Genomic DNA, 94,709 nt, shown 5'->3' with positions numbered 1-94,709 from the left:
GCCTTGACAGTTTCGTTCATATCAGGAGGCTCCCCGGCACGCCCGCGGAAAGCGAGCGCCTGGAGCGGAAATCAACACTAACACAGCTAAAGTAATTTAAAATGGTCACAAAAGTGGCCGGGAATACATAAAAGAGAGGGATTTATATGCGTTTTGATGAAGCATATTCGGGCAATGTGTTTATTAAGAGCCACCCGAATTTTGAAGATAGCCAGGTTGTATTATACGGAATGCCAATGGACTGGACAGTGAGCTACCGCCCAGGTTCACGTTTCGGCCCAGCCCGTATTCGTGAGGTATCCATTGGTCTTGAGGAGTATAGTTTTTATCTTGACCGTGAGCTTGAAGAAGTAAAATATTTCGATGCAGGGGACATTCCGCTTCCATTTGGTAATGCCCAGCGCAGCCTTGATATGATTGAAGAATTCGTTGACCAGATTCTAGAGGCTGGTAAGTTCCCGCTTGGAATGGGCGGAGAGCATCTTGTTTCTTGGCCAGTCATGAAGGCGATGTATAAAAAATATCCGGGTTTGGCGATTATCCATTTTGATGCCCATACAGATCTTCGTGAGGAATACGAAGGCGAACCGTTGTCACACTCCACACCGATCCGTAAAATTGCCGAACATATCGGACCAAAAAATGTCTATTCCTTTGGAATCCGCTCAGGTATGAAGGAAGAGTTACAGTGGGCAAAAGAGAACGGCATGCATATTTCAAAATTTGAAGTGCTGGAACCACTAAAAGAAATCCTGCCAACACTTGCAGGGCGTCCGGTGTATGTCACCATCGACATCGATGTCCTTGATCCAGCACATGCACCTGGAACAGGAACAGTAGATGCAGGCGGTATCACTTCAAAAGAGCTATTAGCATCCATCCATGCCATTGCCCGTTCCGAAGTAAACGTGGTAGGCGGTGACCTAGTAGAAGTTGCACCAATCTATGACCCGTCAGAACAAACAGCAAACACAGCAAGCAAACTAATTCGTGAAATGATTCTCGGCTGGGTGAAATAGGGTGCCTGTCACCATTTGCAACATCATGAGATAATTATAGGTGCCTGTCACCATTTGTAACATCGAGAGATACTTAATGGTAGCTTTCCCCGTTGAGAGTGGTGCCTGTCCCGGTACGGGGCAGGCATCTTTTGATTTGTTGCCCGGCAATGTATATAATAGTTAAGTATGTGTAAATGCGATATTGTCTATTACTAGATATAGAATAATGATAAAGTGAATGTGAAAGTTCCTTAGAAAAAGGAAGTGTGATTCTAAGTTGTCTACTACTGAAACACCGATAAAGATTAATGTGAAAACAACGATTCACCAGCAAGAGAGTTCGGAGACGATTGAGTTGAATGTCTTCGGCCGCTATTTCGAAAAAGATGGGGCCTCTTTTCTTAAATATGAAGAGGTATTAGAAGAAGGTACAGTACGGACGATTGTGAAAGTGGCACCCGACGAGGCGCTAATCCTAAGAGGCGGTGCCGTAAAGATGCGTCTGCCGTTCAGGTTACATAAGAAGTTACGAGGAAGCTATGAAATGCCGTTTGGGGTATTTGAAACGATGACGATGACTAGAAGACTCGTGCATTCGGAAGGCCTCATAGACATTTTATATGATTTTAACATGCAGGGTTCACCTGCAGGCACCTACCATTTGGAGATAACCTTTCAGGAGGATGAACAATGAATATAGTAGAACAGGTACAAACAAAACTAAAAGAAGAAATCCGGGCAGCCGTACTTAAAGCTGGCTTGGCTGCGGAAGAACAAATTCCTGATGTCATTCTTGAAATTCCGAAAGAAAAGGCCCACGGGGATTATTCCACAAATATGGCCATGCAGCTTGCACGGATAGCAAAGAAGGCACCTAGAATGATTGCAGAGGCATTAGTGGCTAATTTTGACCGCACGAAGGCCTCGATTGAAAAAATTGAACTGGCTGGACCAGGATTTATTAATTTTTATATGAATAATTCTTATTTAACCGATCTAATTCCTACCGTTCTTCAAGCGGGCGGCAACTATGGAGAAACAACTGTCGGCAATGGCAAAAAAGTACAGGTAGAGTTTGTTTCAGCGAATCCAACCGGAGACCTTCACCTTGGCCATGCCCGCGGTGCGGCGGTAGGGGACTCGCTAAGTAATATTCTGGCAAAAGCGGGATATGACGTCTCTCGTGAATATTATATTAACGATGCCGGCAACCAGATTAATAATCTAGCTTTATCTGTAGAGGCCCGCTATTTCCAAGCACTGGGGATCGAGAAAGAAATGCCGGAAGATGGTTACCAGGGTGCTGACATTATCGGTATCGGTAAAGCGTTAGCTGAAGAATTCGGCGATAAATATGCAAACGTCCCAGACGAGGAACGGTTCGAATTTTTCCGTGATTACGGTTTAAAATATGAAATGGCCAAGCTCCAAAAGGACCTTGAAGATTTCCGTGTCCGCTTTGATGTATGGTACTCCGAGACTTCACTTTATAAAAATGGAAAAATTGATGATGCACTCGAAGCACTCCGTAAAAGCGGCTATATTTATGAGCAGGACGGGGCAACATGGCTGCGTTCCACCGACTTCGGTGATGATAAGGACCGCGTGCTCATTAAACAAGATGGCTCTTATACGTATTTAACACCTGACATTGCTTACCACAAGGATAAGTTTGAACGTGGTTTCGAACAGTTAATCAATATTTGGGGTGCCGACCACCACGGCTATATTCCACGGATGAAAGCAGCTATGCAGGCCCTTGGATATGAACGCGAAGCGCTCGTGGTGGAAATCATCCAGTTAGTTCACCTTTACAAAAATGGCGAAAAGATGAAGATGAGTAAACGGACCGGTAAGGCCGTAACGATGCGTGATTTGGTTGATGAAGTCGGCCTCGATGCGACACGTTATTTCTTTGCGATGCGCAGTTCAGATACGCATATGGATTTTGACTTGGATTTGGCGGTGTCTGAATCAAACGAAAACCCGGTATATTATGCGCAATATGCCCATGCACGGATTTCGAGCATCCTGCGTACGGGACAAGAACAGGGTATTAGTGTCGATAGTGAGGTTGATTTTTCACTGATTGGATCAGAAAAGGAAATTGACTTATTAAAGAAAATCGGCGAGTTCCCTGCGGCTGTTGGCGAGGCTGCACTGAAGCGTGTACCGCACCGCATCACAAACTATATCTTAGAATTAGCATCTGCGTTCCATAGTTTTTATAATGCAGACAAGGTTCTTGACAGCGAAAATCCTGACCGCACCAAGGCACGTCTGGCATTGATTAAATCAGTACAAATTACCCTTAAAAATGCGCTTGCCTTGATTGGTGTATCTGCACCAGAAAAAATGTAATCGTTCGTTTAGGCAGCGTATGAATATATCTCAAGTCTAGATGCAGGAAACAGTATGAACCCGGCTTAATAATCCTTAAATGGATCGTAAGCCGGGTTTATTTTTTTATGAATAACTTCCAAGAAAATGCAAATAATTATTGGTAGGGAAATTTCTATCCGAGGAGTGAACGAACGAATGAATGTTGGAAGAGCAAAAGAAATCCTAGAATCGGCCGATATGATTAATGTGACCTATGATGGGACCCCTGTGATAATTCAAAACATCGACGAAACCACAAGAATGGCCCGGATCTATTCAAGACAAGATCCAGAAAATGAACGAGATGTACCCGTCTTAAACTTAATTGAGGAATAAAAAAAGAGTCTCCACCAAATCGGAGACTCTTTCACTTTATTTCAATACTTGCCCCGCTTACCCTTTTAAACCCGCGTAATTTGCTTAAATTCTCCACCAATTTTAATGCAGCCTGATCCTTCGCCTTAGCCTCAATCATAAAATCAACATCCTGACCATTTTCACGCAGCAAATTTACAAAAGGCATAATAAATTCCGTGTCGACAAAATCAGCATGAGAGCGAAATTCTTTTTCATTTTTAGGAGAAGAAATATGGACTTTAGGAATAACTCCAACGGTTGACCATGTTTCAAAAATCCCTGGCAGCAGCTCTTCTAGCGGCATTTCACTTACATTTGCCATATGGTGATGATAATCAAACACTAACGGAATCCCTTCTTTCCTGCACACCATCAAGGTTTCTTCCGCCGTATAGGTCTTATCATCATTTTCTAAAGTCATCACCTTTTTAATATGGGCAGGCAAAGTGGTCAGATTCTCATAAAAACGCGACAGTGCGGCCGTCTTATCCCCATAAGCCCCGCCGATATGGATATTAATCAATCCCTGCCCTGCAAGTCCCATCGCTTCAAACATTTGATAATGATAGGTCATATCAATGACGGCATTTTCCGTAATCGTCTTCTTCGGTGAAGTAAACAGCGTAAATTGATTCGGATGAAAGCTGACCCTGAGACGATTGCTTTTGACTAAATTCCCTATCTCCTCCCATTCCTTCTTAAATGGAGTGGTGAAATCCCAGCGCACCTCGGGATGGGTGGCCAGCGGTACGATCGAGCTAGAGAACCGGTACAATTCAATTTCGTGTGCAAGATTGTAGTAAAGCATTCGTAAAGTGTGATTGAGATTGAGTTTGGTCACCTCTAACAGCTTCTCTTTACGCTCTGATGAACTAAGCTGCTTATAGCGTGTAAAGGTAAGTGCCTTCGCTGGGGAGGCATCCCATAAACTAATCGCAGTTGAAACATAGCCAAATCGAATCTTAATCATCCATGCTCCCCCTTATAAAAAATGGCAGACAGCTCTTGCTGCAGTTTCCTTGACAGTCCGCAATAGATTAGGTTTATTTAGCTGCGTTAACGTCATCCGTTTAGAATCCAATATATCTTCTTCGATTACCTTCATTACTTTTTCAATAAAGGAACGGTCATAAATATAACAATTAATTTCTTTATTTAGGAAAAAGCTGCGCCGATCGAAATTGGCTGTTCCAATATCACAAATCTTCTCATCAATCAGGAGTGTCTTTGCATGGTAAAATCCATTTTTATATTGGTAAATAAGGGCGCCAGCCTTAAGCAGCCTCCGCAAATAACGATACGATGCCTCTTGGACAAGGGCATGGTCGGCGGTGTAGGGGACAATAAGTGTAAGGTGGACGCCCCGCTGCAAAGCCTTCAATAATTCCGCAAAAATGGCAGCACTAGGAATAAAGTAGGGGGTGCCAATGATAATAGACTTTGTGGACTTTCTAATAAGCTGAATAAAATTTTCCTCTAGAGCACCCGCTTCGGTAGGGATAAATCGATGCCTGATCCTGCCCTTGGGAAGTTTAGGAAAATACTCTGGACGATAATCGACTTTTTCTAATGCACATTCGTTCCAATCAATAAAAAATTCACTTTGTAAAAAATTCACGCTTTCACCGGTTATTTGCAGCTGATAATCCCGCCACGGGCTAAGCTTTGGGTCCTTGTCGATGTATTCCTTGCCAATATTAAAACCCCCCATAAAGCCAATTTTTCCATCAATGATGGAGATTTTGCGGTGGTTTCGAACTTGGGCAGAATAAAAAAGAAAGGGCGGTCTGACACGGTTGCAAAACGCCACATGGACACCTGCGTCCTTCAGTTCGCTCACCTCTTTTTTCTTAATTGTTAAGCTGCCAAGACGGTCAATCAGCAAGCGGACTTCGACACCAACGCGGGCACGTTCTTTTAAAATAGTGAAAAACTCTTGTCCAAAGCTGTCGTTCTTTACGATGTAGTACAAGATATGGATATGCTTTTCGGCATGTTGTAATTCTGTAAAATAGCTGCGGAAAAATTCCTTGCCATGTGTATAAATTTCAAGCTCGCCATGCAGGATGGCTGTCTCCACTTTGTTTGCCTTTAAAAGATGCTTCCTTCGGCCTAATCTAAAATCTAAGACAAGCCATATAATGATAAGAATAAGCAGTCCACACAAAATGAGTACCCATTTCATCGAAAATCTTTCCCCCATTCGGTTCAGTTAGTTTCCCCAAGAGCGGAACTTTCTATAAGTTGAGTAAATCTTATAAAAAAGATTTGACTGAATGCTCATTCATTTTTATAATAGGATTAGATACAATTCAGAAAATTTACTATTTTCAACAAATGAAAGGGGAAAATCATAGAAAGGGGCGTTTTACTTGAATGGTCTTTTATGGGTCAACTTAATAGCGTTTCTTGTTGTAACCGCTTACGCGCTTAGTCTGTTTGTTTATGTAGTCAAAACGCGAATTGAATTTATTAAGCTCGGAAAGAAAGTCGAGTTTGATCACAGAGTTAAAGAGCGTCTGGAGAAAATTTGGGTAAACGTGTTTGGCCAGAAAAAACTTTTAAAGGATAAAAAGAGCGGGGCCATCCATGTGATGTTCTTCTACGGCTTTATTTTAGTACAATTCGGGGCAATTGATTTTATTTGGAAAGGGCTTGTCCCAGGCTCCCATCTGCCACTTGGACCGTTATATCCAGGGTTTACCTTTTTTCAGGAAATTGTCACATTAATGATCCTTGTTGCTGTGTTTTGGGCGTTTCACCGCCGCTATGTTGAAAAATTAGTCCGTTTAAAACGAAATTTTAAATCAGGGCTTGTTTTGTTATTCATCGGTGGTTTAATGTTATCTGTTTTATTGGGAAATGGAATGGGAATCCTCTGGCATGGTGAGGATCCTTCATGGACAGAACCTGTTGCTTCACTCCTTTCACTTGTTTTTTCGAGATTGAATGAAACCGCCTCCATCGTTATCTTCTACATAGCCTGGTGGGCGCACTTATTATTCCTGTTAACCTTCTTAGTTTATGTACCGCAATCGAAGCATGCTCACTTAATTGCCGGTCCGGCAAACGTCTACTTTAACCGCTTAGAAAAACCAGGGAAATTGAAAAAGATTGATTTTGAGGATGAATCTCAAGAATCGTTCGGTGTTGGAAAAATCGAAGACTTTACTCAGCATCAAATGATTGATTTCTATGCCTGTGTGGAATGCGGCCGCTGTACCAATATGTGTCCGGCAACCGGAACAGGTAAAATGCTGTCGCCTATGGATTTAATCGTAAAGATGCGTGACCACCTCACCCTTTATGGAGCATCGGTTACGTCGAAGCAGCCATGGGTGCCGACTTTTGCATTTTCAAATACGAAAGGAAACCAAATTGCGCTTGCTGCTAGCGGCGAGGGGGCACAAGAGTCGGCTGCAGCCATAGTTTACAATCCGAGTTTGATTGGCGATGTTATTACCGAGGAAGAAATCTGGGCTTGCACAACTTGCAGGAACTGTGAAGACCAATGTCCGGTAATGAATGAACATGTCGATAAAATTATTGATCTGCGCCGTTTCTTAGTTTTAACAGAAGGAAAAATGGATGCTGACGCCCAGCGTGCGATGACTAATATTGAACGCCAGGGAAATCCGTGGGGATTAAACCGTAAAGAGCGAGAAAACTGGCGCGAGGTGCGTGAAGATGTCCAGATTCCAACCGTGAAAGAAATGAATAAGGCTGGTGAAGAATTCGAGTACCTATTCTGGGTAGGTTCCATGGGGTCATATGATAACCGCAGTCAAAAGATTGCCTTATCGTTTGCCAAACTCCTGAATGAAGCTGGTGTGAAATTTGCCGTCCTCGGCAATAAGGAGAAGAACTCTGGTGATACACCTCGCCGTCTTGGAAATGAATTCTTATTCCAAGAGCTTGCTGCTAAAAATATCGAGGAGTTTGAAAAGGCTGGGGTAAAGAAAATCGTGACGATTGACCCGCATGCTTATAACACGTTTAAAAATGAATACCCTGATTTTGGATTAGAAGCAGAAGTCTACCACCATACGGAGGTTCTTTATCAGCTGGTTCGAGACGGCCGCCTTGTCCCAAAACATGCAGTCAATGAAACGATTACGTTCCATGATTCCTGCTATCTCGGCCGTTACAATGAGGTCTATGATCCGCCAAGGGAGATTTTAAAATCCATTCCTGGTGTGAAATTGGTCGAGATGGAACGGAACCGTGAAAAAGGGATGTGCTGCGGTGCGGGCGGAGGATTGATGTGGATGGAGGAGGAGACCGGCCACCGCATTAATGTCAGCCGGACAGAGCAGGCCTTAGCGCTAAAGCCTTCTGTAATCAGTTCAGGCTGTCCGTATTGCTTAACCATGCTGTCAGATGGAACGAAGGCAAAGGAAGTCGAAGATAGGGTATCGACCTATGATGTAGCTGAATTACTGGAAAAAGCAGTGTGTGGTCAAGCGGCTTCCTAAAGTAAAGCAGGAGTTGATTTTGTTTTACAAATCAAAATTTTAAAAATTTTGTGTAAAATAATTTAACTCCTGCTATTTTTTATGTAAAATAGACTTATATAATAAAACGCTTACAATTATGCGCAGGTCAAGGTTTAGGTCTCTTGCCTGCGTTATATTTTCCGGTTTTTTCGAGCGAGCGTTCAGTCGCAGTTTATTAAGGGGAACTAGCTCTGGATGTTGATTAAATGAATAAGGGAGAGATTTAGAATGGGGAAAACGGTTATTTTAAGCGGTGTAAGGACGCCTTTTGGAAAATTAGGGGGGGCATTAAGCAGTTTTAGTGCATCACAGCTTGGCGGTGTGGCCGTGAAGGAAGCATTGATTCGTGCAAGCGTGAAGCCGGAAGAAGTAGGGGAGGTCATCCTCGGAACGGTTCTGCAGGGAGGGCAAGGGCAAATTCCTTCCCGGCAGGCAGCACGTTATGCCGGACTTCCATGGGAAGTAAAGACGGAAACCATTAACAAGGTCTGTGCATCCGGAATGCGCAGTGTGACGTTAGCCGATCAAATCATCCGTGCCGGTGATGAAGAGGTGATTGTCGCAGGCGGGATGGAGTCGATGAGCAATGCACCATATATATTGCCTAAAGCACGCTGGGGGTTTAGAATGGGCGACTCCACTGTCAAGGACTTAATGATTCACGACGGATTGACCTGCAGCTTTACAGGTGTCCATATGGGCACATATGGAAATGGAACGGCATTGGTGATGGATATTTCTCGTGAGGCACAGGATGAATGGGCACTGCGGAGCCATGAAAGGGCGCTTGCTGCGATCGAGAATGGAAAATTGGCGGAAGAGATTGTATCGGTTGAGGTGCCACAGCGTAAAGGGGAGCCAGTATTGGCTTCAGTTGACGAGGGGCCGCGTAAGGATACTTCTTTAGAGCGTTTATCTAAATTAGCACCTGTCTTTAATTCAACCGGCACGATTACAGCTGGGAATGCCCCGGGTGTAAATGACGGTGCGGCTGCCCTTGTGCTGATGAGTGAGGAGCGGGCTCAACGCGAAGGCCGGGAGATAGGGGCAGTCATCGTTGGCCATGCGGCCATTGCGGTCGAAGCGAAGGATTTTCCTCAAACACCGGGCTTGGTGATTAATGAGCTGTTAAGAAAAACAGGCCGGAGCTTGGATGAGGTTGATTTGTTCGAGATTAATGAAGCTTTTTCGGCTGTAGCTTTAGCGAGCGGAAAGATTGCCGGCCTTGATCCGGAAAAGGTAAATGTGAATGGCGGTGCGGTCGCACTTGGTCACCCGATTGGTGCCAGCGGGGCGCGGATTATTATTACCTTGATGCATGAATTGAAGCGGCGCGGCGGCGGTATCGGAATTGCTGCGATTTGCTCAGGCGGCGGCCAGGGCGATGCTGTGATGATTGAGGTGCCAAAGGCGTAGAGTATTGGGGAGATGCTGTTATGGGGCTGGCGAAAGCCGGCCTTTATCTGGCGCATGAGCAAAGATAACTGGCGGAAACCCGGTTATTAGTGGCGGATAAGCTTGTATTACTGGCAAATGCCGCCTTTTTAGTGCTTCATTTTTAATAGAAATCATTCACTTTCAAATGGAGGGAAAAACATGAACGTTTCAAAGGTGCTGGTAATCGGCGCTGGGCAAATGGGCTCAGGGATCGCCCAGGTTTGCGCACAAGCAGGATACCAAGTGATATTGAATGACTTAAAACCGGAATTCGTTGAGCGGGGACTAGGGGTTATCCAGAAAAATCTCGCCCGAAGTGTCGACAAAGGCCGTATGAGCGAGACACAAAAGCAGGAAGTGCTCGCAAGGCTTACCCCATCAACAGCCCTTAACGATGCCAGCGGCGTGGACCTTGTCATCGAAGCAGCCGTTGAAAATATGGAAATCAAAACAAAAATCTTCACTCAGCTAGACAAAATCACCCCAGCACACACCATCTTAGCAAGCAACACCTCATCACTGCCCATCACAGAAATTGCCGCTGCCACCAATCGTCCGGAAAAAGTGATCGGCATGCATTTTATGAATCCAGTACCAGTAATGAAACTCGTTGAAATCATCCGCGGCCTGGCTACAGCCGATGAAGTCTATCAAGTGATTGAAGATATGACCAAGACTCTCGGCAAAGTGCCGGTTGAAGTAAATGACTTTCCTGGGTTTGTCTCTAACCGCATCCTCATGCCGATGATTAACGAAGCAATCTACACGCTTTACGAGGGTGTTGCTGAAAAGGAAGCCATCGATGAGGTTATGAAGCTCGGGATGAATCACCCAATGGGCCCGTTGACACTCGCAGATTTTATTGGCCTGGATACCTGCTTGTACATTATGGAAACGCTCCACGAAGGGTTCGGAGATGATAAATACCGCCCATGCCCGCTTCTAAGGAAATATGTCAAAGCCGGCTGGCTTGGTAAGAAATCAGGGCGCGGTTTCTATATCTACGAATAAGATAAGAAAACGAAAGTGCCTTAAAACAGGGTGCTCAAAGAGGCAATTAAATACCAGGAGGATCACGCCGATACTACATAATCCTGATCCAGTGATCTCCCCCTGGATCATTCATCTCAGGAAAGGGGACTTCGTTATGAATCTTAGATTTACAGAAGAACAAGAGATGATGCGGAAAATGGTTCGTGATTTTGCAGAAAAGGAAATCAAACCATTTATAAAAAACATGGAGAAAGGGATCTTTCCCCGTGAAATCCTCAGGAAAATGGGAGAGCTTGGCCTGATGGGGATCCCTGTTCCCGAGAAGTTCGGCGGTGCGGGCATGGATTTTACCTCCTATATCATTGCCATACATGAGCTGTCAAAAGTAAGCGCTACCGTTGGTGTCATTCTTTCTGTTCACACATCGGTATGTACAAATCCAATTTTATATTTCGGGACGGAGGAGCAAAAGCAAAAGTATGTACCGAAACTGGCTTCTGGTGAATACTTGGGGGCATTTTGCCTAACGGAACCAAGTTCTGGGTCAGATGCTGGCAGCCTAAAAACGAGAGCAGTAAAAAAGGCTGGGCATTACGTACTGAACGGATCAAAAATGTTTATCACCAACGGCGGTGAGGCTGATGTGTATATCGTCTTTGCCACCACCGACCCAAGCCAAGGGACGAAGGGGATTGCTGCATTTATTGTGGAAAAAAATACCCCCGGCTTTGTCGTAGGAAAAGATGAAAAGAAAATGGGACTGCACGGATCCCGCACAGTCCAGTTAACTTTTGAGGATATGCATGTTCCGGTGGAAAACATGCTCGGAAAAGAAGGCGAGGGCTTTACCATTGCCATGGCTAACCTTGATGTTGGCCGCATTGGGATAGCCACTCAGGCTCTCGGAATTGCGGAAGCAGCATTCGAGGCATCTGTTGCCTATGCGAAACAGCGCCAACAATTCGGGCATCCGATTGCGGCTCAGCAGGGAGTCGGCTTTAAGCTTGCGGATATGGCTACAAGTGTCGAAGCGGCAAAGCTTTTAGTCTATCGCGCGGCCGATTTGCGCAGCAACGGATTGAAGTGCACGTTAGAGGCATCGATAGCCAAGCTGTTTACGACGAGGACGGCAGTCGAAGTGGCAACAGAAGCTATTCAGGTATTCGGCGGCTATGGCTATACCGAGGACTATCCAGTTGAGCGCTATTTCCGCGATGCCAAAATAACGGAAATTTATGAAGGCACGAGTGAGATTCAGCGGATTGTCATTAGTAAGCATCTCTAAAGAAGGCGAAATGTTAATATATCCGGATTTTTCATTAATGAAGTTTTAAAGGGGGCATTAAAAAATGCAATTTAAATTATCGGAAGAACATGAAATGATCCGTAAAATGGTTCGGGATTTCGCGCGGAACGAGGTGGCGCCGACAGCAGCAGAGCGCGATGAAGAAGAGCGCTTTGACCGGGCCATTTTTGACCAAATGGCCGAACTTGGACTAACGGGCATTCCTTGGCCGGAAGAATACGGCGGCATCGGCAGCGATTATCTGGCCTATTGCATCGCAGTGGAAGAGCTTTCCCGCGTAGACGCATCCATAGGGGTCACCCTGTCTGCCCATACCTCACTTGCCGGCTGGCCGATTTACAAATTTGGCAGTGAAGAACAAAAACAAACCTACCTAAGGCCAATGGCAGAGGGGACAAAAATCGGTGCTTACGGTTTGACAGAACCAGGCAGCGGCTCAGATGCAGGCGGAATGAGAACGACCGCCCGCCTAGAAGGTGACCACTATATTTTAAATGGTTCAAAAATCTTTATAACTAATGGCGGTGTGGCCGATATTTATGTCGTTTTTGCCTTGACTGACCCATCGAGCAAGCAGAAGGGAACGACCGCCTTCATTATCGAAAGTGATTTCCCGGGCTTCTCCGTCGGCAAAAAAGAAAAGAAACTTGGTATCCGCTCCTCACCGACAACTGAAATTATTTTTGAAGATTGCAAGGTTTCGGTTAAAAACCGCCTGGGTGAAGAAGGCGAAGGTTTTAAAATCGCGATGATGACCCTTGATGGCGGCCGCAACGGCATCGCCGCCCAAGCTGTCGGGATTGCCCAAGGCGCCCTTGATGCAGCGGTTGATTATGCACGCGAACGTCATCAATTTGGCAAACCAATTGTTGCCAATCAAGGCATCTCCTTTAAGCTTGCCGATATGGCGACCAATATTGAGGCGGCAAGGCTATTAACCTATCAAGCAGCATGGCTCGAGTCCAATGGTCTCCCGTATGGCAAGGAGTCAGCAATGTCTAAACTATTTGCCGGTGACACGGCTATGAAGGTGACCACCGAAGCCGTTCAAGTGTTTGGCGGCTATGGTTATACAAAGGATTATCCGGTTGAGCGGTATATGCGCGATGCTAAAATCACACAAATTTATGAAGGGACACAAGAAATCCAGCGTCTTGTGATCTCGAGAATGATAACAAAATAAAGGCGGGAACAGGGGATGAAAAAAAGAGAAGTTCAAGCCTCTGTCAAAGATGAGCGCCTTGTCCAAAAAAGGCGCGACCAAATGATCAAAGGGGCAGTAGCACTTTTTAAACAGAAGGGGTTTCACCGGACGACTACCAGGGAAATTGCCAAAGCTGCCGGGTTCAGCATCGGTACACTCTATGAATATATCCGCACGAAGGAAGATGTCCTTTACCTTGTCTGCGACAGCATTTATGACCATGTCAGTGAGCGGCTGCAAGAGGACCTTGCCGTGGAAAAGGGGACACTGGAAAGCTTGAAGCATGGGATTGCTGACTTTTTTCAGGTCATGGATGAGATGCAGGCCGAGGTGCTTGTTATGTACCAGGAAGTGAAGTCGCTTTCCAAGGATGCCCTGCCATATGTGTTGAAAAAAGAAATGGAAATGGTGGCGATGTTTGAGGAATTGTTGACGCGCTGTGTTGAGAATGGGGAATTGGCTTTATCGAAAAAACAGATTGAACTAGTTGCCCATAATATTTTTGTTCAGGGGCAGATGTGGGGATTCCGCCGCTGGGCGTTAAGAAAGCTGTTCACGCTCGAGGAGTATATTGAGATGCAGACGGAGGTTTTATTATCGGGGATTCAAAACGGGGTTTCGTGCGCAGTAACAGTGTCGGAACGAGGATAAGGTGCGAACGGAAACCATAGTTCATTTTTCCAAAAGGGGGAGCGCAGGTGGGAAAGTATCAGCCAAAGAATCATATCCGTTTTGTGACGGCGTCGAGCCTGTTTGACGGTCATGATGCTTCGATTAATATTATGAGACGGATTCTGCAGGCGAGCGGGGCGGAGGTGATCCATCTTGGTCATAACCGCTCGGTGGAGGAGGTCGTGAACGCGGCGATTCAGGAGGATGTGCAGGGAATCGCGATTTCGTCGTATCAAGGCGGCCATGTCGAGTACTTTAAATATATGTATGATTTATTGAAGGAAAAAGGCGCGCCGCATATTCGAATTTACGGCGGCGGCGGCGGTGTGATTATCCCGCGGGAAATGGATGAGCTGCATGCCTACGGGATTGCCCGGCTGTTTTCGCCGGATGATGGACGGACGCTTGGGCTGCAGGGCATGATTGATTTAATGATTCGGGAATGTGATTTTTCAACCGTTAATTCTGATGTCAGCGAGCTGATTGAGAAGCTGCCGAAGGGTGATGTGAATGCGATTGCCGGGCTGATCACTCTGGCAGAGCTTCAGGTTGATAAACGGAATGAGGCAGCGGCGGCAGCTGAGCAAGTACTCGAACAAGTGAAGTCACTCGAAAAGGGGATTCCGGTTGTTGGTATCACGGGTACGGGCGGTGCGGGAAAAAGTTCGTTAACCGATGAGTTGATCCGCCGCTTTATTAATGAATTTCCTGGGAAACGGGTGGCCATTTTATCTGTTGATCCAACAAAGCAAAAGACAGGCGGTGCGCTTTTGGGCGACCGGATTCGGATGAATGCCATCTTCTCGCCGAATGTGTATATGCGCAGTCTTGCGACTCGTTCTTCGAAAAATGAATTATCGCTTGCTATGAAGGATGCGGTGACTGTGACAAAGGCTGCCGGATTTGACCTGGTCATCGTCGAGACAAGCGGCATTGGTCAGGGTGATGCGGAAATCACGGAAATCTGTGATGTGTCGATGTATGTGATGACTAGTGAGTTTGGGGCTCCGTCGCAGCTCGAAAAAATTGATATGCTCGATTTTGCCGATTTAATCGTCATCAATAAATTTGAGCGCAAGGGCTCGGAGGATGCGAAGCGCCAAGTCCAGAAGCAGTACCAGCGCAACCAGATGCTGTTTGAAAGAGAGCTCGATGAAATGCCTGTTTACGGGACGATTGCCAGCCAGTTTAATGATCCAGGGACGAATGCCTTGTTCGCGGCCTTGGTCGGAGTGGTTAATGGAAAATCAGGCACTGATTGGGTGACGTCATTCAGCAAGGATGTCGTGGTTGAAAAGCAAAATGTGATCATTCCAACGGACCGGCGTTATTATTTACGGGAAATAACGGAGACCGTACGCGGCTATCACCGCAGGGCTGAAGAGCAGGCAGATATAGCCCGAAAACTGTTCCAGCTCGAGGGGGCAATTTCAGCGGTTGAGGGCCAGCCGGAAGTGGCGGCTGCTTTAGAGGCGGTACGGCAGAAAACGTTGGAAAAGTTGTCAGGGGAATCACGTAAAATCCTCGATTCTTGGGAACAGACTAAGGCAGCATATGCAGGGGAGAAGTTTGTCACGAGGATCCGTGATAAAGAGATTATCACGGTGTTAAAAACGAAAAGTTTATCAGGGCTTGATATTCCGAAAGTGATTCTGCCTAAATATAAAGATTACGGGGAGATCTTGCGCTGGGTGTACCGCGAGAACATACCGGGGGCGTTTCCGTATACAGCAGGGGTATTTCCGTTTAAGCGTGAGGGTGAGGATCCGAAACGGCAGTTTGCCGGGGAGGGGACACCGGAACGAACGAATCGGCGCTTTCATTATTTATCGAAGGATGATATGGCGAAGCGCTTGAGTACGGCGTTTGACTCGGTGACCTTGTACGGGGAGGATCCGGATTACCGGCCGGATATTTTCGGTAAGGTCGGCGAGAGCGGGGTCAGTGTTTGTACGCTGGATGATATGAAGAAGCTGTATGCTGGGTTTGATTTGTGCCATCCGTCCACATCGGTCTCGATGACGATTAATGGCCCGGCACCGATTATTTTGGCGATGTTCATGAATACAGCGATTGATCAGCAGGTGAAGAAGAAAGAGGCGGAGCTTAGCCGCACGCTGACCTTGGAAGAGTTCGCTGAAGTTCGTGCCTATACATTGCGGACCGTACGGGGAACCGTACAGGCTGATATTTTAAAAGAGGACCAAGGGCAAAATACGTGTATTTTTTCAACGGAGTTTGCGCTGCGGATGATGGGGGATATCCAAGCCTATTTTATCGACCATCAAGTACGCAACTATTATTCAGTATCGATCAGCGGGTATCATATCGCTGAAGCTGGGGCCAATCCCATTTCACAGCTGGCATTTACGCTTTCCAATGGCTTTACGTATGTGGAGTATTATTTGAGCCGCGGCATGAAGATTGATGATTTTGCGCCGAACCTGTCCTTCTTTTTCTCGAATGGGCTGGATCAGGAGTATACAGTGATTGGCCGGGTAGCTCGGAGGATTTGGGCGACGGTGATGCGGGATAAGTACGGGGCCAATGAGCGAAGTCAGAAATTGAAGTATCATGTGCAGACATCTGGGCGGTCGCTGCATGCCCAGGAAATCGACTTTAATGATATCCGGACGACGTTGCAGGCGTTAATGGCACTGCAGGATAATTGTAATTCTCTCCATACGAATGCATATGATGAGGCGATTACGACGCCGACTGAGGAATCCGTGCGCCGGGCGATGGCGATTCAGATGATTATTACGAAGGAGCATGGGTTGACGAAAAATGAAAATCCATTGCAGGGTTCGTTTATAGTCGAAGAGTTGACGGATTTGGTGGAGGAAGCGGTATTGCAGGAATTTGACCGCTTGGATGACCGCGGCGGGGTGCTCGGTTCAATGGAGACGCAGTATCAGCGCGGGAAAATCCAGGATGAGTCCATGTATTATGAAATGAAGAAGCATACCGGTGAGCTGCCAATTATCGGCGTGAATACGTATTTGAATCCGAATCCACCGTCTGTGGAAGAGGTCAATAATATGGAACTGGCCCGGGCGACGAAAGAGGAGAAGGAACTGCAGATTCATAATTTACGGGCTTTCCAGGAGGAGCATGCATTAGAGACGGCTGAAGCGTTAAACCGGTTGAAAACGGCAGCCGTTAATAATGGCAATATCTTCGCTGAGTTAATGGAAACCGTCAAAGTCGCAAGCCTCGGGCAAATCACCAGGGCGTTATATGAAGTCGGCGGACAGTACCGGCGGAATATGTGATTTGAGAAGTTGTAAATGGTAGAAACGGTGACAGGCACCAGAAAATGGTGCCTTTTAACGTTTGTCTGTTTTTGTGGTAAAATATTTAAGGTTAATAAAATTTAAATGATTTTATAACATATAATAATAAAACTAGCATTCCTACTTTGATTTTTTGTCAGGCAGGTGTTTTCTGGATGAAGGTGAATCGAATAATGGTTATTTTAATAATTTTCGCCTGGCCGTTATACTATCTATATGAGCGTGAACTAGGTGCCATTTCGTTCCTGCTCTTGGCGATTTTCTTTTTATATATCTCCATCATTGAGATCAAAAAACTGAAGCAAGAGAATTCCCTGAATGGTGATCAATCACCGCGGCAAAAAATCGAGTGAAACTATCTACTAACACTAGCATAAACATCTAGAATTTGTTTATAATGAAGAATATGCAAAAATGCTGGAGTACGGTGAACTTTTTTGTCCGTGCTCAAACTAGGCAGTTATCGAAGTGCAATTTTACTATACATAGAATAGTAACTGTCCGCAATCACTTGGGAAAGATCAGAGTGTTAAATAGAGAAAGGAAGTGCCAATAGTGAGTTTAGCACAATACTCAAAAGAGGAATTGAAAGAATTATCCCTCATGGAAATGGCTTATGAATATTTGAAAAATAGCAAGCAGCCAATCTCTTTTCACGATTTAGTGAAAGAGATCAAAGCAGCTGCCAATCTTTCCGACGAAGAAATCCGTTCTCGCCTGGCACAATTTTATACAGATATTAATATTGATGGGCGTTTTCTTTCATTAGGAGAAAACCGCTGGGGACTTCGTTTCTGGTATCCAGTCGATACAGCTGAAGAAGAGGTTATCACAGCTGTTAAACCGAAGAAGAAAAAGGCGAAGAAGGTCGTTGACGAAGACGAACTTGAAGACTTTGATGAGATCGAAGATGAGGATTATGATGATCTTGATGACTACGTCGATGATGATGAGGATCTACTTGACGATGATGATGAAGATGATGACGATCTGGATGATCTTGATGAGGTCGACGAATTTGATGACGACGATGAAGTCATTGAGGAAGATGAAGAGGAATTCGATCTTGGTGAAGAGGAAGATCTCGATGATGATCTAGACGAGGAAGAGGAAGACGAAGACTTCGAAGAACTAGACGAAAAAGAGGATAAATAAGTCGGATATAGTCAAGCCGTTTACGACTTAGTTTCGTAAATGGCTTGACTTTTCATGCGGGCAATTGTATTATCTTTTTTGGGCTCCTTTTAAAAGGACGAATGAATATAACTAATATGCGCTCCCCTCGCAATCCGCGAGAAGGAGCGCTTTTTATTTTGTTTTGGGCTGTTTAAATAGGGATATTGTTGCTGAGTGTTCGGCAAAATTTCCTTGCAGAAAAGTTTTTCACAGTCTTATTAAAAAACTCCCATTTATACAAGGAGTTTTTTCGTTTTTGGAGCAAATAGGGAAATAATTTTTAAAAAAATATCCTTAAACAACCTGAATAATGCACAAACTGTAATCGAGGAGGACTACTTTATGACAAAGTATATTTTTGTAACTGGTGGTGTGGTGTCATCACTAGGAAAAGGGATTACCGCTGCTTCCTTAGGGCGTTTACTGAAAAACCGAGGTTTAAATGTAACGATTCAAAAGTTTGATCCATACATTAACGTCGACCCAGGAACGATGAGTCCTTATCAGCACGGGGAAGTATTCGTTACTGATGACGGTGCGGAAACAGATTTGGATCTAGGTCACTATGAGCGTTTCATTGACATCAATCTAAATAAGTATTCTAACGTAACAACAGGTAAAATTTATTCAACCGTTTTACGTAAAGAGCGCCGCGGTGATTACTTAGGTGCGACTGTACAGGTTATCCCGCACATTACGAATGAAATCAAAGAGCGCTGCTTCCGTGCGGGTAAAGAAACCAACGCGGATGTCGTGATCACTGAAATCGGCGGTACGGTCGGGGATATCGAATCGTTGCCGTTCCTAGAAGCAATCCGCCAAATCAAGAGTGATCTTGGCAGCAAAAATGTTATGTACATTCACTGTACACTGATTCCTTATATTAAGGCTGCTGGCGAAATGAAGACAAAGCCGACTCAGCACAGTGTAAAAGAACTTCGCAGCCTTGGTATTCAGCCAAATATTATTGTTGTTCGTACGGAATTGCCGGTTTCACAAGACATGAAGGATAAGCTTGCCTTGTTCTGTGATATTGATGCGAAAGCCGTAATCGAATGCCGTGATGCAGATACGCTTTATTCAATTCCACTTGCCCTGCAAGAGCAAAACATGGATCAAATCGTTTGCGATCATTTGGAATTAGGCACGAAAGAAGCGGAAATGACTGAATGGAAAGCACTTGTCGACCGTGTGCTAAACCTTTCTGGAAAAGTGAAAATCGGCCTTGTTGGTAAGTACGTGGAACTCCAGGATGCCTACATTTCCGTTGTAGAAGCGATGAAGCATGCCGGTTATGCATTTGATACGGATGTTGAAATCAAGTGGATCAATTCGGAAGATGTGACCCGTGAAAACGTGGCAGAATTGCTGGATGACGTTGATGGCGTGCTCGTACCGGGAGGATTTGGCGACCGCGGTGTGGAAGGGAAGATTGAAGCAACCCGTTATGCACGTGAGACAAAGAAACCGTTCCTTGGTATCTGCTTAGGAATGCAGCTGGCTACGATTGAATTTGCACGTAATGTGCTTGGCCATTCTGATGCACATTCAGCTGAATTTGTACCTGAAACGAAACATCCAATTATAGACCTTCTTCCAGAGCAGAAGGATGTAGAGGATATCGGCGGTACGTTACGTCTTGGTTTGTATCCATGCCGTTTAGCGGAAGGGACAAAGGCGTTTGAAGCATATGAGGATGAAGTGGTGTATGAGCGCCACCGTCACCGTTATGAGTTCAATAATTTCTATCGTCAAGAAATGGAAGCAAAAGGATTCGTGTTCTCAGGGACAAGTCCTGATGGCCGCTTAGTGGAAATCGTTGAGCTGAAGGATCACCCATGGTTTGTGGCGTCACAGTTCCATCCGGAGTTTGTGTCAAGGCCAACACGTCCACAGCCGTTGTTCCGTGACTTTATTAAAGCTTCTATTCAAAAATATTAATTTTTTTCAGCCAGTTCTCAGGTTATCGGGAACTGGTTTTTCTTTTTCGCTGATAAATTCGTGAAATCGCTGAAAAAAGCTCAGAATCGCCGATAAATTTATAAAATCGCTGATATCGCCTGAAAAACCGCTGAAATAAATTTTTTTAAAATAAAAAACGGCCTCAGGATAAGGCCGTTTATTCTTCATATTCCGCTAAAATCTCATCAATCGTAAACTTCAATCCATGATAGACAAACAACGCCGCAATAGCAGACGGATATCCATACCGATTGCCAACATCATCAGGAAGCAATCCTTTTTTTAACCGCAAATCAATATGCACATCTGCTAATTGTGATAAATCTCCTTCTGATGGTTCAATTACTGTGGATACCGCAACAAAAGGAATCATTTTTTCGTGCAGCTTTCTGGCAAGCTCAAGTGCTTCGAGATCAGTCGCAAGCCGAGTAAATAAAAGGACACGGTCAGCATCAGTTAGTCCATCGGTATCGGTCTCATTCAAGACCTTGGCACTATGTAACGGCTCAGCACCATTGATGGCTTCAAATGCTACGGCCTTCATTTCCTGTGCACCAAAAATATAAATCGAACCGTCACCAGCAGGTGCTTGGGCGAGCAAGCGGGCACCGTCCTCGAATGAAAATTCTTCTTTTTCCTCTATTCTTTTTAAAACACCTGTTAATTGGGTTGTAAACATTTTTAACATGGGAACCCTCCTTATATCCTATTTATTATAAACTTTTTGCAAACTTAACCCAAAACAATTGCAAAATAACAAAACTTTTGGCAGGATATTTATTTCCCTTAGTCGAACTATAACAGGTAAAAGATAAATACATAATAAACTAAGGAAGAGGTGGAGTTTATGAAAGAGAAAATTTTAATTGTCGACGATCAATTTGGCATCCGCATTTTGCTAAATGAAGTCTTCCAAAAAGAAGGGTATCAAACATTTCAGGCGGCAAATGGGGTCCAAGCACTAGAAATCGTCACAAAACATCATCCGGATTTAGTCCTTTTGGATATGAAAATTCCGGGTATGGACGGTATTGAAATTTTAAAAAGAATGAAAGTTATCGATCCAGAGATTCGCGTCATCATCATGACCGCCTATGGTGAATTGGATATGATTCAAGAAGCCAAAGACCTTGGTGCATTAACTCATTTTGCAAAGCCTTTCGATATCGATGATATCCGTGCGGCTGTTCGTAAACACATCCCGCAAAAAGCGAACTAAAACCCAGCTGTAAAGCCTAAAATGTCAGATATACCAATGGGTGCGCTTTCATTGTGACAGTTTCAAAAAACGTGCTCGAATAATGGCATTTCTTCTTTTCTTTTGTTATGATACATATGAACTTTATCAGGCTCGATATCATTTTAGATTTATACATAAACGACAAATCAGAGGGAAATCCTTTTATGGAAGACCCTGTTTAAAGATGATATCAACCGAAACTTAAGGAGGAAGAGAAATGCCTTTAGTATCAATGACAGATATGCTTAACAAAGCGAAAGCAGAAGGCTACGCTGTAGGTCAGTTCAACTTAAATAACTTAGAATTCACACAAGCAATCCTACAAGCTGCACAAGAAGAGAATTCACCAGTTATCCTTGGTGTATCTGAAGGTGCTGCTCGTTATATGTCAGGCTTCAAAACCGTTGTAAAAATGGTAGAAGGCTTAATGGAAGACTTAAAAGTAACTGTTCCTGTAGCGATTCACCTTGACCATGGTTCAAGCTTTGAAAAATGTAAAGAAGCAATCGATGCTGGTTTTACATCAGTAATGATCGACGCTTCTCACCACCCATTTGAAGAAAACGTTGAAACTACTAAAAAGGTAGTAGACTACGCTCATTCAAAAGGTGTTTCTGTTGAAGCTGAATTAGGAACTGTCGGCGGACAAGAAGACGATGTTTCTGGAAGCATCATCTATGCTAATGCGGAAGAGTGTGTTGAGTTAGTTAAACGCACAGGAATTGACTGCTTAGCTCCTGCATTAGGTTCTGTTCACGGCCCTTACAAAGGTGAACCAAACCTTGGTTTCAAAGAAATGGAAGAAATTGGCAGCCTTACTGGTATGCCATTAGTATTACACGGTGGTACTGGAATCCCAACTAAGGACATCCAGCGTTCTGTTTCACTTGGAACTGCAAAAATCAACGTGAACACTGAAAACCAAATTGCTTCTGCTAAAACAGTTCGTGAAGTGTTAGCGGCAAAACCAGAAGAATACGATCCACGTAAATACTTAGGCCCAGCTCGCGATGCCATCAAAGCTACTGTAATTGGCAAAATGCGTGAATTCGGTTCAGCAGGCAGAGCTTAAGTTTGGGTTCTGTTTCGTCCTGAATGAAACGGGAATGAATAATAAAACTGAAAACCGTCCTTTTAACTAAGGGCGGTTTATGTTTGGTGATAGTAGTCTGAATATTTTGTCTAATTAAAGAGAAATGGCGTTCAAATCCTTAAATTTCCACTTGATAAACTCCTCTATTTTTACAACATTTAAACAAACACTCACGGCCGCTGGACAAAGTACTATAAATTTTTTTATTATGAATACATGAAATTGGAATTTTCGTGTAAACTAATGATAGACAAGCTGTCGGAATTTGGATTTTTATGTTGGAAAAATATACCTATAGCCACACGTGGTAACAGTGGTCTTTTCATAAAGCGTAAGCATGTTTGAAAAAGTCTTTATCCGTTTGCTATACTTGCTGACGATAATAAGACCTGTGCTGACAACCATTCACGACCTTTCGTGGGCTTAGAAGGGAGTCATAAATGGAAAAACTTAAAATTGCGGGCGGTTATCCGTTAAAAGGGACGGTTCGCATCAGTGGAGCTAAAAATAGTGCAGTTGCTTTAATTCCAGCCACAATTTTAGCGGAATCACCGGTAACAATTGAGGGATTACCGCATATTTCAGATGTGGAAATCCTAAAGGACTTACTCGAAGAAATTGGCGGGAAAGTTTCAATGACTGAAGAGGAAATGACGGTTGACCCTTCAACCATGATCTCAATGCCGCTCCCAAACGGAAAGGTAAAAAAGTTGCGTGCATCCTACTATTTAATGGGGGCCATGCTCGGGCGGTTTAAGAAGGCGGTTATTGGCCTGCCTGGCGGCTGCCATCTCGGTCCAAGACCAATTGACCAGCATATTAAAGGCTTTGAGGCACTTGGTGCCCAAATTACCAATGAGCAAGGCGCGATCTATCTGCGTGCAGATGAACTCCGCGGCGCGCGTATATATTTGGATGTAGTCAGTGTCGGGGCAACGATTAATATTATGCTTGCGGCCGTACGCGCAAAAGGACGGACGATTATCGAGAATGCGGCTAAGGAGCCGGAAATTATTGATGTGGCCACTTTGTTGACAAACATGGGTGCAAAAATTAAAGGAGCCGGTACGGACGTAATCCGGATTGATGGGGTTGAAACCCTGCATGGCTGCAAGCATACCATTATCCCGGACCGCATTGAGGCAGGTACCTACATGATTCTGGGTGCAGCTGTCGGTGAGGGAGTTTTAGTGGATAACGTGATCCCGCAGCATTTAGAATCCTTGATTGCCAAGCTAAGAGAAATGGGCGTGCGTGTGGAGACTAGTGATGACCAAGTGTTTGTGGACGGTTCAGCTAATTTGAAAGCGGTTGACATCAAAACACTTGTATACCCAGGATTTCCAACCGACCTACAGCAGCCATTTACGACTCTTTTGACAAAGGCCGCAGGTTCAAGCGTAGTGACCGATACCATTTACGGTGCCCGTTTCAAGCATATTGATGAACTAAGAAGAATGAATGCGAATATCAAGGTGGAAGGTCGTTCGGCGATTATCAACGGCCCTATCCAGCTTCAGGGTGCAAAGGTAAAGGCAAGCGATTTACGTGCTGGAGCAGCCCTTGTGATTGCCGGTCTCCTCGCTGAAGGCGTGACCGAAGTAACTGGTCTCGAACATATCGACCGCGGCTACAGTAACTTAGTCGAAAAACTAAACGGCCTTGGTGCCACCGTTTGGCGGGAAGCACTCACAAAAGAAGAGCTAGAACACCTTAAAAACACATAAGCGGTGCCTGTCACCATTATCAATACGCAGATAGTAGAAATGGTGACAGGCACCATCAGAAGAGGCTAGATTTTTGCATCTAGTCTCTTCGTTTAATTATTTGGGTGTTAATTGTTTCCATAATTAAGGAATAAAAAAATTTTAGTTGATTAATTTTTTGTTCAGAGGGTAAAATAGTAATTGTTTTTATTATGCATATTATCTGCAATTCTATTCATTTCATTTCTACTTCTATTTTCATTTCCTCTAATATCTAATAATTATCTAACTGGACAATCTCCCGCTGCATTCAAGGCGGATTTGCTGGAAAAATTTTAAAGAGTGGTGTACAAATGGAATTAACAATTTCAAGTTTAGAGAATATGAAGCTGAAGGAGCTTTATGAGCTTGCTCGCGAGTATAAAGTGACCTATTACAGCAAATTAACGAAAAAAGAACTAATTTTTGCAATCTTAAAATCTCGTGCTGAACAGCAAGGCTTTTTCTTCATGGAAGGCGTACTCGAGATTATTCAATCAGAAGGTTTTGGATTTTTACGTCCAATCAATTATTCGCCAAGCTCAGAGGATATTTATATTTCCGCTTCGCAAATCCGCCGTTTTGATCTTCGTAATGGGGACAAGGTTTCCGGTAAGGTTCGGCCTCCAAAAGAAAACGAACGCTATTATGGCTTGCTCCACGTGGAAGCGGTCAATGGGGAAGACCCGGAATCAGCAAAAGAGCGTGTTTATTTCCCTGCTTTAACTCCACTTTATCCTGATAGACAAATGAAGCTGGAAACAACGCAAAAACATCTGTCGACGAGGATTATGGATGTAGTGGCGCCTGTTGGTTTTGGACAGCGTGGTTTGATCGTTGCACCGCCAAAGGCCGGAAAAACGATGCTGATAAAGGAAATTGCTAATAGCATTACAACCAATCATCCTGATGTCGAGTTAATCGTGTTGCTAATCGATGAACGTCCGGAAGAGGTAACCGATATTGAGCGTTCTGTTGCAGGGGATGTGGTCAGCTCGACGTTTGACGAGGTGCCTGAGAACCATATTAAAGTCGCTGAGCTTGTTCTAGACCGCGCGATGCGTTTGGTTGAACATAAGCGCGATGTTGTGATTTTGATGGATAGTATTACGCGATTGGCACGTGCCTATAACCTAGTCATTCCGCCAAGCGGACGTACGCTTTCCGGTGGTATTGACCCGGCAGCGTTCCACCGTCCAAAGCGTTTCTTTGGGGCGGCTCGTAATATTGAAGAGGGCGGCAGCTTGACGATCCTAGCAACAGCACTTGTTGATACGGGTTCTCGTATGGATGACGTGATTTATGAAGAATTCAAAGGAACTGGTAACATGGAGCTGCATCTTGACCGTCAGCTGGCTGAGCGCCGTATTTTCCCTGCGCTTGATATCCGCCGTTCTGGTACTCGTAAAGAGGAGCTTCTTATTCCAAAGGATCACTTGGATAAGTTATGGGCAATTCGCAAATCAATGTCTGACTCACCAGATTTTGCTGAGCGCTTCTTGAAAAAATTGCGCCAGACAAAATCCAACGAAGAATTTTTCGCTCAGCTTGGGGAAGAATTGAAGTCAAGAAGATCTTAGTAGATTGGTGCCTGAGGACAAGCTGGCGTCAGGAATTTTTTAAAATAAACCAACAAATCCCAACTTGCAAAAATAGATTACCCTTGTTATAATGGGTGCAGTGTGTTTGAAGTATTTCATGCTTGTCCTTTAAAAGACAGGCATTCATATAACTCTGTTTCGAATGATTCAGGGCGGAAGGAGATGAAAAGAATGAAAGCAGGAATTCATCCAAATTATAAAATGGTTAAGGTGACATGTGCATGCGGTAATACGTTTGAAACTGGTTCTGTTAAGAACGAGATTCGCGTTGAAACTTGTTCAGAATGTCATCCATTCTATACTGGTCGTCAAAAATTCGCTGAAGCTGGTGGACGTGTAGACCGTTTCAACAAAAAATACGGCCTTAAGTCACAACAACAATAATTACTCAAGGAACAGGCAAGAGTACCAATGGCTTGCCTGTTTTTTATTGAAAAAAATTAGAGTATTCACATAGATATGCAGGAAAAATACTTAATATATAGTTGATATTCACCTTTTAATATATATCAATAGATCGTAAAATGGTTCGTTATAGGAAGGAGACGCCGTTTATGTACTTAATGACGCAAAGCGGATGGGTTGAGGTTATCTGTGGCAGTATGTTTTCCGGAAAATCAGAGGAGTTGATTCGTCGGGTTCGGCGTGCTCAATTTGCTAAACAAAATATAGCTGTGTTTAAGCCGAAAATTGATAATCGCTATCATGAGCATTCTGTTGTTTCCCATAATGGCACTTCTTTTCATGCGACGCCAATTTCCCATTCCATTGAGATTCTGCATCATGTTGAGGCAGATGTTGATATTATTGCGATCGATGAGGTTCAGTTTTTTGATGAGGGGATCGTCCGGGTAGTCCAGCAACTGGGAGACCGTGGTCATCGTGTGATTTGTGCAGGCCTTGATATGGATTTCCGCGGCGAGCCGTTTGGTCAGATGCCAGCGTTAATGGCCATTGCCGAATCGGTGACGAAATTGCAAGCGGTTTGCACCGTGTGCGGTTCTCCGTCAAGCAGAACGCAGCGCCTCATCGACGGACGTCCGGCATCTTACCATGATCCGGTAATCTTAGTAGGAGCAGCGGAAGCTTACGAGCCCCGATGCCGTCACCACCACGAAGTCCCAAAAACAACACCAGCTGCCACACGCTAAAACTGTGCTGCTGTCACCAATAAATAATAGGTGCCTGTCACCATAAACACTGTCTGAGAGTTGGATTCTCGGGCAGTTTTTTTGTGGTGTGAAATCCCGTTGTAACTCCCACCAAACTGAGTCTTGGAAAGAATTCTCTTGCTCAAAACAACCAATCGCCGGGCATGATAGTAATGGGAGGTGCAGTGTATGCTGAAAAAATGGATTTCTGTTGTATGTTTCATGTTATTGGTCATTTTAAGCGGGTGCCAGGGTCAGGATAGTACTACTAATGGAAACACCAATGACCTCCGCAGCAATCAGGTAGATTCCGTTGCAGATCGGGGTAAGAATAAACAGCATCAGGTAGAAGATGATATCACCAATCAAAACCCAAATTTCCTTGATCTGAAGGGAACTGGGAGCGGTGGTGAAGCTGGCGGCGGCAAGAACACGGGTAACGATACAAACAAAGCCAAACAAGTAATAGCCGGTACAAATGAGTTTACTACTGATTCAGTTTGGATTAATGGTGATCGAATGTGGGTTCGCGTATATAAAAAGGGAATGCTTACTAATCAAGAAAAAAATGATGCAGAAGCACGCCTTCATAAAAAACTAGTACGGGCACTACCGCGCTATCATATCGAAGTGCAGGTTCAGGAAGACCGCAGCTAACATGCTCTAACTTTTAGGGCATGTTTTTTTAACCCCTAAAAAGCCTCCGATTTAGTCCTAATATTTTTTCTCCCTCAATTTGGTTTTGACGGGGGTTTTCACCTATACTATAATTAGAATGTTATGGACTAAAAACCGAGGTGAATGAACTGTGTTTGATCGTCTTCAATCCGTGGAAGATCGCTACGAAAAGTTGAACGAACTTTTAAGCGACCCAGAAATTATTAATGATACAAAAAAACTTCGCGAATACTCAAAAGAACAAGCTGATATACAAGAAACCGTACAAACCTACCGCCAATATAATGAGGCTCGTGAACAGCTTCAAGATGCAAAGGCCATGCTTGATGAGAAGCTTGATGCCGAAATGCGTGAAATGGTGAAGGAAGAAGTTAATGAGCTTGAAGCCCAAATTGAGGAACTTGAAGCAAAAATGAAAATCCTTCTTGTGCCAAAGGATCCGAATGATGACAAAAACGTTATCTTTGAAATCCGCGGTGCGGCCGGCGGGGATGAGGCGGCATTGTTTGCCGGTACCCTTTACCGGATGTACAGCCGTTATGCAGAAGCTCAAGGCTGGAAAACAGACCTTATTGATGCCAGCCCAACAGGCCTTGGCGGCTATAAGGAAATCAGTTTTATGATTAATGGTCAAGGTGCCTACTCCAAATTGAAGTTTGAGAGCGGGGCCCATCGCGTGCAGCGTGTACCGGAAACTGAATCTGGCGGCCGGATTCACACTTCAACAGCAACGGTTGTTTGTTTGCCGGAAGCAGAAGAATTTGAATATGAAATTCATGAAAAAGATATCCGATTCGATACGTTTGCATCAAGCGGCGCCGGCGGACAATCGGTTAACACCACCATGTCAGCCGTTCGTTTGACACACCTTCCAACAGGAATTATGGTATCCATTCAGGATGAAAAATCGCAGCATAAGAACCGGGATAAAGCGATGAAAGTTTTACGTGCCCGCGTATACGATAAATTCCAGCAGGAAGCACAGGCAGAATACGACCAGGTACGTAAATCTGCAGTTGGAACGGGCGACCGTTCTGAGCGTATCCGCACGTACAACTACCCTCAAAATCGTGTAACCGATCACCGTATTGGCTTAACACTTCAAAAATTGGATCAAATTGTTGAAGGTAAGCTGGATGAAATCATTGATGCGTTGATCATGGATGAACAAGCAAGAAGACTGGAAGAGGCATCTAATGAATAAGAAAGTATTCGAGGCCCTAAAATGGGCTTCTTCTTTTTTAGTTGAAGCGGGGCGTGATGAGAACGCGGGTGAGCTGTTGCTTCGGCATTTCACCGGAATGTCGAGATCGCAGTTGTTCGCTAACATGCGTGAGGAATTGGAGCCTGACGTCTGGGCAGCATTTGATAAAGCCCTCCGTGAGCATGTCGAAGAAGGTGTCCCAGTTCAATATATTATCGGTTCAGAGGAGTTTTACGGGAGGACATTCGTCGTCAATCAAGAGGTCCTAATCCCAAGACCAGAAACAGAAGAACTCGTTTATGGAACCTTAATGAGAATGAAGAAGATCTTCAACAACCATCAAGAAATCAGACTAGCCGACATCGGCACAGGCAGCGGGGCCATCGCTATCACCCTAGACAGGGAATTTTCGGTGACATCCCCGGTGACAGGCACCAATACTACTTCAGCGACGATGCAAAGGGTGTTAAAGGTGACAGGCACTGATATTGCGGAGGGGTCGCTGGCGGTGGCGCGTGAGAATGCGTCTCGGCTTGGGGCGGATGTGGGGTTTATTCAAGGAGATTTGCTCCGGCCGTTTATGGAGAACGGGGAGAAGCTGGATGTGGTCGTTTCGAATCCGCCATATATTCCGGTTGCCGACATGGAGGCTATGTCAGAGGTAGTAACCGAGCATGAACCGCATCGAGCTCTGTTTGCCGGGAAGGATGGCCTGGATTTCTACCGGCGCTTTATGGAGGAACTGCCGCAAGTACTTGCCGCTACTGCTTTGGTCTGCTTTGAAATCGGTATGGGACAAGGAGAGGCAGTTGCGGAGCTGATCCGCGGGGCTTTCTCAAATGTGCATGTTGAAATAATTAATGATATTAATGGCAGGGATCGCATGGTTTTTGCCGAAATTAAAGGATGTTAAACTCAATTTGGGTTTAGCATCCTTTTTTAATTCAGACGAAGTAAAAGAACTCTATTGATTGGAGCGGAAAGCGAATCCGCCTGGAGTGGAAATCAACAGACAATTTTGATACACAACTCACATTTAGATGACTTTTTCAGAGGCCTGTCCCAATTTAGTAGAGTTTTTAAAATTTACTAGTTTAAGATTCTTATTCTTTGTCCAAAATGAAACTATCGAAGGGCAAAGGGGTTGGCTAGAGATGAGAAGCAAACTAGTTGTTTGGGGATATTTAGTGATTTTATCATTGGGGACAATGTTGAATTTATATATGCCAAAGACGGAAGCAGCATCAAAAGAATCAATCGTCATTCCAGGTGAAGCCATTCGCCTAAGAATCTTGGCAAACAGCGATTTTGAACAGGACCAAGCGATTAAACGCAAAGTACGTGATGCCGTAAACGCACAAATCACATTATGGGTACAAAACTTAACTTCCATGAACGAAGCAAAAAAGGTCATCAACGGAAAGCTTCCTGAAATCCAGACGATTGCCGAAAAGGTAGTTCATGAACAAGGTTCAAACCAATCAGTAAAAGTGGAGTTTGGAAAAGTAGAGTTTCCAACCAAACTATATGGCCAGTATTTATATCCAGCTGGTGAATATCAAGCGGTTCTAATCACCTTAGGTAAAGGGGAAGGCGCAAACTGGTGGTGCGTGCTGTACCCGCCGTTATGCTTCCTTGATTTTTCAAATGGTGTGGCCGTGAGTGATGGTTTTGAGGAAAAGCATGTTGCCAAAGCAGAAACGATAAGTGAAAAAGAGGAGCAGATTGATGTTCAAACAGAAGCTCCGGCTCCTGAAGTTTTGGAGGAAAAAACAGTTGAGGCGAATTCAAGTGAACAACTAGAGAAACCTGTTGGAACAGAAACAAAAATAGAAGTGGAACAGCCTGTTCAAGAAATTACTCAAGAGCAGTCAGAAGAAGAAGTGCAAATTGAAAAGCAGCCAACTGAAAAAGTACAAATCAGTGAGAAGCCAGTAGAAAAAGAGGAAAAAATCACTGAAAAACCAATAAAGGCAAAAAAGTCAGTGAAAAAAGAAGCGCCTATCTACACATCTAAAGATGAAGAACCAGTAAAAGTAAAGTTTTTCGTGGTAGAGATGTGGGAGAAAATGTTTAATTAAAATAACAGCCAGTCCAGCCCCGGACTGGTTTTTTCGTGCCATGCACCGATAAAAAATACGAAACCTCTAGTTCTATTATTTCTAGTTTTTCATAGTAATAGAGTAGAATCTTTTAAACGGGGTGGATAGGATGCAGGCATTAATTCGCAAGGCAAATCAGGAGGATTTAGAAAATTTACGAGAGTTTTTAACAAGAGCCCGGCTTGGGACCGACGGACTAACGGCAGAAACCATTGACTACTTTCTACTATTAGAAAACGAGGACGGCACGATTTGCGGATCGCTTGGTATAGAGGCGTTTAGGGAAAATGGGATGCTGCGCTCACTGGTGGTTACACCCGGACAAGCAGATAAGGAAATCTTTGTTCTATTCGAACAAATGGTCAAACTTGCGAAAGAAAAAGGAATCAAAAGCTTGTTTTTGGCAACAAATAAAAGTGTAGCTTTGCCATTTTTCGAATTAATGGGCTTTCAAAAAGTGGATCGGGAAACGTTACCCACAGAATTTCAAAACTCTGCTCATATTCGACACGTTTTAAATGTGGATAACTCATTATTTTTAAAATTTTCTTTATAGTTGTGGATTAATCCACAAAGTTATCCACTTTTTTCGAAAACTTATACACAATTTGTGGATAAAACTTGTTTTTATACCCACCTTCTCTTATACTTTCAAACGTAATAGGTGAAGAGATAGGAGTTTTTCCGTGTAAATTCGCCAAAATTCGATATTAGTCATGTTTTCAATAAAGGTGGATAACTATGAACACAAATGTTTGGATAGTGGATAAATCTGTGGATAATCTTGAAAGTAATCCACAGATTGTGGATGCCGCTAATTTTTTAAGAAAAAATGAAGTCGTGGCCCTGCCGACAGAGACCGTTTATGGCCTTGGGGGAAATGCGGAAAGTGATGAAGCAGTGGCCAAAATCTTTGCGGCGAAAGGACGGCCGGGGGATAATCCGTTAATTATTCACATCGCCGACCGCACACAGCTTAGTAGATTTGTAACGGAAGTTCCGGAGTCTGCGGCAAAATTGATGGATGCCTTTTGGCCTGGGCCGCTGACGATTATTTTTAAAAAGAAAGAAGGCGTTCTTTCCGAGAAAGCAACGGCTGGGCTAAACTCGGTTGGTGTGAGGATGCCGGATCACCCAGTGGCATTAGCACTGTTGAAAACATGTAATCTTCCAATTGCCGCTCCCAGTGCAAACAGTTCGGGGAAGCCGAGTCCGACAAAGGCCGAGCATGTGCTGGATGATTTAAATGGAAAAATTGCCGGTGTACTGGACGCAGGTGCGACAGGTGTGGGGGTTGAATCAACAGTTGTCGATTGCACCGAAGGGATACCTGTAATCTTGAGGCCTGGTGGTGTAACAAAAGAGCAGCTTGAGTCAGTGGCCGGCGAGGTTCATGAAGATGCCGCTTTAAAGGACCAGGCAGCGCGTCCAAAGGCGCCTGGCATGAAATATACCCATTACGCGCCGAATGCTCCGTTATATATGGTAGCCGGACCTAAGGAGTTCCTTCAAAAGTTAGTTTCAGAAAAGCGGGCCGAAGGGCTTCGTGTAGGGGTATTGACGACGGAGGAAAATCACAGTTTCTATCAGGCCGATCAGGTTCAATCATGCGGAAGAAGAGCCGAGCTTGAAACAGTGGCAGCTAATCTTTATGATACATTGCGCAGTTTCAATCAAGGAAAGGTCGATCTTATTTTTAGCGAAATTTTTCCGAATGAAGGCGTCGGGCACGCGATCATGAACCGTCTGCAAAAAGCAGCGGGCAATAAACTAATTACCGAATAGCATCAGCATCTCCTTAGGGGGAGCTGGTGTTTTTTATTTGCTCAATCCTATCAAAAATACCCGCTTCTAAATCCGTTTGGACGTGCATAGGCTAGGATAGTTAGTCCAAGGGGGCGAGGGAGAAATGTCAGAAATGGCTGGCGAACTACTGACACTAATATTAATGGCATTTGCACTTGGTATGGATGCCTTCTCGGTTGGGCTTGGCATGGGAATGTACAAACTGCGGCTGAGGAAAATTTTTAACATCGGCCTGACGATTGGCTTATTCCATGTATGGATGCCGCTCTTAGGCCTGCTTGCCGGCAAATTTCTATCAGAGAAATTCGGCACATTCGCTACCCTCATTGGCGGGCTGCTCCTCATTGTTCTAGGGGTGCAGATGATTTGGTCGACCATGAGAAAAGAAGAAGCAAAGGTGATCACTCCAGTGGGCTTCGGCTTGCTGTTATTTGCATTAAGTGTGAGTCTTGATAGTTTCTCGGTTGGTTTGACCTTGGGTATCTACGGGGCCAAAACCTTTATGGTTATTCTCTGCTTTGGTTTAGTGGCAGCCGTGCAAACATGGGCTGGTCTTTTACTCGGCAGAAAAGTGCAAGGCTGGCTTGGGACCTATAGCGAGGCTTTAGGCGGAACCATCTTGCTTGCCTTTGGTTTGAAACTTCTGGCACCTTTTTGGTAAAGAACCCTGCCAATCTTTTAAAAAGCCATCCTAAATGTGCTAGAATGGAATTGGTAAATTTTTAAGAACAGCCGGTTCATTTTTAAAATTTAGGGGTAAAATTTTTAAGGTAAGGGGGCGAGCAGATTGCAGCATGTTTTGTTTGTTTGTACAGGAAATACATGCAGAAGTCCGATGGCTGAAGCGATATTAAAAAATAAAAAACCCGGTGAAGTTGAGGTAATGTCGGCAGGCATTTATGCCGCCAATGGCAGTGAGGCATCCACTCATGCTAAACAGGTGCTTGATGACAAGCAAATCTCACACAATCATCGCTCACAAATGTTGACGGCGGCTGCGGTGGAGTGGGCAGATCTCATTTTAACGATGACAAGTTCCCATAAGTTTGCCATTCAGCAGCAATTTCCTCATGCGGTCATGAAGGTATTTACCTTAAAGGAATATACCGGTGAACCCGGCAGTCAGGATGTTGTCGACCCGTATGGCGGGAGTCTTGAAATGTACCAAGAAACTTACCGTGAGTTAGAAGAACTAATCAACAAGGCGATCAAAAAACTAAACAAGTAAGGAAGTCTCCTGAATGACATCCTCTTTCTTTGAGAAATATATCCATAAAAAGTACGGCTCTCTTCCAAAAAAGAGGGCTTTTATTTTGCACCTCTAATGGATGAAAGAATGAACGTTTCTGCTTTATATTTTTATGCTAGTATGTCAAAATGAAAGCAGATTCCCCAATAGATGATGCACGCAGATACACGCATCGGTTGAATGGGGGGAGAGTGCAAAATGGATTGTTTGAATTTTTGGAAAAAGAACAGGAGGATTTATACATGAAAGTGGCATTAGCGTCAGACCATGGCGGTGTGAATATTCGTAAGGAAATTGCGAAATTACTAGAAGAGCTACAGATTGAGTACGTTGATTTTGGCTGTGATTGTGAAACATCAGTAGATTTTCCGGATTATGCACTGCCAGTGGCTGAAAAAGTAGCAAGCGGTGAGTTTGATCGAGGAATTTTAATTTGTGGAACGGGAATTGGGATGAGTATCGCCGCAAACAAGGTGAAAGGCATCCGCTGTGCCCTTGTACATGACACCTTTAGTGCACGGGCAACACGCGCCCACAATGATACCAATATGCTTGCAATGGGTGAGCGCGTCATTGGTCCAGGGCTGGCTCGGGATATCGCTGAGATTTGGCTGACAGGAGAATTCGAAGGCGGCCGCCATGCGAACCGAATTGGAAAAATTACTGAGTACGAAAATAAGCACCTCTGAAAGAAGGGTATGGCTTATGATTAAAGAATGGGAAAAAGAGCTGGAAGAAATAGTAACTGAATATTCACAAACAGCTGGATTAAAGCCGGGTCAGCTGCTTGTGATCGGCTGCAGTACCAGTGAGGTGATCGGCGAACGAATTGGTACCGCCGGGACCGTAGACGTGGCGGAAATGATTTTCCGGCAGCTGAGAAAGCTTCAGGAAGAGACTGGTGTTCAACTTGCGTTTCAATGCTGCGAGCACTTAAACAGGGCGCTGGTCCTGGAACGTTCGGCTGCGGAGCAGCGGGGTTATGAAGAAGTGTCTGTTGTTCCTGTCCGTAAGGCTGGCGGTGCGATGGCTACATATGCTTTTAATGCGCTAAATGATGCAGTGGTAGTGGAGTTCGTGAAGGCGGAGGCGGGGATAGACATTGGTCAAACGCTGATCGGCATGCATCTAAAACATGTCGCCGTACCTGTCCGCGTCAAACAAAAAAAGGTCGGACATGCCCTCGTTACCCTGGCAAAAGCACGGCCAAAACTCATCGGCGGCGCCCGCGCCGTGTACGAGAAAAACACTCCAAATGAAAGCTGCTCATAGTGGTAATGGGAACGTCACCATTACCACTATTGTTCGGTTATTAATGGTGACAGGCACCTTTTATTCTATTTTTATAGAGTTTATAGTGGCAAAATCCGAAAGATGTGTTAGAATGAAGAAGGAATTTTCGAATTTTGAATTTAATGGTTAGAACATAAAAGGGGGATTTAGGATGAAGCATTTGCCTCAAGCGGATGAACAAGTGTTTAAAGCGATTCAACAGGAATTAGGACGTCAGCGTTCTAAAATTGAATTAATTGCGTCAGAAAATTTTGTAAGTGAAGCTGTTATGGAAGCACAAGGTTCTGTATTAACTAACAAGTATGCAGAAGGATATCCATCACGCCGTTATTATGGCGGTTGTGAATATGTTGATATAGTTGAAGACTTAGCCCGTGATCGTGCAAAAGAAATTTTCGGTGCGGAATACGTAAACGTTCAGCCGCATTCAGGGGCACAAGCCAATATGGCTGTTTACTTCACCATCCTCGAGCAGGGCGATACCGTTCTTGGTATGAACCTATCTCATGGCGGACATTTAACACACGGAAGTCCGGTAAACTTCAGTGGTATTCAATATAATTTCGTTGAATACGGTGTAGATGAAACAACTCACCGCATTAACTACGATGATGTCCGTGAAAAAGCATTAACTCATAAGCCAAAACTAATCGTTGCAGGTGCGAGCGCATACCCGCGTGCAATTGACTTTGCTAAATTCCGTGAAATTGCTGATGAAGTGGGTGCGTACCTAATGGTCGACATGGCCCACATCGCTGGACTTGTTGCTGCAGGTTTACACCAAAACCCAGTTCCATACGCTGATTTTGTTACCACCACTACACACAAAACATTACGCGGACCTCGCGGCGGGATGATTCTTTGCAAAGAAGAGTTCGGTAAGAAAATCGATAAGTCGATCTTCCCTGGTATTCAAGGCGGACCTCTAATGCACGTAATCGCAGCGAAGGCCGTTGCTTTCGGTGAAGCACTGCAGGACAGCTTTAAAGAGTATGCTGCCAATATTATTTCCAATGCTGGCCGTTTAGCGGAAAGCTTGCAAAATGAAGGCTTAAAGATTGTTTCTGGCGGTACAGACAATCATTTATTATTGGTTGACGTAACAAGCCTTGGATTAACAGGTAAAGTGGCGGAGCACGTTTTGGACGAGGTCGGCATTACGGTTAATAAAAACACGATTCCATTTGACCAAAACAGCCCATTTGTTACTAGTGGAGTACGTATCGGTACAGCAGCTGTTACTAGCCGCGGCTTTGGTTTAGCGGATATGGACGAAATCGCATCGATTATCGCCTTTACATTGAAGAACCACGAAGACGAAGCTAAGCTGGCAGAAGCACGTGGACGTGTAGAAGCATTAACAAGTAAATTTACTTTATATCCAGAGTATTAATATTATTAGTCTCAAGCAATCGGTCCTCATCCTAGATGGAGGCCGATTTTTTTACCCCTTCAAAAGCATCCACGCTGTCACGAATATTTCATAAATAGTATACAAAGAATAAAGTTTCGAAGACCGGCCCTGTGGCAATAGTATTAGAGGAAAAATTCACGCTATTTTGTATCTACAATAAGGAAAGGACAAGAGTTGCTCTGCAGGTCATTTTTCTGTAAAATGAGGCGATGATTAATTTTATAAAAAAAAGGGGCGATTAATGTGGCAAAGGTATACGTCTTCGACCACCCGCTAATCCAGCATAAACTCACTTACATACGTGATAAAAATACAGGAACCAAAGAGTTCCGCGAGCTTGTTGACGAAGTGGCAACTTTAATGGCGTTCGAAATCACAAGGGATATGTCACTTGAGGACATCGATATCGAAACACCAGTTTGTCCAGCGAAATCAAAGGTACTTTCCGGAAAAAAAATCGGCATTGTACCCATACTTCGTGCCGGAATCGGAATGGTGGATGGAATTTTAAAATTGATCCCTGCTGCAAAGGTAGGCCACGTTGGCTTATACCGTGATCCTGAAACATTGATGCCGGTTGAATATTACATTAAACTGCCAAGTGATGTGGAAGAACGTGATTTCATCGTGGTGGACCCAATGCTTGCAACAGGAGGATCTGCTGTCGAAGCCATCAATTCCTTGAAAAAGCGCGGTGCTAAACATATCAAGTTTATGTGCTTAATTGCTGCTCCTGAGGGCGTTGAAGCTGTTAAAACAGCCCACCCTGATGTGGATATCTATATCGCCGCATTAGATGAAAAATTAAATGACCACGGCTACATCGTCCCAGGTCTTGGGGATGCCGGTGACCGTTTATTTGGTACAAAGTAAAGTCGGGCAGGATGCCCGGCTTTTTTTTCGATTGTCGAGCTCCAGCGCCTAGCCCCTCGAGGTCACAAGCCAAGCCGTCCAAAAGGTTAAAAGGCAACCTTCCGGCCGTCTTGTCTTGTGCTTGTCGGGGCTGACCAAGGCGCTTGCGCTTTTGTTCTGAATATTTTATCCCCGTAACGACCACGCTATGAGAAAAAAGGGGATTCCACATATGAAATGGCTCATATCCATCCTTCTTACCTTACAAACTACCTCAACAATACTCGTTCACCCACCGATACCTGAAACGACAAAGGTTGCGATTGTCATCCTGAAACAGCCCCAATCAGAGCAGGAGATAAAACGTCTGCTCGGCGACTATCGAGAAATAAAGCTGCGCCGGATTTTCCACGAAGCCCTTGATGGCTTTTCAATTGAAGGCAGCCCTGAGGCCATCGCAAAGCTGAGTAAGCAAGAACAGACCCTCACCGTCTCGCCTGTCGCAAGCTACCAGGCTGAAACGGAAGAAAGCGTCAAAATCATTGGCGGAGAAGAAGTACGCCGTTATTTTGACGACAACAATCAACGCCTCTCCGGCAAGGGAATTACGGTGGGTGTAATCGATACAGGAGTCGATTACACCCACCCTGACTTAAAAAACAATTACATTGGGGGTCACGACCTCGTCGACAATGACACGGATCCCATGGAAACTCTCGCTGTAGGGAAAGCGACCATTCACGGAACCCATGTGGCTGGCATTATTGCTGCCAATGGAAAAATAAAGGGCGTGGCACCTGATGCTAAAATTCTCGCCTATCGTGCCCTTGGACCAGGCGGCGGGGGGACCACCGAACAGGTTCTCGCCGCGATTGAGCAGGCGATTAAAGACAAAGTGGATATCGTTAACCTTTCCCTAGGAAATGAAATCAACGGACCTGACCTGCCTATCTCACTCGCCCTTAACCGTGCAGTCGACAAAGGCATTGTTGCAGTCGCGGCATCAGGTAATTCCGGGCCGAATGTTTGGACGGTGGGATCTCCAGGCACTGCGTCGAAGGCCATATCTGTCGGTGCTTCAACACCAAGGATGGAAATCCCTTCAATATTAATAGAAGGAAGCAGGAAACCAATCCGCATCCAGCCAATGGATGGTTCATCTGATTGGGGGCTTGACCGATCCCTGCAATTGGCAAATGGGGGAATCGGACGAAAAGAAGATCTCCAAAATGTCCAGGGCAAACTGGTTCTGATGAAACGCGGGACAATAACCTTTACCGAGAAGGCAAAAAATGCTTTTGAAGCGGGAGCGAAGGCGGTATTGATCTACAATAATTTGAGCGGGAACTTCCTGGGAAATCTCGAAACTCCTTTAAACATTCCCGTCGGAGCACTCGCCAAGACAGACGGAATGTTATTACAAAAAAAGATCTCACAACAATCGGTAAGTGCCAGGGTAGCAGTCCGAGAAGAGCGGGACCGGCTGGCAGACTTCAGCTCGCGGGGGCCGGTGACAGGAAGCTGGGAGATTAAGCCAGATATTGTCGCGCCAGGGGTGGCCATTAATTCAACCATTCCAGGCGGTTATTTATCATTGCAAGGCACAAGTATGGCCGCACCGCATGTGGCAGGGGCTTGTGCATTAATTAAGCAGGCCCATCCGGATTGGACACCAACACAGATTAAGGCAGCGCTAATGAATACGGCCAAGCCGATTGGACCAGTGCCCAATACCTTGTACCGTACATATGAGCAGGGGGCAGGCCGCATCCAGGTTGATGAGGCGATCCAAACCGCGTCGCTCGTTACCCCAAGCAGCCTCCGCTTTGGAAAGTATAATGATGAAAACAACAGCCATAAGGCGATAGTGAAAATTGAAAATCAAAGTGGAAAGGCAGAGCGGTATTCCTTTCAAATACCTCACCAAGTGGAAGGAGTCAGCTGGCGGTTTCCGTTGTCCTTTACCCTTAAGTCCGGGGAATCAAAGGAAGTGTCAGTCGAACTCCAGATCGACCCCCATGTTTTTAATAGAAAGATTCATGATGGTTTCCTGCAGCTTCAGGCCGGTTCCAAGCAAATACAGATTCCGTATTTATATGTTCTTGAAGAACCAGGCTATCCAAGGGTGATGGGCTTTGATTTTGCATATGGCGACAGGCCGGGTGAATACCGTTATGAAGTCTATCTGCCCGGAGGTGCGGAGGAATTTGGAATTGCCTTGTTTAACCCGGAGGATTACCGTTTTATTGGATATCTGGACACCATCACAAATGTGAAGAAAGGGCAGCTTCGTAAAATAATTACAAAGGAGCAGCTGCCGGCATCCGGAACGTATTTAGTGAAAGTGTTCGCGAAGAAGGCTGGCAAAGAGGACTTTATTGAGACGATGATTACGGTGGATCACCGGGATGAATAGGTTTTCAAGGCTAAGACGAAAAAAGAGTCTTAGCCTTCTTTTTGAAATAGTGGAAGTTAAACCCAGTGAAACTAATTAATTTTATCTGAAAGGCCGTTTCGTAAAACACAGAATTAACAAGGTAAACTAATTTTTTTATTAGGATTAGATTAAAATTTGATTAAAAGTTCACAAAATAGACACATTTTGGACTAAAAAGTTTCAAAATTTACAATAAAATAAAAGTATTGACTATGGTACCCAAAAGAGGGAAAATCCTAACATGATTGTGGTATATTTCACGTAAATTCATTGACATTGACAAGTGGCTATTGTATGCTTACAAAGGGTATGGATGAGAGGGTTTTCATATAAAAATATCTATATAAAGATAGTTTTAATGAAATGAATTTTTAATGCCCAACGATGGACATTCTCTTAAGAATGGAGGATGTGATTTTATGCGTCAAAATAACCGCAACCCATTGCAAGCAATGGCGTTAATGTCCGCGATTGTCTCCCAGTTAGTTGGCTCCATTCTCATAGGTATTTTTGCCGGAAGATGGCTTGATCGGCACTGGGGTACCGAACCAATTTTCTTAATAATCGGACTGCTTTTGGGACTGGCATCAGGAACGTATGCCATGCTTCTTTCCATCCGCCATTTCTATTCAGGAGATAAATAATAATGCCAGATTTTAGAGTCATGTACAACAGGCAAAAGAAATGGATATTCTACTTGTTAGCCATTTATGTTCTTTGCTGGGGATTTACTAGTTACCAAACAATCTTTCTTGGATTGATTTTAGGGACATGCTTTGGTTTTCTTAATCTTTTGTTACTGGTAAGGAAGACAGAAAAGTTTGACAAACAAGTAACAGAGGGGAAAAAACCCCGATCGCTGGGCTCCTTATCAAGGATGGCGACAGCGGGTATTGGAGCAGCAATTGCATTGAAGTACCCTGAATATTTTAATATCTTTAGTTATGTGATAGGACTAATGACATCCTATATTGTCATTATGATAGATTATTTTTACAATGCACTAAATGTACATAAATGAAGGGGAAGTGAGGTGAGTACATATGGAACATAAAGCTCCTGAGTTTGAATTCTTGGGTCTATGGTTTAATGGCGCTAATGTTTTGATGATCACTGTAGCAAGTGTCATTGTTTTTCTAATTGCCGTTCTTTCAACCCGTAAGCTGGCCATGAAACCAACAGGGATGCAGAACTTCTTTGAATGGGTAATGGACTTCGTGAAAGGCATTATCAACAGCACGATGGATTGGAAGGATGGAGGAAGATTTCATATCCTTGGAATCACACTCATCATGTATATCTTTGTATCCAATATGTTAGGTTTGCCGTTTGCGATTGTGATTGATGAAACACTTTGGTGGAAATCACCAACAGCTGACCCAATCATCACGTTAACGCTCGCGGTTATGATTTTGGGATTAACCCATTATTATGGTGTGAAGTTACATGGTGTCAAAGGATATGCAAAAGGTTTCTTCAGCCCGATGCCATTCTTGTTCCCATTAAAGATTATCGAGGAATTTGCCAACACATTAACGCTTGGTCTGCGTCTTTACGGTAACATCTTCGCTGGTGAGTTGCTGTTATCACTATTGGCAGCGGGACTAGCTCATCAAGGAATTGCGGGTACCATCGCCGCAGTGCCATTAACATTAGTATGGCAAGGTTTCTCTGTGTTTGTTGGATCTATCCAGGCTTACATCTTTACCATGTTAACAATGGTTTACATGGCTCATAAAGTGAGTCATGACCATTAAAATAACCGTTCATACTCATGAACAAAACAAAAAAATATTATGTTTTCATACATTTAAGGAGGAAAAAAAGAAATGACAGGTTCAATTGGTATTTTAGCAGCAGCGATCGCAATTGGTTTATCAGCAATTGGTGCAGGTATTGGTAACGGTCTTATCGTAGGACGTACAGTAGAAGGTGTTGCACGTCAGCCTGAATTACGTGGTACGCTTCAAACGACAATGTTCATCGGGGTTGCGTTAGTTGAAGCCCTACCGATCATCGGGGTAGTTATTGCGTTCATGGTATTAAATCGATAAAACTCAGGAAATTCCAGGTGGCGAAGATAAACGAATCCTTCGCCATTCATTTATGTTTGTTCAAATGCATGATTGTTTTCCTTATGTTTAGCAACTCTTGAAAGGAGTGAACCCAGGGTGTTAACAAGCAGTTTTGTATTGGCCACTGCCGCTGAAGCAGGCGGACATAGCGGCATTAATACTGGAGATATCTTCTTCCAGCTAATCGTATTTATTATTTTATTGGCATTGCTTAAAAAATTCGCGTGGGGTCCTTTAATGGGCATTATGAAACAACGTGAAGAACATATCGCTAATGAAATTACTGCGGCAGAAAACAGCCGTTTAGAATCACAAAAACTTATTGAAGAGCAGCGCAGCCTTTTAAAAGAAGCGCGTAATGATGCACAAAATTTGATCGAAAATGCGAAGAAGCAAGGCGATGTTCAGCGTGAAGAAATCATCACGACTGCCCGTGCTGAAGCAGAGCGTATTAAAGAAGCTGCCAAGCTTGAGATCGAGCAGCAAAAGGAAAAAGCGGTTGCTGCCATTCGCGAACAGGTTGCTTCCTTGTCTGTATTAATTGCTTCTAAAGTGATTGAAAAGGAATTAACAGCTCAAGATCAAGATGCACTTATCAACGAATACATTAAAGAGGCAGGAGAAGGACGATGAGCAACACATTGGTAGCAAAACGCTACGCGTCCGCTCTCTTTCAAATTGCAAAGGAACAGCAGATTCTAAGTCAAGTAGAAGAGGACCTTCGTGTAGTTAAGGAAGTCTTGGAATACAATGCTGATTTAAAAGCTGTTCTTAAATCTTCAAAACTTACAATTGATAAGAAAAAAGAGATTGTGAAAAATGCTTTTGCATCAGTAAATGTGTATGTCCTTAATACGGTATTAATCTTGATTGACCGTCATCGCGAGGAACAAATTGTAGAAGTAACTGACCAATTTCTTGAACTGGCAGATGAAGCAATGGGTATTGCAGAAGCACAAGTGTACAGCGTGAGCGCATTAACGGATGCGCAACGTGAGGCATTATCTGCGACATTTGCCGCGAAAATTGGCAAAAAATCACTAAGAATAGAAAATATCGTCGATTCCAACCTGCTTGGCGGCCTCCGCCTTCGAATTGGAAACCGAATTTATGACGGCAGCTTGCGTGGCAAGTTAGATCGTTTAGAGCGTAAATTGTTATCTTAAAGATTCGAAAGAATAGGGGTGAAACTCATGAGCATTAAAGCTGAAGAAATCAGTGCCCTGATTAAATCACAAATTGAAAATTATCAGGCAGAAATTCAAGTGAGTGATGTTGGTACAGTTATCTCAATCGGTGACGGTATCGCACGTGTTCATGGCCTCGACAATGTTATGGCCGGAGAACTTGTTGAATTTGCAAACGGCGTTATGGGTATGGCACAAAACCTAGAAGAAAATAACGTCGGTATTATCATCCTTGGACCTTTCACAGATATTCGTGAGGGAGACGAGGTTCGCCGCACAGGCCGCATCATGGAGGTTCCAGTAGGTGAGGCACTAATCGGACGTGTAGTAAACTCATTAGGACAGCCAGTTGATGGCATGGGGCCAATCAACACAACTAAAACTCGCCCAATTGAAGCAGTCGCTCCTGGCGTTATGGCTCGTAAATCCGTTCATGAGCCGCTTCAAACAGGTATTAAAGCGATTGACGCGCTTGTTCCTATCGGACGCGGTCAACGTGAATTAATCATTGGTGACCGTCAAACAGGTAAAACATCTGTAGCGATCGACACCATCTTAAACCAAAAAGGTCAAAACATGATCTGTATCTATGTTGCCATCGGTCAGAAGGAATCAACTGTTCGTAACGCGGTTGAAACTCTTCGTAAATATGGCGCATTAGAATACTCAATTGTTGTAACAGCTTCTGCATCACAGCCTGCGCCGCTATTATACTTAGCTCCATACGCTGGTGTTGCAATGGCAGAAGAGTTTATGTATGACGGCAAGCACGTTTTAATCGTATATGATGACCTTTCAAAACAAGCTGCTGCATACCGTGAGCTTTCCTTGTTACTACGTCGTCCTCCAGGCCGTGAAGCATATCCAGGGGATGTTTTCTACTTACACAGCCGTTTGTTAGAACGTGCATGTAAAATTAACGATACACTTGGTGCTGGTTCGATTACAGCTTTACCATTTATTGAAACACAAGCAGGTGACGTTTCTGCTTATATTCCAACAAACGTTATCTCCATCACGGATGGACAAATTTTCTTACAATCTGACCTTTTCTTCTCCGGTGTTCGCCCAGCGATCAACGCAGGTCTTTCCGTATCACGTGTAGGTGGATCCGCGCAAATCAAAGCGATGAAGAAGGTTGCAGGTACACTGCGTCTTGACCTTGCTTCCTACCGTGAATTAGAAGCATTTGCTCAGTTCGGTTCTGACCTTGATAAAGCAACACAAGCGAAGCTGAACCGTGGTGCTCGTACGGTTGAAGTTCTAAAGCAAGATCTTCACAAGCCGCTTACAGTTGAAAAGCAAGTTGTAATCCTTTATGCATTAACACGCGGTTTCCTTGATGATATTCCATTACAGGATGTTCGCCGCTTTGAATCTGAATTCCATAACTGGTTAGACCACAACCGCAAAGAATTGTTAGACCATATTACCAAAACGAAGGATCTTCCTTCTGACGAGGATATGGCTTCTGCAATCAACGACTTTAAAAAGACGTTTGCAGTTTCCGAATAATAGGGTCTGACATATTGAAGGATTTGGGCGTGCGGTCCGCCGCACGGTCTCAAATCCACATTCTTTGAATAAGGGTGGTGAGAACCTATGGCTTCATTACGTGATATAAAACAGCGTATTACTTCTACAAAAAAGACCAGTCAAATCACAAAGGCAATGGAGATGACTTCGGCTGCTAAATGGAACCGCGGCGTTATGAATGCGAAAGCATTTGTACCGTACATGGAAAAAATCCAGGAAGTAACAGCGTCGATTGCAATTGGCTCAAAAGGTGTCAATCACCCGATGCTAAAAGCACGTCCTGTTAAAAAGACCGGTTATATTGTCATCACATCTGACCGTGGTCTTGCTGGTGCGTTCAACAGTAACGTCATCCGCCGTGTGAACCAAACAATCCAAAGCCGTCATAAATCGAACGATGAGTACGCGGTTATTACGATTGGCCGTGTTGCCCGCGACTTTTTTACAAAACGCGGTATAAACATAGCGCTGGAAATCGTCGGAGTATCCGATCAGCCGAACTTCAGTGACATTAAAGAACTAACAAGTTCCACTGTCGGAATGTTTGAAGACGGAACCTTTGATGAATTATATGTATTTTATAACCATTATATAAGTGCAATTTCTCAAGAGGTTACAGAGAAGAAGCTGCTTCCATTAGCAGAATTGACCCCTACTGGAAAGCTCACTTCCTATGAATTTGAGCCATCTGCAGAAGAGATTTTAGAAGTTCTCCTGCCACAGTATGCTGAAAGCTTAATTTACGGAGCATTGCTTGACAGTAAAGCAAGTGAGCACGCTGCACGGATGACTGCAATGAGAAATGCAACTGATAATGCAAAAGAATTAATCAAGTCTTATACATTAAGCTACAACCGTGCCCGTCAGGCAGCGATTACCCAAGAAATAACGGAAATCGTCGGCGGTGCGTCAGCACTTGAGTAGTGCTTTAATTTTATAAAAAAGAACCCTAGCCAGGGTCCAAGATAGGAAGAGTCTTGGGAATGAGTCGACCATTCCCGGCCTCTTTCTGAATGAGTAAGATAGGAGGGAACATGATGAACAAAGGACGCGTTCTTCAGATTATGGGTCCGGTTGTTGACGTTAAGTTCGAAAGCGGTCAACTTCCTGAACTCAATAACGCATTAAAAATTGTAAGCACATCGTCAGAAGTTGAGATCAGCTTAACCCTTGAAGTAGCCCTTCATTTAGGTGATGATACAGTCCGTACAATTGCGATGTCTTCTACTGACGGACTAACTCGTGGTGCGGAAGTTCAAGATACTGGTAAGCCAATCTCTGTACCGGTTGGAGATGTAACACTCGGCCGTGTATTTAACGTTTTGGGTGATGCCATTGACCTTGCGGAAGACATTCCAGAAAGTGCCCGCCGTGATTCGATTCACCGCGAAGCACCAACTTTTGAAAATCTTTCAACTGAGGTTGAAATCTTAGAAACTGGTATTAAGGTAGTAGACCTTCTTGCTCCATATATTAAAGGTGGTAAAATCGGTCTATTCGGTGGTGCCGGTGTAGGTAAAACCGTATTAATCCAGGAATTGATCAATAACATCGCTCAAGAGCACGGTGGTATCTCTGTATTCGCCGGCGTTGGTGAGCGTACTCGTGAAGGGAACGACCTTTATCACGAGATGACAGATTCAGGCGTTATTAAGAAAACAGCGATGGTATTCGGACAAATGAACGAGCCGCCAGGAGCACGTATGCGTGTTGCCTTGACTGGTTTGACTATGGCTGAATATTTCCGTGATGAGCAAGGACAGGACGTTCTTTTCTTCATGGATAACATCTTCCGTTTCACGCAAGCAGGTTCTGAGGTTTCCGCGTTACTTGGCCGTATGCCATCTGCGGTAGGTTACCAGCCGACACTTGCAACTGAAATGGGTAAATTACAAGAGCGTATCACATCTACTAACGTAGGTTCTGTTACATCGATCCAAGCGATTTACGTACCAGCCGATGACTATACGGATCCGGCTCCGGCGACGACTTTCGCTCACTTAGATGCAACGACAAACCTTGAGCGTAAGCTTTCTGAGATGGGTATCTACCCAGCGGTGGATCCTCTTGCGTCAACTTCTCGTGCCTTATCACCAGAAATTGTTGGCGAAGACCACTACAATGTAGCACGCCAAGTTCAATCAACATTACAACGTTACCGTGAATTACAGGATATCATTGCAATCCTAGGTATGGACGAACTTTCAGATGATGATAAGTTAGTGGTACTCCGTGCACGTCGTGTACAGTTCTTCTTATCTCAGAACTTCCACGTGGCAGAACAGTTCACTGGCCAGCCAGGTTCATATGTTCCTGTTAAAGAAACTGTTAAAGGCTTCAAGGAGATCCTTGAAGGTAAATACGATCATCTTCCAGAAGATGCGTTCCGTTTGGTAGGACGTATTGAAGAAGTGGTTGAGGCCGGAAAACGCATGGGTGTAGAAGCTTAAAGTTTGCCAGGAGGGTAAAAAATGAAGACCGTAAAAGTCACTGTTGTTACTCCCGATGGCCCGGTGTATGATTCTGAAGTAGAGATGGTTAGTACCAAGGCTAAGAGCGGTGAACTGGGTATTTTGCCTGGTCACATTCCGTTGGTTGCTCCACTTGCAATTAGTGCGGTTCGTTTGAAAAAGGGTGGACAGACGGAATTCGTCGCGGTTAGCGGTGGATTCTTGGAGGTCCGTCCTGATCAGGTGACTATTTTGGCGCAGACGGCTGAATTAGCCTCTGATATTGACGTTGAACGTGCTTTAAGAGCTAAGGAGCGTGCTGAACAGCGTGTGCAGGAGCAGCGTGCTGAGCATACTGATTTCAGACGTGCGGAGCTTGCCTTGCAGCGTGCCATCAATCGCCTCGCCGTATCGGAAAAAAAATTATAATATTGCATTTTATAAACCCTTCTGGTTTGAACCGGAGGGGTTTTTTATGTTTATGCTGCGTCCAAGGTCATGGATTTCAAGTAACACCTCTTATATAAAATACGAAGTGGTCAAGCAAAATAATTATTTAATAGATAATTTTATTCTATTAGAAATATTGTTATTATGGTATTTTTATGTAATAAGGCAGTATTGTACAATATCATTTCGGCAGCCGAAAAAATCGTACATAAAGCTAGGGTGAATTATTTGAAAGTTTTAGCTATTTCGATATTGACGTTAAACGTTATAACATGTAATAATATATTATAATACAACAGGTGATAAACAATGACAGGATAAGTCGAAGGAGGAGAAGATAGAGACAGAACAGTTAGATCATTTGAGCACTTATGAAAGCGGTTTAAAAATGTTCTTTGTCCTTAAAGTGAATTTATTGGGGGGAATGTATGTGAAACGTTGGATGAAAACAGCATTCAGTTTTTTATTGGTTATGTCATTATTGATCGGATGTTCCTCAAAAAGCTCCACTTCAAAATCCAGTGATGGAAAGACGACCATCACATTTTTCTACCGATGGCCAAATGAACCGTATAAGTCCTATTTTAAAAGTGTTATTGCCGAATTTGAAAAGAAAAATCCTAACATTAAAGTCGAAGAAGTAACCGCCTTAAACGATGATTATAAGCAAAAGGCCAATGTCCTGTTAGGAAGCCAAAACCCGCCAGATGTATTCTTTAGCTGGGCTGGAGAATACGGACAAAAGTTTATTAGAGATGGTGTGGCGTTAGATTTAACAAAATACTATCAAGAAGACACTGACTGGTCTGGCCAGTTAATCGGCTCACAAGTAGACTTCTTTAAAAAGGACGACAAAGTCTATGGAGTACCGCTTTTTACAGACAGTAAGCTGTTCTTTTATAACAAAGATTTGTTTGATAAGTTGGGATTGAAAGCACCAACTACGTGGGATGAGTTCATGAACGTATTGGCAGCGATTAAAAAGAATGGAACAACGCCAATCATCCTGGGAAATAAATCACCTTGGGCTGCAGCTCACTATGTAACAGCTTTAAATCAGCGATTAGTGCCTAAGGAAGTGCTGGACAAAGATCTTAGCTATCAGGGGGCTAAGTTTACCGATCCTGGATATGTAGAAGCATTAAAGAAAATAAATGAATTAAGACCATATTTCAATGAAGATCCAAATGCTGTTGCTCACGATGAGGCAAGAAGCCTATTCCTGGGCGGGAAAGCAGCAATCACATTTTTAGAAACACAGGAAATTACGTATATGAAAGATGCAGCCTTTAAATGGGACACTTTTAAGGTACCAACGATTGATGGGGCAAAAGGGGATCAGGGCGGTTTAATCGGTGCACCTGAAGGCTTTATGGTTCACAGTAAGTCTACTCATCCGAAAGAAGCAATGGCGTTCTTGAAGTTTATGACGTCTAAAGCAAATGGCGAAAAGTTAATTAAAGATACTGGATTAGCTAGTACGGTTGCTGATGCAGTCAATGAAAATACAGCAACAAAAGAAGAAGTCAAAGCAATGGATTTAATTAAGGAACAGAAAAATATGTTGATCTGGACTGATAGTGCGTTAGACAGCCGAATCTTTAAACCATACGGTGACGGAGTACAGACGATGCTTGGCGGCGGAATGAAGCCTGCAGATGTTATGAAGAGTGTTCAAGAAGCAGCAAAACAAGTGTATAACAAGTAGAAGTAGTGCAAATCTATCAAAGCTGCCGGTTAAGAGAGACAACAACTCACTTTTAACCGGCAAAATGCTAAATGATTTTGGTTTTTGGGGGGGTTAAGATGCGCGAGAAAAGAATGGTCCCAATTCTATACATGGCACCTGCCTTAATTATGCTGGCTTTATTTGTATACTACCCATTAGTTCGAAATGTCGTAAATGGCTTTTATGAATGGAACCCATTTACATCAGATAGAAGCTTTGTTTTCCTGGATAATTATCTACGACTCTTTAAAGATCCTGTCTTTTACAAAGTGATAAAAAACAATATGTTATACGCGGTAATATCTGTGATTATGCAGGTTGGGCTTGGGTTAGTGATTGCAGCGGTACTGGAAGATAAGATTTTCAGGAGATTTTCTACTTTCTTCCGGACAACCTTTTTCATCCCCGTTCTCATCTCGATGACGGTCATCGGAATCCTGTTTAGTTTTATTTACAATCCGGAAGTAGGACTGCTAAACAGTTTCTTACGGCTAATCGGACTAGGGGATTTGGCAGAGGGCTGGCTGGGCAACCCCAAAACAGCGATCTATGCAGTCATTTTTGTCTCTCAATGGCAAAGTATTGGCTATGCGGTCATGTTATACGTGCTAGCAGTGCAAAAGGTTCCAGGAGAATTATATGAAGCGGCCACCATCGATGGGGCCGGGAAGATTCGTACATTCTTCAGCATTACTGTTCCGCAAGTAAAAGAAATGACCTTTGTTCTATTAATCTATACAGTGACTGGCTCGTTCTTAGTTTTTAGTGAAGTATATGTATTAACGAGTGGTGGTCCAGGGAACTCATCACAGGTTTTTAGTACATATCTCTATCAAAAAGCGTTTATTGATAATGAACCGGGATTTGCTTCATCAATCGCAAACGTGATTCTTGGTATCACGCTGATCTTTTATTTTGTACAGAATAAATTCTTAAAAACAGGGGAGGAGTAGAAATGAAGCTGGTGGAATCACAGGGAGATACAGTAAGACAAGATGGCAAGCTCAAGGAAATTGCTGGTCTGAACTTGAAATCTACTAAAAGCAAATCTGGCTTTTCAATCGTTGCCGGATTGATCTTTCTCTTTTTACTCCTTTACTTTGCGGCCATTGCCTATCCATTGTTCTGGATGGTCATTAACTCCTTTAAAACGACGGCTGCCATTTTTAACGACAGCTGGGGACTTCCAAAAGAGTGGCTGTTTTCAAATTATACGACGGCTTGGGAACAAGGGGTTTCCAGCTACTTCATGAATAGTTTGATTATCACGGGCGGGACCTGTTTGTTGACGGTGTCGGTTAGCTCCTTGTGTGCGTATGGATTGACTCGTTTTCAAATCAAAGGCGGCAAGTTCCTGCTCTTGTTTGTTTCAGCGGGTCTGATGTTTTCCCCGCAAAGCAGTTTAATTCCGCTCTATGAATTGGTTCAAAAGCTGGGAATCTTTGATACGTACTGGGCATTGATTCTAACGTTTACGGCCTACCGAATTCCTTTAACCGTGCTGTTAATTCGTTCCTTTTTCCTATCAATCCCGAAAGAGCTAGAGGAATCTGCGTACCTCGATGGGGCTAACAGCTTTAAAGTATTTACAAAAATATTCCTGCCAATGAGCAGACCGATTTTGTTCACGGGTGTCATTTTGACTGCTTATTATGCTTGGAATGAATTTTTATTTTCGATTCTCTTTATTCAAACAGAAGACGTTAAACCGATTACCTCTGGACTCTTAGTGTTTAAAGGTGCCCTGAGCACGAACTGGGGTGTGTTAATGGCAGGTTTGGTCATTTCCGCCATTCCGCTGATAGTCATCTTCCTCATGATGCAAAAATACTTTGTCCGCGGCTTAGCCGAGGGAAGTGTGAAGGGATAATTTTTAAAAATTATTATAGGGAGTGGACGCAATGTTGAACTTTAGCAGAGAAAAGTATTTAAAGGTGACAGGTGGAGCCATCGGGCTGAGAAAAGAAATTGAAAGAGTAGTAGATAAAGTCTACGAAAAAGGCTTTAAAAACCTATTCTTAATCGGATCCGGCGGCGCAGTGGCAACCTTCTATCCATTCGAATATATAGTGAACTCAACATCGACGATTCCAGCCTATGCCGAAATTGCCGCAGAATTGGTTTTACAAAATCATAAACAGTTAAGTGAAGACTCCCTAGTCATTCTCTCTTCTCTATCAGGGACGACAGAGGAGACGGTTACGGCAGCCAAATATTGCAAGGGCATAGGCGCAACTACTATTGGCTTAACAGGTGAGTACAATAAGCCGCTTGCTGACACAGTAGACTTCCCATTAGTCAACTTTGCAGAAAATGACTTTGCCAGTGACTCCAATCAATTAGTGCTCTTTCACCTTATTTTTAGACTGATGCATAAAAATGGAGACTTTCCTGACTATGAAAGATTTGCCGCACAGCTTGAAATACTTCCAGAAAGGTTAATCGAGGCAAAGCAAAAATTTGAGCCTAAAGCAGAAGCCTTTGCGATTGTTTATAAGGATGAGCCATACCATATGGTGGTTGGTTCAGGAACGACATGGGGCCGTGCCTACTCGTATGCAATGTGTGTATTGGAAGAAATGCAGTGGATTAAAACGAAATCCATCCATGCAGCGGAATTCTTCCATGGCACATTGGAACTGGTTGAAGAAGATACAAGTATGATTCTATTAAAAGGAGAAGATGAAACTCGTCCACTAATGAATCGTGTCGAGCAGTTTGCTGAGCAGTATACGAAGAAATTGACGGTGCTTGATACAAAAGACTATGCACTAGAGGGTATTAGTCTGGAATTTAGAAAGTATTTATCGCCAATTGTAACGTCGACTCTTCTCCAAAGACTTAGCGTTCACCTCGAGGATAAACGGAACCATTCGTTAGAGATTCGCAGATATTACCGGACAGTAGCATATTAAAAAACGTAAGGGAAAGATGATTCTTTCCCTTATTCACTAATGGGAGGGACAATTAATGAGATTAATAGCGGTTGGAGATAATGTAGTCGATTATTATGAGGATCGAGAAGAAATGTTTCCAGGCGGGAATGCCGTCAACGTGGCTGTATTTTGGAAGCGATATGGCGTAGCGGAAGTTTCATATATTGGTATTGTTGGGAATGACGAAGAGGGCGAGCATATTGTCAACTCGTTAGCACAGGAACAAATTGATGTTTCCCGGGTAAGGAAAGTGTACGGACCCTCAGGAGAAGCAGTTGTTACATTGGATGAGCAGGGCGACCGTAAGTTTGTCGGCTCGAATAAAGGCGGTGTTCAGAAAGAACTGAAATTGAACTTTACTGAATCAGAACTGGCGTTTATCAGCACTTTCTCGCTGCTGCATACGAGCGTATTCAGCCATTTAGAAAAAGAATTGCCATTATTGCAGCAGTATATTGATATCTCATTTGATTTTTCAACTAGGTATGATGAGGACTATTTAGAGCTTGTTTGCCCATTTATAAAGTATGCCATTTTCTCAGGCGGCGACCTGACACAGGAGGAATGTGAAGCACTTATTGCACGTGTTCACCAGCTAGGCACACCGAATATTATTGTGACCCGGGGTTCGGCGGGATCGTTATTTTCAGATTCAAAACAGGTATATCAACAAGGAATTGTCGAAACGGATGTAGTGGATACCCTTGGAGCGGGCGATACGTTTGTAGCGATCTTTTTAAAAGAGTACGTATCGCATGGCGATACACAGGCAGCGATGGAGAAGGGCGCTGCAGCGGCGGCGGAAACATGCCAGCGCTATGGTGCTTTCGGTCATGGGAAGAAGCGCGGCAAGCGAATCATGATAGGGTAAGGCAAAGAACCTGTTCGTTGTAGAACAGGTTCTTCTCCTATCCATATAAATAAACTCCCCAAGTCTTAAGACTTAAGGAGCGGTTTCATTTTAGTATTCAACTTGCCACATATATCTTCTTTTGGAAAGCGGGTGATTACGGGAATCGGCTAATTGCTCAGCATAGCGGCGGAGAACGTTATTTAATACCAGCGGTGCAATATAACCTTGCAGCTCAGGGTCAATTCCTGTTAAATCAAGTTCCTTTGCATCTAAAACCACGAGTTTTTTGCCATATCGTTTCGAAAATTCTAGTGCTCTTTCATCTAATGGACGTGTTTCATCCAAACCAAGCAGGATAATAAATGGTACTTCTTCATCAATGATTTCAAATGGACCGTGGAAGTATTCGCCAGCGTGAATCGCATTGGAGTGGATCCACTGCATTTCCATGAGGATACAAATCGCATAGGAATAAGCAATTCCATAGTTTGCTCCGCTTGCCATCGTATAAATAACTTTTTCATCTTTATATTGTTGGCCAAATTGTTGGGCTCTTTCAGCAAATTGCTGATTCGCACGTTCAAAAGCAGCCTCTGTATTAGCTAAGCTATTGACCATTTTTTCAAACTTATCATTACCTTCTAGGACATTTAGAACCCCAAGCGTTAATTGATAAAGTAAACCTAAGTTGGTATTGAAGGCAACGGACTCGGCACCCCATTCGTATTTAACGACGAATTCACTTTCCTGTGCCAGCGGGGAGGTTGGTTCGTTTGTGAAACCGACTGTTAATGCCCCTTTTTGACGGGCAAATTCAGCAGCCTTTACGGTTTCAGGAGTGGTACCTGACATCGAGCACAGAATGACAAGAGAATTTTCGCCAAGTTTTCTAGGGTTGCGATGAATGAATTCATTGGAGCTGTAAACATCAGAAGTAAGGTTTTTTGCTTCACGGTCCATGATATATTTGTTCGGATACATGATAGCCGAGGAACCGCCGCATGCAACAAAGTATACATGGTTAATTGTACGGCCTTTCAAAGCATCTAACACATTTTTTACCTGTGGATCTACAACTACTTGTGAGTTCACCATTCATTTTTCCTCCTTAGGACTGTTTGGTCTAACATATAATAATACATTATATGATGTTATAGTATTATACATATTTTAAATTGTCAATCTCTTTTGAAAAATTAAATTTTATATTTTAATAGGAGTTAATATTAAATTGACTTATAACATATTATAATGTTATATTAACTTCAAATATCTTACTAAATTAGATTGTTTTTATTTTTAAAAATAAATACTGGATGAAGTGAAGGGGATGGGGAAATGTCAAAGATCACGAGGGGTCAAATTACAGGAATGAACTTCCATTATAAGCACTATCCTTTGGAATACTTTTTAGATGCAATGGTCCGATATGAATGCAAAAATATCGAACTATGGGGAGCATCCCCTCACTTTTATGTAGATGAACTAACACTCCACGAAATGAAAAATATTAAAAGAGAGATTGATAGAAGGAACTTATCGGTGGTCTGTTTTACACCAGAGCAGTGTGTGTATCCCATCAACCTGGCGGCTAAAGAGGAACGAATTCGGGAAAGAAGCATTCAATATTTCATCAAATCCGCGGAAGCAGCCAAAGAATTAGAGGCACCGTTACTATTGGTCACGCCAGGCTGGGGCTATGAAAATGAGGATCGACACGAAGCATGGAAAAGAACGAGAGATTCGCTGGAAAAGTTATCAAAGGTTGCCGGCGAACTAGGGTTAACCCTTGCGCTTGAACCTTTAACAAGAGTAGAATCCAATATCATCAACGATGCGAAATCATTAAAAGCGATGCTAAAGGAGGTAAATAGTCCCTTCCTCAAAGGGATGATTGATACCATACCGATGGCTTTAGCTAATGAAGATTTCAATGATTATTTCAGCATACTTAAAGATGAGATTGTCCATATTCATTTTATTGATGGGAAACCGGAGGGCCATTTGGTATGGGGAGATGGGGTCCTGCCGCTGCAGAGATATATGGATCAGTTGAGCCATCATGGTTATCAGGGATCGCTCACTTTAGAGTATACATCTTATCAATATGTGCAGAATCCGAATGAGGCGATGGAACGGACGCTGGACGTGCTTTCAGGGTTATTGGCCGATTGAAACAAATTGATAGCTGGAAACGATTTATATATACTTGAAGTAATAATAGAAAAATCAGCAATGGAATGATAATGACAATTTACTTATAAATAGGCAGGTGATTGATATGTTAAAACAGGATGACCAGATTCCTTTATATATTCAATTAAAGGAATCACTCCTCAGCTCCATCTTGAATGGGGAATTAAAATACGGGGATAAAATCCCAACGGAAGCGGAATTAAGTGAAGAATATAAAATCAGCAGGATTACCGTAAGGAAGGCGATTCTTGAGCTGGTCGAAGATGGGTTCCTGGTGAAGCGGCAGGGCAAAGGGACGTTCGTCAACAAGCGGAAGATTGAACGGAAGATTGTCCACTTTTTAAGTTTTAGTGATGCGTGTAAGGCGAATGGACTGACAGCGAGCAGTAAAGTGATTAAAAAGGAAATCGTGCAGCCTGCGGCAAAGGATAAGGAGCTGCTGAAGCTTGAAGAGGGGGATGCCCTTTTATTTATCCAACGGGTCCGTTATGCGGGGGATTCTCCGATCATGATTGAAAATAACTATTACTCCTATAAAAAGTTTCATATCTTACTGAATGAGGATTTAGAGGGTTCAGTCTATAAAGTAATCGAGGAAAAGCTTAATATAAAGCCTCGTGGTTCCTGGGAGACTACGCTTGAGATTGTCCGGGCATCCGATGATGAGGTGCAGCTGCTCAACACTTCAAGCGGCGAGCCTTTATTTTATATGGAAACAACTGTTTATGATGAAAACGACGAGCCAGTCCATCGCGGGAAACAGTATATTTTAGGTGATAGCTATAAATTCATCTTCCAGCAATAGTTTTAAAAAGAGGTTTGGAATTTGATATGGGGAAGTAGAGCGCGATGAGGAAAACGATCAAAGACTGTTTATACATTTTGCTGGGTTCACTTATTTTCTCGGTGGGTATCAACTATTTTACGATCCCAAACCTGTTATCAGAGGGCGGGATTATCGGCTTAACGATTATTTTTCACTATTTATTCCACTGGTCACCTGGGATTGTGAATTTTGTCCTCAATACGGTGCTTGTGTTGGTGGGAATGAGGTTTTTAGAAAAAAGGGCTATTATTTATACGTTATTTTCCGTTTTTTCATGTTCCTTGTTTCTGTATCTGACAGAGGCAACAGGAAAACAGCTGACGGATGATACCTTACTGGCGGCTATTTTTGCCGGTTTATTAGTGGGAGGCGGCTTAGGTATTATTTTTCGTGCCGGCGGCACCTCAGGCGGGACGACTATCTTAGCGAGGATTGCCAACCAGTTTCTTGGCTGGAGTATGGGGAAGGGTATTTTGGTCATTGATATCATCGTAGTGGCCGGCTCGGTGTTTATCATCGGGCTTGGGAAAGCGATGTATACGCTAATTGCCGTTTATTTAGGCGCCAAGGCAATCGATTTTATCGTTGAAGGACTGGAAGAAAAGGTAGCGGTCCTGATTATATCTAATTCATCTGAAATCGTATTAGAGAAGATTACGAATAAGTTATCACGGGGAATTACCGTGTTGGAGGGACGCGGCGGTTATACAGGTGATAATAAGGATGTTCTTTACATCGTGATTAGCAGACAGGAAATTGTTAAACTGAAAAATTTGATTAATGAAGTCGATGAGCACGCCTATGTGACAGTCCATCTCGTCCAAGAGATGATAGGAAAAGGATATAAGGTAGAGACGAAAATGGCAAAAAGTATATAGGAATCTTAGCAGGGCGCTTGTAAAAGCGCTCTTGTTTTGTGCCTATTTAGTTGCAGGCTGGTGATAAAGACTCAGTTTTATTATCGGTGGTATGATGGGGACAATTCTGCATATGATGATAGTGGATATGGAGATAAGCAGGCAGTAAGAAATGGGTTCGCAATGTTCTAGTAATATAATATATTGTTGTCATATATTGTCGGATATGGGTGATTATTGTTTATTTTTAAAAATAGTAAGGAAAAGTGAAGATTTGATGACAAAACTCACAGACAATATCGACACAATTATTGTTAAATAGTGGTTGTTGCTGAATAATTTGGTCAAAGCATGGAAGTTGGTGCCAAATGATGCTCCGAGCGCTTTCATAAGCCCCAAAATAGGATTGTGAATGAATTCCAATTTTTATAAGGTTGGCTTGTCGACACAGGTTTGTAACAATGTTATAATGAATTCGGTTACATATTTAATTAGTTAGAAAATTTACAACATTGGAGGGGATAGACATGGAACTTAATGTATATCAGAATAATTATCTGATAGTTTTTGTGTTCCTATGTCTTGGAGTGCTGCTGCCAGTGGTGGCGTTATATTTGGGGAAACTTCTGCGTCCGAATAGACCAAGTGATGCGAAGCATACCACCTATGAAAGCGGTATTGAGCCATTTCACGACTCACGTGTGCAGTTCAATGTCCGCTATTATATTTTTGCCCTGATGTTTGTTATTTTTGATGTAGAAACGGTGTTTTTATATCCATGGGCGGTAGCTTATGATAAATTGGGGATTTTTGCACTCGTTGAGATGTTGATTTTCGTAGCAATGCTGCTATTAGGTCTAGTGTATGCTTGGAAAAAGAAGGTGTTACAATGGATTTAAGACTAGAAGATTTCACACCAGAGGAAATAAGAGAATTAGAACAAAATGTATTTTTTGCCACGCTGGAGCAAATTAAGGCATGGGCCCGGAGTAATTCTTTGTGGCCGATGACATTTGGTCTGGCTTGTTGTGCGATTGAAATGATGGGTACAGGCGGGGCCAACTATGACCTTGACCGTTTCGGGACGATTTTCCGGACATCGCCAAGACAGTCAGATTGTATGATTGTCTCAGGAACAGTAACGAAAAAAATGGCACCGATTTTGCGCCGTTTATATGACCAAATGCCAGAGCCAAAATGGGTGATTGCAATGGGGTCTTGTGCGACGGCAGGAGGGCCGTATATCAAATCATATTCCGTCGTTAAAGGGGTCGATCAGATTGTTCCGGTGGATGTATATATCCCGGGATGTCCGCCAAACCCTGCTGCCTTAATATACGGTATTAATAAGTTAAAGGGTAAAATTCGTTACGAAGCGAAGACGGGGAAGAAGGTGATCTAACCGATGAGCGGGGAGAAGGATCTCGAACAATTAAAGAAAGAGGCAGCTGCAAAAGCGAAGGCAGAGGCACTGGCGAGACGCAAGGCGAAAGAAGCTGGCGAATCAGCACCAACACCTGCAGCGGCACCACAATCAGAGGTGGCGAAAGCTCCGGCTGCAAGCGGTGGTGATGCAGACGATCTTGCAAAGAAAAAGGCCGCAGCAGCGGCGAAAGCAAAAGCGGCTGCATTAGCGAAAAAGAAACGTGAAGGAATCGTAGAGGAAGAGGCACAAGCAGCAGACGAGGCGCCAGTCCCAGCTGCAAGCGGAAATGATGCTGATGAACTTGCAAAGAAAAAGGCAGCCGCAGCAGCGAAGGCCAAGGCAGCAGCTCTAGCGAAAAAGAAACGCGAAGGGATCACAGACGAAGCGGCTCCGGCGGAAGAAGCGCCATCCAAAACTGCAGAAGCAGCCTCAGGAGACGATGATGACCTCGCGAAGAAGAAGGCGGCAGCAGTGGCGAAAGCGAAAGCAGCAGCTGCAGCCAAACGGAAAGCGATGGAGTTAGCGGGTACTGCGTCACCAGCGGAAGACGCTTCATCCGAACAATCAGGCGAAGATGACCTTGCGAAGAAGAAGGCGGCAGCAGTGGCGAAAGCGAAAGCGGCGGCAGCAGCCAAACGGAAAGCAATGGAACTAGCCGGCGGCGATCAAGCGGCAGCGGACCATGCACCAGCAGGAGACGATGCCAAGGCGAAGGCAGCAGCAGCGGCGAAAGCCAAAGCAGCAGCGGCGGCAAAAGCGAAGGCAGCGGCAGCAGCAAAGGCCAAAGCAGCCGGAGGGGATACAGCAGATGCGGGCGGCGATGATGAGAAGGCCAAGGCCATCGCAGCAGCAAAAGCCAAGGCGAAAGCAGCAGCCGCAGCAAAAGCAAAGGCCGCGGCAGGCGGGAAAACGGGTGCTGCAGAAGAACCGGCAGCCGAAACAAAACCATCAGTCAATCAGCCATACTTAGATAAGTATGTAAAAAAGATTGGGGAACACTTAGGTCCAGATGTTTTAGAAGATTCTTATATTAATAAACTATCCAAAGATGTTCCGACACTTGTGGCTAAGCGTGATACATATTTTAAGGTGGCTCAATTTTTAAAATATAATGAGCTGCTGGGGTTTGACTATCTCTCTGAGCTGCATGGAACGGATTTTGAAACACATATGGAAGTCTATGTTCACTTATATTCATACAAAAACCGGCAATCGGTGGCATTGAAAGTGAAGATTGACCGAGATGAACCAACAATCGAGTCCTTGCAGCCGCTTTGGGCCGGAGCGAACTGGCCTGAATGTGAAGCATACGATTTACTAGGAATTAAGTTTACTGGACATCCGGATTTGCATCGGATCATGCTTGGAGAAGATTGGGTTGGCCATCCACTGCGTAAAGATTATGAACAGTATGATGTGGAGGTGTAACCAGTGATCAGAACAGAAGAAATGTTACTAAATGTAGGACCTCAGCATCCAAGTACACACGGGGTATTTCGTCTGGTTGTAAAAATTGATGGGGAAATCATAACCGAAGCCAAGCCTGTCATCGGTTATTTACACCGCGGTACGGAAAAATTAGCTGAGAACCTGCAATATACACAAATTATCCCCTACACCGACCGGATGGACTATCTGTCTGCGATGACCAATAACTATGTTATCTGTCATGCCGTTGAGACGATGATGGGAATCCAAGTGCCGGACCGGGCTGAATATCTGCGCGTCCTTGCGATGGAGTTAGGCCGGATTGCGAGCCACCTTGTGGCCTGGGGGACGTATGTGCTTGACCTTGGGGCAACAAGTCCATTTATCTATGCTTTCCGTGACCGGGAAATGATTATTAATATGCTGAACGAGCTGTCAGGAGCACGTTTGACCTTCAACTATATGCGTGTGGGCGGGGTGAAATGGGATGCACCTGAGGGCTGGATTGAAAAAGTACGCGATTTTGTTCCATATTTGCGTGAGCAGCTAAAGGGCTACCATGACCTTGTTTCCGGAAATGAAATCTTTCTGGACAGGGTAAAAGGTGTCGGTATCTACACGAAAGAAGAAGCACTTCAATACTCCCTAAGCGGACCTAATCTGCGCAGTACAGGGGTGAAATGGGACCTTCGGAAAGATGAGCCTTATTCGATTTATGACCGCTTTGACTTTGATGTACCAACATCTGAGGATGGCGACTGCTTAGCACGTTACCACCTAAGGCTTGAGGAAATCACTGAATCGCTGAAAATCGTCGAGCAGGCAGTTGAACAGTTCCCGGCCGAAGGTGAAATTATGGCTAAGGTACCTAAAATTATTAAGGTACCAAAAGGGGAAGGCTTTGTCCGCATCGAATCACCGCGCGGCGAAATTGGCTGCTATATTTATAGTGATGGAAAAAAGGAACCGTATCGCTTGAAGTTTAGAAGGCCATCCTTCTATAATCTGCAAATCCTTCCAAAACTATTAGTAGGCGAGAATATTGCAAACTTGATTGCCATTTTAGGGGCAGTGGATATTGTCCTTGGGGAGGTTGACGGCTAATGATCCAGGATTTGCTCCAATCAAGCCCTGGCTTGGTTAACTTTGGTATTTTCTTTTTGCTTGGTGTCATCTTGCTGTTAGTCGTTTTAGGCTTCGTTACTTACGCAATCCTAGCCGAGCGGAAAGTAATGGGATACATGCAGCTGCGGCACGGCCCTAACCAGCTCGGCGGCCGATGGGGACTGCTGCAGACTGTCGCCGACGTATTAAAGCTGCTGCTTAAAGAAGATATCATTCCAAAAGCAGCAGACCGGCCATTATTCATACTGGCACCAATCATTGCTTTTGCACCATCATTCATGGTACTGGCAACCTTGCCATTTACCGACAAGTTTCAATTTGCTGACATCGGTGTCGGCTTGCTCTATTACATTGCCGTTTCCGGCTTAACCGTTTTCGGCATGCTGCTCGGCGGCTGGGCTTCCAATAACAAATATGCCCTCTTAGGGGGTATGCGGGCGGCCGCACAGATGATTTCCTATGAAATTCCGCTGGTTATGTCAGTGTTAGGGGTCATTCTGTTAACAGGAAGTTTAAATCTAAACGATATTGTTGCGAAACAGGAACATGGCTGGTTTATTCTCTTGCAGCCGATTGCGTTTATCGTGTTTTTTATCGCTTCAATTGCTGAATTAAATCGGACACCATTTGACTTGCCGGAATCGGAAAACGAACTGGTTGCCGGTTATTTTGTAGAGTATGCGGGATTCCGCTGGGCATTCTTCATGCTGTCAGAGTATGTATATGTATTTGGGATGTCATCGCTGGTTACAGTGATTTTCCTGGGAGGCTGGCTGCCGCCATTTGCGTTCCTTGGGTTTATCCCTGGGGCAGTATGGTTCGCTCTAAAATTCTGTTTAGTAGTCTTTATATACTTTTGGATTCGGAGCACACTGCCGCGTTTCCGCGTCGATAGACTAATGGAATTCGGATGGAAAGTCCTGTTGCCAATCGCACTAGCAAACATCTTCCTGACAGCCATCATCAAATCGCTGTTCTTTAATTAGATTAGTGCCATTCGATTGGTGCCTGTCACCAATAATCATATTTAGACTATGAAAGTAGTGCATACGGTGTTTGTCACCAAAATTCAAACTGTCAAAAGGGGTGAAAAACGTGCTTGGAGTATTTAAAGGCTTGAAATATACCCTTAAACAATTATCGCGCGAGAAGGTTACGTACGATTATCCGAATGAGCCGCTTCCGCTGCCGGACCGCTTCCGCGGGATCCAGAAGTTTTATCCGGAAAAGTGTATTGTCTGCAATCAGTGCATGAATATCTGCCCGACCGAATGTATTAACTTGACGGGTAAGAAGCACCCGGATGCAACTAAAAAGGGAAAGATTATCGATACCTATGATATTAACTTTGAAATCTGTATCCTCTGTGATCTGTGCACCGAGGTTTGTCCAACAGAAGCCATCGTCATGACGAATAACTTCGAGCTCGCCGAATACAGCCGCGACATGTTATTTAAAAACCTGGAATGGCTGGATGAAAACGACGAAAACGTACGGCAGGTGAATAAACCATGACATTCTCAGGCGAATTCCTCGCATTTATGGGACTCGCACTCGTTGCGATAATCGGCGGCGTACTCTTGTTAAACTTGAGCAAAGTCATTCATATGGTTGTTGCCTTGATATTCACATTCGTGGCGATCGCCGGGATTTACGTTTTGCTGTCCGCAGAGTTTATCGCAGCGGTACAAATCTTAATTTATTCAGGCGCCATCACGATTATTATGCTATTTGGAATCATGTTAACCAAGCATAATGATGAAAGTGAACCAAAAACAGGCCGGCTGCGGAAATTTCTCTTGTTCCTTGGCGTAGCTGGTTTTGCCTTTGCTGTTTATATTGGCATCTATGATTTCAATATTGAGCAAGTTCCAACCAAGCTTCATGAAAATAACACGTTCCAGATAGGGGAAGCACTATACTCAAAATATATTATTCCGTTTGAGTTAACCTCCGTACTGTTATTAGTCGCCCTGGTCGGTTCAATTGTTCTAGCAAAAAAAGATAAAAAGAAGGAGGCGGATGAGGAATGAGTTCAGTTCCCGCTTCAGCCTTCCTGGCACTGGCTTTAATACTATTTTGCATCGGTTTATATGGTGCCTTGACAAAGAAAAATACAGTTATTGTCTTAATTTCGATTGAACTAATGTTAAATGCCGTAAATATTAATCTGGTAACCTTCAGTAAATATGGCATCACACCGTCGATTACCGGTCAAATCTTCGCCCTGTTTGCCATCAGTGTGGCAGCGGCGGAGGCAGCTGTGGGGCTCGCGATACTAATCGCACTTTACCGGAATAAGAAAACGGTCAATATCGACGAAATGGACACAATGAAACATTAAACCGCACACAAACTTAAAAATCCTCAGTCAACTGAGGAGTCTACGACAAACCTCGGGCGTTAAACTTTAAGGCCCGGGAAGTATTCGACCAAACTTCGGGCGGCGGCACATACACCGTCCGAAGGGGGAATCGACAAAATTCGGATGGTCCAGAGCGCCATCCAAGGGGTTGATAATATTGGAAAATGCATGGCTTATCCCGCTTTTCCCGCTATTATCGTTTTTGATCCTTCTTCTATTCGGTAAGCGGCTGAAGGAGGCGAGCGCCTATGTGGGGATTCTTCTCACGCTCGCATCGCTGATTTATTCCATTTTGGTCTTAATCGAGCGCTTTTCGGAGCCAACCTATGGAATCAATTACGAATGGCTCACGATAGGGGATCTGCATCTTACAGCGGGCTTCGAAGTCAATCAATTAAATGCATTAATGCTGGTAATCGTATCGCTCGTAAGTTTCTTAGTACATACGTACTCCAAAGGGTACATGCATGGAGACGAGCGGTTCCCGGTCTTTTATGCCTATTTAGGATTATTCACCTTTGCAATGCTGGGGCTGGTGATCTCACCTAACCTTTTGCAAACTTATATCTTCTGGGAGCTTGTTGGGGTAGGTTCCTTCTTATTAATCGGTTTTTATTTTTACAAAGAAGAAGCAAAAGCAGCCGCCAAAAAGGCGTTTATCATGACCCGTATCGGGGATGTCGGCCTGTTTATCGGGATGATCCTGCTCTTCTGGGAAACAAAAAGCTTTGAATACAGCGTTATTTTTGAATCTGTCGAAGGCGGCGCCATCTCTTCACCGATGATCACCTTGATTGCGATCTTAATCTTTATCGGTGCAGTCGGTAAATCCGGCCAGTTCCCGCTCCACACCTGGCTTCCAGATGCGATGGAAGGTCCAACGCCTGTTTCGGCCTTAATCCACGCAGCAACGATGGTTGCCGCGGGTGTTTATTTAGTGGCAGCACTATTCCCGCTGTTTTTAGCAAGCCCAACGGCACTGCTTACGATTGCAGTCATTGGTGCGTTTACCGCCATCTTTGCGGCAAGCATCGGTTTAGTCCAAACCGATATCAAGCGGGTACTTGCTTACTCGACCGTCTCACAGCTTGGCTATATGATGCTCGCTCTCGGGTCTGCCGGCTATGTGGCAGGTGTGTTCCACCTAATGACACATGCTTTCTTTAAGGCCTTGCTCTTCCTGGCAGCAGGATCCGTTATTCATGCAGTCCACACGCAAAACATTGAAGAAATGGGCGGACTTTGGAAAAAATTAAAGCTCACCGGGCCGTTATTCTTAATCGGGACACTCGCGATCAGCGGTGTACCGTTACTATCTGGTTTCTTCTCAAAGGATGAAATTTTAGTGGCTGCATGGGAAGGCGGACATCCAATTTTGTTCCTGCTTGCCCTCGCGGCGGCCTTTATGACAGCATTTTATATGTTCCGTCTGTTCTTCCTGGTCTTTACCGGAGAAGCGCGCGGCGATCAAAAACATGTTCACGAATCGCCATCCAATATGACCTTGCCAATGCTCATTTTAGGAGTACTTGCTGTGGTCTCCGGTTACGTGAACACACCATGGTTTGGCACATTCCTAGGCGATTGGCTCGTTGATGGCAATGAAACACTTGCCCACCATGCCGAATCACACGGTCCTGTCTGGATCATGATTGCCGCAACAATCGTATCACTAGCAGGAATCCTGCTTGCCTACTTGATGTACTATAAGCGTTCCATTGCCCGCAACTGGTTAAGCGGTACAGGGGACACCTTGCACAGCATTTTATTAAATAAGTATTTTGTTGACGAGTTCTATCAATATACCGTTGTAGCAGCTTCGAAAGCCATCAGCTACTTCTTGCGGTTCATTGATGTCTTCCTCGTGGAAGGCCTTGTCAAAGGCGTAGTCGGGATTGTTCAAGGACTTGGCCGCGCGGGTTCTAAACTGCAATCCGGACAGGTTCAGACCTATGGCGCCGTCGCCTTTATCGGTCTAGCCCTGCTCGCCGTCATTTTTGCACTAACAGGGGGGTACTTACGATGAATTTATCCGTTGTTCTTTCAATCCTAGTATTCTCCCCAATACTCGGTATCATCGTCTTGGCCATGATGCCAAAATCAGTCGAAGGGCCAATTAAGGTCGTCGGCTTTCTCGCAACGCTGCCGGCACTATTCCTAGCCTTAGCATGCTATCTCCATTTTCAATGGGGGAAAGACCTGGCAGACTTTACTGTGGCAAAAGAGTGGATGCACTTCCGCGGCATGAATACCGACGATGCTTACTTTGCGGTCAACTACGAGCTGGCCTTAAGCGGCTTCCAGCTTCTGCTCGTCGTATTAACCGCCGTAGTTGCGACACTTGCAGCAATTGCCGCCGCACGGTTTGTTAAAAAAGAAGCAAAAGGTTATTTTATGCTTTTCCTTTTATTAGAGGTCGGCATGCTCGGCGTATTTACCGCTGAAAACCTAGTTTTATTTTTCATATTTTTCGAGGTTACCCTCATTCCAACCTTCTTCTTAATTGGAAAATGGGGTTATTTTGAAAAAGAAAAAGCTGCATACAGTTTCTTAATCTATAACGGACTCGGCTCTGCCGTCCTTCTGATCGTGATTATGATCTTGTTTGCCAAAACCGGTACAACAAACATTGAGCTGCTGACACAAATGATGGCAGACCCAAGTGTACCGATTTCTGGTGACCTGAAAATGGGACTCTTCATCGGCCTGTTAATTGCCTTCGGCGTGAAGCTGCCGATCTTCCCATTGCACAGCTGGATGTTAAAGGTTCACGTACAGGCACCGCCGTCTGTTGTTATGATTCACTCTGGAATTCTATTAAAAATTGGGGCGTACGGATTAATCCGGTTTGGATTAGGGATCTTCCCTAAACAATTTGATACGCTTGCGACACTGATTGCTGTCCTAGGTGTAATCAACCTCCTTTACGGAGCGTTCCTAGCATTCATACAAACAGACTTTAAAATGGTCTTGGCCTATTCATCGATTTCCCACATGGGCATCGTGCTGATTGGCCTTGCGGCGATGAATACAGCCGGGGTACAAGGTGCGATTTTCCAAGTGGTATCACATGGTCTAATCTCCGCCTTATTGTTCTTTATCGTTGGCGTCCTATACGAGCGCACCGATACATCGCTGCTTGAAAACCTGGGCGGAATGGCGAAAGGGATGCCGCTTGCGGCAGGGTTCCTGCTTGCAGGCGGAATGGCTTCACTTGGACTTCCGGGCATGTCCGGCTTTGTCAGTGAATTTATGGCCTTCCTCGGACTTTTCAAGGAAATCCCATGGCTTGCCGCAGTCGGAACGATCGGCATTATCATGACCGCAGCGTATGTCCTGCGTGCTGTCTTAGGCATCACCTACGGCCGGGCGCACCGAGAATTCACCGGGGTTGTCGATCTTAAAGGGGTCGAATTCATCCCAGTTGTAGTTTTAATGCTTTTAATCGTGTTAATCGGAGTTTATCCAAATGTGTTAAGTTCTCCGCTGCAAACAACTTTAGAAACGATCATGTTAGGGTTAGGAGGGTGATGAAGGATGGATTTAGCGACATTAAAATCATTTAACTGGAGTGTCATGACACCAGAGTTCATCATCCTCGGTGTGGCCGCAGCGCTGACATTAATTGATTTATTTTTACCAAAAAAACAAGACCGCCGCTTCCTGGGCTGGATCGGAATCCTTGGTGTAATCGCCGCTATTCTGTCGACAGCGTTCTTGTTAAATACCGAAGCCACATCCATTTTGGATGACAGCTTCACCTTAGATACCTTTGCTAAAGCCTTTAAATTAATTCTGCTTGTTGGTGCGGGGCTCGTCATGTTCCTTGCTGTCAGCTATGAGGCGAAGGAAGGCATGGAGGAGTACCGCGGCGAGTTTTATTACTTATTCTTAACCGCCTTGCTCGGCGCCATGGTGATGACCTCAAGCGGTGACTTAATTACATTATTTATCGGGCTTGAATTGTTAACCGTGTCATCCTATATTTTAGCGGGCATCCGCAAACATAACCTGAAATCAAACGAATCGGCGATGAAGTACGTCATCAATGGTGGAATTTCCACTGCCATTACCTTGTTTGGAATGAGCTATGTGTACGGTTTAACAGGGACAACCAACCTGTTTGATATCGCCCAGACACTGTCTGCCGTGACCGATGCACAACATACGTACCTGCTGGGTCTTTCCTTTTTAATGATCTTTGTAGGTCTGTCCTTTAAACTAGGGGCCGCCCCGTTCCACATGTGGGCGCCGGACGTTTACCAAGGAGCACCGACACCGGTAACGGCCTTCTTGAGTGTCGTTTCGAAGTCAGCTGGTTTCGTGATTGTCATCCGCCTGCTCATTGCGGTCTTTTACAATGCCGCTCCAACAGGCGCAAACGGTGAGGGCATCTTGTTCAGAATGCAGGACTACCTGGCTGTGATCGCCGCCGTTACGATGATTGTCGGAAACGTCGTTGCCTTAAAACAGACGGATATCAAGCGGATGTTCGCCTATTCTAGTATCGCTCATGCCGGATATATACTAGTTGCGTTAACAACACTCAGCTCAAATATGCTGTTTTCGATTTGGTTCTATCTATTAGCTTACATGCTAATGAACCTTGGTGCCTTTGCGGTTATTCAACTGATCGGTGAACAGTCAGGATCTACTAAAATTGCTGATTTCGCTGGACTTTACCGCCGTTCACCAGTACTTGCGGTGATAATGGGCATCCTGCTGGTATCATTAGCCGGCTTCCCGGGTACAGCCGGCTTCATCGGTAAACTAAACATCTTTATCGGAGCCTTTTACGGCACGCCGCACTATGTACTGGCATCGATTATGATAGCGACGACGGTTGTTTCCTACTTCTATTATTTCGGTGTCATGACGCAAATGTTCTTCCGTCCGTCTGCTGACGAGCGCAAACTGAACATTCCATTCGGTATCGTCGTCGTCTTGCTAGTGGCAGTTGTTGGTTCGGTCCTATTCGGAGTCGCGCCAAACATTGCCATGGACTTCTTAAATAACCTGCAGTAACTTTTTTTAAAAAGGAACTCAGGGTCAGGTTTTGAACCTGGCTAGTCCTGGGAGATTATTTCCCGGGGAAATGATAGACATCGATCCGTCGCTTTTGGGGAAGCGGTTGATCGATGATTGTGGTCGAAAAAAGGGGTAACATAGAAAAAAGAAGAGGCTGGGGGAGCCTCTTCTTTTTGTGTTATATATATAAACCTCCTAATTACCGTGACAATTTATCTTTAACTTCCCCCAAGCCTTCTTTCAATTTACCCTTTGCTTGATCCAATTTTCCTTCCGTTTCAGTGGAACGGTCTTCAGTAGTTTTACCCCACTGTTCTTTAGCTTCTCCTTTGACTTGATCGAAACGACCTTTAAGTTCATCTTTATTCATCTGAAATTCCTCCTTTATAAGTTTAGCTCTATATGATTAATACCCTAGGTGCGCATGAAGTGAAACATTTTATGGGTTATCCGGTGCATCCTTCTTTTCACCATCGCTGACACCATTGTCTTGGTCGGTGCCATCAGCAACACCCTTTTCTTTTAATTCAGCTTCCACATCTTCCTGGATGTCTTCAAGATTTTCTTTTGCCTGCTGAAGGGAGTCGTTTGAAGCTTCCTTTGTATCTTTATCAACGGCATCTTTTTGCTGACCATCACTAACGCCATTGTCTTGATCGACCCCATCACCGCACCCGGCCAAACCGCCAAACGTCAGTAACGCAGCTAATCCGCCAGCTAATAATGTTTTCTTCATCGTTTCTCCTCCTTTTGTAATTTGTTTGCTGTTTATATTCCCAAGGTCACTGCTCGTGAAACCTTTTTTACTTGAATGGTAGAAACTTGCGGATAGTCACCGCTAACCAAGTTCTGATGTTTAAAACAGAATGGAAGGGGTATATCACCTACCAAACTTACAAAAGGAGCGATGTCAATGAACGTAAATAATATGATGTCTGGCTGGTACATATACACCGATCGGATTCCTCAGGTACTATTAGCGTTTCTCGTCTTATTAATAGGCTGGCTGATAGCAAAAGGAATAGGAAAAGCAGTAACCGCACTTTTAAAGAAAACAACAATCGATGATAAACTGTTTGGAAGTCAAGGACCAAATAGAAAATACTCATCAGAAACCATTATAGGAAAAATCGTTTACTATATGCTGCTAGTGTTCGTCTTCATTATCTTTTTCAATATGCTAAACTTAAGCTTGATTGCCCAACCACTCGTAAACATGGTTTCAACCATGACAGGGGCCATCCCGCATATATTAAAAGCAGCCCTTATTCTACTTATTGCATGGGTAGCTGCGTATCTGCTCCGTCTTCTTTTCAAAAAAGGAGCAGCCCTGCTTCATCTAGACACACGGCTGGTTAAATGGAAAATGGCCGACAATGATGTTGCAGCCCAAAATAGCATTGATCGAATTGCCCAGGGAGTATTCTATTTTGTCCTCCTGTTATTTTTACCAGGGGTATTGGGTGCACTACAAATCGAAGGAATCTCAGGACCATTCACGCATGCACTCACATCCATGCTTGCGTTTATTCCTAAATTATTTGCAGCCGCATTAATCGTACTAATAGGCTGGTTCATTGCTAAACTAGTTCGTGATATTTTAACCAACTTTTTAAAAAGCCTGGGAGCCGATTCACTCGGACAGCGCTTCGGTTTAATGAAGGACCAACAAGATACGAATCTCTCTAGTATCATCGGAAATATTGTGTTTATCTTGATTCTCATTCCAACGATCATTACAGCTTTGGAAAAACTAGATTTAAAAGGAATCTCTGAACCTGCGATTGCCATGTTAAATCACATTTTGACATTAATCCCAAATATTTTAGTAGCCATCATCCTGATGTTAGTGGGAATCTGGCTTGGAAAATGGATTGAAAAAATGGTGGTCCAAATGTTATGGCGCCTGCGATTCGATAGTATCTTCCATCAAATCGGCATTGGCTCATTAACACCGGATAAATCAAAGTATGGCTTATCACAAGTGGTGGGTCTGCTAGCTAAAATCGTGGTTATCTTATTATTTGCGGTTGAAGCCTTACAAATTGTTCATTTAGATTTCTTAGTTACTCTGGCAACAGGCGTTATTGCTTATCTGCCAATGTTGTTAGCCGCTATATTAATCTTAGGAGTAGGATTATACCTAGGTCATTTAATTGAGCGTGTCTTACAAAATGTCATTAAAAATAACTACTCACGCACCCTTGCAGCGATCGCCAAATATACGATTTTTGTCATTACAGTATTTATGGCCTTAGATCAGCTTGGTGTAGCACACTCAATTGTAAATGCTGCCTTCATTCTTGTCTTAGGAGGACTGGCGCTGGCATTCGGCCTCGCATTTGGACTTGGAGGTAAGACGTTTGCGGCTAAATATTTAGAAAGATTAGATGAAAAGCTCGACAAAAAACAATAGACCATGGCAATCCGGAATCCAAGCGGGATTTCGGATTGCTATTTTTAAGAGACCGACCAAGGTTCTTTAAAGGGAGGTGTTCCACTTATGCTGTGGTTAAATGTATTGGCCATTATCCTTTTAATCATCTTAACGGGTTTTTTCGTGGCCATTGAATTTGCAATTGTCAAAGTAAGACCCTCACGAATTGATCAGTTGATAGAAGAAGGCGAAAAGCGAGCGGTTGCTGCAAAGAGGGTCGTCACGCATCTCGATGAATATCTATCTGCCTGCCAGCTCGGCATCACCGTGACTGCACTGGGTCTGGGCTGGCTCGGGGAACCGACGGTGGAGAAGCTGATTCATCCCATTTTTGGATCCTTTTTAAATGAAGCGATGACCCATTTCGTATCCTTTATACTGGCGTTTGTGGTCGTTACCTTCATACATGTTGTTGCTGGGGAATTAGCGCCGAAAACCTTTGCGATCCAAAAAGCGGAGCAGGTAACACTAGGGTTTGCTAAACCGATTATTGGGTTTTACAAGCTCATGTTTCCGTTTATTTGGCTCTTAAATCATTCTGCCCGTGCGCTTGTCGGCCTGTTTGGCTTTAAGCCGGCATCGGAGCATGAAATGGCCCACTCGGAAGAAGAGCTCCGCATCCTTTTATCGGAAAGCTATAAAAGCGGGGAAATCAACCGTAACGAGTGGCGATATGTTAACAATATCTTTGAATTCGATGAGCGGATGGCAAAGGAAATCATGGTGCCCCGGACAGAGATGTCCTGCATATCACTAGCCGATACAGCCGAAGAAATTGTCCAAAAACTTCAAGAGGAAAAATATACCCGCTATCCTGTGATAGACGGAGATCGTGATCATGTCATTGGGATGCTGAATGTAAAAATATTATTAACCCATCGGTTGTCGAATAGGGAATGGAATATTGAATCTCATATCCAGCCAGTGATTACTGCGATTGAAACCACCCCGATTCATAGCTTATTAATTCAGATGCAAAAGGAACGGACCCATATGGCCATCCTGCTTGACGAATATGGCGGTACTTCGGGACTGGTCACTGTCGAAGATATCATCGAAGAAATTGTTGGTGAAGTGAGAGACGAATTTGATGGAGATGAGGTCTCGGAAATACGGACCCTGGCAGCAGGGAATCACTATATTATTAATGCGAAAGTCTCTATTCATAAGGTAAATGAGTTGCTCGGAATTGTACTGTACGCTGAAGGGATTGAGACGCTCGGCGGCTGGTTTTTAACGGAACGGTCAGCTGAGGTCGACCAAGATGTAGAGATAGAATCAGAGGGATATTCATTTAAGATTATGGAGTCAGAAGGGTACCACATCAAATTTATAGAAGTCAAAAAAGCCTCGGATTAGAGGCTTTTTTTAAACTTAAGAGGGTAATATAGATCAATGTGAAGATTTGTGAAAAAATGGTTTGAAAATTAGGAAGGAAGGGAGTATGATAAAAATATGTAAAATGTTAACGTTAACATTAGTAAGTTAAAAGATTTATAGTGTAAGTACTTGGTGTTTTTTTATGAGGTATATTTTTTTAAAACATAATGTTAACGTTAACAAAATAGATGATGGTCATATTAAATTGAAAGCCGGTGAAAACATGAGTGTGTTTATGGGTGAAAACTTTCTGTTGAAAAATGAAACCGCTGTCCGTTTATATCATGATTATGCAAAACAAATGCCAATTATTGATTACCATTGCCATTTAAGTCCAAAGGAAATCTACGAAAATAAAACCTTTAAAAATATCACGGAAATTTGGCTGGATGGCGACCATTACAAATGGCGGTTAATGCGAAGCAATGGGGTAGAGGAACAGTTCATTACTGGAAGCGCAAGCGACTATGAAAAATTTATGGCCTGGGCAAGAACCGTTCCAATGACAATCGGAAATCCGGTTTATAACTGGACACACCTGGAGCTGCAAAGATTCTTTGGAATAGATGATGTACTGGACGAAGAAAGTGCCCCGCAAATCTGGGAACGTGTGAATGCTTTATTAAACAGTGAGGGTTTTGCTGCAAGAGATTTTATTAAAAAATCGAATGTAAAAGTAGTCTGCACAACAGATGACCCGATAGACAGCCTTGAGTATCACCTTAAATTGCAAGAAGAAGACGATTTTGACGTTCAGGTATTACCAAGCTTTAGACCTGATAAAGGGTTAGAGATTAATAGAGGCACCTTCCAAGGCTGGGTGGAAAAACTTCAAACAGCCGCAGGGATTGCGATTGAATCTTATGAAGATTACCTAAAGGCACTTGAATCAAGAGTAAGGTTTTTTGATTCGGTTGGCTGCAAAGTCTCTGACCATGCCATTGATCAAATGATGTACGCGGATACCACAAGAGAAGAAGCAGCCGGCATTTTCAACCAAGCATTACAGGGGAAAACCGTTTCGGTTGAAGACGAAAAGAAATACAAAGCGCACACCTATAAGTTTCTAGGCAGTCTTTATAGTGAGCTGGGCTGGGCGATGCAATTCCATATTAATGCATTGCGAAACAACAATAGCCGAATGTTTGAAGCCATGGGCCCTGATACGGGCTGGGATTCAATTAACGATGAGGGGATTGCAAAGCCATTATCCAGATTACTAGATTCGATTGAACGGGAAAGCGGGCTGCCAAAGACAATCATCTATTCATTGAACCCTAACGATAACACGACGATTGCCTCGATGATCGGTAATTTCCAAGGCGGAGGAATCCCAGGGAAAATTCAATTCGGTACAGCCTGGTGGTTCAATGATAACAAGGATGGAATGTTAGAACAAATGAGGGCACTATCCAATATGGGACTGTTCAGCCGGTTCATTGGGATGCTGACAGACTCAAGAAGTTTTCTTTCTTATACGAGACACGAATATTTTAGAAGAATCGTATGTTCCATGATTGCTGAATGGGTGGAAAATGGAGAAGTTCCAAATAAAACCGAGTTCTTAGGTAAAATCGTCCAAGGGATTTGTTATGATAATGCAAAAGAATACTTTGGCTTCGACCTCAAAGTGGGCTCACACTCTTATTAGTAGCAGTTAAACAGTTTTATATAGTAGAATTCTGGTTAGTGAAGCGGAAGGTAAATAAGGGGTGAAGGAACATGGTGACAATCAAAGATATAGCAAAACTGGCAAACGTATCCCATACGACGGTATCCCGTGCATTAAATGACAGTCCGCTGATAAAGCCAGAAACGAAAAGAAAGATACAAGAATTAGCTTCCCAGCTAAACTATACACCTAACTTCAATGCCAAAAGCCTGGTTATGCAAAAGTCCTATACGATCGGCCTTTTTTTTACAAGCATCTCAACTGGTACTACTTCCAGTTTCTTTGCTGATACCGTCACTGGTGTAAATCGGGTAATCAATGAGAATTACAATTTATTTGTAAGAGGCATCGATGATTATCACGATTTTTCATCGATCCATCTTAGGCGGTTTGATGGGATTATCTTAATGAGTCAAAGTGAAGCAGATAATGCTTTTATCTATCATGTATTGAATCAAAAAATTCCCATTGTTGTTATGAATAGAGAGATGAGCGATCAATCGATCATTAATATTTTATCAACTGACCGGGAAGGCTCCTGTGGTGCGATAAAGTATCTGATTGAAAAAGGTCATCGGGATATTGCGGTTATTGAAGGGATGAAAGGGTTCAAGTCCACGATCGAGCGGAGAGAAGGGTATTTGCAGGCGTTAATTGACCAGCAAATCCCCATCAATAATGAATACATGGTTCAAGGGGACTATGATATGGAAAGTGGATATCATGCCATGGAAAAGCTGCTGTCGTTAAAAAATCCGCCAACAGCCGTCTTTTGCTCGAATGATGACATGGCCGTTGGTGCGATTAACGCAGCGTTTGCCCGAGGATTAACGGTCCCAAAAGATATCTCTATCATCGGCTTTGACGATATACGATCGGCACAATATACGAATCCTCCCTTAACAACCGTGAAACGGCCCATTGAAAAGATCAGCAGTCTTGGTGCAGAAAAAATTTTAGAAGCGGTAGAAAGCCAACAGGTAAAGGGAGAAAGGATTTTCGTTGAAACGGAACTAATCATAAGAAAATCTGTTTCTACGAGGAAATAAACTTTTTAAAGGCCAAACGGGAAAAATTCCTGTTTGGCTTTTTAAATAATCGTTGGATCGTTATGGTTCATTTGGTTTCTTTCCATGATTGAAATATCATCTTGAAAGACCTTGTGGATGACATCTTCAACACCATAAATTAACAGCTGGTCCCCTTCGTGGATCTTTGTATCGTAGAGATGTTTGCGAATCTGGATATCGCCCCGCTGAATATACAAGACAACCAGCTCCAATTCATCGTGATCCTTGACGGCTTCTTGGAGCGTTTGATGGACGAGCTTCGAGTCCTCATATATAAAAAGATGGAGCAGAAAATCTTCTTTATTTTTCAAAAAAACATCACGAAGGGGGAGATCGGCCAGTTCGATATTCTGTTTCATTTCCCGATTAAAAAACTTCGTAAGCTGCCGCTGGACAGCCTTTATTTTTAACACTACCAAAATGATGATGACGGCGAAGGTGCCAATTAATATCTCCTTTGCTTTCAGACCTTCTGATAGAAATTCACTAATAGATGAAATAATGACAGCGAGGGAGAAGGCACCAAACAGAATGAGGATCAAGGCAAGTTTCCTGCGGATGGGGTGGCCCAGGATGAGCTCGGATTCCCCTGTCGTAAAACCGGTCCCCGTCATCATCGAGATGACCTGGAACCTCGAAACTTCTACTTTAAGTCCGGTTAAGCGGAATAAAACAACAAATATTTCAATGACGGCTAAAATAATGACCAAGTAAATGAACAAAAATAAGAGGTTCATTTTTTCACCTCACTCAAAAAAATAGTTGGGGCCGGATGCCCCAACTGTTACTGTAATTTTTCATTATAAAATTGAACGGAGTACTGCGCGCCTTCATCGACCATTTTGTTATCCTCTACATCAAGCGGATGCGGGTTCCCGCCTTTATCAATCGGAAGCTGTTCACTTTTCTGATAGACGGTTGGCATAATTTTTCGTTTCCAGTCTTTTAATAATGATTCCGCTTTGATTCGGTTAGGTTTATTACTTAGCCAATAGGCGGCAGTAGCACCTACCCCGACTGCCAATAATGAGCTCGTACTTAAGACACGTTTCATTCGTATTCCCTCCTTAAGATTGAACAACCTATCTATTCTAGTGGATACCCGCTTTTTGTGAGATGAAACGTTTAAATGAAGGGATGAGCGGGAAATCCTTCTAAAGAGGAGGGATTCTTTTTGGAAAAAGTGATTGGCAGGAACAAGTGGACATGGGTGGAGTCTACTAGTGAAAAATTGAAGCACATCCAGCCGGACTCAAGTTTAGACCCTGTAATGGCGGCATGGCTGAGGCAGGTAGGAAATGATAAAACGAATAGTTTGCGCGTGACCTGCCTAGAAAACGGTGAAAAAGTGATTAATGGTTCCCTCATTTATAAACAAAGCTATACAGATGAACAGGATTATAAGATCTTCCACTTTTTTTTAACGGCCGAGCGGTTGATAACGGCAGACCTCAAAATTACCACTGTCAATCCTGACTTGCTTACTCGTGAGTTATCCAAGACGAATAATGCGGTGGAAGGGTTTTTACTTTTTTTAGGAGAAATAATGAACGACATGCTGATCGGGATTGATCAGTTTGAGGAGGCACTGAAGACGCTGATATGGAACGTCAAAAAAAGAAATGAAACCAGTATCCTTGAACTTGTCTATAAGCGGAGACATGAACTGTTAATCTGTAAAAACCTCTTAATTCCGATTAATGAAGTGAAAATGGCGATTGATGAAATCAATTTCCCTCATATTAAAGAAGGGGATTTTTTCTCGTGTACGTGCAAACGGATTGAGCGGGCGATGGTGCTGCTGAATGAATACGAACATGAAATTGACTCACTGATCAATTTAGAAGAAGTCATTTCTTCCCACCGAGGAAATGAAATTATGAAAACTTTAACGGTCATGACTTCCATTTTTACGCCGATTATGGCTTTCGGGGCTTTATGGGGGATGAATTTTAAGAATATGCCGGAGCTTGAGTGGCGCTATGGCTATTACCTTTCCATTTTCTTGATTGTTATTTCGACCATCCTTTTGTATGGCTATTTAAAAATGAAAGGCTGGACCGGTGATTTGTTGAAGGGAAAAAAGCGCGGGTCGTTTTTTAAATAGTGAATTAGATGTTTTTTTAGGCTATGTTAAACCACAATGTTTTTGAAAAAAAACTCTGTTGATTGGAGCGGAAGGCGCTCGACTCCTGCGGGAGTACGGGGTAGGGGAGACCCCGCAGGCGCTAACGCGCCGAGGAGGCTCCCCGGCACGCCCGCGGAAAGCGAGCGCCTGGAGCGGAAATCAACAGCCAAATTTAACAGATCCTTTTTTTAAAAAAAGGTTTTAGTAAGGGAATTTGGTGGTACTACATGAATATAGGCTAGCAACAAGCTGGCTAAAAGAAAGAGGGTGGTTGAAGTATGTGGTTGCCTGTTCGGTAAAACCTGTTGAAAAACTAGGGATGAAAAACAGCAGTCTAGGAAAAAAAGGAGGAATATAAGATGACTAAAAAGGCTAGGGAACCAAGTAATATGGAAGAAGCAGGTATGAAAACCGATGACGCTCTTTATAAAAATGAGCAGATGGGTAATGATAAGGACCTGCAGCAAAAGGACGGCAACAGACAAGCGAACTGGATGGATGCTCAAAATTCACAGCAAGGAAATAGAGAGCACCAAGAACAGTTCAGGCAGAATGGACAATCTGGCGGAGCCCGGTCTTCTGAAGATGAACAAGAACCGGAGCACCAATTCTATGGTTATAACATTGTCAGAGACGATGACCAAGACGGCCGTCTAACGAATAACTTTGAAGAAAAGAATAAGAATAGAGATCCGAATCCCGAGAAGCAGGTAGATGAATATTTTCAGAGATATAATCAAGATGATCCGCTGGAGAAACATACCTAATGAATGCAAGGAACGGAAACGATATTTAATATAAATAAGGGGCTTGCACTTTAAATGGGTGCAGGCCCTTTTCAATGGTAAAAAAAAATAACGGCCCCACGAGCAGGCCGTTGCTACCTATTGCAATGGATCAGGATCCTTGTTGTCGTTCTCCTGCAGTTCTGAGCCTGTTTTGTTTTCCTTCATTTCTTTTCCAAGCTTTTTGACTTCATCAAAGTTCGGTGCCATTGAACCATTTTTCTTTTCTTCAACCTTCAATTTCGTTTTTAGCTTCTTTATTTCATCCATTGATAAGCACTCCCTTATGCTTTGGTAGCTTTTATATACCCAATTAATAGAAGCAGAAACCATTACTTTAGGAATGGGACTTAAGGATTATTCGGTATATGAATAGAACTTGGTATAATAATAATCAAATATTTTTTTAAAAAGTAGGTTTAGAGTTTATAAAACTTGGTTATATACTCAATAAATATCTTAGAGGTGATAGGAAATGAATCTGAATATAGATATAAATCAAAATAACGAGGAAGTGTCCGTGCTGCTTGCAGGCGAAATTGATGCCTTTACAGCACCAAGCCTTCGCGAGGAATTATTACCGCTCGCCGAAGGGAAAAATACAATGATTATCAACCTTAAGGATGTTTCCTATTTAGACAGTACTGGACTGGGTGTATTCGTTGGCTTATTTAAAAAGCTGAAGGAAAACGGCGGTGAACTAAGGCTGATTGAGTTATCGGATCGACTGAAACGGCTTTTTGAGATTACAGGCCTTGGAAATATAATGAATATTTCTGTAAATTAAGAGGGGGGAGGACGATGAAACAAGTGATGGATTATATTGAAATGAAGATTCCTGCAAAACCGGATTATGTTGGTGTGGTTCGTTTAACGTTATCAGGAATTGCCAGCCGCATGGGTTATACATACGAGGAAATTGAAGATATTAAAATTGCCGTCAGCGAGGCTGCTACAAACGCGGTCCAGCATGCGTATTCCACGGAAGAAGGCGGGGAAGTAACGTTAGGCTTTGGCATCTATGAGGACAAGTTAGAGGTGATGGTCGCTGACAGCGGTAAGAGCTTTAATTTTATCGAGACCAGAAATCAGCTCGGACCCTATACAGAATCAAGTACGGTGGAACAACTGTCAGAGGGAGGGTTAGGTCTATTCCTGATAGAAACACTTATGGACGAGGTACGTGTTTTGAATCATTCCGGTGTAACGGTCTTCATGGCGAAGTACTTAAGTGGGGAGCGTGAGATGAATGGGACAATTGCCAAAACCCATGAAGCGAACTAAGGAAGAGATTGATGCTCTAATCTTGGAATTTCAACAAAATGAAAATTCTTTAGCCCAAACGATGTTAGTCGAACATTACACCGCTCTTGTAGGAAGTCTGGCAAGGAAGTATTCAAAGGGCCGCGAGTTTCATGAAGATATCATGCAAGTTGGTATGATTGGCTTATTAGCTGCCATCCGAAGATATGACCAAGGGGCCGGAAGATCGTTTGAATCGTTTTTAATTCCGACAGTCATTGGAGAAATTAAGCGGTTCTTACGTGATAAAACATGGAGTGTCCATGTACCGAGACGGATTAAGGAAGTTTGGCCAAAGATTAAAACGGTAGTGGACGAGCTGACCAATCAATATCAGCGCTCTCCAAAAATCCACGAAATTGCGGAATATATGGAACTTTCGGAAGAAGAAGTATTGGAAGCAATGGAGATGGGCAAAAGCTACCAATCTGCCTCTGTCGACATGCCGATTGAAACAGGGTCAGAGGGAAATGTAGTAACCGCTTTAGACATCCTCGGAACGCAGGAAGAGGGTTATGAAAAGGTAGACCAAAGACTCCTGCTAGAAAGCGCCCTCCATGTTTTATCAGAACGGGAAAAAGAGATCATACAGTGCACGTTTGTGGAAAATAAGAGTCAAAAAGAAACAGGAGAGCAACTAGGAATCTCACAAATGCATGTCTCCCGCCTGCAGAAAAAAGCCATCGAAAAACTTAGAAAAGAACTTGCCGGTGCAGCCCCATTCTCAGGGTAATTACTATTTAAATAGAATAAAAGGTGCCTGTCACCCTTCGGGTGACAGGCACCTTTTGCAACAGGGGGAAGTTATGAATATTGTTATTGTGGACGATAATATGACGAATCTGATGATTATTGAGAAGATTTTGCAGAAGGCTGGGTATGATAAGCTGGTTTTGTTGTCTTCTGCCAGGGAGTTATATCATTATTTACAACTCGAGGAGCCTAATCCGGCGGAGGTTCCTGTTGACTTGATATTAATGGATCTGATGATGCCGGAGATTGATGGGTTGGAAGCCTGCCGGACGATTCTTGCCAATGAGCGGTACGAAGACTTGCCGATCATTATCGTTACGGCAATGGGGGATTCCTATAAAATGGCCGAGGCGATGGATGCCGGTGCTCTTGACTATGTCATGAAACCGATTAATAAAGTCGAACTTCTGGCACGGATTCGTTCGGTCCTCCGCTTGAAGTATGAGAAGGATCTTCGTAAAGAGCGGGATAAGCGGATTCAGCACGAGTTGAATTTGGCCAAGCAGGTACAGTTAAGTATGCTGAGTGATCCGATTCAAAATGAGGATGTGAACATTGCAGCCGTCTATCAGCCATCGTTTGAACTTGCCGGTGACTTGTACGCCTGGTACCAAATCAGCCCGGGCCGCTATGGGGTCATTTTGCTTGATATGATGGGGCATGGGATTTCGTCTTCGCTTGTTTGTATGTACATATATTCTACGTTGAAGGATGCCATTACGGGGATTTGCGACCCTGAGGCGGTGATGATTGAACTGAATCGCCGGATGAATCAGCTCCAGATGCCTGACCGAATGGAAAACTATTATTTTACGGCTATTTATTTTGTGCTTGATACGGCTGAGCGGACGATCGAATATGTGAATGCCGGTCATCCGGCTGGGATTATGATTGTGGATGAAGAAGTAAAGCTGTTGAAGACTGGCTGCTGCCCGCTTGGTTTCTTTGAGGAGATTGAGGTGGAAAAAGGGATTATTACTTATAAGGATGAGGCACAGATATTGCTGTTTACGGATGGGCTGTCGGAGGCGCTTGAGGATGAGTATGAGGATGCGATTTCGAAGCTTATTAGTAGTTTGCAAGAGCAAAGGAATGCGGGGCCAAGTGAATTATTTGAGCAACTGGAGCATGGTTCGGAGATGATGGGGGATTCGAAGGATGATATGTGTTTGGTGATGGTTTCGACGAATGGTGGACAGGAAGCCCTTTAGTAGAGAGAGGGTTGGTTTATAACGCCTGAACAAGCGGGGAGCCTCCCAATTCGGGAGTTATGTGAGACTTATAACTCCCGAGCAGACGGCAAGATCACTTACTCAGGAGTTATGAAGCCTCCAAAACAGTCAAAATTCAAACCATACAAAAAGGGTGCCCGCATTCCAAACAGGCACCCTCTTTAAAAAATCTATTCAGCTAAATAAGCCTTAAACATCCACAAATGCTTCTCAAGCGAAGTCCGAATCTCAATAAACATATCGGCTGTCGGCTGATCCTCTTTATCCTCAGCAGCTGTAATAGCTTCAGTAAGCTCGCTGCAGACAGTCTCAAAATCATCAGCCAGCGCCTGCACCATCTCCTGGGATGTCTCATCTCCATTCGCTTCCTTAAGAGATGAAAGCTCTAACTGCTCCTTAAGAGTGGCAGTGGGCTCCTTGCCCAGTGACAGCATCCTTTCCGCAATCGTATCGAGATGCAAGGCAGCCTCCGTATATAACTCCTGGAACTTAACATGCAAAGTAAAGAAATTTTCACCCTTCACATACCAATGATAATGATGCAGCTTCATATAAAGCACCGAAAAATTGGCTACCTGCTGGTTAAGGGCCTCTGTTATTTGGGTCTTTTCTTTCGTTTTAGCCATTCTATCAAACCTCCAAAATCATTGTCTATCAATTAACTACCCCTCAAAAAGTCTTCTGAAACCACAAAAAATTTTTTAAAAAAAGGTTTGAACGAATGAAAAAACGGGTAAAAGAAGTAGGATAAATGAACTGGCAATGAAACTATTACTATAGTATCAAAATTGTTTAAACGGATGAATCCTAGAATTTTACAGGTTAAAATAAGAGTAAAACTATATTAGGGGGCGGTTACCATAAAAGGCTTAAACTTTAACATTCATGCGAAAATTATCGTCGGCTATTTAGTGATCCTCATTTGCTTGGTACTGTCACTGCTAACGGTCATTAATAGAATGACAGATTTGCAAAATGAGGTCGACTTTGTTGCCGAAAACGATATTGAAATCCATGATCTGGCCAATCAAATCCAAAAAAATGTGCTGGATATGGAAACCGGAATGAGGGGTTATGTCTTAACAGGAGATCAGCAGTATCTCGAACCCTATAATGATGGCAGCAAAAGCTGGCTGGACAATTACAATAACCTTCATTCCCTATTAGAAATGAATGGGTCCCAACAAAGGAACCTGGAAGAGATTAAACCGTTGATTCTAAACTGGATCAATACTTCTGGGGAATATTTGATCGATGCTAAAAAGAACGAAGAAACGGCAACGATTCAAAAGTATTTTGCAAAAAACACCGGAAAGAAAGTCACAGATCAGCTCCGCAAGCAGTTTGACTCGTTTATAGCCGCAGAAAAAGAATTGACGGCAGAGCGGACCACTGAACTGAATGAGCGGACGAATAATTTAAAATTATTATTATATGGGTTAATTATTTTAGTAACGGTTTTTACGATTGCCATCGCTGTTTTCCTCTCTAACTCGATTGTTAAAACAATCAAACAGGTAGTAAGGACCATCAAAGGAATTACCGAAGGAAACGACAATGTCGATCTGACATCACGAATAAAAGTCAACACACGCGATGAGACCCGGGAACTTGCTGACGCCATGAACGAGTTGCTTAGCAGTCTTGAAAAGCAGAGCTGGGTGCAGAATAGCATGACCGACATTTCCACTTTATATCAAGGGATTACGGACATTAACGAACTAACCAAATTGTTTATTAACAAACTAACCCCCTTGCTTCAAGCAACCTATGGGGTGGTATACCTTCGCCGCGAACAAGGAGGCAAAGTAGATTTTGTAAAAGTGGCCGGCTATGCCCTCGGCGCTGAAGACTTCGTCAAAACGAGCTTCCGTTTAGGAGAAGGAGTCATAGGGCAAGCAGCCCATGATAAAAGGATTTTTCTAATCGATCAAATCCCTGAAAATCATTTTAAAATAACAACCGGGCTAGGCGCTTCGAACCCGCGAAGTCTATTAATTGCACCGATCCTATTTGAAGATCGAGTAGAAGCAGTTGTCGAATTTGCATCACTGCAGCCGTTCGAATCCCAGCACTTAACCTTGCTGGATTTACTTCAGGATAAATTCGGCTCGTCTATCTCTAGTGTAAATGGCCGGATGGAAGTCGAAAGGCTCCTAGCGGAATCGCAGGTTCTTACCGAAGAATTACAAGCGCAATCTGAAGAACTGCAGGCCCAATCCGAAGAATTGCAAATGCAGCAAGAACAATTGCGGCTTTCCAATGATTATTTGGAGGAACAGAAGGATTTTGCCGAGACACGGGCGCTCGAGCTTAAAAAAGCAAAAGATGAGCTGGAGGATTTTTCGATAAAATTGCAGATGAGTTCTCAATATAAGACAGATTTCCTTGCGAACATGTCACATGAACTCCGGACACCATTAAACAGTATTCTCATCCTTTCACAGATGTTAATGGAAAATAATGGAGATATGGATGGGGAGGAAGTGGCAGAATACGCACAGGTTGTAAACTCCTCCGGGGCAGACTTGCTGCGGTTAATCGACGATATCCTTGATTTATCAAAGATTGAAGCAGGAAAAATTGAAATTTTAACAGATGAAGTCAATGTAACGGAGATTCCACAGACCATACGGAATATGTTCAACCCGGTGGCAGCGAAAAAGAATTTACAGTTTGAGGTCCTAACCGATTCCGATATACCGCCGGTGATTTCAACCGACGGGCAAAGATTGCAGCAAATCTTGAAGAATCTATTATCAAATGCATTCAAATTTACGGAACGGGGCGGTGTTACTTTAAAAATCGGACTGGCCCCTGCCGACAAAGCTGACAAGCTGATGAATAAACAAAGGAGAGAACCAGTGTTGGCCATTTCTGTGACAGATACAGGCATTGGCATTCCACAAGATAAGCAGCAGATCATTTTCGATGCCTTCCAGCAAGTGGATGGGACAACGAACCGGCAATATGGAGGAACAGGGCTTGGTTTGTCCATTTGCCGTGAATTTACCCGTCTGCTTGGCGGCTTACTTGAACTTCAGAGCGAACCGCAAAAGGGCAGTACGTTTACGCTGTATATACCTAGCCGATCGGAAGCAGAAGAGGCAGTACCGCTCGACGTTCAGATGGCATTGGAAGAAGCGGCAGCCGCAGCCAATGAGGTAAGCGGGGAACCAGAATGGGTGAGTGAGGACTCGCAAACGGCCGCAGACGAAGGCGAATGCCCGGATGAACAGTTGTTTAGAGGGAAGAGAGTCCTTTTAGTGGAGGATGATGGCCGCAATGTTTTTGCACTGGTGACCGCCTTAGAGAGAAAGGGTATAAAGGTGCAGGTGGCAGAGAACGGGAAGGAAGCCATAGATATGCTCCAAAATCGGGCTGACTTTGACCTTGTCTTTATGGATATCATGATGCCGGTCATGGGTGGTTATGAGGCGATGAAAGTGATCCGTGAAGAACTGCAGATGAACCATCTGCCGATTATTGCTTTGACGGCGAAAGCGATGAAAGGGGAACGGGACAAGTGTATGGAGGCAGGCGCTTCCGATTACATCATGAAGCCATTGAATATCGATCAACTATTCTCGTTGATGCGGGTATGGCTGACAGAGCAGGTGAATCAAGATTGAACGACGAGATGATTGATTTTTTAACAGAAAAAGAAGAAACGGTGAATGAGCTGCAGGAAATAGAGATCGATTTGCTTCTGCAAGGACTTTATCAGCTGTATGGCTATGACTTTAGAGGATATGTACGGGCATCGTTAAGAAGAAGGATTTTGAACCGGATGAAGGCAGAGCGGCTTCCAACGATTACCGCTCTGCTCGAAAAAGTGCTGCATGAGAAAGGGTATCTGGAGCGCTTGTTGAACGACTTGTCGATCCGGATGACGGAGATGTACCGCGATCCCAGCTTTTTCGCTGCGTTTCGCAATCAGGTAGTGCCCTTGCTGCGTGACCTTCCGGAGATTCGTATTTGGCATGCCGGCTGTGCCACGGGGGAAGAGGTTTACTCGATGGCGATTCTAATGATGGAGGAAGGCCTCGGCGATAAGACGAAGATTTATGCGACGGATATGAATGAAAAGGCACTGGCCGCGGCTCAGAAGGGGGCTTTTCCTCTAAAGAAAATGCAGCAATACACAAAGAATTATCTAAAAGCAGGCGGCAAGAAGGCTTTCTCCGAGTATTATACGACGGATCACCAATTTGCGTATTTTTTTCCGATTCTTGAGGAGAATTTATTTTTCGCCCAGCATAACTTGGTGACGGATGGTTCGTTTAACGAATTTCACGTGATTTTGTGCCGGAATGTGATGATTTATTTTGATAACGAACTCCAGCAGCAAGTCCACCGCTTGATTCACAGCAGTTTGGCTGACGGCGGCTTTGTGGGCTTTGGCAGTAAAGAGTCGCTTTTATTTGTGCCGAAGAGTCTGAGATATGAGGAGTTTAATTCTCAGGAACGGATTTATCGGAAAAGGTAAGAGTGCTGAAGAACTGAGAAAGGTGCTTCTTAACTGGTGATCGGACAAATGGATGTTTAAAAAGTGCTGATAAACTACTAAAATATGCTCCTAAACTGCAAATGAAATAGCGCAGACAAACGGCTTTTTTTAAAAGTGCCGATAAACTCTCAAAAAGTGCCGATAAACTGCCATAAAGTGCCGATAACAGCTGGAAAACCGCCGATAAACGATGCAGCACACAAAATTTATAAGCCTGCCCTCCCATGGGGGTATGGCTTTTTTGTTTCATTTACGACAGACAGGGTATTCCACAGGAAAAAAAGGGTGGAAGCCGTATGAAAATAAAACGCCTTGAATGGCTTTTTGCAGCTTTGATGATCATCTTTTTCTATTTAGCCTTTTTTAGGGGGCTGCCTTTTTGGTGGAGGACCATCGGTTTCGCCTTGTATGCGGGGATCATTATCAACACCGTCCTAACCTTATGGCTCGAAAACCGCCCCTCCCATACCACCCTCTTATGGACCTACATACTCATTTTGCTGCCGATCTTCGGCTATATCTTCTATGTCTACTCCGGTCAATTACTCGTCAGAGGGGAACTTTTTAAAAGCAAGCGGATCAGTGACCGGCAATTACTCGAAGCACTTGGGAAAAAAGGGAAAACGATCGACTTATCCAACCTGAAGGAACACCAGCGCAATTTTGTCAGCTACTTAGAAAAGGTTACGTTAACCGATCAAAATCAAAACACAAAAACCAAGATTCTACGAAACGGCCATGATACCTTTCAGGAGATTAAACAGAGATTGGCGGAAGCGAAGGAATTTATTCATATAGAATATTATATTTTTCGCTATGACCGACTGGGTCAGGAACTAATCGATATTTTAAAGGACAAAGTGAAGGAAGGCGTCGAGGTTCGGCTGATATACGACGCGGTAGGCAGCATTACCCTTTCGGGGGCCATACTTAAAAAAATGGTAGAGGCCGGGATCATGGCCGTGCCGTTTTTACCCTTAAAATCAGGATGGTATAATCAGAAGTTTAACTTCCGCAACCATCGTAAAATCATTGTTATTGACGGCAAGGTTGGCTTTGTCGGCGGACTGAACGTCGGCGTTGAATACCTTGGCGAAGACGAAAATTTCGGCTTTTGGTGTGACAGCCATGTCGTCATGGAAGGGGAAGCCGTCCAAACCCTTCATGCGGTATTTCTACTGGATTGGAAATATGCTAGTGGTGAAAGCCTTTTTGACCAGGAACGCTATCTCAAACCGATAGCAGCAACTGGTGATGGATTGGTCCACGTCGTTGCAACAGGTCCAGAAACACAAGGCATGAGCGACTATTACTATGCATTGATTACCAGCGCGCGAAAATCAATATGGATTGCCACTCCCTACTTTATCCCCAACCAGGCCATCCAAACCGCACTCAAAATCGCTGCCCAAAACAACATACAGGTGCGCTTAATGGTGCCTGGCACCAATGATGGTTTTTTGACACAGTATGCGACACAGTCGTATTTTCCGGAGCTTTTGCGTGCTGGGCTTGAGGTTTATTCGTATGAGAAGGGCTTTTTGCATAAGAAGGTGATGATTGTTGATGGGGATTTGGCCTCGATTGGGACGGCTAATGTGGATATGCGAAGTTTTCATTTGAATTTTGAGGTGAATTTATTTTTAACGGGGACGGATTCGATTCAGACTCTCGTGGACCATTATGAGGAGGATCTTAAGGATTGCCGCCGGATTCGTCCGGTCGAGTTTTATAAGCGAGGAAAGGTGGTCAGATGGAAGGAATCGTTTGCCAGACTGTTTTCTGGGGTGTTATAGTGGAATCCGTTTCTAGCGGGTTCCACTTTTTATGCAGATGTGCGCTTTCCGTTTCATGGCATATAAAAAAGACTGCCGGTTAGGCAGTCTTTAAATCAGTTACGCTGTTCGATTCTTGCTTTTTAGGATTAGGCTTAAGACAAGCACAAGGACAATCGCACCTATAAGAGCTGGAAGGATATAGAATCCGCCGATCTCCGGTCCCCATCCGCCTAAAATCAAGGAACCAAGCCATGAACCTACAAAACCTGCAATAATATTACCGATAATTCCTCCTGGTATATCACGACCAAGAATGAGTCCTGCTAACCAGCCGATAATTCCTCCAATAATTAATGACCAAATAAATCCCATGAAAATCTTCTCCTTTCTATCTTTCAATGAGTATGGTTATTAAGTACCCGTTAACCAAAGTCTTAAACTTAAAAACTTAAATTACCCTGGTTCTTTATACGCTCTCTCAGACGATGCTGCGGGTCTTGCAGCGCATTGTCTAGAAACTGCTGACAAAGCTTTAGTTCAAACGTACGCTTTTTAAATCCTTCCTCATCCCGTCGATCAAGACAAAGGTCGATTTCCCTTTTCAACAAACTCATTTTGGAAATGATTTCTGCCCGTCGTCTTTGGACATCTTTCCATTTTTGCGAACTTTCCCAAGCATAATCATTCAACTTGGTTAAACGCTTTCCGCACTTACATAATGTTTCGCCTACATTTAACACATTAAATTCGGCATTTCCACAACTTTTACAAATCAATTTCCTCATAATATACACCTCCAAATAATTTGATGAATTGCTCTCTATATACCCACGTAGGATTGACTTCTAAACTCCATCTGATTTTTAAAAAAATACTTAGAAAGGTTTCATTTTGTTGAGAGTGGTTATATACGTAACAAACATAAAACAAGGAGGAAATCAAATGGAAACAATTCGAATTGTGGAGAACGGTGTACAAGCCAAAAAGGAAATAGACCAGTTAATGATGCAAGGATATACCAAGGATGACATCTACCTATTAGCGCATGACAAAGACCGATCTGAAGATTTAACTGATGCGCTGGATGTTAACGACATCAGCGTACAGGAACAGGGTGTATTGGATTCCCTTGCTAATGTGTTCCGGTCGAGGGGAGACGAACTCCGCACTAAGTTAGAATCACTTGGATTATCAAGCGATGATGCTGAGCGATATGAAGAAGAATTAGATCTTGGCAAGGTCGTTGTCGTGGCAACAAAATCAGCCTAATAATATAGAAGAAATCGATAGGAGTCCTATGATTCCTATCGATTTTATAAAAAATGAATGAGGTGAATAGGATGAAATTTTCGAAACAAAGTTTAGACACGTTATTGGGAGTCCACCGAATCGCAAGACATAAAACCAGCGGGAAACACAGACTGGAAACCTATTTTGAAAATCCGATTATTCATAAAGAAATCCAAGGGGATCGAGTGATTGTTCCATTAAACATGGATAGGGCTTGGAATGAGGCATAATTTGGATTTACCTGCTTAAACAATCGTCTTCAATGGAGGGTTACTGTTTAGGCAGGTATTTGTTTTGTAAGCGGATGCTATGTTTTGAATATTGCGAAAAAATACATTTGGTGAATCTTTCCTGTATTTCATACGTCTATATGATAGAATAATCATTGGACTTCGAGGAAGGAGAGAATTTGAATGGATGATTTTGGGCAAATAGCGGTAGTTAGTATTTTGTCCCATATTGTATTTATTGCGATTGCCTGGTATGCACTGCAGGCTATCCGCTTGGAAAAGCTGTTGAAGCCGAACCATGTATTTCAGGCGCGATTACTATACATATTATTAGCCATTTTTATCGGTTCATCTGTTAGTAACTTTTTCCTTGATTATCTTCAATGGTCCAGGCAGCTGCCATTGTTGCTGCAGTGAACGAAGGCAGATTGGACGTGGAGCGGGGGCACTCAAGGTTAAATGAAATTTGCCCATGCTTCAACAAAAAACGTCTTCATCCACCAAAAATGGAAAATATTTAGTTCTTAGAGCCTGTTTCCAAATGACAATATTTTGAGTACAATCGAGTTTATGTGGAAAGCTAAGTATGTCCCAAATTTGGAATGTAATAAAAAATAATGAGCTCGAGGATTTGTCATAAAGTGACGACATTTCTCAAGTATTGCTCACCCAATGCCTGGCAACAATGGTAGTTAAGGGGGAGTAGAGAAATGAAGAGACATTTACAGTATTTTTTATATATAATTTCGATTGTCAGTTTGATCCTTGTTGTGATGGGGAACCGAACGACTGAAGCCATGAGCGGGCAGAAAGCCGGCAGCAACTCTTTTGTCATTCCAAAAGGCACCAATGATTTAGCAAAAATGGGTTCTATTTTACAAGCCGAAGATATTTTGCTCAATGATTGGTCTTATTATGCACGTGAACATATCACGGGCATGCAGAATATGGAGGAAGTACAGGATTATGCGAAAGAGCTTCAGCAGAAGTTTCCGGATTGGAAATGGTCTGTAACGAACACCAGCCAAAAATGGCAAGTGACAGCAGTATCTCCAACATCAAAACACCACCAAGAAACGCTTCAAATAATGGCAACCCACACAAAACAACCAGTAGATGCGTATATAGTATATAGTGTTCGTGGAAGCGAATGGAACAAAGTGACAGAGGGCTTTTTCACCACAGAAAAGTTTCGTCATAGGCTATCTGACATATTTCGGGGCGAACCTACAGTTTTTTCTTGTATGAAAGGCGTTTTCAATGATAAGATTGATACGGCTTTGGCAAAGAGAGCTGGCAAGGTGATGTCAGATTTTGATGCGAAAGAGATCGAAGCGTTAAAAGAGGAGAATTTCATGTCGGTTTCGGCATCATCGCCAATGTTTACAGGCTCCATAGATCATAAATTGCATAACATGAATTTACAAATTGGCTTACGCTCCGAAGGATTGGGCGGGAAGACTACCATAGTAGTTGGAACCCCTATCATCACGATTGAATATTAATATAGAGAAAATGGACGCGGAGGGGAATACTCTTGGAAAAGATCATCGTCCGCGGCGGACAAAGGCTGAATGGAACGGTTAAAGTTGAAGGTGCAAAAAATGCCGTTTTGCCTGTACTCGCTGCAACATTATTAGCAAGTGATGGAAAAAGTGTGCTACGTGATGTACCCACACTCTCCGATGTATTTACAATTAATGAAGTTTTACGCAACTTAAACGCTGAAGTGGCTTTTGACAATAATACAGTTGTTGTTGATGCATCTAGAGTGTTAAAAGAAGAGGCGCCGTTTGAATACGTACGTAAAATGCGTGCGTCGGTCCTTGTAATGGGATCACTATTGGCTCGAAATGGCCGGGCTCGTGTCGCTTTACCTGGCGGCTGTGCAATTGGATCCCGTCCGATTGACCAGCACTTAAAGGGCTTTGAAGCGATGGGTGCGAAGGTCAAAGTAGGAAATGGCTTTATTGAAGCGGAGGTAGACGGCCGCTTAAAAGGTGCTAAGATTTATTTGGATTTCCCAAGTGTGGGCGCAACAGAAAATATCATGATGGCAGCGACTCTAGCACAGGGTACGACCATTATCGAGAACGTTGCGAAAGAACCAGAGATTGTCGATTTAGCGAATTTCTTGAATAAAATGGGCGCTCGCGTAAAGGGTGCCGGCACTGGCACTTTACGAATCGAGGGCGTTGATGTATTATTCGGCGCTGATCATGCGATTATTCCTGACCGGATTGAAGCAGGTACGTTTATGGTGGCTGCTGCAATTACGGGCGGTAATGTATTGGTTCGCGGGGCTGTGCCTGAACATTTATCATCTTTGATTGCGAAGATGGAGGAGATGGGTGTTGAGATTCATGAGGAAGCAGATGGCGTTCGTGTCATCGGTCCTGAACGCTTGAAGGCAGTGGATATCAAAACAATGCCTCACCCAGGTTTCCCTACAGATATGCAGTCTCAAATGATGGCATTATTGCTTCGTGCGGAAGGTACTTCTATGATTACGGAAACGGTGTTCGAGAACCGTTTTATGCATGTAGAAGAGTTCCGTCGTATGAATGCAGACATCAAGATTGAAGGCCGTTCTGTTATCTTAAATGGTCCTTCTAACTTGCAGGGTGCAGAAGTTTCAGCAACTGACCTTCGTGCCGCTGCAGCGTTGATTCTAACCGGTTTAGTGTCTGAAGGAATGACACGCGTGACTGAGTTGAAACACTTAGACCGCGGGTATGTAAACTTCCACGGCAAACTGGCTGGTTTAGGCGCAGATATCGAACGTGTGAATGAAGCAGATGAAACAACGTTCGAAGAAGCAAAGAAATTTGTATCGGATATGAATGCATAAAGCATAGCAAATAAAAATGTAATAATAGTCAAAATAAAAGAATCCCTTAGTAGGCAGTCGTCTGATATCCGACGGCTGCAGTACTAAGGGATTCTTTGTTTTTTGGTGCCGTTTGGTGCCTGTCACTGTTTCTAATGTTCGCTTTGTATAAAGAGTAAAAATGGTGCCTGTCACCGATTCTATTGTTCACTTCGTATAAAGAGTAAAAATGGTGCCTGTCACCGATTCCAATATACCCTCTGTATGTAGAATGAAAATGGTGCCTGTCACTATCGATGGATGTGAAAATTTCTGTAATAAATGCTTGTCCGCTTCCATATGTATGAATGGAGATGTTTTCCGGCAGGTTGTGCTGGATCGTAGAATTTTACAAACTGGAGGCACGATCATGATCAAAATCAAACCACTCATCGCACTAGCGTCACTCCTCATTGCCTTAACAATTATCATTCCTTCTATTGTTGTGCTCCCCTTTTCAGGTAAGCAACAGACGAGCGGTCACCTGGGGGAAGACCTAACGAAAGCCTCGGCAAAAGAAACAGCTGCCGCCTCGGGAGTGGACTCTCAGATTGGCATGTCAGTAGCTGTTTTCCGTTCCACTAAAGGAGTCATTGAGAACGTGCCATTTGAAGATTACCTGGTGGGCGTCGTCGCAGCGGAAATGCCGGCGGAATTTAAAGAAGAAGCACTCAAAGCTCAGGCACTGGCGGCTCGGACCTATATTGTGAATCGACTCGTCAACAAGGACACAATGGGGGTGCCAAAGGGAGCTCAAGTGACGGACACGCAAATTCATCAGGTTTACATGAATGATGCAGAAATGAGAAGGAACTGGGATCAAGATTATGCCTGGAAAAAGAAAAAGGTCATTGAGGCAGTCCGGTCGACGGGCGGGAAAATTTTAACCTACGATGGAAAACCAATTGATGCTTTGTTTTTCTCAACAGGGAATGGCTATACCGAAAACTCGGAAGACTATTGGGCGGGCAGTATCCCTTATCTAAGAAGTGTGGCAAGTCCGTGGGATAAAGAGTCACCCAAGTATTCCAATCAAAAGGTGCTGACGGTGAAGCAATTTGAAGCGAAGCTCGGTGTGAAAATCGGCTCAAGTTCTACCATTGGTAAAATAACCGAACGTACGGCTGGAAAACGGGTCGGAAAGGTGAATTTTAATGGCAAGGTGCTAACCGGCAGGGACATTCGTGATAAATTGGAGTTAAAATCATCCGATTTTTCGTGGCAGCGTAAAGGAAATAATATTGTCATCACAACAAAAGGCTTTGGCCACGGGGTCGGCATGAGCCAGTATGGTGCAAACGGAATGGCAGAGGATGGGGCCGATTACAAAGAAATTGTGAAGCATTATTATCAAGGAATCGAGATTACTTCAGCCGAGAGTATGCTGTCTACCTTGACGGCACAAAAGTAAGAGATTGTATCACTTAAAGCCAGGCCCGTGGAGCCTGGCTTATTAAATTTGTATACAGGGACAGCTGCCATGAACTTGTCAGTTTACCTTCTTACTTTTAATATAAGCGATTACTAAGAGGACCACAGGAATAATCATTTGAAAAGGCATATGTAAAGCATAGGGGACAATCACTGTACCTTCTTTACTATGTTCAGCAAAATTAGTAGCGATTGTAATCGAACCCAATAAGATTAAAATCCCTAACGGTAAAACAAGCTTTGAATGGTTCTTCATTTTAAAAAGATCTGCTCCTCCTATTACGGCTACATAATAATAAAGACTTAATTTAAAAAAACCTGCGATGATTAAATAAAGGATAAAAAAAACATCCAGGCGTTGCAGAAATTCCGTGAGTTCCACTTTTCTAATCGTGTTATAGAGCGGGAAAGGGGACCGTACAAAGACTTCCGCGCCTAATACAGCTACATTCATTACCGATGTAATCGTTAGGTTAATACCGCTTAAAATAATTCCACCCAAACAAACCTTCAATACGTTCTTTTGTTTGTTTATATAGGGCAGCAGCATCGTAAACACGACCATTTCTCCAAAAGGAAAATTTATAGTCTGCCTCAAAACAGTTTTTAAAACAGGAATCCAGCCATTTTCTAGGATTGGTTTTAAGTTCTCAAAATGGATGATTTTAGAGAGTAAAATCGCAAAAAATCCTAAAAGGGCTAATAAATAGATCACCAAAAAACTAAGCTCCCCAACCCTTGCAATCACTTCAAAACCCTTTGATATTCCATAAATAATCGTAATAATCATAAAAAAGTTCAAAACCAGCAAAGGGGTACTCGTGTAAATAGTAGTCACCAAAAGCTCTCCGATATCCCTTAAAATTCTAGAGCTTTGATATAAAAAATAAGAAATGTAGAGAAAGGCGATCAAACTACCCAGCCATTTTCCGAAAATTTTCTGAATGTAGCTGGTTAAGGGGAGTTCCGGATAGTATCGATAGAGACGGTAATAGACCCAAAAGAGTATGAGGCCAAACGCGAGTCCAATTAGATTGGCAATCCAAGCGTCCTGCTTGGCCGAACCGCCTGGGTTAAACAAAACGGCAGTACCTAATTCAAATAAAACAATCAGGATAAACAATTGGTACGAATTGATTTGGATCTTCTTCATAGGTTCATTCCTTCTCCCCTAAAAAACATGTTTGCAGGAAACCCTCTAGGATACATCTGTATTATCATTACCTTT

94 protein-coding genes are annotated in these 94,709 nt (G+C 43.6%); 81 read left to right on the top strand and 13 right to left on the bottom strand.

The window, feature by feature from the left end:
* Positions 1–146: 146 nt before the first annotated feature.
* The 4 genes from speB (at position 147) to GXK58_RS16325 (ending at position 3,719) form a co-directional block, all read left to right on the top strand.
* The gene (gene speB, locus GXK58_RS16340) at positions 147–1,019 is read left to right on the top strand and encodes an agmatinase (protein WP_160724223.1); all 873 of its coding nucleotides are present in this window, start codon (positions 147–149) and stop codon (positions 1,017–1,019) included.
* Between the two features lie 259 nt (positions 1,020–1,278).
* Positions 1,279–1,695: a DUF1934 domain-containing protein gene (locus tag GXK58_RS16335; protein ID WP_160724222.1), complete on the top strand. Its 417-nt coding sequence runs from the start codon at positions 1,279–1,281 to the stop codon at positions 1,693–1,695.
* Positions 1,692–3,362 carry an arginine--tRNA ligase gene (gene argS, locus GXK58_RS16330; protein ID WP_160724221.1) on the top strand — a complete coding sequence of 557 codons (1,671 nt, stop codon included), beginning with the start codon at positions 1,692–1,694 and terminating at the stop codon, positions 3,360–3,362. Before GXK58_RS16335 ends, argS begins: the two co-directional genes overlap by 4 nt.
* 177 nt (positions 3,363–3,539) lie before the next feature.
* Complete coding sequence (locus tag GXK58_RS16325; RefSeq protein ID WP_160724220.1) at positions 3,540–3,719, top strand: H-type small acid-soluble spore protein; 180 nt, start codon at positions 3,540–3,542, stop codon at positions 3,717–3,719.
* A 31-nt stretch (positions 3,720–3,750) separates the two neighbouring features.
* Here GXK58_RS16325 and uvsE read toward each other — a convergent pair whose 3' ends face one another.
* On the bottom strand, positions 3,751–4,707 hold the full coding sequence (gene uvsE, locus GXK58_RS16320; protein ID WP_160724234.1) for a UV DNA damage repair endonuclease UvsE: 957 nt from the start codon (positions 4,705–4,707) through the stop codon (positions 3,751–3,753).
* 15 nt (positions 4,708–4,722) lie between these two features.
* Positions 4,723–5,925 (bottom strand): cardiolipin synthase, encoded by a 1,203-nt coding sequence (gene cls, locus GXK58_RS16315; RefSeq protein ID WP_160724219.1) that lies wholly within the window; start codon positions 5,923–5,925, stop codon positions 4,723–4,725.
* 187 nt (positions 5,926–6,112) lie between these two features.
* On the opposite strand from cls (GXK58_RS16315), the gene GXK58_RS16310 reads away from it, so the two are divergent.
* The 10 genes from GXK58_RS16310 to GXK58_RS16265 all read left to right on the top strand — a co-directional run bounded on the left by GXK58_RS16310 (position 6,113) and on the right by GXK58_RS16265 (position 20,261).
* Entirely contained in the window at positions 6,113–8,215 is a 2,103-nt protein-coding gene (locus GXK58_RS16310) for a (Fe-S)-binding protein (RefSeq protein ID WP_160724218.1), read from the top strand.
* 249 nt (positions 8,216–8,464) lie between these two features.
* Positions 8,465–9,652, top strand: coding sequence for an acetyl-CoA C-acetyltransferase (locus GXK58_RS16305; protein ID WP_160724217.1), 1,188 nt, complete (start codon positions 8,465–8,467; stop codon positions 9,650–9,652).
* 180 nt (positions 9,653–9,832) lie between these two features.
* Positions 9,833–10,684, top strand: a complete 852-nt coding sequence (locus tag GXK58_RS16300) for a 3-hydroxybutyryl-CoA dehydrogenase (RefSeq protein ID WP_160724216.1) — start codon at positions 9,833–9,835, stop codon at positions 10,682–10,684.
* Positions 10,685–10,820: 136 nt separating this feature from the next.
* Positions 10,821–11,951, top strand: a complete 1,131-nt coding sequence (locus GXK58_RS16295; RefSeq protein ID WP_160724215.1) for an acyl-CoA dehydrogenase — start codon at positions 10,821–10,823, stop codon at positions 11,949–11,951.
* A gap of 64 nt (positions 11,952–12,015) precedes the next feature.
* Complete coding sequence (locus GXK58_RS16290) at positions 12,016–13,155, top strand: acyl-CoA dehydrogenase (RefSeq protein ID WP_160724214.1); 1,140 nt, start codon at positions 12,016–12,018, stop codon at positions 13,153–13,155.
* A gap of 15 nt (positions 13,156–13,170) precedes the next feature.
* Positions 13,171–13,827: a TetR/AcrR family transcriptional regulator gene (locus GXK58_RS16285; protein ID WP_160724213.1), complete on the top strand. Its 657-nt coding sequence runs from the start codon at positions 13,171–13,173 to the stop codon at positions 13,825–13,827.
* Between the two features lie 47 nt (positions 13,828–13,874).
* Complete coding sequence (gene icmF, locus GXK58_RS16280) at positions 13,875–17,123, top strand: fused isobutyryl-CoA mutase/GTPase IcmF (RefSeq protein ID WP_160724212.1); 3,249 nt, start codon at positions 13,875–13,877, stop codon at positions 17,121–17,123.
* Positions 17,124–17,317: 194 nt separating this feature from the next.
* Positions 17,318–17,497: a hypothetical protein gene (locus tag GXK58_RS16275; RefSeq protein WP_160724211.1), complete on the top strand. Its 180-nt coding sequence runs from the start codon at positions 17,318–17,320 to the stop codon at positions 17,495–17,497.
* 202 nt (positions 17,498–17,699) lie between these two features.
* Positions 17,700–18,299: a DNA-directed RNA polymerase subunit delta gene (gene rpoE / locus GXK58_RS16270; RefSeq protein WP_160724210.1), complete on the top strand. Its 600-nt coding sequence runs from the start codon at positions 17,700–17,702 to the stop codon at positions 18,297–18,299.
* Between the two features lie 363 nt (positions 18,300–18,662).
* Entirely contained in the window at positions 18,663–20,261 is a 1,599-nt protein-coding gene (locus GXK58_RS16265) for a CTP synthase (RefSeq protein ID WP_160724209.1), read from the top strand.
* Positions 20,262–20,439: 178 nt separating this feature from the next.
* Here GXK58_RS16265 and GXK58_RS16260 read toward each other — a convergent pair whose 3' ends face one another.
* On the bottom strand, positions 20,440–20,970 hold the full coding sequence (locus tag GXK58_RS16260) for a DUF2529 domain-containing protein (protein WP_160724208.1): 531 nt from the start codon (positions 20,968–20,970) through the stop codon (positions 20,440–20,442).
* A 159-nt stretch (positions 20,971–21,129) separates the two neighbouring features.
* On the opposite strand from GXK58_RS16260, the gene GXK58_RS16255 reads away from it, so the two are divergent.
* The 34 genes from GXK58_RS16255 to GXK58_RS16090 all read left to right on the top strand — a co-directional run bounded on the left by GXK58_RS16255 (position 21,130) and on the right by GXK58_RS16090 (position 53,381).
* Positions 21,130–21,501 (top strand): response regulator, encoded by a 372-nt coding sequence (locus GXK58_RS16255; RefSeq protein WP_160724207.1) that lies wholly within the window; start codon positions 21,130–21,132, stop codon positions 21,499–21,501.
* 238 nt (positions 21,502–21,739) lie between these two features.
* Complete coding sequence (locus tag GXK58_RS16250) at positions 21,740–22,594, top strand: class II fructose-bisphosphate aldolase (RefSeq protein WP_160724206.1); 855 nt, start codon at positions 21,740–21,742, stop codon at positions 22,592–22,594.
* 461 nt (positions 22,595–23,055) lie between these two features.
* Positions 23,056–24,342 carry a UDP-N-acetylglucosamine 1-carboxyvinyltransferase gene (locus GXK58_RS16245; protein ID WP_160724205.1) on the top strand — a complete coding sequence of 429 codons (1,287 nt, stop codon included), beginning with the start codon at positions 23,056–23,058 and terminating at the stop codon, positions 24,340–24,342.
* A gap of 332 nt (positions 24,343–24,674) precedes the next feature.
* Positions 24,675–25,940, top strand: coding sequence for a transcription termination factor Rho (gene rho, locus GXK58_RS16240; protein ID WP_160724204.1), 1,266 nt, complete (start codon positions 24,675–24,677; stop codon positions 25,938–25,940).
* A gap of 192 nt (positions 25,941–26,132) precedes the next feature.
* Positions 26,133–26,345 (top strand): 50S ribosomal protein L31, encoded by a 213-nt coding sequence (rpmE, locus tag GXK58_RS16235; RefSeq protein WP_160724203.1) that lies wholly within the window; start codon positions 26,133–26,135, stop codon positions 26,343–26,345.
* A gap of 170 nt (positions 26,346–26,515) precedes the next feature.
* Positions 26,516–27,112: a thymidine kinase gene (locus GXK58_RS16230; protein WP_160724202.1), complete on the top strand. Its 597-nt coding sequence runs from the start codon at positions 26,516–26,518 to the stop codon at positions 27,110–27,112.
* Between the two features lie 189 nt (positions 27,113–27,301).
* The gene (locus GXK58_RS16225; RefSeq protein WP_160724201.1) at positions 27,302–27,769 is read left to right on the top strand and encodes a hypothetical protein; all 468 of its coding nucleotides are present in this window, start codon (positions 27,302–27,304) and stop codon (positions 27,767–27,769) included.
* A 151-nt stretch (positions 27,770–27,920) separates the two neighbouring features.
* Entirely contained in the window at positions 27,921–28,994 is a 1,074-nt protein-coding gene (gene prfA / locus GXK58_RS16220; RefSeq protein WP_160724200.1) for a peptide chain release factor 1, read from the top strand.
* Positions 28,987–29,907 carry a peptide chain release factor N(5)-glutamine methyltransferase gene (prmC, locus tag GXK58_RS16215; RefSeq protein WP_160724199.1) on the top strand — a complete coding sequence of 307 codons (921 nt, stop codon included), beginning with the start codon at positions 28,987–28,989 and terminating at the stop codon, positions 29,905–29,907. Before prfA ends, prmC begins: the two co-directional genes overlap by 8 nt.
* A 241-nt stretch (positions 29,908–30,148) precedes the next feature.
* Positions 30,149–31,075, top strand: coding sequence for a stage II sporulation protein R (gene spoIIR, locus GXK58_RS16210; protein WP_160724198.1), 927 nt, complete (start codon positions 30,149–30,151; stop codon positions 31,073–31,075).
* Between the two features lie 130 nt (positions 31,076–31,205).
* Positions 31,206–31,652: a GNAT family N-acetyltransferase gene (locus GXK58_RS16205; protein WP_160724197.1), complete on the top strand. Its 447-nt coding sequence runs from the start codon at positions 31,206–31,208 to the stop codon at positions 31,650–31,652.
* Between the two features lie 185 nt (positions 31,653–31,837).
* On the top strand, positions 31,838–32,881 hold the full coding sequence (locus GXK58_RS16200) for an L-threonylcarbamoyladenylate synthase (protein ID WP_160724196.1): 1,044 nt from the start codon (positions 31,838–31,840) through the stop codon (positions 32,879–32,881).
* Between the two features lie 124 nt (positions 32,882–33,005).
* On the top strand, positions 33,006–33,563 hold the full coding sequence (locus GXK58_RS16195; protein ID WP_160724195.1) for a manganese efflux pump MntP: 558 nt from the start codon (positions 33,006–33,008) through the stop codon (positions 33,561–33,563).
* A gap of 126 nt (positions 33,564–33,689) precedes the next feature.
* On the top strand, positions 33,690–34,130 hold the full coding sequence (locus tag GXK58_RS16190) for a low molecular weight protein arginine phosphatase (RefSeq protein WP_160724194.1): 441 nt from the start codon (positions 33,690–33,692) through the stop codon (positions 34,128–34,130).
* Positions 34,131–34,393: 263 nt separating this feature from the next.
* The gene (rpiB, locus tag GXK58_RS16185; RefSeq protein ID WP_160724193.1) at positions 34,394–34,840 is read left to right on the top strand and encodes a ribose 5-phosphate isomerase B; all 447 of its coding nucleotides are present in this window, start codon (positions 34,394–34,396) and stop codon (positions 34,838–34,840) included.
* A 16-nt stretch (positions 34,841–34,856) separates the two neighbouring features.
* Positions 34,857–35,423, top strand: coding sequence for a TIGR01440 family protein (locus GXK58_RS16180; protein ID WP_160724233.1), 567 nt, complete (start codon positions 34,857–34,859; stop codon positions 35,421–35,423).
* Between the two features lie 172 nt (positions 35,424–35,595).
* Positions 35,596–36,837: a serine hydroxymethyltransferase gene (gene glyA, locus GXK58_RS16175; RefSeq protein ID WP_160724192.1), complete on the top strand. Its 1,242-nt coding sequence runs from the start codon at positions 35,596–35,598 to the stop codon at positions 36,835–36,837.
* A 264-nt stretch (positions 36,838–37,101) separates the two neighbouring features.
* Entirely contained in the window at positions 37,102–37,731 is a 630-nt protein-coding gene (upp, locus tag GXK58_RS16170; protein WP_160724191.1) for a uracil phosphoribosyltransferase, read from the top strand.
* Positions 37,732–37,942: 211 nt separating this feature from the next.
* Positions 37,943–40,126, top strand: a complete 2,184-nt coding sequence (locus tag GXK58_RS16165; protein WP_160724190.1) for a S8 family serine peptidase — start codon at positions 37,943–37,945, stop codon at positions 40,124–40,126.
* A 440-nt stretch (positions 40,127–40,566) separates the two neighbouring features.
* Positions 40,567–40,791, top strand: a complete 225-nt coding sequence (locus GXK58_RS16160; protein WP_160724189.1) for an AtpZ/AtpI family protein — start codon at positions 40,567–40,569, stop codon at positions 40,789–40,791.
* A gap of 2 nt (positions 40,792–40,793) precedes the next feature.
* Positions 40,794–41,168 (top strand): ATP synthase subunit I, encoded by a 375-nt coding sequence (locus tag GXK58_RS16155; protein WP_160724188.1) that lies wholly within the window; start codon positions 40,794–40,796, stop codon positions 41,166–41,168.
* A 22-nt stretch (positions 41,169–41,190) separates the two neighbouring features.
* Positions 41,191–41,904 (top strand): F0F1 ATP synthase subunit A, encoded by a 714-nt coding sequence (gene atpB, locus GXK58_RS16150; RefSeq protein ID WP_160724187.1) that lies wholly within the window; start codon positions 41,191–41,193, stop codon positions 41,902–41,904.
* Positions 41,905–41,976: 72 nt separating this feature from the next.
* On the top strand, positions 41,977–42,201 hold the full coding sequence (atpE, locus tag GXK58_RS16145) for a F0F1 ATP synthase subunit C (protein ID WP_098527772.1): 225 nt from the start codon (positions 41,977–41,979) through the stop codon (positions 42,199–42,201).
* Positions 42,202–42,318: 117 nt separating this feature from the next.
* Positions 42,319–42,855, top strand: coding sequence for a F0F1 ATP synthase subunit B (locus tag GXK58_RS16140; protein WP_160724186.1), 537 nt, complete (start codon positions 42,319–42,321; stop codon positions 42,853–42,855).
* Positions 42,852–43,388 (top strand): F0F1 ATP synthase subunit delta, encoded by a 537-nt coding sequence (locus GXK58_RS16135; RefSeq protein ID WP_160724185.1) that lies wholly within the window; start codon positions 42,852–42,854, stop codon positions 43,386–43,388. The genes GXK58_RS16140 and GXK58_RS16135 overlap by 4 nt, the downstream gene beginning before the upstream one ends.
* Positions 43,389–43,415: 27 nt before the next feature.
* Positions 43,416–44,924: a F0F1 ATP synthase subunit alpha gene (gene atpA / locus GXK58_RS16130; RefSeq protein WP_160724184.1), complete on the top strand. Its 1,509-nt coding sequence runs from the start codon at positions 43,416–43,418 to the stop codon at positions 44,922–44,924.
* A gap of 87 nt (positions 44,925–45,011) precedes the next feature.
* The gene (gene atpG / locus GXK58_RS16125) at positions 45,012–45,869 is read left to right on the top strand and encodes an ATP synthase F1 subunit gamma (RefSeq protein WP_160724183.1); all 858 of its coding nucleotides are present in this window, start codon (positions 45,012–45,014) and stop codon (positions 45,867–45,869) included.
* Between the two features lie 113 nt (positions 45,870–45,982).
* The gene (gene atpD, locus GXK58_RS16120; RefSeq protein ID WP_160724182.1) at positions 45,983–47,395 is read left to right on the top strand and encodes a F0F1 ATP synthase subunit beta; all 1,413 of its coding nucleotides are present in this window, start codon (positions 45,983–45,985) and stop codon (positions 47,393–47,395) included.
* A 21-nt stretch (positions 47,396–47,416) separates the two neighbouring features.
* Positions 47,417–47,824: a F0F1 ATP synthase subunit epsilon gene (locus GXK58_RS16115; RefSeq protein WP_160724181.1), complete on the top strand. Its 408-nt coding sequence runs from the start codon at positions 47,417–47,419 to the stop codon at positions 47,822–47,824.
* A gap of 451 nt (positions 47,825–48,275) precedes the next feature.
* Entirely contained in the window at positions 48,276–49,553 is a 1,278-nt protein-coding gene (locus GXK58_RS16110) for an ABC transporter substrate-binding protein (RefSeq protein ID WP_237389693.1), read from the top strand.
* 98 nt (positions 49,554–49,651) lie between these two features.
* Positions 49,652–50,527: a carbohydrate ABC transporter permease gene (locus GXK58_RS16105; RefSeq protein ID WP_160724180.1), complete on the top strand. Its 876-nt coding sequence runs from the start codon at positions 49,652–49,654 to the stop codon at positions 50,525–50,527.
* Positions 50,528–50,529: 2 nt separating this feature from the next.
* Positions 50,530–51,444, top strand: a complete 915-nt coding sequence (locus GXK58_RS16100) for a carbohydrate ABC transporter permease (protein WP_160724179.1) — start codon at positions 50,530–50,532, stop codon at positions 51,442–51,444.
* Between the two features lie 31 nt (positions 51,445–51,475).
* Positions 51,476–52,489: an SIS domain-containing protein gene (locus tag GXK58_RS16095; RefSeq protein ID WP_160724178.1), complete on the top strand. Its 1,014-nt coding sequence runs from the start codon at positions 51,476–51,478 to the stop codon at positions 52,487–52,489.
* A gap of 55 nt (positions 52,490–52,544) precedes the next feature.
* Complete coding sequence (locus GXK58_RS16090; protein ID WP_160724177.1) at positions 52,545–53,381, top strand: PfkB family carbohydrate kinase; 837 nt, start codon at positions 52,545–52,547, stop codon at positions 53,379–53,381.
* Positions 53,382–53,471: 90 nt separating this feature from the next.
* Here GXK58_RS16090 and GXK58_RS16085 read toward each other — a convergent pair whose 3' ends face one another.
* On the bottom strand, positions 53,472–54,458 hold the full coding sequence (locus GXK58_RS16085) for an SIS domain-containing protein (RefSeq protein WP_160724176.1): 987 nt from the start codon (positions 54,456–54,458) through the stop codon (positions 53,472–53,474).
* A gap of 243 nt (positions 54,459–54,701) precedes the next feature.
* Between GXK58_RS16085 and GXK58_RS16080 the strand changes: the two genes are divergently transcribed.
* From GXK58_RS16080 to nuoN, 14 genes are all read left to right on the top strand, one after another.
* Positions 54,702–55,538, top strand: coding sequence for a sugar phosphate isomerase/epimerase family protein (locus GXK58_RS16080; RefSeq protein ID WP_160724175.1), 837 nt, complete (start codon positions 54,702–54,704; stop codon positions 55,536–55,538).
* A 106-nt stretch (positions 55,539–55,644) separates the two neighbouring features.
* Positions 55,645–56,364 (top strand): GntR family transcriptional regulator, encoded by a 720-nt coding sequence (locus GXK58_RS16075; protein ID WP_160724174.1) that lies wholly within the window; start codon positions 55,645–55,647, stop codon positions 56,362–56,364.
* Between the two features lie 44 nt (positions 56,365–56,408).
* Positions 56,409–57,263: a YitT family protein gene (locus tag GXK58_RS16070; RefSeq protein ID WP_160724173.1), complete on the top strand. Its 855-nt coding sequence runs from the start codon at positions 56,409–56,411 to the stop codon at positions 57,261–57,263.
* A gap of 506 nt (positions 57,264–57,769) precedes the next feature.
* Entirely contained in the window at positions 57,770–58,141 is a 372-nt protein-coding gene (locus GXK58_RS16065; RefSeq protein ID WP_160724172.1) for an NADH-quinone oxidoreductase subunit A, read from the top strand.
* On the top strand, positions 58,132–58,644 hold the full coding sequence (locus GXK58_RS16060) for a NuoB/complex I 20 kDa subunit family protein (RefSeq protein ID WP_160724171.1): 513 nt from the start codon (positions 58,132–58,134) through the stop codon (positions 58,642–58,644). The genes GXK58_RS16065 and GXK58_RS16060 overlap by 10 nt, the downstream gene beginning before the upstream one ends.
* Before the next feature lie 3 nt (positions 58,645–58,647).
* The gene (locus tag GXK58_RS16055; RefSeq protein ID WP_160724170.1) at positions 58,648–60,096 is read left to right on the top strand and encodes an NADH-quinone oxidoreductase subunit C; all 1,449 of its coding nucleotides are present in this window, start codon (positions 58,648–58,650) and stop codon (positions 60,094–60,096) included.
* A 3-nt stretch (positions 60,097–60,099) separates the two neighbouring features.
* Positions 60,100–61,200, top strand: coding sequence for an NADH-quinone oxidoreductase subunit D (locus GXK58_RS16050; protein ID WP_160724169.1), 1,101 nt, complete (start codon positions 60,100–60,102; stop codon positions 61,198–61,200).
* Positions 61,200–62,207, top strand: a complete 1,008-nt coding sequence (gene nuoH, locus GXK58_RS16045; RefSeq protein ID WP_160724168.1) for an NADH-quinone oxidoreductase subunit NuoH — start codon at positions 61,200–61,202, stop codon at positions 62,205–62,207. Before GXK58_RS16050 ends, nuoH begins: the two co-directional genes overlap by 1 nt.
* 109 nt (positions 62,208–62,316) lie before the next feature.
* Positions 62,317–62,736: an NADH-quinone oxidoreductase subunit NuoI gene (gene nuoI / locus GXK58_RS16040; RefSeq protein ID WP_160724231.1), complete on the top strand. Its 420-nt coding sequence runs from the start codon at positions 62,317–62,319 to the stop codon at positions 62,734–62,736.
* Positions 62,733–63,254 carry an NADH-quinone oxidoreductase subunit J gene (locus GXK58_RS16035; protein ID WP_160724167.1) on the top strand — a complete coding sequence of 174 codons (522 nt, stop codon included), beginning with the start codon at positions 62,733–62,735 and terminating at the stop codon, positions 63,252–63,254. The genes nuoI and GXK58_RS16035 overlap by 4 nt, the downstream gene beginning before the upstream one ends.
* Positions 63,251–63,565 (top strand): NADH-quinone oxidoreductase subunit NuoK, encoded by a 315-nt coding sequence (nuoK, locus tag GXK58_RS16030; RefSeq protein WP_160724166.1) that lies wholly within the window; start codon positions 63,251–63,253, stop codon positions 63,563–63,565. The genes GXK58_RS16035 and nuoK overlap by 4 nt, the downstream gene beginning before the upstream one ends.
* Positions 63,566–63,740: 175 nt before the next feature.
* Entirely contained in the window at positions 63,741–65,612 is a 1,872-nt protein-coding gene (nuoL, locus tag GXK58_RS16025) for an NADH-quinone oxidoreductase subunit L (RefSeq protein ID WP_160724230.1), read from the top strand.
* Positions 65,609–67,117, top strand: a complete 1,509-nt coding sequence (locus GXK58_RS16020) for an NADH-quinone oxidoreductase subunit M (protein ID WP_160724165.1) — start codon at positions 65,609–65,611, stop codon at positions 67,115–67,117. The genes nuoL and GXK58_RS16020 overlap by 4 nt, the downstream gene beginning before the upstream one ends.
* 6 nt (positions 67,118–67,123) lie before the next feature.
* A complete protein-coding gene (gene nuoN, locus GXK58_RS16015; protein WP_160724164.1) occupies positions 67,124–68,611 on the top strand; it encodes an NADH-quinone oxidoreductase subunit NuoN in 1,488 nt (495 codons plus the stop codon).
* A 202-nt stretch (positions 68,612–68,813) separates the two neighbouring features.
* Here the strand turns inward: nuoN and GXK58_RS16010 are convergent, their stop codons facing one another.
* Together GXK58_RS16010 and GXK58_RS16005 are read right to left on the bottom strand one after the other, a co-directional pair.
* Entirely contained in the window at positions 68,814–68,984 is a 171-nt protein-coding gene (locus GXK58_RS16010; RefSeq protein ID WP_160724163.1) for a CsbD family protein, read from the bottom strand.
* 69 nt (positions 68,985–69,053) lie between these two features.
* Positions 69,054–69,350, bottom strand: coding sequence for a hypothetical protein (locus tag GXK58_RS16005; protein ID WP_160724162.1), 297 nt, complete (start codon positions 69,348–69,350; stop codon positions 69,054–69,056).
* 177 nt (positions 69,351–69,527) lie between these two features.
* On the opposite strand from GXK58_RS16005, the gene GXK58_RS16000 reads away from it, so the two are divergent.
* The 4 genes from GXK58_RS16000 (at position 69,528) to GXK58_RS15985 (ending at position 75,152) form a co-directional block, all read left to right on the top strand.
* Positions 69,528–71,030, top strand: coding sequence for a mechanosensitive ion channel (locus GXK58_RS16000; RefSeq protein WP_160724161.1), 1,503 nt, complete (start codon positions 69,528–69,530; stop codon positions 71,028–71,030).
* An 87-nt stretch (positions 71,031–71,117) separates the two neighbouring features.
* Positions 71,118–72,410 carry a hemolysin family protein gene (locus GXK58_RS15995; protein ID WP_160724160.1) on the top strand — a complete coding sequence of 431 codons (1,293 nt, stop codon included), beginning with the start codon at positions 71,118–71,120 and terminating at the stop codon, positions 72,408–72,410.
* Between the two features lie 244 nt (positions 72,411–72,654).
* Complete coding sequence (uxaC, locus tag GXK58_RS15990; RefSeq protein WP_160724229.1) at positions 72,655–74,082, top strand: glucuronate isomerase; 1,428 nt, start codon at positions 72,655–72,657, stop codon at positions 74,080–74,082.
* A 71-nt stretch (positions 74,083–74,153) separates the two neighbouring features.
* Complete coding sequence (locus GXK58_RS15985) at positions 74,154–75,152, top strand: LacI family DNA-binding transcriptional regulator (protein WP_160724159.1); 999 nt, start codon at positions 74,154–74,156, stop codon at positions 75,150–75,152.
* Positions 75,153–75,193: 41 nt separating this feature from the next.
* Here GXK58_RS15985 and GXK58_RS15980 read toward each other — a convergent pair whose 3' ends face one another.
* Together GXK58_RS15980 and GXK58_RS15975 are read right to left on the bottom strand one after the other, a co-directional pair.
* Positions 75,194–75,910 carry a TrkA C-terminal domain-containing protein gene (locus GXK58_RS15980; protein ID WP_160724158.1) on the bottom strand — a complete coding sequence of 239 codons (717 nt, stop codon included), beginning with the start codon at positions 75,908–75,910 and terminating at the stop codon, positions 75,194–75,196.
* A 47-nt stretch (positions 75,911–75,957) separates the two neighbouring features.
* Positions 75,958–76,227 carry a hypothetical protein gene (locus GXK58_RS15975; RefSeq protein ID WP_160724157.1) on the bottom strand — a complete coding sequence of 90 codons (270 nt, stop codon included), beginning with the start codon at positions 76,225–76,227 and terminating at the stop codon, positions 75,958–75,960.
* Positions 76,228–76,356: 129 nt separating this feature from the next.
* Here GXK58_RS15975 and GXK58_RS15970 point away from each other — a divergent pair, with 129 nt between their 5' ends.
* Entirely contained in the window at positions 76,357–77,280 is a 924-nt protein-coding gene (locus tag GXK58_RS15970; RefSeq protein ID WP_237389694.1) for a magnesium transporter CorA family protein, read from the top strand.
* A 380-nt stretch (positions 77,281–77,660) separates the two neighbouring features.
* Positions 77,661–78,068, top strand: a complete 408-nt coding sequence (locus tag GXK58_RS15965) for a hypothetical protein (protein ID WP_160724155.1) — start codon at positions 77,661–77,663, stop codon at positions 78,066–78,068.
* Positions 78,069–78,185: 117 nt separating this feature from the next.
* Here the strand turns inward: GXK58_RS15965 and GXK58_RS27040 are convergent, their stop codons facing one another.
* A complete protein-coding gene (locus GXK58_RS27040) occupies positions 78,186–78,356 on the bottom strand; it encodes a hypothetical protein (protein ID WP_202171381.1) in 171 nt (56 codons plus the stop codon).
* Positions 78,357–78,561: 205 nt separating this feature from the next.
* Between GXK58_RS27040 and GXK58_RS15960 the strand changes: the two genes are divergently transcribed.
* The 4 genes from GXK58_RS15960 (at position 78,562) to GXK58_RS15945 (ending at position 81,352) form a co-directional block, all read left to right on the top strand.
* Positions 78,562–78,873: an anti-sigma factor antagonist gene (locus tag GXK58_RS15960; RefSeq protein WP_160724154.1), complete on the top strand. Its 312-nt coding sequence runs from the start codon at positions 78,562–78,564 to the stop codon at positions 78,871–78,873.
* Between the two features lie 14 nt (positions 78,874–78,887).
* Positions 78,888–79,370 (top strand): anti-sigma B factor RsbW, encoded by a 483-nt coding sequence (gene rsbW, locus GXK58_RS15955; protein ID WP_160724153.1) that lies wholly within the window; start codon positions 78,888–78,890, stop codon positions 79,368–79,370.
* A complete protein-coding gene (gene sigB, locus GXK58_RS15950) occupies positions 79,336–80,121 on the top strand; it encodes an RNA polymerase sigma factor SigB (protein ID WP_160724152.1) in 786 nt (261 codons plus the stop codon). The genes rsbW and sigB overlap by 35 nt, the downstream gene beginning before the upstream one ends.
* A 73-nt stretch (positions 80,122–80,194) precedes the next feature.
* A complete protein-coding gene (locus tag GXK58_RS15945; RefSeq protein ID WP_160724151.1) occupies positions 80,195–81,352 on the top strand; it encodes a PP2C family protein-serine/threonine phosphatase in 1,158 nt (385 codons plus the stop codon).
* Between the two features lie 191 nt (positions 81,353–81,543).
* On the opposite strand, the gene GXK58_RS15940 is transcribed toward GXK58_RS15945, so the two are convergent.
* On the bottom strand, positions 81,544–81,999 hold the full coding sequence (locus GXK58_RS15940) for a Dps family protein (protein ID WP_160724150.1): 456 nt from the start codon (positions 81,997–81,999) through the stop codon (positions 81,544–81,546).
* A 333-nt stretch (positions 82,000–82,332) separates the two neighbouring features.
* Between GXK58_RS15940 and GXK58_RS15935 the strand changes: the two genes are divergently transcribed.
* The 3 genes from GXK58_RS15935 (at position 82,333) to cls (GXK58_RS15925) (ending at position 87,679) form a co-directional block, all read left to right on the top strand.
* Positions 82,333–85,005: a CHASE3 domain-containing protein gene (locus GXK58_RS15935; protein WP_237389692.1), complete on the top strand. Its 2,673-nt coding sequence runs from the start codon at positions 82,333–82,335 to the stop codon at positions 85,003–85,005.
* An 8-nt stretch (positions 85,006–85,013) separates the two neighbouring features.
* Entirely contained in the window at positions 85,014–85,862 is an 849-nt protein-coding gene (locus GXK58_RS15930; protein ID WP_160724227.1) for a CheR family methyltransferase, read from the top strand.
* A 317-nt stretch (positions 85,863–86,179) separates the two neighbouring features.
* The gene (cls, locus tag GXK58_RS15925) at positions 86,180–87,679 is read left to right on the top strand and encodes a cardiolipin synthase (RefSeq protein WP_160724149.1); all 1,500 of its coding nucleotides are present in this window, start codon (positions 86,180–86,182) and stop codon (positions 87,677–87,679) included.
* A 99-nt stretch (positions 87,680–87,778) separates the two neighbouring features.
* Here cls (GXK58_RS15925) and GXK58_RS15920 read toward each other — a convergent pair whose 3' ends face one another.
* Both GXK58_RS15920 and GXK58_RS15915 read right to left on the bottom strand, forming a co-directional pair.
* On the bottom strand, positions 87,779–88,033 hold the full coding sequence (locus tag GXK58_RS15920) for a GlsB/YeaQ/YmgE family stress response membrane protein (RefSeq protein WP_160724148.1): 255 nt from the start codon (positions 88,031–88,033) through the stop codon (positions 87,779–87,781).
* A 68-nt stretch (positions 88,034–88,101) separates the two neighbouring features.
* A complete protein-coding gene (locus GXK58_RS15915; protein WP_160724147.1) occupies positions 88,102–88,446 on the bottom strand; it encodes a hypothetical protein in 345 nt (114 codons plus the stop codon).
* Positions 88,447–88,603: 157 nt separating this feature from the next.
* Here GXK58_RS15915 and GXK58_RS15910 point away from each other — a divergent pair, with 157 nt between their 5' ends.
* From GXK58_RS15910 to spoIID, 6 genes are all read left to right on the top strand, one after another.
* Complete coding sequence (locus GXK58_RS15910; RefSeq protein ID WP_160724146.1) at positions 88,604–88,930, top strand: general stress protein; 327 nt, start codon at positions 88,604–88,606, stop codon at positions 88,928–88,930.
* A 71-nt stretch (positions 88,931–89,001) separates the two neighbouring features.
* Complete coding sequence (locus GXK58_RS15905) at positions 89,002–89,181, top strand: hypothetical protein (protein ID WP_160724145.1); 180 nt, start codon at positions 89,002–89,004, stop codon at positions 89,179–89,181.
* 183 nt (positions 89,182–89,364) lie between these two features.
* Positions 89,365–89,598, top strand: a complete 234-nt coding sequence (locus GXK58_RS15900) for a DUF1146 family protein (protein WP_160724144.1) — start codon at positions 89,365–89,367, stop codon at positions 89,596–89,598.
* A gap of 293 nt (positions 89,599–89,891) precedes the next feature.
* Positions 89,892–90,686, top strand: a complete 795-nt coding sequence (locus GXK58_RS15895) for a YwmB family TATA-box binding protein (RefSeq protein ID WP_160724143.1) — start codon at positions 89,892–89,894, stop codon at positions 90,684–90,686.
* Between the two features lie 32 nt (positions 90,687–90,718).
* Entirely contained in the window at positions 90,719–92,032 is a 1,314-nt protein-coding gene (murA, locus tag GXK58_RS15890) for a UDP-N-acetylglucosamine 1-carboxyvinyltransferase (RefSeq protein WP_160724142.1), read from the top strand.
* 388 nt (positions 92,033–92,420) lie between these two features.
* Positions 92,421–93,461, top strand: a complete 1,041-nt coding sequence (gene spoIID, locus GXK58_RS15885) for a stage II sporulation protein D (RefSeq protein ID WP_160724141.1) — start codon at positions 92,421–92,423, stop codon at positions 93,459–93,461.
* 78 nt (positions 93,462–93,539) lie between these two features.
* On the opposite strand, the gene GXK58_RS15880 is transcribed toward spoIID, so the two are convergent.
* Entirely contained in the window at positions 93,540–94,634 is a 1,095-nt protein-coding gene (locus tag GXK58_RS15880) for a GerAB/ArcD/ProY family transporter (RefSeq protein WP_160724140.1), read from the bottom strand.
* Between the last annotated feature and the right edge of the window lie 75 nt (positions 94,635–94,709).

It is taken from the genome of Bacillus sp. USDA818B3_A (assembly GCF_009928415.1).
In the GTDB taxonomy this organism is placed as follows: Bacteria; Bacillota; Bacilli; order Bacillales; family Cytobacillaceae; genus Neobacillus.
The sequence above is the reverse complement of the archived record's forward strand: the minus strand, read 5'-3'. Positions and strand labels throughout refer to the sequence as shown.

Coding starts and splice junctions, on each gene's coding strand:
- GXK58_RS15960 (WP_160724154.1), top strand. CDS start 78,562: ATGAATCTGAATATAGATATAAATCAAAATAACGAGGAAGTGTCCGTG.
- GXK58_RS16070 (WP_160724173.1), top strand. CDS start 56,409: ATGAGGAAAACGATCAAAGACTGTTTATACATTTTGCTGGGTTCACTT.
- speB (WP_160724223.1), top strand. CDS start 147: ATGCGTTTTGATGAAGCATATTCGGGCAATGTGTTTATTAAGAGCCAC.
- GXK58_RS15940 (WP_160724150.1), bottom strand. CDS start 81,999: ATGGCTAAAACGAAAGAAAAGACCCAAATAACAGAGGCCCTTAACCAG.
- GXK58_RS15945 (WP_160724151.1), top strand. CDS start 80,195: ATGAATATTGTTATTGTGGACGATAATATGACGAATCTGATGATTATT.
- GXK58_RS16065 (WP_160724172.1), top strand. CDS start 57,770: ATGGAACTTAATGTATATCAGAATAATTATCTGATAGTTTTTGTGTTC.
- GXK58_RS16205 (WP_160724197.1), top strand. CDS start 31,206: ATGCAGGCATTAATTCGCAAGGCAAATCAGGAGGATTTAGAAAATTTA.
- GXK58_RS16225 (WP_160724201.1), top strand. CDS start 27,302: ATGCTGAAAAAATGGATTTCTGTTGTATGTTTCATGTTATTGGTCATT.
- GXK58_RS16095 (WP_160724178.1), top strand. CDS start 51,476: ATGTTGAACTTTAGCAGAGAAAAGTATTTAAAGGTGACAGGTGGAGCC.
- rpiB (WP_160724193.1), top strand. CDS start 34,394: ATGAAAGTGGCATTAGCGTCAGACCATGGCGGTGTGAATATTCGTAAG.
- GXK58_RS16200 (WP_160724196.1), top strand. CDS start 31,838: ATGAACACAAATGTTTGGATAGTGGATAAATCTGTGGATAATCTTGAA.
- GXK58_RS15920 (WP_160724148.1), bottom strand. CDS start 88,033: ATGGGATTTATTTGGTCATTAATTATTGGAGGAATTATCGGCTGGTTA.
- GXK58_RS16300 (WP_160724216.1), top strand. CDS start 9,833: ATGAACGTTTCAAAGGTGCTGGTAATCGGCGCTGGGCAAATGGGCTCA.
- GXK58_RS15965 (WP_160724155.1), top strand. CDS start 77,661: ATGACTAAAAAGGCTAGGGAACCAAGTAATATGGAAGAAGCAGGTATG.
- GXK58_RS16290 (WP_160724214.1), top strand. CDS start 12,016: ATGCAATTTAAATTATCGGAAGAACATGAAATGATCCGTAAAATGGTT.
- GXK58_RS16000 (WP_160724161.1), top strand. CDS start 69,528: ATGAACGTAAATAATATGATGTCTGGCTGGTACATATACACCGATCGG.
- GXK58_RS16165 (WP_160724190.1), top strand. CDS start 37,943: ATGAAATGGCTCATATCCATCCTTCTTACCTTACAAACTACCTCAACA.
- GXK58_RS16085 (WP_160724176.1), bottom strand. CDS start 54,458: ATGGTGAACTCACAAGTAGTTGTAGATCCACAGGTAAAAAATGTGTTA.
- GXK58_RS15915 (WP_160724147.1), bottom strand. CDS start 88,446: ATGAGGAAATTGATTTGTAAAAGTTGTGGAAATGCCGAATTTAATGTG.
- glyA (WP_160724192.1), top strand. CDS start 35,596: ATGAAGCATTTGCCTCAAGCGGATGAACAAGTGTTTAAAGCGATTCAA.
- rpmE (WP_160724203.1), top strand. CDS start 26,133: ATGAAAGCAGGAATTCATCCAAATTATAAAATGGTTAAGGTGACATGT.
- GXK58_RS16105 (WP_160724180.1), top strand. CDS start 49,652: ATGCGCGAGAAAAGAATGGTCCCAATTCTATACATGGCACCTGCCTTA.
- rho (WP_160724204.1), top strand. CDS start 24,675: ATGGAATTAACAATTTCAAGTTTAGAGAATATGAAGCTGAAGGAGCTT.
- GXK58_RS16260 (WP_160724208.1), bottom strand. CDS start 20,970: ATGTTAAAAATGTTTACAACCCAATTAACAGGTGTTTTAAAAAGAATA.
- nuoN (WP_160724164.1), top strand. CDS start 67,124: ATGGATTTAGCGACATTAAAATCATTTAACTGGAGTGTCATGACACCA.
- GXK58_RS15905 (WP_160724145.1), top strand. CDS start 89,002: ATGAAATTTTCGAAACAAAGTTTAGACACGTTATTGGGAGTCCACCGA.
- GXK58_RS16100 (WP_160724179.1), top strand. CDS start 50,530: ATGAAGCTGGTGGAATCACAGGGAGATACAGTAAGACAAGATGGCAAG.
- atpG (WP_160724183.1), top strand. CDS start 45,012: ATGGCTTCATTACGTGATATAAAACAGCGTATTACTTCTACAAAAAAG.
- GXK58_RS16115 (WP_160724181.1), top strand. CDS start 47,417: ATGAAGACCGTAAAAGTCACTGTTGTTACTCCCGATGGCCCGGTGTAT.
- GXK58_RS15995 (WP_160724160.1), top strand. CDS start 71,118: ATGCTGTGGTTAAATGTATTGGCCATTATCCTTTTAATCATCTTAACG.
- cls (WP_160724219.1), bottom strand. CDS start 5,925: ATGAAATGGGTACTCATTTTGTGTGGACTGCTTATTCTTATCATTATA.
- atpA (WP_160724184.1), top strand. CDS start 43,416: ATGAGCATTAAAGCTGAAGAAATCAGTGCCCTGATTAAATCACAAATT.
- GXK58_RS15975 (WP_160724157.1), bottom strand. CDS start 76,227: ATGAAACGTGTCTTAAGTACGAGCTCATTATTGGCAGTCGGGGTAGGT.
- GXK58_RS16255 (WP_160724207.1), top strand. CDS start 21,130: ATGAAAGAGAAAATTTTAATTGTCGACGATCAATTTGGCATCCGCATT.
- spoIIR (WP_160724198.1), top strand. CDS start 30,149: ATGAGAAGCAAACTAGTTGTTTGGGGATATTTAGTGATTTTATCATTG.
- nuoK (WP_160724166.1), top strand. CDS start 63,251: ATGAGTTCAGTTCCCGCTTCAGCCTTCCTGGCACTGGCTTTAATACTA.
- prmC (WP_160724199.1), top strand. CDS start 28,987: ATGAATAAGAAAGTATTCGAGGCCCTAAAATGGGCTTCTTCTTTTTTA.
- GXK58_RS16010 (WP_160724163.1), bottom strand. CDS start 68,984: ATGAATAAAGATGAACTTAAAGGTCGTTTCGATCAAGTCAAAGGAGAA.
- GXK58_RS16305 (WP_160724217.1), top strand. CDS start 8,465: ATGGGGAAAACGGTTATTTTAAGCGGTGTAAGGACGCCTTTTGGAAAA.
- GXK58_RS16195 (WP_160724195.1), top strand. CDS start 33,006: ATGTCAGAAATGGCTGGCGAACTACTGACACTAATATTAATGGCATTT.
- argS (WP_160724221.1), top strand. CDS start 1,692: ATGAATATAGTAGAACAGGTACAAACAAAACTAAAAGAAGAAATCCGG.
- GXK58_RS15880 (WP_160724140.1), bottom strand. CDS start 94,634: ATGAAGAAGATCCAAATCAATTCGTACCAATTGTTTATCCTGATTGTT.
- GXK58_RS15900 (WP_160724144.1), top strand. CDS start 89,365: ATGGATGATTTTGGGCAAATAGCGGTAGTTAGTATTTTGTCCCATATT.
- nuoH (WP_160724168.1), top strand. CDS start 61,200: ATGATCCAGGATTTGCTCCAATCAAGCCCTGGCTTGGTTAACTTTGGT.
- GXK58_RS15980 (WP_160724158.1), bottom strand. CDS start 75,910: ATGAACCTCTTATTTTTGTTCATTTACTTGGTCATTATTTTAGCCGTC.
- GXK58_RS16020 (WP_160724165.1), top strand. CDS start 65,609: ATGAATTTATCCGTTGTTCTTTCAATCCTAGTATTCTCCCCAATACTC.
- GXK58_RS16090 (WP_160724177.1), top strand. CDS start 52,545: ATGAGATTAATAGCGGTTGGAGATAATGTAGTCGATTATTATGAGGAT.
- GXK58_RS16035 (WP_160724167.1), top strand. CDS start 62,733: ATGACATTCTCAGGCGAATTCCTCGCATTTATGGGACTCGCACTCGTT.
- GXK58_RS16295 (WP_160724215.1), top strand. CDS start 10,821: ATGAATCTTAGATTTACAGAAGAACAAGAGATGATGCGGAAAATGGTT.
- uxaC (WP_160724229.1), top strand. CDS start 72,655: ATGAGTGTGTTTATGGGTGAAAACTTTCTGTTGAAAAATGAAACCGCT.
- GXK58_RS15930 (WP_160724227.1), top strand. CDS start 85,014: ATGATTGATTTTTTAACAGAAAAAGAAGAAACGGTGAATGAGCTGCAG.
- GXK58_RS16325 (WP_160724220.1), top strand. CDS start 3,540: ATGAATGTTGGAAGAGCAAAAGAAATCCTAGAATCGGCCGATATGATT.
- GXK58_RS16250 (WP_160724206.1), top strand. CDS start 21,740: ATGCCTTTAGTATCAATGACAGATATGCTTAACAAAGCGAAAGCAGAA.
- GXK58_RS16055 (WP_160724170.1), top strand. CDS start 58,648: ATGAGCGGGGAGAAGGATCTCGAACAATTAAAGAAAGAGGCAGCTGCA.
- GXK58_RS15935 (WP_237389692.1), top strand. CDS start 82,333: ATGACAGATTTGCAAAATGAGGTCGACTTTGTTGCCGAAAACGATATT.
- GXK58_RS15910 (WP_160724146.1), top strand. CDS start 88,604: ATGGAAACAATTCGAATTGTGGAGAACGGTGTACAAGCCAAAAAGGAA.
- GXK58_RS27040 (WP_202171381.1), bottom strand. CDS start 78,356: ATGGATGAAATAAAGAAGCTAAAAACGAAATTGAAGGTTGAAGAAAAG.
- GXK58_RS16160 (WP_160724189.1), top strand. CDS start 40,567: ATGCGTCAAAATAACCGCAACCCATTGCAAGCAATGGCGTTAATGTCC.
- GXK58_RS15985 (WP_160724159.1), top strand. CDS start 74,154: ATGGTGACAATCAAAGATATAGCAAAACTGGCAAACGTATCCCATACG.
- GXK58_RS16080 (WP_160724175.1), top strand. CDS start 54,702: ATGTCAAAGATCACGAGGGGTCAAATTACAGGAATGAACTTCCATTAT.
- GXK58_RS15895 (WP_160724143.1), top strand. CDS start 89,892: ATGAAGAGACATTTACAGTATTTTTTATATATAATTTCGATTGTCAGT.
- GXK58_RS16155 (WP_160724188.1), top strand. CDS start 40,794: ATGCCAGATTTTAGAGTCATGTACAACAGGCAAAAGAAATGGATATTC.
- atpE (WP_098527772.1), top strand. CDS start 41,977: ATGACAGGTTCAATTGGTATTTTAGCAGCAGCGATCGCAATTGGTTTA.
- GXK58_RS16285 (WP_160724213.1), top strand. CDS start 13,171: ATGAAAAAAAGAGAAGTTCAAGCCTCTGTCAAAGATGAGCGCCTTGTC.
- GXK58_RS16075 (WP_160724174.1), top strand. CDS start 55,645: ATGTTAAAACAGGATGACCAGATTCCTTTATATATTCAATTAAAGGAA.
- atpD (WP_160724182.1), top strand. CDS start 45,983: ATGAACAAAGGACGCGTTCTTCAGATTATGGGTCCGGTTGTTGACGTT.
- GXK58_RS16230 (WP_160724202.1), top strand. CDS start 26,516: ATGTACTTAATGACGCAAAGCGGATGGGTTGAGGTTATCTGTGGCAGT.
- GXK58_RS16135 (WP_160724185.1), top strand. CDS start 42,852: ATGAGCAACACATTGGTAGCAAAACGCTACGCGTCCGCTCTCTTTCAA.
- GXK58_RS16060 (WP_160724171.1), top strand. CDS start 58,132: ATGGATTTAAGACTAGAAGATTTCACACCAGAGGAAATAAGAGAATTA.
- GXK58_RS16275 (WP_160724211.1), top strand. CDS start 17,318: ATGGTTATTTTAATAATTTTCGCCTGGCCGTTATACTATCTATATGAG.
- GXK58_RS16265 (WP_160724209.1), top strand. CDS start 18,663: ATGACAAAGTATATTTTTGTAACTGGTGGTGTGGTGTCATCACTAGGA.
- GXK58_RS16005 (WP_160724162.1), bottom strand. CDS start 69,350: ATGAAGAAAACATTATTAGCTGGCGGATTAGCTGCGTTACTGACGTTT.
- GXK58_RS16180 (WP_160724233.1), top strand. CDS start 34,857: ATGATTAAAGAATGGGAAAAAGAGCTGGAAGAAATAGTAACTGAATAT.
- cls (WP_160724149.1), top strand. CDS start 86,180: ATGAAAATAAAACGCCTTGAATGGCTTTTTGCAGCTTTGATGATCATC.
- rsbW (WP_160724153.1), top strand. CDS start 78,888: ATGAAACAAGTGATGGATTATATTGAAATGAAGATTCCTGCAAAACCG.
- GXK58_RS16245 (WP_160724205.1), top strand. CDS start 23,056: ATGGAAAAACTTAAAATTGCGGGCGGTTATCCGTTAAAAGGGACGGTT.
- sigB (WP_160724152.1), top strand. CDS start 79,336: ATGGGACAATTGCCAAAACCCATGAAGCGAACTAAGGAAGAGATTGAT.
- atpB (WP_160724187.1), top strand. CDS start 41,191: ATGGAACATAAAGCTCCTGAGTTTGAATTCTTGGGTCTATGGTTTAAT.
- spoIID (WP_160724141.1), top strand. CDS start 92,421: ATGATCAAAATCAAACCACTCATCGCACTAGCGTCACTCCTCATTGCC.